The organism is Enterobacter sp. MGH120 (genome assembly GCF_001037725.1).
Lineage (GTDB): Bacteria > Pseudomonadota > Gammaproteobacteria > Enterobacterales > Enterobacteriaceae > Enterobacter > Enterobacter hormaechei_C.
Genome location: NZ_KQ089940.1, coordinates 2320842 through 2436184, shown reverse-complemented (window position 1 = coordinate 2436184; position 115343 = coordinate 2320842). Strand labels below are relative to the sequence as shown.

General features: G+C 56.1%; 108 protein-coding genes, 1 pseudogene and 1 riboswitch (2 of these 110 cut by a window edge). Of the genes and pseudogenes, 38 read left to right on the top strand and 71 right to left on the bottom strand.

The window, feature by feature from the left end; all coding sequences use genetic code 11:
* The 26 genes from SK54_RS11460 to SK54_RS11335 all read right to left on the bottom strand — a co-directional run.
* On the bottom strand, window positions 1-784 hold the start of the coding sequence (locus SK54_RS11460; protein ID WP_048247212.1) for a type VI secretion system Vgr family protein. 1139 nt of this gene lie to the left of the window's left edge; the window shows 784 of its 1923 coding nt (coding positions 1-784); it begins with the start codon at window positions 782-784; its stop codon lies off the left edge, out of view.
* 197 nt (window positions 785-981) lie between these two features.
* Window positions 982-1743: an ankyrin repeat domain-containing protein gene (locus SK54_RS11455; protein ID WP_072204304.1), complete on the bottom strand. Its 762-nt coding sequence runs from the start codon at window positions 1741-1743 to the stop codon at window positions 982-984.
* Complete coding sequence (locus SK54_RS11450) at window positions 1740-3206, bottom strand: hypothetical protein (RefSeq protein ID WP_048247210.1); 1467 nt, start codon at window positions 3204-3206, stop codon at window positions 1740-1742. The genes SK54_RS11455 and SK54_RS11450 overlap by 4 nt, the downstream gene beginning before the upstream one ends.
* A gap of 25 nt (window positions 3207-3231) precedes the next feature.
* On the bottom strand, window positions 3232-4665 hold the full coding sequence (locus SK54_RS11445) for a serine/threonine protein kinase (protein WP_032653898.1): 1434 nt from the start codon (window positions 4663-4665) through the stop codon (window positions 3232-3234).
* Window positions 4666-4689: 24 nt separating this feature from the next.
* Window positions 4690-7305, bottom strand: coding sequence for a type VI secretion system ATPase TssH (tssH, locus tag SK54_RS11440; protein WP_045330006.1), 2616 nt, complete (start codon window positions 7303-7305; stop codon window positions 4690-4692).
* 38 nt (window positions 7306-7343) lie between these two features.
* Window positions 7344-8387 (bottom strand): type VI secretion system baseplate subunit TssG, encoded by a 1044-nt coding sequence (gene tssG / locus SK54_RS11435; RefSeq protein ID WP_032648553.1) that lies wholly within the window; start codon window positions 8385-8387, stop codon window positions 7344-7346.
* Window positions 8384-10255 carry a type VI secretion system baseplate subunit TssF gene (gene tssF / locus SK54_RS11430; protein ID WP_023296775.1) on the bottom strand — a complete coding sequence of 624 codons (1872 nt, stop codon included), beginning with the start codon at window positions 10253-10255 and terminating at the stop codon, window positions 8384-8386. The genes tssG and tssF overlap by 4 nt, the downstream gene beginning before the upstream one ends.
* A gap of 2 nt (window positions 10256-10257) precedes the next feature.
* Window positions 10258-10821, bottom strand: coding sequence for a type VI secretion system baseplate subunit TssE (tssE, locus tag SK54_RS11425; RefSeq protein WP_015570336.1), 564 nt, complete (start codon window positions 10819-10821; stop codon window positions 10258-10260).
* A complete protein-coding gene (locus SK54_RS11420) occupies window positions 10814-11626 on the bottom strand; it encodes a type VI secretion system accessory protein TagJ (RefSeq protein WP_047728280.1) in 813 nt (270 codons plus the stop codon). Before SK54_RS11420 ends, tssE begins: the two co-directional genes overlap by 8 nt.
* Window positions 11627-11635: 9 nt before the next feature.
* The gene (locus tag SK54_RS11415) at window positions 11636-12622 is read right to left on the bottom strand and encodes a hypothetical protein (protein ID WP_047728278.1); all 987 of its coding nucleotides are present in this window, start codon (window positions 12620-12622) and stop codon (window positions 11636-11638) included.
* Between the two features lie 16 nt (window positions 12623-12638).
* Entirely contained in the window at window positions 12639-13436 is a 798-nt protein-coding gene (locus tag SK54_RS11410) for a PP2C family protein-serine/threonine phosphatase (protein WP_003859969.1), read from the bottom strand.
* A complete protein-coding gene (tagH, locus tag SK54_RS11405; protein ID WP_045337519.1) occupies window positions 13433-15208 on the bottom strand; it encodes a type VI secretion system-associated FHA domain protein TagH in 1776 nt (591 codons plus the stop codon). Before tagH ends, SK54_RS11410 begins: the two co-directional genes overlap by 4 nt.
* A gap of 112 nt (window positions 15209-15320) precedes the next feature.
* Complete coding sequence (locus SK54_RS11400) at window positions 15321-15719, bottom strand: hypothetical protein (RefSeq protein ID WP_045348633.1); 399 nt, start codon at window positions 15717-15719, stop codon at window positions 15321-15323.
* Between the two features lies 1 nt (window position 15720).
* A complete protein-coding gene (locus SK54_RS11395) occupies window positions 15721-16710 on the bottom strand; it encodes a hypothetical protein (protein WP_047728277.1) in 990 nt (329 codons plus the stop codon).
* Window positions 16711-16752: 42 nt separating this feature from the next.
* Window positions 16753-17106 carry a T6SS amidase immunity protein Tai4 family protein gene (locus SK54_RS11390; protein WP_045348635.1) on the bottom strand — a complete coding sequence of 118 codons (354 nt, stop codon included), beginning with the start codon at window positions 17104-17106 and terminating at the stop codon, window positions 16753-16755.
* On the bottom strand, window positions 17103-17585 hold the full coding sequence (locus SK54_RS11385) for a type VI secretion system amidase effector protein Tae4 (protein WP_006810953.1): 483 nt from the start codon (window positions 17583-17585) through the stop codon (window positions 17103-17105). The genes SK54_RS11390 and SK54_RS11385 overlap by 4 nt, the downstream gene beginning before the upstream one ends.
* Window positions 17586-17643: 58 nt before the next feature.
* Complete coding sequence (locus tag SK54_RS11380) at window positions 17644-18126, bottom strand: Hcp family type VI secretion system effector (RefSeq protein WP_014884229.1); 483 nt, start codon at window positions 18124-18126, stop codon at window positions 17644-17646.
* 374 nt (window positions 18127-18500) lie between these two features.
* Entirely contained in the window at window positions 18501-20000 is a 1500-nt protein-coding gene (tssC, locus tag SK54_RS11375; RefSeq protein WP_006810956.1) for a type VI secretion system contractile sheath large subunit, read from the bottom strand.
* 3 nt (window positions 20001-20003) lie between these two features.
* The gene (gene tssB, locus SK54_RS11370; protein WP_048247947.1) at window positions 20004-20528 is read right to left on the bottom strand and encodes a type VI secretion system contractile sheath small subunit; all 525 of its coding nucleotides are present in this window, start codon (window positions 20526-20528) and stop codon (window positions 20004-20006) included.
* A gap of 75 nt (window positions 20529-20603) precedes the next feature.
* Entirely contained in the window at window positions 20604-21620 is a 1017-nt protein-coding gene (gene tssA, locus SK54_RS11365) for a type VI secretion system protein TssA (RefSeq protein WP_017693278.1), read from the bottom strand.
* Window positions 21621-21631: 11 nt separating this feature from the next.
* Window positions 21632-22348, bottom strand: a complete 717-nt coding sequence (tagF, locus tag SK54_RS11360) for a type VI secretion system-associated protein TagF (protein ID WP_015570330.1) — start codon at window positions 22346-22348, stop codon at window positions 21632-21634.
* 16 nt (window positions 22349-22364) lie between these two features.
* Entirely contained in the window at window positions 22365-25985 is a 3621-nt protein-coding gene (gene tssM / locus SK54_RS11355; protein ID WP_048247207.1) for a type VI secretion system membrane subunit TssM, read from the bottom strand.
* Between the two features lie 2 nt (window positions 25986-25987).
* The gene (locus tag SK54_RS11350) at window positions 25988-27226 is read right to left on the bottom strand and encodes a DotU family type VI secretion system protein (protein WP_003859963.1); all 1239 of its coding nucleotides are present in this window, start codon (window positions 27224-27226) and stop codon (window positions 25988-25990) included.
* 17 nt (window positions 27227-27243) lie between these two features.
* A complete protein-coding gene (gene tssK, locus SK54_RS11345) occupies window positions 27244-28587 on the bottom strand; it encodes a type VI secretion system baseplate subunit TssK (RefSeq protein WP_015570328.1) in 1344 nt (447 codons plus the stop codon).
* 28 nt (window positions 28588-28615) lie between these two features.
* Entirely contained in the window at window positions 28616-29119 is a 504-nt protein-coding gene (gene tssJ, locus SK54_RS11340) for a type VI secretion system lipoprotein TssJ (RefSeq protein WP_022648418.1), read from the bottom strand.
* A gap of 23 nt (window positions 29120-29142) precedes the next feature.
* A complete protein-coding gene (locus SK54_RS11335) occupies window positions 29143-29637 on the bottom strand; it encodes a hypothetical protein (protein WP_006810964.1) in 495 nt (164 codons plus the stop codon).
* Between the two features lie 848 nt (window positions 29638-30485).
* Here SK54_RS11335 and SK54_RS11330 point away from each other — a divergent pair.
* Window positions 30486-31466, top strand: coding sequence for a GlxA family transcriptional regulator (locus tag SK54_RS11330; RefSeq protein ID WP_023303874.1), 981 nt, complete (start codon window positions 30486-30488; stop codon window positions 31464-31466).
* Between the two features lie 78 nt (window positions 31467-31544).
* Window positions 31545-32555, top strand: coding sequence for a type I glyceraldehyde-3-phosphate dehydrogenase (gene gap / locus SK54_RS11325; RefSeq protein ID WP_015570325.1), 1011 nt, complete (start codon window positions 31545-31547; stop codon window positions 32553-32555).
* Window positions 32556-32642: 87 nt separating this feature from the next.
* Here the strand turns inward: gap and SK54_RS11320 are convergent, their stop codons facing one another.
* A complete protein-coding gene (locus SK54_RS11320; protein ID WP_039270575.1) occupies window positions 32643-33980 on the bottom strand; it encodes a carbohydrate porin in 1338 nt (445 codons plus the stop codon).
* Window positions 33981-34417: 437 nt separating this feature from the next.
* On the opposite strand from SK54_RS11320, the gene SK54_RS11315 reads away from it, so the two are divergent.
* Window positions 34418-36100: an alpha,alpha-trehalase gene (locus SK54_RS11315; protein WP_032619545.1), complete on the top strand. Its 1683-nt coding sequence runs from the start codon at window positions 34418-34420 to the stop codon at window positions 36098-36100.
* A 90-nt stretch (window positions 36101-36190) separates the two neighbouring features.
* Here SK54_RS11315 and SK54_RS11310 read toward each other — a convergent pair whose 3' ends face one another.
* Complete coding sequence (locus SK54_RS11310; protein ID WP_017693271.1) at window positions 36191-38293, bottom strand: TonB-dependent siderophore receptor; 2103 nt, start codon at window positions 38291-38293, stop codon at window positions 36191-36193.
* Window positions 38294-38453: 160 nt separating this feature from the next.
* Here SK54_RS11310 and SK54_RS11305 point away from each other — a divergent pair, with 160 nt between their 5' ends.
* Complete coding sequence (locus SK54_RS11305; RefSeq protein WP_048247205.1) at window positions 38454-39185, top strand: flagellar brake protein YcgR; 732 nt, start codon at window positions 38454-38456, stop codon at window positions 39183-39185.
* Window positions 39186-39222: 37 nt separating this feature from the next.
* On the opposite strand, the gene emtA is transcribed toward SK54_RS11305, so the two are convergent.
* A complete protein-coding gene (gene emtA / locus SK54_RS11300; RefSeq protein WP_017384310.1) occupies window positions 39223-39834 on the bottom strand; it encodes a membrane-bound lytic murein transglycosylase EmtA in 612 nt (203 codons plus the stop codon).
* 107 nt (window positions 39835-39941) lie between these two features.
* Here emtA and ldcA point away from each other — a divergent pair, with 107 nt between their 5' ends.
* Window positions 39942-40856, top strand: a complete 915-nt coding sequence (gene ldcA / locus SK54_RS11295; protein WP_015570320.1) for a muramoyltetrapeptide carboxypeptidase — start codon at window positions 39942-39944, stop codon at window positions 40854-40856.
* Between the two features lie 97 nt (window positions 40857-40953).
* Window positions 40954-42687 carry a potassium/proton antiporter gene (locus SK54_RS11290; RefSeq protein ID WP_017693270.1) on the top strand — a complete coding sequence of 578 codons (1734 nt, stop codon included), beginning with the start codon at window positions 40954-40956 and terminating at the stop codon, window positions 42685-42687.
* A 94-nt stretch (window positions 42688-42781) separates the two neighbouring features.
* Here SK54_RS11290 and dadX read toward each other — a convergent pair whose 3' ends face one another.
* A complete protein-coding gene (dadX, locus tag SK54_RS11285) occupies window positions 42782-43852 on the bottom strand; it encodes a catabolic alanine racemase DadX (protein ID WP_032653929.1) in 1071 nt (356 codons plus the stop codon).
* A gap of 9 nt (window positions 43853-43861) precedes the next feature.
* Window positions 43862-45160, bottom strand: coding sequence for a D-amino acid dehydrogenase (locus tag SK54_RS11280; RefSeq protein WP_048247203.1), 1299 nt, complete (start codon window positions 45158-45160; stop codon window positions 43862-43864).
* Window positions 45161-45481: 321 nt separating this feature from the next.
* Here SK54_RS11280 and SK54_RS11270 point away from each other — a divergent pair, with 321 nt between their 5' ends.
* Entirely contained in the window at window positions 45482-47014 is a 1533-nt protein-coding gene (locus SK54_RS11270) for a SpoVR family protein (RefSeq protein ID WP_017384314.1), read from the top strand.
* 109 nt (window positions 47015-47123) lie between these two features.
* Here the strand turns inward: SK54_RS11270 and fadR are convergent, their stop codons facing one another.
* Complete coding sequence (gene fadR, locus SK54_RS11265) at window positions 47124-47843, bottom strand: fatty acid metabolism transcriptional regulator FadR (protein WP_015570315.1); 720 nt, start codon at window positions 47841-47843, stop codon at window positions 47124-47126.
* A 201-nt stretch (window positions 47844-48044) separates the two neighbouring features.
* Here fadR and nhaB point away from each other — a divergent pair, with 201 nt between their 5' ends.
* Both nhaB and dsbB read left to right on the top strand, forming a co-directional pair.
* Entirely contained in the window at window positions 48045-49583 is a 1539-nt protein-coding gene (gene nhaB, locus SK54_RS11260) for a Na(+)/H(+) antiporter NhaB (protein WP_048247199.1), read from the top strand.
* A gap of 46 nt (window positions 49584-49629) precedes the next feature.
* Window positions 49630-50160, top strand: coding sequence for a disulfide bond formation protein DsbB (dsbB, locus tag SK54_RS11255; protein WP_017693268.1), 531 nt, complete (start codon window positions 49630-49632; stop codon window positions 50158-50160).
* A gap of 99 nt (window positions 50161-50259) precedes the next feature.
* Here dsbB and SK54_RS11250 read toward each other — a convergent pair whose 3' ends face one another.
* The 3 genes from SK54_RS11250 to SK54_RS11240 all read right to left on the bottom strand — a co-directional run bounded on the left by SK54_RS11250 (window position 50260) and on the right by SK54_RS11240 (window position 51776).
* On the bottom strand, window positions 50260-50700 hold the full coding sequence (locus SK54_RS11250; protein WP_015570314.1) for a YcgN family cysteine cluster protein: 441 nt from the start codon (window positions 50698-50700) through the stop codon (window positions 50260-50262).
* Between the two features lie 93 nt (window positions 50701-50793).
* Window positions 50794-51453 (bottom strand): fumarylacetoacetate hydrolase family protein, encoded by a 660-nt coding sequence (locus SK54_RS11245; RefSeq protein WP_017693267.1) that lies wholly within the window; start codon window positions 51451-51453, stop codon window positions 50794-50796.
* Window positions 51454-51500: 47 nt separating this feature from the next.
* A complete protein-coding gene (locus SK54_RS11240) occupies window positions 51501-51776 on the bottom strand; it encodes a YcgL domain-containing protein (RefSeq protein WP_015570312.1) in 276 nt (91 codons plus the stop codon).
* 123 nt (window positions 51777-51899) lie between these two features.
* On the opposite strand from SK54_RS11240, the gene minC reads away from it, so the two are divergent.
* Genes minC through minE form a run of 3 tightly spaced genes read left to right on the top strand, consistent with a single transcriptional unit; the run spans window position 51900 to window position 53712 of the window.
* On the top strand, window positions 51900-52607 hold the full coding sequence (gene minC / locus SK54_RS11235; protein WP_015570311.1) for a septum site-determining protein MinC: 708 nt from the start codon (window positions 51900-51902) through the stop codon (window positions 52605-52607).
* A 22-nt stretch (window positions 52608-52629) separates the two neighbouring features.
* The gene (gene minD / locus SK54_RS11230) at window positions 52630-53442 is read left to right on the top strand and encodes a septum site-determining protein MinD (RefSeq protein WP_003859938.1); all 813 of its coding nucleotides are present in this window, start codon (window positions 52630-52632) and stop codon (window positions 53440-53442) included.
* Between the two features lie 3 nt (window positions 53443-53445).
* Window positions 53446-53712, top strand: a complete 267-nt coding sequence (gene minE / locus SK54_RS11225; protein WP_003859937.1) for a cell division topological specificity factor MinE — start codon at window positions 53446-53448, stop codon at window positions 53710-53712.
* Between the two features lie 86 nt (window positions 53713-53798).
* On the opposite strand, the gene rnd is transcribed toward minE, so the two are convergent.
* The 5 genes from rnd to SK54_RS11200 form a co-directional block, all read right to left on the bottom strand.
* On the bottom strand, window positions 53799-54914 hold the full coding sequence (gene rnd / locus SK54_RS11220) for a ribonuclease D (RefSeq protein WP_123249628.1): 1116 nt from the start codon (window positions 54912-54914) through the stop codon (window positions 53799-53801).
* Between the two features lie 83 nt (window positions 54915-54997).
* Window positions 54998-56683: a long-chain-fatty-acid--CoA ligase FadD gene (gene fadD / locus SK54_RS11215; protein WP_017693264.1), complete on the bottom strand. Its 1686-nt coding sequence runs from the start codon at window positions 56681-56683 to the stop codon at window positions 54998-55000.
* A 203-nt stretch (window positions 56684-56886) separates the two neighbouring features.
* Window positions 56887-57468, bottom strand: a complete 582-nt coding sequence (locus SK54_RS11210; RefSeq protein WP_048247197.1) for a Slp family lipoprotein — start codon at window positions 57466-57468, stop codon at window positions 56887-56889.
* 37 nt (window positions 57469-57505) lie between these two features.
* Window positions 57506-58201: a tRNA (adenosine(37)-N6)-threonylcarbamoyltransferase complex dimerization subunit type 1 TsaB gene (gene tsaB, locus SK54_RS11205; protein WP_048247195.1), complete on the bottom strand. Its 696-nt coding sequence runs from the start codon at window positions 58199-58201 to the stop codon at window positions 57506-57508.
* A 66-nt stretch (window positions 58202-58267) separates the two neighbouring features.
* Window positions 58268-60178 (bottom strand): ATP-dependent DNA helicase, encoded by a 1911-nt coding sequence (locus SK54_RS11200; RefSeq protein WP_045345049.1) that lies wholly within the window; start codon window positions 60176-60178, stop codon window positions 58268-58270.
* A gap of 133 nt (window positions 60179-60311) precedes the next feature.
* On the opposite strand from SK54_RS11200, the gene SK54_RS11195 reads away from it, so the two are divergent.
* Entirely contained in the window at window positions 60312-60656 is a 345-nt protein-coding gene (locus SK54_RS11195; RefSeq protein WP_003859927.1) for a RidA family protein, read from the top strand.
* Between the two features lie 5 nt (window positions 60657-60661).
* Here SK54_RS11195 and SK54_RS11190 read toward each other — a convergent pair whose 3' ends face one another.
* Window positions 60662-60844, bottom strand: a complete 183-nt coding sequence (locus tag SK54_RS11190) for a YoaH family protein (protein WP_003859925.1) — start codon at window positions 60842-60844, stop codon at window positions 60662-60664.
* Window positions 60845-60905: 61 nt separating this feature from the next.
* On the opposite strand from SK54_RS11190, the gene pabB reads away from it, so the two are divergent.
* The 4 genes from pabB to SK54_RS11170 all read left to right on the top strand — a co-directional run bounded on the left by pabB (window position 60906) and on the right by SK54_RS11170 (window position 66092).
* Window positions 60906-62240 (top strand): aminodeoxychorismate synthase component 1, encoded by a 1335-nt coding sequence (gene pabB / locus SK54_RS11185; RefSeq protein WP_048247193.1) that lies wholly within the window; start codon window positions 60906-60908, stop codon window positions 62238-62240.
* Complete coding sequence (locus SK54_RS11180; RefSeq protein ID WP_048247191.1) at window positions 62237-62815, top strand: CoA pyrophosphatase; 579 nt, start codon at window positions 62237-62239, stop codon at window positions 62813-62815. The genes pabB and SK54_RS11180 overlap by 4 nt, the downstream gene beginning before the upstream one ends.
* A 184-nt stretch (window positions 62816-62999) precedes the next feature.
* Window positions 63000-64364 carry an L-serine ammonia-lyase gene (gene sdaA, locus SK54_RS11175; RefSeq protein WP_003859920.1) on the top strand — a complete coding sequence of 455 codons (1365 nt, stop codon included), beginning with the start codon at window positions 63000-63002 and terminating at the stop codon, window positions 64362-64364.
* Window positions 64365-64493: 129 nt separating this feature from the next.
* Complete coding sequence (locus SK54_RS11170) at window positions 64494-66092, top strand: EAL domain-containing protein (protein ID WP_015570305.1); 1599 nt, start codon at window positions 64494-64496, stop codon at window positions 66090-66092.
* Between the two features lie 6 nt (window positions 66093-66098).
* Here SK54_RS11170 and yoaE read toward each other — a convergent pair whose 3' ends face one another.
* Entirely contained in the window at window positions 66099-67658 is a 1560-nt protein-coding gene (gene yoaE, locus SK54_RS11165) for a CNNM family cation transport protein YoaE (protein ID WP_006810992.1), read from the bottom strand.
* A 462-nt stretch (window positions 67659-68120) separates the two neighbouring features.
* On the opposite strand from yoaE, the gene manX reads away from it, so the two are divergent.
* The 5 genes from manX (at window position 68121) to mntP (ending at window position 72275) form a co-directional block, all read left to right on the top strand.
* Window positions 68121-69083 (top strand): PTS mannose transporter subunit IIAB, encoded by a 963-nt coding sequence (gene manX, locus SK54_RS11160; RefSeq protein WP_017384327.1) that lies wholly within the window; start codon window positions 68121-68123, stop codon window positions 69081-69083.
* Window positions 69084-69130: 47 nt separating this feature from the next.
* Window positions 69131-69931 (top strand): PTS mannose transporter subunit IIC, encoded by an 801-nt coding sequence (gene manY, locus SK54_RS11155; RefSeq protein WP_003859914.1) that lies wholly within the window; start codon window positions 69131-69133, stop codon window positions 69929-69931.
* Between the two features lie 12 nt (window positions 69932-69943).
* A complete protein-coding gene (locus SK54_RS11150; protein ID WP_006810994.1) occupies window positions 69944-70795 on the top strand; it encodes a PTS mannose transporter subunit IID in 852 nt (283 codons plus the stop codon).
* 54 nt (window positions 70796-70849) lie between these two features.
* Window positions 70850-71308: a DUF986 family protein gene (locus SK54_RS11145; protein WP_015570303.1), complete on the top strand. Its 459-nt coding sequence runs from the start codon at window positions 70850-70852 to the stop codon at window positions 71306-71308.
* Between the two features lie 198 nt (window positions 71309-71506).
* A riboswitch (yybP-ykoY riboswitch) is annotated at window positions 71507-71707 on the top strand.
* 1 nt (window position 71708) lies between these two features.
* Window positions 71709-72275 carry a manganese efflux pump MntP gene (mntP, locus tag SK54_RS11140; RefSeq protein ID WP_023296797.1) on the top strand — a complete coding sequence of 189 codons (567 nt, stop codon included), beginning with the start codon at window positions 71709-71711 and terminating at the stop codon, window positions 72273-72275.
* On the opposite strand, the gene rlmA is transcribed toward mntP, so the two are convergent.
* From rlmA to mgrB, 6 genes and pseudogenes are all read right to left on the bottom strand, one after another.
* The gene (gene rlmA / locus SK54_RS11135) at window positions 72272-73087 is read right to left on the bottom strand and encodes a 23S rRNA (guanine(745)-N(1))-methyltransferase (RefSeq protein ID WP_017384329.1); all 816 of its coding nucleotides are present in this window, start codon (window positions 73085-73087) and stop codon (window positions 72272-72274) included. The genes mntP and rlmA overlap by 4 nt on opposite strands.
* A 39-nt stretch (window positions 73088-73126) precedes the next feature.
* Entirely contained in the window at window positions 73127-74872 is a 1746-nt protein-coding gene (ftsI, locus tag SK54_RS11130; protein ID WP_017693260.1) for a peptidoglycan glycosyltransferase FtsI, read from the bottom strand.
* A 216-nt stretch (window positions 74873-75088) separates the two neighbouring features.
* Window positions 75089-75298 (bottom strand): transcription antiterminator/RNA stability regulator CspE, encoded by a 210-nt coding sequence (gene cspE, locus SK54_RS11125; protein WP_001062678.1) that lies wholly within the window; start codon window positions 75296-75298, stop codon window positions 75089-75091.
* Between the two features lie 12 nt (window positions 75299-75310).
* Window positions 75311-75455, bottom strand: a pseudogene (locus SK54_RS11120) (DUF2627 domain-containing protein).
* A gap of 669 nt (window positions 75456-76124) precedes the next feature.
* Window positions 76125-76412, bottom strand: a complete 288-nt coding sequence (locus SK54_RS11115; protein WP_017693259.1) for a YebO family protein — start codon at window positions 76410-76412, stop codon at window positions 76125-76127.
* Window positions 76413-76486: 74 nt separating this feature from the next.
* Window positions 76487-76630 carry a PhoP/PhoQ regulatory lipoprotein MgrB gene (gene mgrB, locus SK54_RS11110; protein ID WP_003859906.1) on the bottom strand — a complete coding sequence of 48 codons (144 nt, stop codon included), beginning with the start codon at window positions 76628-76630 and terminating at the stop codon, window positions 76487-76489.
* Window positions 76631-76790: 160 nt separating this feature from the next.
* Between mgrB and SK54_RS11105 the strand changes: the two genes are divergently transcribed.
* Window positions 76791-77030, top strand: a complete 240-nt coding sequence (locus SK54_RS11105) for a YobH family protein (RefSeq protein ID WP_017384332.1) — start codon at window positions 76791-76793, stop codon at window positions 77028-77030.
* Window positions 77031-77093: 63 nt separating this feature from the next.
* Here SK54_RS11105 and kdgR read toward each other — a convergent pair whose 3' ends face one another.
* On the bottom strand, window positions 77094-77885 hold the full coding sequence (kdgR, locus tag SK54_RS11100) for a DNA-binding transcriptional regulator KdgR (RefSeq protein ID WP_015570299.1): 792 nt from the start codon (window positions 77883-77885) through the stop codon (window positions 77094-77096).
* Window positions 77886-78063: 178 nt separating this feature from the next.
* On the opposite strand from kdgR, the gene SK54_RS11095 reads away from it, so the two are divergent.
* Window positions 78064-79437 (top strand): MFS transporter, encoded by a 1374-nt coding sequence (locus SK54_RS11095; RefSeq protein ID WP_039270566.1) that lies wholly within the window; start codon window positions 78064-78066, stop codon window positions 79435-79437.
* A 52-nt stretch (window positions 79438-79489) separates the two neighbouring features.
* Here SK54_RS11095 and htpX read toward each other — a convergent pair whose 3' ends face one another.
* The 4 genes from htpX to SK54_RS11075 form a co-directional block, all read right to left on the bottom strand.
* Entirely contained in the window at window positions 79490-80371 is an 882-nt protein-coding gene (htpX, locus tag SK54_RS11090; protein ID WP_015570297.1) for a protease HtpX, read from the bottom strand.
* Window positions 80372-80564: 193 nt separating this feature from the next.
* Window positions 80565-82613 (bottom strand): carboxy terminal-processing peptidase, encoded by a 2049-nt coding sequence (prc, locus tag SK54_RS11085; RefSeq protein WP_048247189.1) that lies wholly within the window; start codon window positions 82611-82613, stop codon window positions 80565-80567.
* Window positions 82614-82632: 19 nt separating this feature from the next.
* Window positions 82633-83319 carry an RNA chaperone ProQ gene (gene proQ / locus SK54_RS11080; protein ID WP_003859895.1) on the bottom strand — a complete coding sequence of 229 codons (687 nt, stop codon included), beginning with the start codon at window positions 83317-83319 and terminating at the stop codon, window positions 82633-82635.
* Window positions 83320-83415: 96 nt separating this feature from the next.
* Entirely contained in the window at window positions 83416-83913 is a 498-nt protein-coding gene (locus SK54_RS11075) for a GAF domain-containing protein (protein ID WP_006811006.1), read from the bottom strand.
* 132 nt (window positions 83914-84045) lie between these two features.
* Between SK54_RS11075 and yebS the strand changes: the two genes are divergently transcribed.
* From yebS to SK54_RS11055, 4 genes are all read left to right on the top strand, one after another.
* A complete protein-coding gene (yebS, locus tag SK54_RS11070; RefSeq protein WP_020480541.1) occupies window positions 84046-85329 on the top strand; it encodes a membrane integrity lipid transport subunit YebS in 1284 nt (427 codons plus the stop codon).
* Window positions 85298-87931, top strand: a complete 2634-nt coding sequence (locus tag SK54_RS11065) for a PqiB family protein (RefSeq protein WP_048247186.1) — start codon at window positions 85298-85300, stop codon at window positions 87929-87931. Before yebS ends, SK54_RS11065 begins: the two co-directional genes overlap by 32 nt.
* 56 nt (window positions 87932-87987) lie before the next feature.
* On the top strand, window positions 87988-89451 hold the full coding sequence (gene rsmF / locus SK54_RS11060) for a 16S rRNA (cytosine(1407)-C(5))-methyltransferase RsmF (RefSeq protein WP_048247184.1): 1464 nt from the start codon (window positions 87988-87990) through the stop codon (window positions 89449-89451).
* A gap of 106 nt (window positions 89452-89557) precedes the next feature.
* The gene (locus tag SK54_RS11055) at window positions 89558-89797 is read left to right on the top strand and encodes a YebV family protein (protein WP_003859885.1); all 240 of its coding nucleotides are present in this window, start codon (window positions 89558-89560) and stop codon (window positions 89795-89797) included.
* 34 nt (window positions 89798-89831) lie between these two features.
* On the opposite strand, the gene pphA is transcribed toward SK54_RS11055, so the two are convergent.
* Window positions 89832-90476, bottom strand: coding sequence for a protein-serine/threonine phosphatase (pphA, locus tag SK54_RS11050; RefSeq protein WP_015570293.1), 645 nt, complete (start codon window positions 90474-90476; stop codon window positions 89832-89834).
* 167 nt (window positions 90477-90643) lie between these two features.
* On the opposite strand from pphA, the gene SK54_RS11045 reads away from it, so the two are divergent.
* Both SK54_RS11045 and SK54_RS11040 read left to right on the top strand, forming a co-directional pair.
* The gene (locus tag SK54_RS11045; protein ID WP_048247182.1) at window positions 90644-91624 is read left to right on the top strand and encodes a VirK/YbjX family protein; all 981 of its coding nucleotides are present in this window, start codon (window positions 90644-90646) and stop codon (window positions 91622-91624) included.
* 45 nt (window positions 91625-91669) lie between these two features.
* Complete coding sequence (locus SK54_RS11040; protein WP_017693250.1) at window positions 91670-91867, top strand: hypothetical protein; 198 nt, start codon at window positions 91670-91672, stop codon at window positions 91865-91867.
* Between the two features lie 125 nt (window positions 91868-91992).
* On the opposite strand, the gene SK54_RS11035 is transcribed toward SK54_RS11040, so the two are convergent.
* From SK54_RS11035 to yobA, 3 genes are read right to left on the bottom strand one after another with little or no spacing between them, the layout of a single operon-like run.
* Window positions 91993-92331 carry a YebY family protein gene (locus tag SK54_RS11035; protein WP_003859787.1) on the bottom strand — a complete coding sequence of 113 codons (339 nt, stop codon included), beginning with the start codon at window positions 92329-92331 and terminating at the stop codon, window positions 91993-91995.
* Between the two features lie 16 nt (window positions 92332-92347).
* Window positions 92348-93217 (bottom strand): copper homeostasis membrane protein CopD, encoded by an 870-nt coding sequence (copD, locus tag SK54_RS11030; protein ID WP_017693249.1) that lies wholly within the window; start codon window positions 93215-93217, stop codon window positions 92348-92350.
* Window position 93218: 1 nt separating this feature from the next.
* Window positions 93219-93590 (bottom strand): CopC domain-containing protein YobA, encoded by a 372-nt coding sequence (yobA, locus tag SK54_RS11025; RefSeq protein WP_023296802.1) that lies wholly within the window; start codon window positions 93588-93590, stop codon window positions 93219-93221.
* Between the two features lie 137 nt (window positions 93591-93727).
* Between yobA and SK54_RS11020 the strand changes: the two genes are divergently transcribed.
* The 3 genes from SK54_RS11020 (at window position 93728) to exoX (ending at window position 95407) form a co-directional block, all read left to right on the top strand.
* Window positions 93728-93958 carry a DNA polymerase III subunit theta gene (locus SK54_RS11020; protein ID WP_003859784.1) on the top strand — a complete coding sequence of 77 codons (231 nt, stop codon included), beginning with the start codon at window positions 93728-93730 and terminating at the stop codon, window positions 93956-93958.
* Window positions 93959-94069: 111 nt separating this feature from the next.
* Entirely contained in the window at window positions 94070-94720 is a 651-nt protein-coding gene (locus tag SK54_RS11015) for a carbon-nitrogen hydrolase family protein (protein WP_015570289.1), read from the top strand.
* Between the two features lie 24 nt (window positions 94721-94744).
* Window positions 94745-95407, top strand: a complete 663-nt coding sequence (gene exoX, locus SK54_RS11010) for an exodeoxyribonuclease X (protein WP_039270549.1) — start codon at window positions 94745-94747, stop codon at window positions 95405-95407.
* Here exoX and ptrB read toward each other — a convergent pair.
* Window positions 95389-97464, bottom strand: coding sequence for an oligopeptidase B (gene ptrB, locus SK54_RS11005; RefSeq protein ID WP_017693247.1), 2076 nt, complete (start codon window positions 97462-97464; stop codon window positions 95389-95391). The two genes, exoX and ptrB, sit on opposite strands and share 19 nt — an antisense overlap.
* Window positions 97465-97539: 75 nt before the next feature.
* Window positions 97540-98190, bottom strand: a complete 651-nt coding sequence (locus SK54_RS11000; protein ID WP_039270548.1) for a tellurite resistance TerB family protein — start codon at window positions 98188-98190, stop codon at window positions 97540-97542.
* Between the two features lie 171 nt (window positions 98191-98361).
* On the opposite strand from SK54_RS11000, the gene purT reads away from it, so the two are divergent.
* Window positions 98362-99540 (top strand): formate-dependent phosphoribosylglycinamide formyltransferase, encoded by a 1179-nt coding sequence (gene purT, locus SK54_RS10995; RefSeq protein ID WP_039270547.1) that lies wholly within the window; start codon window positions 98362-98364, stop codon window positions 99538-99540.
* Between the two features lie 74 nt (window positions 99541-99614).
* Here the strand turns inward: purT and kdgA are convergent, their stop codons facing one another.
* From kdgA to zwf, 3 genes are all read right to left on the bottom strand, one after another.
* Window positions 99615-100256, bottom strand: a complete 642-nt coding sequence (gene kdgA, locus SK54_RS10990) for a bifunctional 4-hydroxy-2-oxoglutarate aldolase/2-dehydro-3-deoxy-phosphogluconate aldolase (RefSeq protein ID WP_003859774.1) — start codon at window positions 100254-100256, stop codon at window positions 99615-99617.
* Window positions 100257-100295: 39 nt separating this feature from the next.
* Window positions 100296-102107 carry a phosphogluconate dehydratase gene (gene edd, locus SK54_RS10985; protein WP_017384346.1) on the bottom strand — a complete coding sequence of 604 codons (1812 nt, stop codon included), beginning with the start codon at window positions 102105-102107 and terminating at the stop codon, window positions 100296-100298.
* Between the two features lie 233 nt (window positions 102108-102340).
* Window positions 102341-103816 (bottom strand): glucose-6-phosphate dehydrogenase, encoded by a 1476-nt coding sequence (zwf, locus tag SK54_RS10980; RefSeq protein WP_003859771.1) that lies wholly within the window; start codon window positions 103814-103816, stop codon window positions 102341-102343.
* Window positions 103817-104172: 356 nt separating this feature from the next.
* Here zwf and SK54_RS10975 point away from each other — a divergent pair, with 356 nt between their 5' ends.
* Both SK54_RS10975 and pyk read left to right on the top strand, forming a co-directional pair.
* Window positions 104173-105042 carry a MurR/RpiR family transcriptional regulator gene (locus SK54_RS10975; protein WP_003859769.1) on the top strand — a complete coding sequence of 290 codons (870 nt, stop codon included), beginning with the start codon at window positions 104173-104175 and terminating at the stop codon, window positions 105040-105042.
* Between the two features lie 114 nt (window positions 105043-105156).
* A complete protein-coding gene (gene pyk / locus SK54_RS10970) occupies window positions 105157-106599 on the top strand; it encodes a pyruvate kinase (protein ID WP_003859767.1) in 1443 nt (480 codons plus the stop codon).
* Between the two features lie 43 nt (window positions 106600-106642).
* Here pyk and lpxM read toward each other — a convergent pair whose 3' ends face one another.
* The 3 genes from lpxM to znuA all read right to left on the bottom strand — a co-directional run bounded on the left by lpxM (window position 106643) and on the right by znuA (window position 110011).
* Complete coding sequence (gene lpxM, locus SK54_RS10965) at window positions 106643-107614, bottom strand: lauroyl-Kdo(2)-lipid IV(A) myristoyltransferase (protein ID WP_015570283.1); 972 nt, start codon at window positions 107612-107614, stop codon at window positions 106643-106645.
* Window positions 107615-107731: 117 nt separating this feature from the next.
* Window positions 107732-109051, bottom strand: coding sequence for a murein DD-endopeptidase MepM (gene mepM, locus SK54_RS10960; RefSeq protein WP_003859762.1), 1320 nt, complete (start codon window positions 109049-109051; stop codon window positions 107732-107734).
* Window positions 109052-109066: 15 nt separating this feature from the next.
* Window positions 109067-110011 carry a zinc ABC transporter substrate-binding protein ZnuA gene (znuA, locus tag SK54_RS10955; RefSeq protein ID WP_032103662.1) on the bottom strand — a complete coding sequence of 315 codons (945 nt, stop codon included), beginning with the start codon at window positions 110009-110011 and terminating at the stop codon, window positions 109067-109069.
* Window positions 110012-110088: 77 nt separating this feature from the next.
* Between znuA and znuC the strand changes: the two genes are divergently transcribed.
* Both znuC and znuB read left to right on the top strand, forming a co-directional pair.
* A complete protein-coding gene (gene znuC, locus SK54_RS10950) occupies window positions 110089-110844 on the top strand; it encodes a zinc ABC transporter ATP-binding protein ZnuC (RefSeq protein ID WP_023296807.1) in 756 nt (251 codons plus the stop codon).
* Window positions 110841-111626: a zinc ABC transporter permease subunit ZnuB gene (znuB, locus tag SK54_RS10945; RefSeq protein ID WP_015570280.1), complete on the top strand. Its 786-nt coding sequence runs from the start codon at window positions 110841-110843 to the stop codon at window positions 111624-111626. Before znuC ends, znuB begins: the two co-directional genes overlap by 4 nt.
* Window positions 111627-111678: 52 nt before the next feature.
* Here the strand turns inward: znuB and ruvB are convergent, their stop codons facing one another.
* From ruvB to aspS, 6 genes are all read right to left on the bottom strand, one after another.
* Complete coding sequence (gene ruvB, locus SK54_RS10940) at window positions 111679-112689, bottom strand: Holliday junction branch migration DNA helicase RuvB (protein ID WP_003859753.1); 1011 nt, start codon at window positions 112687-112689, stop codon at window positions 111679-111681.
* 8 nt (window positions 112690-112697) lie between these two features.
* Window positions 112698-113312, bottom strand: coding sequence for a Holliday junction branch migration protein RuvA (ruvA, locus tag SK54_RS10935; RefSeq protein WP_003859751.1), 615 nt, complete (start codon window positions 113310-113312; stop codon window positions 112698-112700).
* An 80-nt stretch (window positions 113313-113392) separates the two neighbouring features.
* Window positions 113393-113914: a crossover junction endodeoxyribonuclease RuvC gene (gene ruvC / locus SK54_RS10930; RefSeq protein WP_003859749.1), complete on the bottom strand. Its 522-nt coding sequence runs from the start codon at window positions 113912-113914 to the stop codon at window positions 113393-113395.
* Between the two features lie 34 nt (window positions 113915-113948).
* On the bottom strand, window positions 113949-114689 hold the full coding sequence (locus tag SK54_RS10925; protein WP_003859747.1) for a YebC/PmpR family DNA-binding transcriptional regulator: 741 nt from the start codon (window positions 114687-114689) through the stop codon (window positions 113949-113951).
* A 27-nt stretch (window positions 114690-114716) separates the two neighbouring features.
* Window positions 114717-115160: a dihydroneopterin triphosphate diphosphatase gene (gene nudB, locus SK54_RS10920; RefSeq protein ID WP_006811037.1), complete on the bottom strand. Its 444-nt coding sequence runs from the start codon at window positions 115158-115160 to the stop codon at window positions 114717-114719.
* A gap of 1 nt (window position 115161) precedes the next feature.
* Window positions 115162-115343, bottom strand: the end of a protein-coding gene (gene aspS, locus SK54_RS10915) for an aspartate--tRNA ligase (protein ID WP_017384352.1). The gene runs 1591 nt beyond the window's last position; 182 of the gene's 1773 nt are visible here — the last part of the coding sequence; the start codon falls outside the window, past its right edge; it ends in the stop codon at window positions 115162-115164.

Here is a 115343-nt window from a genome sequence, read left to right as displayed (position 1 = left end):
AGCGGCCCGGCCAGTCGTACACGTCGATGCTGCCCGGTTTCGGGGACGCCGGGTTCTGCTGCGCCTGGAACAGCCACGCGTTCGGCTTGCGGAAGTCATAGTCGTCGAGGCTGTAAATTCCCGGCGTGACGCTGTCCTCCAGCGCCCACTGGCTGATGCCCTCTTCATCCGTACTGCCGCCGGACGGCGTCTGATGGTAAGGAATGACCTCATAGCCGCTGAACGGCTGGTGCTGGGTCGCGGCGTCGGTCAGTACCAGGGTATGCTTGTCCGCCTCGTGGCTGAAGTAGTACGCAATCCCCTCCAGCTCCATCAGGCGGCTGATGAAGTCCAGGCTCGATTCCTGATACTGCACGCAGTAGTCCCACACGCGGTAGCTGCCGGTGAGTTTGTCTTCGAGGTTAACCTGGTGCTCTCCCAGCAGGGTTTTGACAATCTGCGGTACCGTCTGGCCCTGGAAGATACGCAGGTTACGGTCGCGCTTCATCGGCCACAGGTCCGGCTCCACCGTCAGCTGGTACACCGCGTAGCGGGTGCCCGTCAGCTCCACGGCGCTCACCGCCACGCGCGTCACCTTGCCGTTGATATAGCGGGGGGTGAGCAGGTTCTGCGTGGGGATGGTCACCGTGACCGGCTGGCCCAGCAGCTTGCTGCGGTCAATGCGCGCGTCCGTACCAAGCAGGGTCAGCGTCAGCGCGAACGACTCGGACATCGCTTCGCGGCCGGAGAGTTTCCAGAAGAGCAGCCCCTCGACCGGGAGCTGGACGGTAATTCGGTTGAGCATAATCTTTATTCCGTAATGGTTTATGCTGGGAACGTTTATGAACGTAAAGCTAATTTCGACGAGGTGGTTTTGGATTGATGCAATGCTGGGTTGATTTGTCTGGAGGTACGAACTTTCGTTTTTATAAATCCAAAGAGTGCAGGCTAATGGAAACTCCGGAAAAAACCTTATCTCTGGCTTTCATGAAAGTTGAGCAATCACTTAACCGGCGCAGGTGGCCACACGCCCCCTTTCTGAATAAGTTTCTCTTTTATTTCGTTTAACTTCTCGTATTGCTCACTGCCTCGATCAAGTCCACTCAGCGCGTCCGCAAGCGCATTGCTCATTGACCAGCCATTTTTAGCCTTAACTGACGGGTCCGCTCCACGATCGAGCAGTAACAAGACATGATCGTAAGCCTGGTTATCCAGCGCATCAAACACCAGCGTTTTACCCAGTGAATTGGTTGCATTGACGTCAGCTCCGCTATCGAGCATGGCTTCCAGCGTCTCTGTATTTTTCGCTTTTAGCGACTGGAAGATGATGGGTTCGTGGAAGACCTTATCTTTCACATTGGGCGAAAGGCCACCGTCCAGCATAGCGTTGATCCAGTCTGCGCTGTCCCCCTTCAGGGCAAATTCGGCAGGGCTGCTTTTTCCCTGCGGTCGAGGCTGGAGCGGATCTGCGCCGGCCTTAACAAGCAACGTAATCACCTTTAAATGGGGCGATGTTTTTTTATCATTAATCGCGTTGCCGATGGCCCAAAAAAGCAGGGTCATATCCTGCTTTCCCGGTTTATTAAGATCGCTTTCTGGTGCAAGCGTCTTCACCGCGTCGACATCACCTTCTTCAATCGCTTTCGCCAGTTCAAGCTGCTGACCGCTGAAGTAGTCCTGTGGATTAAGGTCCATATCCTGCTTACACCCCTGAATCATGAATAAAAAACATAACGCGACAAAAGCCATCAACCGTTTTTTCACAATCGACTCCCGATTATCGAAATATCCTCGTCCTTCTGTTGCTCTATGCAATCAATCGCCTGATTAATCCCGTGGCGGTCCAGCGCGCTTCCGGTTCCACCGGGAAGATCGTGGGGTATTCCGGCAGCATTAGGGCTCAGCGCAGAGATTTCCTCTTTGAGGATCCACGAAGGGACATGCCCTTTCATCGTTTTCAGATCCTCCCAGGGGTTAACTTCCTGAATCTTCGTCAGCAGCTCACCTTCAACCCGATAAGCCTGGATATTATCCGTACTGCCTAATATCTTGCCGCCGTATTTTTCTACGGTTCCGGCATTCAGGCCGGCGGCGTTGAACGTCCACCCCGCTTTTCCGCTGCCCATAGAGGTTGCAGAGGCGAGGCCACCGCCAAGGGAATGACCGGCAATATCAATATTCTGGCCTGACCTTGCCAGCTCCTTACCGATACTCACGGCCTTTTTATAATAATCTGAAGCCATACCCATGCCCTGTGAGAAGTTATTCGACCAGTCAGCCCCGTTTACCACCGGCGCCAGCTCCCCTTTGGTCAGTAAAGAGGAGACATTCTCAGACAGAGAGGCGAAACCAGGCTCGCGCGATCCCCTGAATACCAGCGTGGGGTTCATATCTGTACCAAACACTTCCGGCTTCGGTTGATAGACGCGCGCCAGAAAATTGGGGGACGTATCATCGTCAAAGAGCATTGATTTGTTCAGCCCGAACTTTCCTAACAGCGCATCGTCATTACTGATATCTGTCCACCCCTCCGGCACGCCCGGTGTGGTTTCCAGCGGGTTCACGGTCTTATAAATATTTTCCGCAAGCTTCGCTTTTTCCACCGCGATATTATTCGCCGCCAGACGCTTCGCGGCGATCTGGGCATCCGGATAAAGGCTATTGCTCCCCTTCGCAATCAGATCTTTACGCGCCTGCCAGCGCTCTGCTTTGGTCATCTTCTGAAGCTGCCCGGCATAGGTTTTACCGTCCTTGCCCGGAGTAGGTTCATCCGGCAACTGTGCCGTTTTAGATTTCACCACCTGTTTTGGCAGTACCGTTGGCGCAGGGCGAGATCCGTACGTTCTCACCATGGTTTCGTAGCGGTCGACAATCGTACTCACCGGATACCAGCCCAGGCCGACCAGCGAGGCAGCCTGGAGTTGCCCTTTGGCATTGATGTAAAAAATTTCCGTTACTGATGACCAGTCACGAAAACTTTCGTCAATGGCAACCACTCTGCCCATCTCTAAATCCTGCGCGATCAGCGTGCGGGTATCGCGCCCGGACTGATAAGGATTCGCACCGGTGATCGTGCGCAGCAGATCGTAGCGCGTGAAGAGCGAGCGCAGCGAATGGTCGGGAACCGACATAATCCACTGTCCGGCAACGGACGGGCGGATTATTTTCGCAAACAGCGCTGGCGAGACGTTCTCGTGGAACAGATAGACAAACTTGATGTTATACATTCGCTCCGTCCTGTTACCCGCAGGCTTACGGATTCACCAGCCAGGTGCCTGGCTTCGCAATATCCAGCGTCTGGGTACGCGTTCTTCCATTGCCTTCCAGTTCAATGCGGGTCTCGCCCGCAGGCAATTTCAGCGATGCGTAACCGTTATTGCCCGGACGCAGCGCTTTAGACTCGCCGTTCACCTTCAGCGTCTCACCATCAAGCATGCGGATGTAGACCAGCGCGACCGGGCTGGCGTCGACAGGCGGCGCACTCTGCTGCGCCGTAGCAGGTGGCGCAACCGGCTCGCTCACGTCTGCCGTTGCCGGTCTGGTTTCCGCCTGGGCGGAGGTCTCAGCCGGAGGGCTCACGGCAGGCGTTTGCGCCGTCTGCTCTGGCGTTTCCTGACTGTCGCCGCCGAACAGCATCGCACCGGCAACCACCCCAACCAGCACGCCCGCGGCCACCAGCCCCGGAAGCTTGTAACGTCGCCAGTCCAGCGCGGAAGCAGATGTCTCCTCTTCCACCGGCACCAGCATCGTGCCGGTCTTCTTCGCGGTAAGCACCTCGTCGATACCGGCGACGGGCATCTCGATCAGCGCCGCGAACTCCTCAATGGATTGCGGACGGTCTTCCATATGCAGCGCCAGCGCCTTGTCGATGGCCTGTAGCAACGGGATGGAATAGCCCTGCGGCATCAGCTCCACCAGCGGTTTGCAGGTATCCTGAATCGAACGCACCACGCTGACCGGCGGCGGAGAGCCGACGATGAGGGTGCGCAATACGGCGCCGAGCGCGTAGATATCCGTCCACGGCCCCTGCTCGCTTTCATTGTCGTCGGTATACTGCTCGATAGGCGCGAAGCCCGGACGCAGCATGGTTTCCGTCTCATCCGAGAGATTACCAATGGTGCGGCGCGCCGATCCGAAATCGAGCAGCACCGGCAGGCCGTTATCCTGAATCTGAATGTTATCCAGCGAGATGTCGCGGTGCAGATAACCCTCGTCGTGGATCGTTTTGATGGCGCCGAAGAGCATTGGCAGCATGCGGCGGATCCACGCCTCGTTAATCAGCTCCGGTTTCTCTTCGCGCAGACGCGACAGCGTGGTACCGCTGTAAAACAGCGTCCCCATATAGGCCGTGTCGTTTTGCACCCAGAAACGCAGTACGTGCAGCAGGTTCGGGTGGTTAAAGCGCGCCAGCAGGCGGGCTTCCTGGATGAAGCTGTTCAGACCGGCAGAAAACGCTTTGCCGAAGCGCTCGCTGCGCAGCACCAGCGTCATATCCTCGCCGCGCACGGCGAGGGAGGAAGGCATAAATTCTTTGATAGCGATAGTGCGTTCGAGCTGGTGATCCCAGGCGCGATAGACGATGCCGAATCCGCCGCCGCCAATCACCTCTTTTATCTCAAACTCATTGAAACGGTACCCGACCGGGAGCGCGTTTGGGACAGTCCGATTGTTATCATTATCCGTCATCTTTTACAGTTCTCTTGATGATTATTACGCGGCAAACTGACAGTGGAACTCGCCCTGCTCGCAGGTGACATGCAGACGTCGGTACTGCTCGTCGCTGCGGCTGGCGGTAAGTAAAATCTGGCTCATCTGAGGCAGCAACGTATTGGTCAGAATCGCATCCACCATACGCCCGCCCGACTCAACCTCGGTACAGCGCTGAACAATCTGTTCGACCACGCTGTCGTCAAATTCAGAAATAATGTTGTGATTCTCTTCCAGACGACGCTGAATTCGCCTGAGCTGAAGACGCACAATCTGCCCCAGCATCTCGTCGCTCAGCGGGTAATACGGCACCACCAGCAGGCGGCCCAGCAGCGCAGGCGGGAACACCTCCAGCAGCGGCTGGCGCAGGGCGCCGCTTAACGCGTCAGGCTCCGGCATCAGTTCCGGGTCGGCGCACATGGCTGCGATCAGGTCGGTGCCGACGTTAGAGGTCAGAATAATAATGGTGTTACGGAAATCAATGTGACGCCCTTCGCCGTCCTCCATCCAGCCCTTGTCGAAGACCTGGAAGAAGATCTCGTGCACGTCCGGGTGCGCTTTTTCAATTTCATCCAGCAGCACCACGCTGTAGGGACGGCGGCGCACGGCCTCGGTTAAGACGCCGCCTTCACCATAGCCCACATAGCCCGGAGGCGCACCTTTTAACGTCGAAACGGTGTGCGCTTCCTGGAATTCACTCATGTTGATGGTAATGACGTTCTGCTCGCCGCCGTAAAGCGACTCCGCCAGCGCCAGCGCGGTTTCAGTTTTACCCACGCCGGATGGCCCGCAGAGCATGAATACGCCGACCGGTTTGTTCGGATCGTCAAGCTTCGCCCGCGAGGTTTTTACCCGACGGGCAATCAGATCCAGACCGTGACGCTGACCAATAACCCGCTGGTTCAGCGTGTCGGCCAGATTCAGCACCGCGTCGATCTCATTTTTCACCATCCGGCCCAGCGGGATCCCGGTCCAGTCTGAGACCACCGCAGCCACCACGTTCTCATCCACCGCGGCAAACAGCAGCGGTTCGTCACCCTGTAAGGTCTTCAGCGCCTGCTGCTGTTCTGCCAGCTGGCCGCGCAGTTCAGCCGTATCCTCATCACCCGCCGCAAACAGCGCGGCACGCAGAAGGATAATCTCCTGCACCCGCGTGCGCTCTTCTTCCCAGCGACGGGCCAGGGCTTCGCGCTGGGTTTCGAACGCGTCACGTTCGGCGGTTAAGGCCGCCACACGCGCCGGATCACCCGCCCCCACGCGCGCTTCGCGTTCAGCAATCTCCAGCTCCACGTCCAGGGCCGCCAGGTGACGCAGACAGTCTTCCAACTGGGCAGGCGGCGCGCTCTGGCTGACGGCCACGCGCGCGCAGGCGGTGTCCAGCAGCGCCACCGCTTTATCCGGCAGCTGACGCGCAGGAATATAGCGATGCGACAGTTTCACCGCCGCGCTGACCGCTTCGTCGAGGAGTAAAACCTGATGATGAGTTTCCAGCGGCGACACGGTGCTGCGCAGCATCAGCACGGCTTTGGCTTCGTCCGGCTCGTGAACCTGTACGGTCTGGAAACGGCGGGTCAGCGCCGGATCTTTCTCAATGTATTTTTTGTATTCCGCCCAGGTGGTCGCGCCGATGGTGCGCAGTTGCCCGCGCGCCAGGGCAGGTTTGAGCAGGTTAGCGGCATCGCCGGTGCCCTGCTGACCGCCAGCGCCAATCAGGGTGTGGATCTCATCGATAAACAGAATAATTGGCGTGGCGCTGGACTGCACCTCGTTAATCAGCGCCTGGAGGCGCGCCTCAAATTCCCCTTTCATGCCCGCGCCGGCCTGAAGCATGCCGATATCCAGCAGCCACAGCTGAACGTTTTGCAGCGGCTCCGGCACGTCGCCGTCAGCGATACGCAGCGCAAGCCCTTCCACCACCGCCGTTTTCCCGACGCCGGCTTCCCCGGTCAGCAGGGGGTTGTTCTGGCGACGACGCATCAGAATATCGACCATCTGGCGGATCTCTTCATCGCGCCCCACAACCGGGTCGATTTTCCCTTCCCGGGCGCGCGCCGTCAGATCCTGACCATACTGCGCCAGCGTGCCCTGCGCAGCCGGTACTGCCCCGGCAGGCGCGTCCGCAGCGGCGGCGGCCTGCTGGCTCTCTTTGCTGCTGGCGCAAATGGCGTCGAACTGCTCGATCAGCACCTCGACGTTAAGACGGGTGAACTGCGCCGAAATGCTTTTCAGCACATTAGCCAGATTCCACGTTTTCAGTATGCCGATCAGCAAATGGCCGCCGCGGATGCGGCTGACGCCAAACTTCAGCGAGCCGTAGACCCAGGCGCGCTCGACGGCGCTGTCGATATGCTCGGAAAGATCAGACACGGAACTCGCGCCACGCGGCAGGGCATCCAGCGCCGCCACGATATCGCGTGTCAGCTGCTGTTCATCAAGGGCGAAGTGACGGATGACCTGTTGCAGATCGCCATCCTGCTGCTGCATCAGCTGATGCAGCCAGTGCACCAGCTCAACGTACGGGTTGCCGCGCAGCTTACAGAAGGCAGTCGCGCTTTCCAGAGAGGTAAATAACAGCGTATCCAGTTTGCCGAAAAGCACGGCACGGCTAATTTCTGACATGTTAGTTTCCATTAACAATGATTCGGTATACGGAAGGATTATCGCTCTGCGCGATACACCAGATCGCCACGCGGAACAGGCTGAGGCTGAAGGCCGAGCCAGGTGTTGTACCCTAATCGCCCGGCGCTACCGAGCGTAGCGCCCTGCACCGCATCGGCGCGCAGGATCACCCGTGTTTCCCATTCAAATTCCACCCCGGCGTACTGTCGCACCCAGTCGCGCAGCTCGGTCACCCACCCTTCGCCCGGCAGAAAACGGTTGTAGTCGTCTGCGCTCAACGGGCCAATCTCAAGCCGAAATTTATGCTGCACGTCGCGTACCGCAATGCCGAGAAAAGCGGACTCTCCCATGCGCGGCATACGCCGCCCCTCGCCCAGCTGTGCCTGCTCCCGCGTTGAGAGCGGCATCCACTGCGGGACGTTGGCCACCAGCCTGACCGGCACGTTGAAATAGTTGCGCAGGATTTTCTCCAGCCCTTCCGGGTCCCGCCCGTGTCGGGTCAGGTGCCCGGCGTGAGTAAAGCGGGCGTGCGCGCTTAGGCTGCCTTTCGACATCTGGGCAGGCTGCCCCATGCCAATCAGCGATGCCAGATACCCTTCGAAGCGCCTGTTGTCGTCGCGATCCTGTGAAACGGCAGGCTGCGCGTCCGCCCATGCGCGGTAGAACAGCAGCGTCAGGCGGTGGTGAAAGAGGTCGGCAAACGCGCTGAGGCTGTGATCCTGATGATGATGAATACGCTCGCGGGCATACTCAGTCATGTGCACCGGCAGCGGGCCGTTAGGACCAAACAGGCCGAAGCTCAGTATGGAAACGTCATGCAGTCCGTTCTCTTCCCGCTGCCGGACCTCAGCAACCGTTGACGGCGCAAAGCCCATTGAAGGCTGCTGACCAATACGCAGCGGCTCAAATTTAGGCAGCGGCGCGCGCCCCAGCGGGTAACGTTCACCGCCCTGGGCATCAATGCGTCTTAACAGCTGGAACAGATCATAGCGCCACGGCGTCTCGCGCACCCCGCGCCAGAACGCATCGGGCAGCGGCGTCAGGCGATGCACGCGCAGCGTTGCAGGGGCAACTTCACTCATACCAGCGCCCTTTTACCCATGCGCGGCGCCCAGTAGCCGATTTCACCACGCTGCTGGCTCTTGAGCGTGAACTCCGTAAAACTGTTGATGGAGACCAGGCGGGCAAAAAGGCGTTCCAGCACGCTGCCGAAAAGCCATGGGCTGGCGCCGGAAAAGGCGCGTTCGTCCACCGTCAGGGTGATGCCGATCCCGCGGGCGAACACCACCGGGCCGGGTTCAGGCACGCGACGGTGCACCGGCTCCAGCACGCAGTGACGAACGCCATCCACCTGACGAGCAACCGGCGTCTCGGCCAGGTTGGCGTACAGCCCTAACAGCTGACGCAGCGCGGCAGCGCCCTCTTCGTTTTCGCTGTCCATCAGGCTGAGGTAGTTCATTTGCAGCTGGCTAATGAGCCGCCAGGTGCTGAACCCTTCGGCCAGCGCCGGACGCGGCGGCGTCGGGCCTTTACGCAGGGTTAACGCCTTCACCGGCATGGAGTCGGCCATAATAAACTGCCCCAGCTCCTGCTGGAGCATCAGCGGCAGGTCACGGCTGGTGCACAGCACCTCGGCGGAAATGTAGCGCAAATTCTCCTGCCACGGCGCGTGCTGCGCATCCACCAGCGAGACGAAGACCTCCGAGCCGATATAGCCCGTGCGGGTGCCATAGCGCAGCGCGTGCTCGGAGAGAACGCGCTGCTCACGGCGCAGGGAAAAATAGGCGCCGTAGTTGCCCGCGTCGCCACTCCAGGTACTCCAGAACGGACGAAACGTCTGGTCGTCCCGTTGCCCATCCGCGCTGGCATAGATTTTTTTCACGGCATAAATTTCATAATCCAGCGGGCGGATGTTATCCACCACCAGGTGGTATTCATGCTGGCTTTCGCTCAGCTTCTGCCGGGCCGCCACTTTCGGGAACAGGTTGATCACCGGCGTGCAGTGCAGCGCCAGGTGGCTGGCATCCACCACGCGCTCCAGCTGATCGTCGCTCTTGTCGAGCAGAATGAAGATATCAAACGCTTTTTCGTCTTCGCAGCGCTGGATCAGCTTGCCCAGCCCGCTCAGGCTGATGAAACGAAAACGCGCCGGGAACGCAAAGTACTCCTGCAACAGGCGATAGCCGTCGAAGTTGCGCAGATCGTCCGGGAGCAGCGCCTGGTCCGCATTAAAGCCTTCCTGACGCAGGGCGTCAGACGACAGCAGCTGGCGCTGGGGCTGCTTGCTGACCGTCTGGCAGACAATACCCGCGTGGTGCTCCATCACCAGCTCCAGCAGCTTCAGCGCCTCGATGTCCGGGCCGCTTAAGAAGAACTCCAGGCGGTCAAAGTCCAGGTGCCCGAGATGCTGCGGGCCATCGCAGGCAATGCGGATCCGTAAGGCGCTGCTGATCCCCCGCTGGCTCAGGCCGAGCTGAGCCAGCGGCAGATCGGCGGGAACGCCGCCCAGCTCGATCCGCTCAATTTTTAACGGCAGCAGGTTCACCTCGTGCGCCGTGGTATAGCTGCACGTAACGCCGGTTTTTTTCAGCGCCAGGCTGTCCATCATGGTGCCGCGCGGCACAATAAAGCCTTTGCTCAGGTCGCCGCGGCTGCTGTCGGGCTGAATTTCAGCGATCGCCATCGACGGCGTAGGCGCCAGATAATTTGGCGCAATCATCTCCAGCATACGCTGTGAAAAGCGCGGGAATTCGGCGTCCATTTTCATCTGCACGCGGGAGGTCAGGAAGGCGAAACCTTCCATCAGGCGCTCAATGTACGGGTCCGCCACTTCGATGCCGCGCATGCCGAGCCGCCCCGCCACTTTCGGGTAGCGCTCGGCGAACTCTGCGCCCATCTCGCGCAGATAGGCCAGTTCACGGTTGTAATATTCGAGCAGTTTGCTTTCCATAATTACCCCGCATCCTTCAGTTCAAAATGGCCGTTCTCAAGATCGACGTCGGTGCGAAAGAGAAACTCCAGCGGATACGGCACGCACCACAGGCGACCTTTGATTTCGATAGACAGAACGTTGTGCAGATCTAACGAAGAGGTATCGGACACGCAGCGAACCTGAAGCCCCTGCGGCAGGATCCGCGGTTCAAAGTTAATAATCGCTTCGGTGAGCTTGCGCTGAATGTCGTGCCATTCAATATCGGACATTCTTTTCCCCGCCAGCGGCGCCACGCCAAAATTCACGACGGAACGGCTCACCTGCGTCAGCCCGCTCAGATCGCTGGAGGCATCGTGGTTAATGGTGTTAAACAACCACTGTAAATCCCGCAGGACGTTACGACGCAGCGCGGCGTGGGTAATCAGATTGCTGTTGGCGGACTCGCGTTTTTTTTCCGGATCGTTATCCGTCAGGCGATCCAGCAGTGAGGGCTGCATTTTGTCGCGCGCCCCCACTTTCTCCTGCCTGCTGCGGGCCTGCCAGCCGCTGCGCAGCAGATCGCCTTCGCCAGCGGGATTACTCATCCGCACCATCCGAGGTAAATGTCACCAGGCTCAGGGTAAGCAGCGGGCTTTCGCTTTGCTCGCTCAGCCAGGCTTTCTGTCCCATGCCTTCATACAGGACGCCGTCATCGTCCAGCGGGAGCCATTCGGTGGTGCGCCCCAGCTTAACGCTGTCTGGCGCCCCGTCAGCAAACGGATAACGAGCCGGGATCTGACACACCTGCTCGGTGCCGTCCATGAGGCGGACCAGCGCATGACGCCACACCAGATCGGTCACGCTGGCCGGAGCCTGAAAACGGATCGCGTCGATGGCGCAGAACGGCACCCAGAAATAACGGCCATTGACCAGGGTTTCACACACCGGCCCCAGACGGGCATCGCCGTCCATCAGCCATTCAAAGGTATGGCTCTCTTCATTCTCCAGCGTGACCTGCCCGCGGCTTGCCGGGGCCTGTTCGAGTGCCGCCAGGCGCAGCGTTTGCGCTTGCCCTGCGCTTTCGGTCAGCGCCTGGGCTAACGTCGTCAGCCACGGCCACTGCGCCTCGGGCATTGCCGGTCGTACCTCTCCCGCGAACACGCGCGCCCGCTGCTGTTCACCCTGAATGGCCTGCTCCAGCAGCGTTACGGTCGGTTTTGCCTGCGGCTTCAGCGCCAGCCAGCTTTTCAGCTGGGTCAGGGCGCGCGCCCAGTTGCCGCTGAGGATCAGAAACTGCACAAACGCAGCGCGCAGATCGGCATCCGCCGGACGGGCTTTGATATCGGCTTCCAGGCGAAGCAGCGCGTCGCTAATCGACTCCCCCGCCAGACGTTGATAAAGCGTATTCATAGCCCCTCCTTAATTCGCCGCGCGCCAGGCGCCCACTGCCGGATCGCGCAACTGCGGACGCAGCGTGTCAATCAGAACAACGTTCAGCTCCGCGCCCGGTGCAACCCATGCGTTCCAGATCTTCTTCACCTCTGCGATACGCGCCTGGAGTCTGGCGTCGTCGCTGGCGATCTCACGGGTGATTTCCACCGCCACCGTGCCGTTGCTCTTCCAGCCGTTCAGGGTGCTGTCGTACGGCAGGATCATCCAGCTCTGGTCGCTGTTCTGGGTGCTGAAGACCATGCGCTCTTTGTTGACGGAGGTGATCAGCGCCTTTTCAGGATCGACCGCGTTGTTCAGCCCCATCACCGGGAAGCCGTGAATGTAGGTGACCGGAATCGCTTTCTGCGTCCCGTTACGGTTCTGCGTCACCACGGTGTGGCCGCTGAGCCAGCTGCCGTTGCCGCAGCGGGTGGTGTCGGAATCCGGAATAAACAGCGCTGGCGCGGAGGAACCGCCCTCCCAGAAGGTGCGCAGATGGCAACCGTCCTGAAGGGTGAACTCCTGCCATGGCGTACGATCTGCCGCCACGGTGTGCGTCTCCGGATTCTGGTCAGGCGGCAGCAGCGCGCCTGAGGTGGTGGTCGTTGCCGCCGCCGTTTCCTGCTGCTTCACCACCAGCGCCCAGTCCTGCGCTTTAGCCGCTGTGCCCCGGGCAAGCGTCGTGCCTTCCGGATCGTTAAGCGTCCAGTTCAGGGTATTCAGCTTGCTGCACTGGTGCTCCAGCAGCGAGCCAAGGCGCGGCACGAAGTTTTCCAGCACCGAAACCTCTTTCTTGCCGTTCGCCACGATACGCAGCGCCACGTCCGCCTTACACCAGCTTTGCGGCGTATTGTCTTTAATGTTGTCGATCCAGATATCCAGCTTCTGCGCAGGGGACTGCACGATGCGGAAGTTTTCAGCCTGTGCGGTGGTCGCCACTGTCAGAAGAGCCAAACCCGATAGCCAAAGTTTCATATCAATCCTTGTGTGTCTAATCAGTTCCGCAGGGAAGAAATTGTGCTGCGTCAGAGAGCGTATGCAGCAAAGTGGTGTCCTGAGGGTTGCCCATCCACACCGCCACGGCGGTATAGTTATCCTGAGCATTGCCCTCCTGTTCGGCATTCTTTTGAATGATTTGGTTCATTAAGGTCAGCCACTCCTGTGGCGTATTGACCATGTGCAGCGACTGCTTCATCTGCTCTTCGCTGACGCCGTGCCAGAAACCGTCGGTGCAGAGCAGGAAGGCATCACCGTCCTCAACCTGCACGACATCGCTGTAGCTCGCTTCCGGTCCGCCATTCTCAATACCCAGCGCCAGATACAGCAGGTTGCTGTTGAGATCGTCGGTCTGATGCCCGGCATCTTTCATCTGCTGGACGAGGCTGTGATCGGTGGTGACATGCCACAGCCAGCCGCGGCGAAACAGGTACAGGCGGCTGTCTCCGGCGTGCGCCCAGTAAGCCAGACGGTAATCCCTGTCGATAAACAGGCTGACCAGCGTGGTGCCCATCCGGCGATAGTCCTGCACGGCCTGTTGTTCGCTGAGGATGGTGCGGTTCGCCGTTTGGACGTAGTCACGAATATGCTGCGCATTCAGGTGCTTGTCGCCGTCAAAGCGGGAAATAATGCTGTTGCGGGCCAGCTCAGCGGCCACCTCGCCGCCCGGCAGGCCCGCGATGCCGTCACAGACGACAAAGCAGGCTGAACGTTCCCCGATGGTTTCTCCCGTCTGATCCTGGTTGCTGGCGCGCGTCCCCTGGCGGGAGAGAGAAGCCGTTGCGATATTCATTTTTCTTCCGATCCGCTTTGTGAGTCTTTGTACTGATTGACCTCCATGTCATAGGCATGGAGGAAGGCTTCGCCAAACAGGGTATGGAAGTCGTCCTCGATCTCGCCCGCCGTCTCGCCATAGCTGCGAACGAAATAATCCCACAGCGCGGCTTTACGGCTGCCCGGCAGCGCCAGGCGTGACGTCATCCCGTTCTGCTTCGCCTGCTCTTCCAGTTGTTCCGGGTTAAAGGATTGCAGCATGGCGGCGATAATGGCGCGGATACCAGAGATCATCCCTAGCTGGTGTGCCTGGAGATCGATCAGCGCATCACGCACCGATTTGGTCGGCGGCATAAAGCCCGGCATCGGCGTGCCGAACATCTGGATCAGCACCGTTTTCCCGGTCGGCAACAGTTTGAACGGGTTGTTCGCATCGTCGAGCACCATGGTCATATCGGCTTTCACCCCACGCTTGAGGATGGAGCGCGAGGAGAGCAGCGCCACGGTCCCCTGCGAGAACATGCCCAGGATCTGCCCCAGCTGACGCATATTTTCCCGGTCGAATTGCGGTACCGGCTGCATTTCGCTCAGGCCCATGCCCTCCAGCAGCGCCTCCAGCAGTTCGCCCTGAAGCACCTCGCCCCGCTCGCCGGTCTGCGCGGAGGCAGCAGGCGATGCAGCGTTTTTAACCGGGTCGATACGCAGTCGGCCTTTAGGCGCCTGCGCGTTGCTGCGCGCCACGGCCTGCGGTGTTGGCATGGTGAAGCCAGCGTAATCGGGGCGCGCGGGCTCCTCTTCCGCGCGCGGCGCGTCCTGTGGTTCAGTCGGTTCCGGATCGAACAGCGGTGAGCTGGCCAGCGCATCCTCTTCCTGTGCGGCTTGCGGTTCAGGCTTTGGCTCCGGCTTATCGGCCACGATTTCATCCGGATGGGTTAACGGCGCGCCGCCCATCAGGCCGAGAGGGTCATCGTGACGCGCGGCAGGTGCGCTCGCCGACCCGCCAAACAGGGCTAACGGATCGAGTTCGTCAGACGCCTCTTCCTTTGGCTGGGCAGGTTTGCTTTCGTCCGGCTGTACCAGCGTTGAAGGGGTGACATCGTCAAAGATGCTCTCTTTTTTAAACAACGCTTCATCACTGAACAGCGTGTCCGGGTCAACGTTTTTACGTTCAAGCGACGGTTCGGCGTCGTTAAACATTGCCAGCGGATCTTCGGCATTCCGCTCCGGGGCCGCAGGCTGGGAGAACGGGTCGTGGGAGGCCGCGGGCTGTGGTTTTGCCCGGTTGCTGGAGATGCTGTCGGAGATGGAAAACTCCTGCATCAGGCTGTCCCAGATTTCCGACGGCACGGCCGTAGGTTCAGCTTTTCCGCGAGGCGCGGCGCTGGCCGGTTTCGGTTGCGGTGCTGGCGCAGGTGTCGCCGCTGGACGCGCCTGCTGCATGCTTGCCGCCATGCGGCTTACGGGCTGGGTGTCATGAATGAGTTCGCTGACTTCAATGCGATAATCATCAATACCGAGAATATCCCCATCCTGAAGCTCAACCTGACGCCCACGCTCCAGCGGGATATCATTCAGTACCACGCGGGTAACGCTGCCGCGGTTCGTGACGCGGCATTCGCCACTGGCGTCGACGTGAACGATGGCCTGCAAACGCGAGATGGTGCGGTCATTGTCCGGCAGCACCAGATTGTTATCCGTACCGCGCCCAATGGTGCCGCCCGGGGCATAAAAATCACAGCTGCTTTGCGGCGGCTGATGACCGGGTTTCGTAGAAATAATCGTGAATCGCATGGCGTATTCCTGCTGGTATGATTAGCGCTCAAACGCTGCCGCTCTCGGGGGTGAGAACGGCGGGGTTTGGGGGTTAATTCAGAAAGGCATCGTTAAAATTTTCAACATAAAATTAGACACTATTAATGCTCGAAAGAATTAACAGCAGTAAAAATATAACAGTGGCAATAAGTATTTTTCTTCTATACGACTTAACCCATGACAAATCAAAATCAGAAAAAATTTTATTGCACGACTGTGGCTCAAGCCAACGACACTCAGTTAATCTCACACGCTTACCCTGTAAGACCCGTGATAAAATTGTGGTGAGGAAACCAAATCCCCAGAACCCAAGATTTTGCCAGGTTTGATAATCTTCTTTTTTGAGCAACTGTTGATTTGTTAATATCGCATATATTTGAGTAACCTGGCGATAATTTTTCCGATAGTCTATATAAAATGAAATAACTATGCCTATAAAAGCAATAAAGAGACAGATAATAACAGCAGAGTAAATATTATTAAAAATCACTTTATTCTCCGCTAAAAATTAAATTGTTTAGCTGTTCTCCTGCAAACCCACCGATTTGTGTTCCGCCCGCTGCCCCGACTGCACCAACCACTAAACCACAGATGAGTGTACCTGTCCCCGCTGTGGGCACACCTAATGCAAGACAAACAGGAGCCGCAAGGGAGGAGCCTAATGCAGCACCAGCGACACCGCCTCCAAATTTGCTATATTCTGTCACTGCAACTCTGCTGCACTCATGTTCTCTTCCAGTAGTGCAGGCATGATAAACTTCGTTAGACGTATTCATAAAAGAAAAACCTAAAGCAACCCATCCACCTGCTTTCAGGTAAGAGGAAATTCTGGCTGCTCTGTCAATATATGTTGAGTAGCCAGGGATTGCACCAATACCAACTGTACTCCATTCATGGACTATTGATTTCGTGGACAGTCCTAATGCTCTCTTAAGATCCGCATAATCTTTAAACTTAAGCTGTTTTTTAGTTATTTTATTTAACAAGGGTTTCAATTGCGCGAAAAGCGCATTGCGCTCAGCATAAAATTGTTGGCCAAAAAGCGCACCTTGTGTCCTGTACTGATTTTGATAGGTGGCTTCAATTTTAATTAAAATATTTTCAATTTGCTTAAAATATGACTCACCTGTACCGCTCACGCCCCCGACGATTGTATCGCCCCAGCCTGTCATGGCTTTTATATTATCATAATTATTTTTCAAAAACTCAGCGGTGGCTCCATCCAAAGTCGCAAGCGCGTTGGTCACCTTCTTTTTCGCAATGGCTAAGCTATTGATCTGTTGAGTTTGATTATCGCCAAGCGGATCAGCAACAATTAATATTTGTCCGGGTTTGAGCCACGCAGTGTCTTTATTCAATTGCATAAAATACTCGGATTTTTCATTGCGCGCAGTGCCAAATAGCTGTCTTGCCTGAAAATCCAGAGTGCCGGGTTGCTGAACGACACAGTAACCTGGAGCAACGTTTGACGGACTTGCCATGGAAACTCCTTGTATTTTTAATGTGTAGCCTTTGCAGAAAGTTTATTTTTGGACATTGAGTTGGCGAATCGCATCGCTATGGGAAATTAAGCTGCACTTTAATACCTCATAGTTTACCGGTGCCGTACCACCTAGCTTTTGTTTCAGTAAGGAGTTAATAACCTCGTCGGCTTTTTCGAAATTCTCGGCAGGCAGGTTACTGACTTCCAGCCATGCTGCGGCGCTTGCCTTTGCATCATTTTTCAGCGTCGCACTGTCCGCAATCTTGCCGATACAGCGATTCTGCACCCAGTTTTCAAAAATCTGTTGTTGAGAAAAGGTGTTAACGTCCGGGAGAGTATGGGCGATGGTATATGAGGTATTTAACGCGAGTACGAAAGCGAGTAAACGTTTCATTTCAGGCTCCAGAGCGTAGCGCTGCCAGGAATAAACGAACCATTACCGGGAGAACCCAAGAAATGGCAATCATCGGAGCAAATATTCCCATTCCAGAGCGTGACATGTCCAGTGGCATCGCTCCAGCCGTGACCGCTAAAGATAATAATACCTTGTTTACCTGCAAATTGGCTTGGTGTTGGAGACGTCACCGTCATATCTGCATTACCCAGTACAGTTGGCAGAAAAGCAATCATATCCTTTACGCGATACATGTAACGTTTTTTATCACTCCCCGTAACCGTCGCATATCTGCTGTTGGAGGGAATTGGAACGCCACAATAATTTAAAACGTAGCTCATACGAATGGGGCATGCATTTTGAAAAATTCCGGCTTCAATATTGTGCTGGACTTTTCCACCCAATAATTTGCCCACCGTTTCGACATTGACATTAACTTCTCTGAATCTGTTCCAGGCGGCACCAAAAGCAGGACGCATAAGTATTTTCCCTTTTAGAAAGTACAGGCTAAAGTGAGCCCTTTCGGGCCCACTCCTGTTACGCTTCTTTATTTTCTTTGATGTTCCAGCCAGCGCTGCTTTCAGCACCTTTACCACCGGCAGTGGTCTGCTCCCAGTACTGCTGTTTCACTTTCGCAGCCTGGAATGCATAGGTCACGCCAACGGTATCGCCGTTGTCTGCACCCGTGTACTGAACGGAAGTCACGAGAACGTCTTCCAGGGTGATGCGGGTGTATTCAACCTGCTGACCACCCGCTTTGCAGACGGACAGTTCAACTTTGGTCAGGTGTTTACCGCTTGCGCAGTGTTTCAGGATTGCTGTAGTGGATTTGTCGATCAGAGCGTTAACGTGCAGATCGTTAAAGTTCACTTTACCGGCACCGCCGCCACCGCCAACGCTCATATTACCTGGCTGGGACGCGCCCCAGGAGAAGGAGGTAATATCAGTCCAGCCGGTGTGGTTAGAATCTTTAGATTCGCCCGTAACACCCTCGACCTTCAGAAACATATCAATAGCCATAATATCTACTCTTCGTGGATGAACAATATTGCTTTCGAAAAAGCTCTTATATGGCAAACAGGAAAGCATGGGGCTGAATAAAACCGTCCATATTTTACCTCTGCCTCATATCAAACGACCCGTGTCATTTGACAGTCTTACATTCCCCCGAAATAACGGAATGAATGTGAAGTCTTTATTACTGTGCTTTATTGTGGAACCAGTTAAGGACAGCATTAGCAATTTAGCCGTCTTTCTTGCCGGGTGGCGCTGTGCTTACCCGGCCTACATTGAGCAACGATATCAATTGATTGCACGTTTGATTGTAGGCCCGTGCAAGCGTAGCGCCGCCGGGCGAAACTCACAAAACGCACGTAGTCAGCAGTCTGACGCTCTTACGCGTCCTTCGTCTTCAGCGACGGCAGTTTAGATACCAGACGCAGGGAAACGGTCAGACCTTCCAGCTGGTAGTGCGGACGCAGGAAGAACTTCGCGGCGTAGTAGCCCGGGTTGTCTTCGATTTCCTGCACCTGCACTTCCGCCGCCGCCAGCGGTTTGCGGGACTTGGTTTCCTGGGAGGAGTTAGCCGGGTCGCCGTCCACGTAGTTCATCACCCAGTCGTTCAGCCAGCGTTCCATCTCTTCGCGCTCGCGGAAGGAGCCGATTTTGTCGCGCACGATGCACTTCAGGTAGTGAGCAAAACGGCAGCAGGCGAACAGGTACGGCAGACGGGAGGCCAGGCGCGCGTTAGCGGTGGCATCCGGGTCGTGGTACTCGGCCGGTTTTTGCAGGGACTGCGCGCCGATGAAGGCGGCGAAGTCGGAGTTTTTGCGGTGCACCAGCGGCATAAAGCCGTTTTTCGCCAGTTCCGCTTCACGACGGTCGCTGATGGCGATCTCGGTCGGGCACTTCATGTCCACGCCGCCGTCATCGCTTGGGAAGGTGTGGCACGGCAGGTTTTCCACCGCCCCGCCGGATTCCACGCCGCGAATCGAGGTGCACCAGCCGTACTCTTTGAAGGAGCGGTTGATGTTGGCCGCCATCGCATAGGCAGCGTTTGCCCAGGAGTAGCTGTTGTGGTTCGCGCCGTCGGTCTGCTCTTCAAAATCGAAGCTGTCCACCGGGTTGGTGCGAATACCGTACGGCAGGCGCGACAGGAAGCGCGGCATCACCAGACCCAGATAGCGGGCATCTTCGGATTCACGCAGTGAACGCCAGGCAGCGTATTCGGTGTTCTGGAAGATTTTGGTCAGGTCGCGCGGGTTAGCCAGCTCCTGCCAGGACTCCATCTGCATCACGCCCGGCGCGGTGCCGGTGATGAACGGACAGTGGGCCGCAGAGCCGATGCGCGCCATCTCGCCCAGCAGCTCAACGTCCTGCGGGCTGTGGTCGAAGTAGTAGTCGCCCACGATGCAGCCAAACGGCTCGCCACCGAACTGGCCGTACTCCTGCTCGTAGATTTTCTTGAAGATCGGGCTCTGGTCCCAGCCCACGCCCTTGTAGCGCTTCAGGGTGCGGCCCAGCTCCTGCTTGGAGATGCTCATAAAACGGATCTTCAGCATCTCGTCGGTTTCGGTGTTGTTCACCAGGTAGCTCAGGCCGCGCCAGGCGCTCTCCAGCTTCTGGAACTCCTCGTGGTGAATGATCTGGTTCACCTGCTGCGAAAGCTGCTCGTCAATACCGGCAATCAGGTTCTGAATGGTGCGGTAGGTATCGTTTGAGAAGGTCACGGTGTTTTCCAGCGCCTGCTGCGCCAGGGTTTTAACCGCGCTTTCTACGGCAGAGCGCGCCTGATCGGTTTTCGGGCGGAACTCTTTATTCAGCAGCGCGCTGAACTCGTCCTGGCTGAACGCCTGGCCCGCCTGCTGATCGTGTTGTTGAGTCTGGTTGCTCATCGATTATTCCTCGCTACCTTTCGCACTTTCGTCATTTTTTGGCAACTGGCTCAGGGATTTGAGCAGCGTCGGATCCTGGAGAATTTTCGCGATCAGCTCTTCCGCACCGTTTTTACCGTCCATGTAGGTCAGCAGGTTGGAGAGCTGGGTACGGGCTTCCAGCAGCTTGTTCAGCGGCTCTACTTTGCGGGCCACCGCGTCCGGCAGGAAGTCGTCCATGCTGTCGAAGGTCAGATCGACGTTGAGCTTACCTTCGCCGGTCAGGGTGTTATCCACCTGGAACGCCACGCGCGGCTTCAGCGCCTTCATGCGTTCGTCGAAGTTGTCGATGTCGATTTCCAGGAACTTACGCTCGTCGACGGCTGGCAGATTTTTCACCGGCTTGCCAACCAGATCGGCCATAACGCCCATCACAAACGGCAGCTGAATTTTGCGTTCTGCGCCGTAGATCTCTACGTCGTACTCGATCTGCACGCGGGGAGCACGGTTGCGTGCGATGAATTTCTGTCCACTGTTACTCATTGCCATGATGTTCTCCATCAAAGATGCGCGGTGAAGGTGAAACGGCAGACTCCATGCCTGTCGTCATAATGCCAGGACGCGTCATTCGCGGCGTCCAAAGATGTTTTCCAGTTGGTTAACGCCGTCTGGCGCCAGGTCGCGAATAATGTCCATAAAGTTGAGTTCAGACAGCCGCTGCACCCGTTCAATCATCAGCGGTGCGGGATGGCTGGGTTCGTACTGCGCAAAATACTGCTTCGCTTTTTCCAGCATCAGCTGGGCGTCGGCGCGGCTGGTCACCTGCACGCTGCGCCAGTCCGTCACCTGCTGAACGGGCGACGCGGCCACCGGCTGCGGCTCGGCGTGCTGTTCAGCCTGCGCGTCACGGTTCGGCAGCAGCTTGCTGATATCGGTCACCTGACAGGCGCTGGAAACCAGTCCGACAGTTTTCAAAAGCTGTTCCATCTCCGGGACGCCACTTTCCCCGAGATAGCCGGTAAGCAGTTCGCGGATGGCCAGCAGGCGTTCGTTGATCACGATTACCGCTTCGGTGCCGGGCTGATCGCCCCGGGCCAGCTCATCGATCAGTCGTGGACGACCGCCCGGATAATCCGGACACTCGGTTTTACTGCCGTCAAGCAGCGCCTGGGCGTCACGGAGTGAAATCTCATCGCCGTTTGAGCGGAGCAGTGAGGCGTTACGCACCGCGACCGTCAGGTCAGATTTATCACTCAGCCCGGCGAGGGCATTGATGCGGTAGAATGGATCGGTTTCGCCATACTCTTCCAGCAGAGGGTAAAGTTGCTCCCAGTATCGGGACAGGGCTTCCTGCACCAGCACTAGCCCGTCGGCGTAACCTGCCAGACCGCGACGACGTGTCCAGGCATGGGTTAACGCCAGCATGACGCGAAGATCTTTGGTGCGACCCAGCAGGCTGGTGGCGAGTTTTTCCACCGTGTTCCAGTCGGCAGGCTCTGCCGGAATGATGGTGTCGCCAAACTGCTGCTCGGCTTTGCCCTGACTGGCCTGACCCATGGCCTGGAAATCGGCGTCGTACTCCAGATTTTCACCGCAGGGGTTATCGGGGCTTATCGGCGCGAGAAATTCATCGATATTCATAAGATCCCTGCTTATTCAAACATAGGCGGGTAAAGACCGTGGCGGCCCGGACGGGCGCCGCCTGCCGGATCGAACAGCAGCGTAAAGAGCTGCCCGGTGAAGTTTCCACTGTGGACGTGGGTGTACAGCGGATAGCCGTCGCAGCGGTTTGTCCACCAGTAGCTGGTCTGGCGCAGCGGATCAAAACACTCCGCCGCCTGCGGCCAGCCCAGCGTGCTCTGACCATCGTCGTCATAGCCAATCACGTCGAGAATGTCGGAACGCTTTTGTGGCTCAACCGGCTGGGGCGCCGGGATGGTCATCAGCATTTCATCCAGCTGGGAGGCAGAATAGCTGTTACGCACCGCGTGCAGCCCCAGACGGCCAAGCTGCTGGTACCAGCTTTCAGCCTGCCCGAGCAGGCGGGATGACCACTCGGCGGGGGTGAAGCTCAGTTGCAGGCATACCGGATAGTGGCGGCCTACGCTGTCACGGCCCGGCAGCAGGCAGCCCATCTGAATCATCTGGCTACCGAGCATCGGCGGGACGACAAAGTTCCACACCGGGGCTTTTGAAAACGGGCGCTCGCCGCTGCGCTGCTCTTCCTGTTGCCAGGCCAGCAGGCCGACCTGGAACCAGTGCGACCACTGGCGTTGCAGGGTATCCGGAAAGCGACGCTGCAAAAAATCTCCGGCGCTGGGTAATTTGCCATACCAGCTATAACGGTTCATCGCAGGGGTATTCGTCATACGGCTGTCCTTGCGGTTATGGGCATGTGAAACGGGGAAGCTGGAACGGGTTGCGGATGCTGTTCGGGGCAAACTCCAGCGTGACCTGATGTCCGTCGACGTTGAAGGTGGCCTGACGGCTCAGGCTACCCGCGCCAGGGCTGGTGCGCGCCTTGTCGAAAAAGCGGTTGAGCGCCCAGGAACCGTTAGTTACCAGCGTTGCGGTGCTGCCATTGGTCAGACCGAGCTGCATACGCACCTGGTTCGTCCCGCCCGGCCCCGGCCAGTTCATGATCTGCACCGCCTGCGGACCGTGGCTGTAGCGCAGCAGCTGGCCGTCCACGTCCAGCGTCAGGTTCAGAATGGTGTTGTCCATCCGCACGGTGCGCACCGTGACCTTAAAGGATGGCGTGGTCGCGCCGTTGGCAAAGAAGGCATCGCGGACAGACTGCGCCTGCTGGAACGGACGCAACAGCCCTTCGCTGCCCGGCAGCGTTTTACCGTCGATGCCCGGCATAAAGCGCCAGTTCGCCTGGGTGGTGTCCACCTTGTTGGTCAGGTTGTCGCGGAAAAAGGTGTCCATCAGTCCGGTGCCCGGCGCGAACATGCGGGCGAGATCGTCCGGCGTCACCTCGGTGCTGGCGCTGCGCACCAGTGGATAACGCCCGGCAATCGCCTGACGGCAGAACCCACCCACTTCCACGTTAATGCGCTTACGCACGTTCTCCAGATCGCGACGCTGGGTATCGCTGCTGGCGCCGACGGCCATATTGCTGAACATGGTTTGCAGCCCGCCCGGCAGACGTCCCGCGCTGGCTTGCAGGCGGCTGATTGCATCGCCGCCCGGCGCGGGCATACCGCTGTTTGCCGCATCCTGAACGGCGGTCAGGTAGCGATAAAGCTCGTCAACCTGCTTAAGAAAATCGTCAAAGACGATGGTCTTGCCACCCTTCTCCAGCGGCTGCGCAAGCTCAATCATCGGCGCATAGTGGTCAGTCACCAGTTGTTCAGGCGCCTGCGTCACAACCGCGCCCTGCGTCGGGGCGTTGTCACCGTTGCTGAACAGCGCTTCCAGCGTGCGGGTGGCGCGGTTGCTTTGGTCTTCCGCTTTCTGCGCATCTTCCGGCGCAGGCGCAGTGCGCGACAGGGTCAGCACCTTGCTCAGGTTAAGCACCAGACGGCGCAGCGGCGAGTTGGTGCCTGAAAGCAGGCGCGCGGTGTTGATGCGCTGGGAAAGATCGGCGCTGTTGTTGAGCTGAATGTCAGCGAGAAAGCGATCCCAGTTGACGATAAAGTCGCGCATGTAGAGCTGGCGCACGGCGTTGTCGATCTGCTGTTTATCTTCCTGAGCGGTGGTCGCTCCCAGTACCCAGGCATCGTCCTCGTGCAGGGCGGTGGTCACACTGTCGATCTGGTCGTTGAAGCTCTTCCAGTAGCCGTCCGGCGTATAAAGACCCGCTACGCCCTCACTCACCGGCTTGCCGCTTTTACGGGAAAACACCAGCTCGCTCTGCGGGCCGCCGAGATCTGAAAGCGAAACCGGCTTCAGGTTCTCATCATGCTCCAGCAGACGTTTCAGGCGGCCGTAGACGCGTGTTGAGAGCGGCTGCTGGTTGATGAGCGCCCTTTCACGGGCCACCAGATCCTCATCCTGCGCATACGGTGAAGCCTGAATTTTTGGCTCCAGCAGCTGGGTCAGGTGCCATTCCAGCTCCTGAAGCTGCGCCTGCGTCACATTCTGCGGCAGGTTGCGTTGCAGGTTAAGCATCACCCACGAGTGCAGGAATTTGCCGTCATAGTGCTTCGGCTGGTAGAGCATCTGATAGGCTTTCAGCGCCTCATAGCTGTACTCCACATCGCTGCCGTTGTCGTTGCGCAGCCAGGTGGTAATGTGCATCGCCACGGCGGGCAGCAGCATCTGATCCAGCGCCTTCTGGTACAGAGACTGCGAGGCATCGCTGACGTCATCCCCGCGATAAAGCCCCATGCGGCGGGAAACCGGCGGGTCGTTAACGTCGAAGGCATTGCTTTTCGGCAGATCCACCAGGCTGTTAAGCAGCGGCAGAAGCACAAACAGATCGCGCTGGGGCTGGTTTTGCAGCGCCTTGCTCTGCTGCTCCAGCATCGGCACTTTTGCATCCACCTCTTCCAGATAGGCTTTATTCTTGGCGTAGCTGGTCAGCCACAGGCCACCCAGGATCACCAGCAGAGCGAGCAGCGCCGCGTAGCCGGACCACATCACCGCGCGGTTGCGTAGCTCCCACCAGCGGTTTTCCCCGGCGATGCCCGCTTCCTGGAAAATGACGTTTTGCAGCAGGTTTTTAATGAAGAAGCTTTGGCCCTTCGCGCCCGGGATCGGCGCCTCTTTGCTCACCGAATCCCAGCGCGTGCTTTCCCCCCCTTCAGGTAAGGAGAGCGCGCGGTTCAGCTCGCCCATCACGCGGTCAAACGGCATCCCTTCCTGAGTGCCGCTGGCAAAGTAGATGCCGCGCGGAGAAAATTCGGTTTCGAAGTTTGAGCGGGCAAAGACCGTGCTCAGGTAGTCAGCCAGCAGCGGACGCAGCGCGGCGAACTCCTGCGGGAAGAGATAGGCTTCCGCACGGGTTTTGGCGTCATGCTCTTTGAGCATGGTTTCCGGAAGGCCAGCATCCAGACGCTGTTGCAGCAGGGAAAATTCCTGCTGGAAGTTGCCCATCAGGTCGTAATCGGCGTGTTTGGTCTGCTCCCACGGCAGCGTAAAGCCCCAGATCTGGTCGCGCTGGGCTTTGTCGTAATCCGCAAACCAGGCGCGGAAGCCTTTAAGCAGGTCCGCTTTGGTCACCATCACATACACCGGGAAGCGAATACCCAGCTGTTCATGCAGCTCGGAGAGACGCTGGCGCAGGTTGACCGCCTGCTGGCGCGAGGCCTCAGCGGACTGCGAAAGCAGGTCGGAAATGCTGATGGTGATAATCACGCCGTTAATGGGCTGGCGACGGCGGTATTTACGCAGCAGGTTGATAAATTCCAGCCACTCCCCGGCGTCCTGAACCTGCTCGCTCTCCTGAGTGGTGTAGCGCCCCGCGGTATCCAGCAGAACCGCCTCGTTGGTAAACCACCAGTCACAGTTGCGCGTGCCGCCAATGCCGCGCAGCGCGGTTTTACCGAAGCGATCCGCCAGCGGGAATTGCAGCCCGGAGTTGGCCAGCGCGGTGGTTTTACCTGAACCCGGCGCGCCAATAATGACGTACCACGGCAGCTGATAGAGGTACTGTGTGCTGAAGCGCTGCGTCCACTGCGCGCCATGTCCCGCTTTGCTGAAGTGGGCTTTTTTCAGCATCTGGGCGGCTTCATCGAAACGCCCGGCAAGGATCTGCTCCTCGCTGTTCAGACGTTTCTGCGGATCGGCCGCCTCCGGGCTGGTGGTATTTTCGTTGAGCTTGTCCATCAGCTTACGGTTCAGCCAGGCGTTATACAGCCGCGGCAAAATGTGGCTCTGGGCCCAAATCAGGTAGACCACCGCAATGCTGATGACGCGGTTCTGCTCTGATTCAAGGGGCCGGGTATCCACGATGGACAACAGCGGGCCAATCATCCAGATGACCGCCGCGAGCGCCGTTACGCCCAGGAAGCTCCACAGAATGCGATTGGTCAGTATAGAAAGTAGAGTTGTCAGCATCCTTAGTTTCCTTGCGGCAATCCGTTCAGCTCGGCCTGGGTATTGTCAGGCGATACCAGCAGCGTAATCTCTACGCGGCGGTTACGGGCGCGATTTTCAGGCGTGGTGTTAGGCGCTACCGGGTTGATCTCACCCCGCCCTTCGGCTTTGACGCGCTCAGGCTGTGAGAGGCTACCCTGGAGCTGTTTTTGCACCGAACGGGCGCGCTCAAGCGAGAGTTCATAGTTGGAGGCGAAGCGTGCGCTGCGGATCGGCACGTTGTCGCTGTACCCCACCACCAGAATTTTGCCGCTGACGTTATTCATCGCCTGGGCGATGCGGTCGATGACCGGCTCATAGCGATCGCGCACCACCGTTGAGGCCGAGGCAAAGAGTCCGTCCCCTTTCAGGATCACCACGCTGCGATCCGCCTCATCCTTAACGGCCACCAGACCGGCATCAATTTCTGGTTTCAGGAAGCCGCGCAGGTTCAGCACCGCTGGCAGCTGACGCGCAGGCTGCTGGATGGTGGTTTCCGGCAGTTGGGACTGGTAAATTTTCGCCAGCACCGGGCTGGTGTTATCACCCAGACGCCAGTTCAGCACGATATAGAACAGGCAGGCGATAAAGCCGACCAGCGCCACGCACGCCCAGAGTGGGATCATCGGCCGCCAGAGCTTGCGCAGTACGGGGCGATCTTCCGGGTGCGGCGAGAGCGGCGGCGGGTAGCTGCCGCGCACGCCACGGATCATCTGCCACAGGCGCTGTTTGATGGTTTCAAGCTGGGTCCGGCCATTGTCCAGCACGCGGTAGCGGCCTTCAAAGCCGAGCAGCAGACAGTAGTTGATCATCTCCAGCAGCAGAATGTGTTCGCGCGGATTCTGCGACAGACGCGCCAGCAGCTGGAAAAACTTCTCACCGCCCCAGGTTTCGTTATGAAACGTCACCAACAGACCATTGCTTGACCAGACGCCGCTGCTTCCCCACGGGGTCAGCGCGGCGGCTTCGTCCAGCGCCGTGCAGAGGCAGTAGCGCGCGCCGACAATCACTTCATACGGTAAGCCCGCCTGCTGGCATCGCACTTCGAAACGGCGAATTTCGTCAATCAGGCGCTGGCGCAGCCCGACCTGATCGTCGTGGGAAACCGAATGACGGATTTGCGGAATCGCATTGAGCAGCGGATTGGCGGCCGCCACCAGCTGATTGTTCCCACTGGCTCCGGTAAACACGGCATCACTGCCGGTATCCTGTCGTTCCTGCATATTAAGCGCTCGCTTTATTATTCTGTCGGGCTACGGATGGCCCAGAACTCCATATCGAGACCCGGGAATTCCCCTGCGAGATGCAGCGCAAATGCCCCGGACTTGTCCATCTCGTGCCACAGTTCGCTGCCCCTCTCGAGTTCGAAATAGCTGTAGCCTGCATGCCACGGGATCTGCGGCGGCGCGACGGGCATTGCCCGAAGCATGATGCCCGGCAGCTGGAGCTGAACCAGATCGCGAATTTTCGACACTGGCGCAACCTTCATCTGGGCAGGGAAATGGGTTTGCAGGTGTTCGCCGGGGACATTGGCTTTTACCGCCAGCACGAAGCCAAATTCGCGGACCATGCTGGTCTCCGGCACGGTGGCGATGTTCAGCCCGTGGGAGCGTTCGTGCAGCGGCAGCTGGATGGCATGATCTTCCATGACCAGCGACAGCCCCTGGCGCAGCATCAGCATCAGTTTGCTGAAGCAAACGGCGAGATCGTCATGGTCGTAGACCGGCAGTATGCTCTCTGCGGTACGCTGCGGCGTCCAGGTGGCGAGCTCCGTGGCAAACGGCAGCCAGCTGCGCCAGAGCGCTTCAGGGTGAAGCAACGGCAGCGTTTTTAAATGTGAGACGTCGCCAAGGTGGCGGTTGATCAGCGAGAGAAGCGTGAACTCAACCATCTCGGACGTATTGAAACGCCCCGGCTGGCGCAGTCGACCGCCGATCTGCTGGCTACGCTGCACCAGCAAGCCGTGCAGGTCATTGATCATACCGTACAGCTGCGGGCTGTTATTGGCGTTCAGCATTGGCGGAATGTAGCTGTTATCCAGCCGCACGTGGTTGTCGTTGCGCTTTTCGGTGACGTACGCCACGCCGATGGCGGTCCATTCTGCCGTCAGATCTTTCTCCAGCATCAGGGTCAGACGCAGGCGGCCAAACTGGACCGTCGCCTCCCCAACCGACATGGCGTTGTCGTCTTCCACCTCTTGTTCAAAGGTAATAAAACGCGCCAGAGAAGACTGCTCCTCGCTGAAAATCACCTCTTCACGGCCACCGCGACGAACCGGCAGCGCAAGCACCACCTTTTCATTGGTGAGATTATCGGGAATTTTTAGCGGAGCCGGACCGTTGCGGTCGCTGCGAACCTGGAAAAAGGTGCCGTCAGGCAGCAAACCGCTACAGTAGCTCAGGGCAATACAGCCCTGGCGAAGCATCGCTTCATCCAGCTCAAGGTCGAGAAAGCCCCAAAGATACGATCGCTGCAAGGCCCCCCACTCACGAACGTGGTTGAGGAGGTAACTTTCTGTCCGCTGAAAATGGTGGGGACGCAGGAACATGCCCTCGGTCCAGACGACCTTTTCTGCTTTCGTCATGATGATCTCTTTCCTGTTATGAAGGGCGTTACTGGCTGATGACCCGGATACCATTTACGTCAAGAAAGACGCTGGCCTGGAGTTCATCTGCGGACCATTTCCAGAACTGGTAAATCGCGTTTTCGCCGGGAACAGGCAAAGGAAGTGAGACGCGCCATTTTTTGCCGTCCAGCGCCTGGTATTCCGCCATCACGCCGATATAGCGCGCTTCCGGTGAGCTTTGTCCGCTCAGGGTTTTCGAAAGCTGGCCCGGCATCAGGAAGAACACATCGCTGTTCAGCAGATTCGCGCCAAGCGTGGCTGACGCGTTGTTCTGTAAGGAGTAGAAGTCACTGGACATGAAATCCGCATCGGATTTCAGCAGCAACACTCTGACCTTAAGCGGTGCAGAATCATTGATTTGAGGATGAGCCTGAAACTGAAGATTGTAGCGGGAGGGGTCGCTGTGTGAAGACGACGTACAACCACCGATCAGCGCGAGAATCAACGCAAAAAAAGGGAACCACATCCGATGAAAATTTTTATTATTCATAAAAATATGCTCGTGAAACCCGTTTAGTTCAGGATCCAGGTACCGTTCGCGCTGTCTTTGCAGGCTTTGCTGTTGCCATCGACATCAACACAGGTGGTTTTCTTACGCGCTTTCGGGCGCAGTGCCTGTTTACGCACGGTGGCTTCGTACTGGTCAGCCTTGATCACGGCACGCATCGGCACGTAACCAATCAGCTGTTCACTCCCTTCATCGGCCAGCGCCATCCAGAAATGTTCAACCTGCCCCAGCACAACGTAAGTTTTGCCGGTCTCAAGCGTACGGATCACTTTTCCGCCGTAGTCAGGACGGCTCATCAGGGATGCCGGGTACATGGCACGGTACGGTTCATTCACCTGAGTGAACTCCGCCGGAGGGGTAACAGCGTGACGGTGCGTCAGCGTGATGCCATTCACCTGGCTGGTCACAATCGTATCATCGGTGATCGCTGGTTTCTGCGGCGCCTTACAGCCCGCCACCGCCATAACAAACAAAAGTGATAACAATACGCGCAGTTTCATATGCTTTTCCGTAGCGATATTTAGAGGATGAAGAGAGGGGATAAAATTTGACTTAGGTGCTATTGTTAAAATAGTCGGAATATTTTCAGCAGGTAACTATTTTAAGGCATAGCTACCGCACGAACCCGACAGAAATGGGCCCAGCATGCTCCTGACATATTTTGACAAACGGTAGACAAGTTTACATGAGCTTGTCATCAATTCAATATTTCCCACCTGCTTAATGGCGTTTAATGATACGCCCAATGCATTATAGGATTAATCTCATAAAAAATGCGCACTTAGGTAAAATCGTCTTTTTCTTAGACAGATTTCGAGCATAACTCTATGAAAATTAATGGCTAAACAGGAAAAAGAGAACCACTATCATTAACGTAACCCCTTATTATCTCCACTACCATAATTAGTAGAATTTCATTTTTTCTGTGCGCTGCGGGATATATCTGGGATATTTTCATTGTTGCATTAAGAAGATAACTTTTATTGTGCACGAGCGTCCCGCATAAACAAATGGCGGCTAAGAAAATGGCAGAAATTTAATTTCGCGATCCGAAATAACCTGAGCAAAATTCCCCTTTGGGGTTATTTTTTGCACCTAAACAATTAAGCCCGGCTACATCTTTTTGCTCTCTCATCGTTCAGCGCGCTCCCTTGCAGCCCATAAACTGGGGGGGTTCAGCGGCGCTGACAGTGAACCTCACGCAAGAAGTTTTACCGTTACTACATATTTATTTTACTTCTTCCCAACATCTGCCGTTCTACTCTTTCACCCGGCACGCCTCATTTGTCTCTTCTACAATGTTCGCCTGCCGCTTGACTTATTTTGTGATAAAGGTACTTTTCAGGACATGAAGAAGATCCTGATTATCGTTCCCGATGGTGGCATGTTGTTTGAGGCCGCCGGTATCGCCGACATTCTGATGCAGGCCAACCGGCTGCACCCGGACGGCCTTGCGCAGCCCCGCTACCGCACCATTATCGCCACCACCCAGCCTCATCTGGTGATCCACGGCCAGTCCGGCTTGAACCTGCTGGCGGACTATCGCCTGCCGGAGCTTGATCCGCGCGAGCCGCTGGACACGATCATCATTACCGGCCGCGGCATGAATGAGCTGGAGAGCACCGCCGTGGTGGACTGGCTGCACCTGGCCGCGCCGCATGCGCGACGCGTCGCCTCTGTCTGCGGCGGGGCCCTGCTGCTGGCACAGGCCGGACTGCTCGATGGGCGCCGGGCAACGACCCACTGGCGGCTTCTGGAAACCCTGAAAACCCGCTATCCTGCGGTCAACGTTGAGGGCGGCCCGCTCTATGTTCAGGATGGCCCCGTCTGGACGTCCGGCGGCGTCAGCTCCGGGTTTGACCTGACGCTGGCGCTGGTGGAGGATGATTACGGCTTCACCCTCGCCCGCAATGTGGCGCAGGATATGGTGATGTACCTGCGTCGGCCTGGCGGCCAGCTACAGTTCAGCCGCTATAATCTGGAGCAGTCCGGCGCGACCGGACCAGTCAGCGAACTGCAAAGCTGGATCCTGCAAAACCTCACCGCAGATTTGTGCGTCGAAAGGCTGGCCGAACGGGTCGCCATGAGCCCGCGCAATTTCACCCGCGTGTTCACGCGTGACGTGGGCGTGCCTCCGGCCCGTTATGTCACCGAAGCGCGTCTGGCCGCCGCCCGACAGCTTCTGGAGCAGACCCAGGATCCGCTTGAGGTCATTGCCGAAAAAAGCGGGTTTGGTACCAGCATCAACCTGCGCCGCGTTTTTGAAAAGCAGCTTCATCTTACGCCGGGCGAATACCGCCAGCGCTTCCACTGCCGTAGAATGGCGTAATATGATCCTTTTTTGTCATTTACGCCATACGACCTGACGCCTACAGTAACTCCAGACAACACAGATAAGGAGTGCATCATGGTTAAGGTCGGTATTAACGGTTTCGGCCGTATCGGACGTAATGTCCTGCGCGCGGCGCTGGGCAACCCGGATCTCCAGATTGTGGCCATTAACGATCTGACGGACAGTAAAACCCTCGCCCATCTGCTGAAATATGACTCTCTGCTCGGCACGCTGCCGGTGCCTGTGGAAGCGGCGGACGGCGCGCTACAGGTTGACGGGCAACGCATCACCGTATTCAGTGAACGCGACCCGGCAAACATTGCGTGGAAAGACGCAGGCGTTGAGGTGGTAATCGAAGCTACCGGCTTCTTCACCGAACGTGAAAAAGCGGCGGTGCATATCACGAGCGGCGGCGCAAAACGCGTCATTATTTCCGCCCCGGCTAAAAATGACGATCTGACGGTGGTGATGGGCGTCAACCACACGCTGTACGATCCGGCCCAGCATTTTGTGGTCAGCAACGGGAGTTGCACCACTAATGGTCTGGCGCCAGCGGCGCAGGTGCTGCACCAGCAGTTTGGCATTGAGCACGGGCTGATGAACACCACGCATGCCTACACCAACAGCCAGGCGCTGCATGACCAGCCGGAAAAAGATCTGCGCGGCGCGCGCGCGGCAGCATTATCCATTGTGCCTTACTCCAGCGGCGCGGCAAAAGCGCTCGGGAAAGTGATCCCAGAGCTTGACGGTAAACTCACCGGGTATTCCCTGCGCGTGCCGGTTCCGGTGGTGTCGATTGTCGATCTGACGGTGACGCTGAGCCGCAACGTGACCGCCGAAGAGGTGAATGACGCGTTCCGTCAGGCTGCCGCCAGCGGGCCGCTGAAAGGCATTCTGGGCTACAGCGATGAACCGCTGGTCTCCCGTGATTATCAGGGCGACCCGCGCTCATCCATCATCGACGGGCTTTCAACGCTGGTAATTGGCGGGAATATGGTGAAGATCCTGTCGTGGTATGACAACGAGTGGGGCTTCTCGAACCGTCTGGTGGATCTGGCGGTGCTGATGGATAAGAAAGGGTTGTAGCCGATCGTATTGCCGGGTGACGCTTGCGCATACCCGGCCTGCAAAATGGCCCCTCTGCCTGCTAACAGAGGGGCATCATGACACTCTTCAGAAATAATATTTAAACCGCACACGACCGCCATAACGATCGTCGTTCTTATCGCTTCCCTTTTTCGGCGACGCGTTCACCCGCGAAGCGTAGGCGCCCAGGTAAATGTTAAAGTTCTTCATCTTCATTACGTTGGGAATAAGGTACGACGCATGGACAGTGTGAATATCATACTCACCCGGATCGGTGATCCAGCAATCATTCTCACACTCTGCGTCAAAGGTTGAAGTGTTAAATTCGTCGATTTCGTTATGCGCATAAATATAGCCCAGCTCAGCGTTACGCCACAGGGCATTGACGCCGGATGTGAAGTCCGTTTCGTCTGCGGCGTCAAGATACGCTGTGTTGAGATTCACGACTATGCCATCCTCAGGATCGGCTTTCAGACCATCCCAGGTCATGGTGAATCCGTAACCGGTGCGGTCAGACTGATCGACCCAACGACCCGCGTCATCCCGATAGCCATAAGCATTGTTGACCAGATTGGTTTCCATGGCGACGGCCGTTGAGAACGGGCCGTCCTGCCACGAAATAACTGGCCGGACATAGGCGACGTTCTTATCATTTTCCAGTTCCGCGCCATGGTAGCGCTGGTCGACGTACAGATCGCTGCCGTCTTTGAACAGCGTATTCAGCTCGAAATACCAGTTATCCAGCGTTTTACTCATCAGGAAGTTACCGCCGCTGTCGGTACGGCCACGCCCCTCTTTCAGCATATAAATGTAACCATAGCCGTCGCTATAAAGATCGTCCGCTGTATTGCCTGAGTATTCAACAAAGGTATCCTGGTTGAGCGGGAACATATCGTAGGCTTCAAAACGTCCAACTTTAATTTCCCAGTCGTTTTCTGCGCCAAAGAAAAATACCGCATCATCAAGGTACATTTGCCCTGCCAAATCGCCCAGTGGTTGTACAGAAAATCCGGAAAAATGGCCGTTATCCATTTTTCGATAACCATCAAACCCCAGCAAAATACGACCATTAATATCCCACCGTTCTTTATCTCCCGGTGCCCAGTCGCTATTAGCACTTTGCTTAACAGAAGTCAGACTGCCGGTTTTGCTGGCAGCATCCATATTAAATTCCACATCGCCATAAAATTTTATATCTCCAAAGCCCGAAAGCGTCAGCTTCGGTGGTGCGTCTTTATTGACGGGCTCTTCTGACTGGACGACCACGGGAGCAGCCTGCTGACTGGCCGCCTGCTGTTGTTTCAACGCCTCGATTTGCGCCTCCAGTTGCGCCAGTTTTTCATCTACGCTCGTCGCGCTTTGTGCCGCAAAAAGAGAGCCAGAACAGAGTGCCCCCACGAGGACAACCATTTTTTTTAATTGCATAGAATCCATCCTGAAATAAAAGTGAATACCCGAAGTGATGGGCCACTCTATTTCGTCTAAATGTTTTTCGGCAGGCTATTATGTTTTTTGTTATGTCGGTTATGTTTTTTACTTTGTGTGACCTTCACGGAAAGTTATTCGCGGAATGTAATAAAGAAACACAACCCCGTTCACAGAATTAAAAAAGGTTGCAACCCATAAGCCTGGTCAATATTCATAGTGTGCCCTGACAGGATATTTAATTAAAATCATTCCCCAAAAAACATTCCCCGAGTAAATAGTTTTCGGCGCGCTTCTCGCGTCCGGGCGCGGCGGTAAATTGTCTGGTAATGCGCAAAATGGGATATCTAACACGCGAAGCGGGCAATATTCGTCTAAGGTTTTCAGGTGATTGACGACAGCGGTGACGCTGCCCAGCGACGAATGGAGATGAACCGATGATAAAAACTCGAATGCTACGCCCTGGCTTGTTACACCTTACGTTGGCAGGCGCCCTACTCGGTGTTACCGCATTTGGTTATGCTGAAGACCAGCCAACGAGCCAGCAAAGCTCACCTGATATTCTCCTTGGCCCCCTCTTTAATGAAGTACAGAGCGCCAAACTGTTCCCGGATCAGAAAACCTTCGCGGATGCCGTTCCCAAAAGCGACCCGCTAACCATCCTGGCGGATTACCGGATGCAGCATACCCAGTCCGGTTTTGACCTGCGCCACTTCGTAGAGATGAACTTTATCCTGCCGAAGGAAGGTGAGAAATACGTTCCCCCTGAAGGCCAGAGCCTGCGCGAACACATAGACGATCTGTGGCCTGTACTGACCCGCACCACTGACAAAGCGAACAAATGGGACTCCCTCCTGCCCCTGCCAAAGCCCTATGTCGTGCCGGGAGGACGCTTCCGCGAAGTCTATTACTGGGACAGCTATTTCACCATGCTGGGGCTGGCCGAGAGCGGCCACTGGGATAAGATCGGTGACATGGTGGACAACTTCGCTTACGAGCTTGATACCTGGGGCCATATCCCTAACGGTAACCGCAGCTACTACCTGAGCCGCTCTCAGCCGCCGTTCTTCTCGCTGATGGTGGAATTGCTGGCCACGCATGACAGCGACGCGTTGAAGAAATACCGTCCGCAGATGGAGAAAGAGTACGCTTACTGGATGGAGGGGGCTGATGGGCTCCAGCCTGGTCAGGCGAACAAACGCGTGGTGAAGCTGGATGACGGCTCGATCCTCAACCGCTACTGGGACGATCGGGACACGCCGCGCCCTGAGTCGTGGCTGGATGACGTGACCACCGCCAAAAATAACCCTAACCGTCCGGCCACCGAAATTTACCGCGATCTGCGCTCTGCCGCGGCCTCGGGCTGGGATTTCAGCTCCCGCTGGATGGACGATCCACAGAAGCTGGGTACCATCCGCACCACCAGCATCGTGCCGGTGGATCTGAATGCGCTGATGTTTAAGATGGAAAAACTGCTGGCCCGCGCCAGTCAGGAAGACGGCGATAACGCCAGTGCAAGTAAATATGACGCGCTGGCCTCCGCACGTCAGAAAGCCATGGAAAGCCACCTGTGGAACGATAAAGAGGGCTGGTATGCGGATTACGATCTGAAAACCGGGAAGGTGCGTAATCAGCTGACGGCCGCAGCCCTCTTCCCGCTGTATGTGAAGGCCGCATCACAGGATCGCGCGGATAAAGTGGCCGCAGCCGCGTCGTCACGCCTGCTGAAACCGGGCGGTATTTCTACCACCACCATCAACAGCGGGCAGCAGTGGGATGCGCCGAACGGCTGGGCGCCGTTGCAGTGGGTAGCGGTGGAAGGGTTGCAGAACTATGGTCAGCAGAAAGTGGCGATGGACGTAACCTGGCGTTTCCTGAAAAACGTTCAGCATACCTACGATCGCGAGAAGAAACTGGTTGAGAAGTACGATGTCTCTTCGACCGGTACCGGCGGTGGCGGCGGTGAGTATCCGTTGCAGGACGGTTTCGGCTGGAGTAACGGCGTGACGCTCAGGATGCTGGACATGGTCTGCCCGAAAGAGAAGCCGTGCGACAGCGTACCGGAGAATCAGCCTGCGGCAAACGATGATGTTGCACCTGCGAAACAGGCGGCGCAGTAGCGCCCCTCACCCTGACCCTCTCCCCGGTGGGGCGAGGGGACGGTTCCGTGCAATAGATTGGCCCGGTAGCGAAGCGCCACCGGGCTTTTTTCAGAAGCTGTAACTCGCCCCGACCTGGAACGTGCGGTCGCGGCCTATCCAGCAGTTGGTCGCGTCATAGCAGGTGAGCGTCTCTTTGTTGGTGACGTTCTGCGCGCTCGCTTTCAGCGTCAGCCCCTCCAGCGATGGCGCCAGCTCGCCCATGCGGTAAGATGCCGCCAGATCGTATTGCGTCGTACCGCCCAGCTTGCCTGCGTCGTTGGCTGGCGAGATCTCCATCGGCCCGGTGTAGCGTGCCCCTGCCCCCAGCGTTAACCCTCTCAGCGGTGTGCTGTCAAAGGTGTAATCTCCCCACAGATTAAAGGCGTTCTCAGGGACCTGCGTCGGTCGTTTGCCCTGGTATTTGTCATCTTCGGTATTGATGGCGTGGGTGTAGGCATAGTTGGCAATCAGCGTCAGGTTATCCGTTGGACGACTCATAGCGGAAAGCTCCGCACCTTTCGATTCCACTTCCCCGGTCTGGCGATAGTTGAGGAAGCCCGGATCGCTGGTCACCACATTTTTCTGACGAATGTTAAACACCGAGGCGGTGAAGGTGGTTGCGTATTCCGCCAGCAGGTATTTCACCCCACCCTCCACCTGCTTGCTGGTGGTGGGCTTAACGTCTTTCGCGGTCAGCGTGCCCTGCGGCGATACCGGGGCGAACCCTTCCGAATAGCTGATAAACGGCGAGAGACCATTGTCGAAGGCATAAAGCGCGCCCAGTCGCTTGGTGAGGCGATCCTGCGATACCCAGGCTTTGTCACCGTTTTGCAGATAGTTGGTGGTGACAGAACGGTAGTCGTCATAGCGCAGGCTGGCCAGCACGTTCAGCCCGCCAAACGCAATCTGATCCTGGAGGTAATAGCCATTCTGCTGATAGCTGAGACGGTTTTTCTGCGCGGTTTCAAGCCCCAGCGCATCGTTATCGATCTGCGAGTGATCCGGATTACGCATATCGATACCCGGTGTGGACGAGGCGTAACGATAATGGAAGTGAGAGTTCAGCTTCTGGTAGTCAAAGCCCGCCAGCAGATGATGTTTCCAGTCCCCCAGCGCGACGGTTCGGGTGACCTGGTTATCAATGTTGAAGCTCTGTAAATCTTCATCCGTGGTATAGGCGAAGCGGTTAAGCTGGTAGACCTCGCTGCCCGTCCCGGTTGAATAGGCGCTGCGCTGGTGGGTGTCCACGTCAAAGTAGCGCGCTTTCTGATTAAAGCCCCAGCCACTGTCAAACTCGTGCTCAAAGCTGTAGCCCAGCATCCACTGGCGCTGCTTAAAGCCGCTCCACTCATCCCCGGCATAGTCACGACGATCGGCGTATTTAGACCGCAGATAGCTAAGCGGCATCGGATCAGACGGCGTCAGGCTCGGCGTATTTTGCGCCAGCGCGTCAATGGTCAGGCGCGTTTTGTCATCCGGCTGCCAGGTCACGGAGGGGGCCACCAGATAGTTTTCATAGCGCGTGGTGTGCGCCTGTTCGTCACTCTCTGTCGCTTTACCCAGCAGGCGATAGTTCCAGTCGCTGGTCGCAATCTGCCCCGTGGAGTCCAGGTACCCCTCTTTCAGATTGCGGTTTCCGGTGTTAAAGCCCAGTTCTGTTTTCGCCTCTTTCTGCGGCTTTTTACTCTGAATATTGACCAGCCCGCCCGGGGAGCCGCCGCCATACAGCACGGATGACGGCCCCTTCAGGATATCGACGCTCTCAATCAGCAGCGGATCGATTCGCGCTTTGGTGTTCCCGGTGACGTTATAGGGAAGTTGCAGGCCGTTGTAGAACTCCTGCTCGACGTTGAACCCGCGGATTTTGTACTCGCTCATGTAAGAGGTGCTCCCGCGCACCTCCGTGGAAACGCCCGGCGCATAGCGCAGGATCTCGTTTACCGAACTGGCGTGCCGCTGCTCAATCTCTTTAGCGGCGATGGTGTTGATCACCTGGGGCGTTTTACTTTCCGCGACGGCTGATTTCGTGGCGCTGTTGGTCCAGGCAGGGAGCGCGCTGCCCTGCTCTGTACCGGTCACCACGATGGTGGGTTCTTCTGCAAAAGCCTGTGTTTGCAATGCCAGCGTGACGGCGCCTGCCAACGCGCATAACGCAAAACGTGAGGTGCTCATAGTGTCGTCTTGTTATTAGATGGTATTGGGAACGCCAATTATTATCATTTCCATTAGCAAATCAATATCGGCGGAGAAAAACAGATCGTTTGTATTAAGTTTCATGCCAGCGTGCCGATAACCCAGAGACAGTCTGTCATCTATCGAGGAGCCATCTGGCGTGAGTAGCTACAGTGAGCAGTTCCTGAAACAAAATCCGCTGGCTGTATTAGGGGTGTTACGCGACCTGAAAAAGGGCGAGGTGCCGCTGCGCATCAACTGGTCAACCAGCCAGTTTATCAGCAAGATCCTGGACGTGACGGCAGAACACCTGATCGTGGATCTGGGTAGCCAGAGCGAAGAAAACCGTGCCGCGCTCCAGGCAGAAAACCTCTCGGTGATGGCCGAAACGCAGGGGGCTAAAGTCGAGTTTATACTGCCCCGCCTGACCACGATCGCGTACCAGGGTTTGCCTGCGTTTATCGCTCCCCTGCCCGCTAACCTCTGGTTCGTGCAACGCCGCGAGTTTTTTCGCATCAGCGCCCCGCTTCACCCGGCCTATTTCTGTAAGGCAAAAATGCCGGACAAAAAAGAGATCCGCTTTCGTCTCTTCGACCTGTCACTGGGCGGGATGGGCGCGTTAATGGATACGCCGAAGCCGGAAGGACTGGTGGAAGGCATGCGTTTTAGTCAGATTGAGCTGGATATGGGCGGATGGGGACGCTTCTGGTTTGACGCCCAGCTGATTGCCATCAGCGAGCGTAAGGTGGTGGACAGCAAAAACGAAACCATTACCACGCCGCGACTGAGCTTTCGCTTTCTGAATGTCGGGCCAGGCGCCGAACGCGGACTACAGCGCATCATCTTCTCACTGGAGCGTGAAGCGCGGGAACGCGCGAACAAAGTGCGCTGAAAGGCGTCGGGCAGCATACTGCCGCCCGACAAAGGCGTTACATGGCGTCCATCGCTTTCTGTACTTTCCAGATATAACGTGGAGCCTGTGCTGACGGATGATTCTTCACCACGTGCTCGAAGAATTCATCTTTATCCATATCGTTAATCTCTTCTATCGCCTCTTTGCGATCGGATGAGAAGGTTCGGAGCAGCGCGCCGGCTCCGTTAACGTACGACACCACCAGCGCATATTGCATCACTTCCGGATCGTCAATCCCCTTCAGAATGCCATGCTCGAGAATGCTCAGGTAAGCGGTTCCCATAGAGATATTACGTTCCGGGTTTTTCAGCTCGCTGGTGGATGGCTGTCCCTTCCAGCCCATGTAGCGATAGACCTCTCTTCCCGCCGTCGAGGCTTTTAACTGCATCAGCCCCACCGCATTCGATTTACTCACCAGCGTCGGGTTGCCGCCGGACTCCACGGCAATGATCGCCGTGATCAGACGCGGGCTCACGCCCCAGGCCTTCCCGGCTTGTTCGCTGATCGGCATCCACTGCATGGCCCGCTTTACCGGCACTTCAGGGTTCCAGGGGGGATTTTGATAATCATGTTTTGAACTACAGCCAGCGAGCAGCACAATCAAAAAAGCAAACCATCTCAATTTCACGTCATCTATCCTTATAGCCGGTCATCGCGGTACGTCGCCCCTTGAAGCAGGCGGCGTATAAGCGGCATGATATAGACAATTAGATTCTCATTCAGCAAGGAATTGCCATGCCTCAGTTTCATCTCATCGCACCGTCAGGCTACTGCATCAACCAGGAGGCGGCACAGCGGGGCGTTCAGCGCCTGCTGGAAATGGGCCATCAGGTAAAAAATCAGACAATTATCCCCCGCCGCATGCAGCGTTTTGCCGGTACCGAGGCGCAGAGACTGAGTGATATCAACAACCTGGCGACGCTGGAAGGTGAAAACACTATTGTGCTGGCCGTGCGCGGCGGCTATGGCGCAAGCCGGCTGCTGGAGAGCGTCGACTGGGCCGGGCTGGCCGCGCGCCAGCAGCAGGATCCGCTGTTAATCTGCGGACACAGCGATTTCACGGCGATCCAGCTCGGCCTGCTTGCGTTGCATAACGTCATTACCTTTAGCGGCCCGATGCTGGCCGGCAACTTTGGTGCGCCGGAGCTGGATGCGTTTACGCAGGACCATTTCTGGCGCGCCCTGCAAAACCCGACGTTCACCATCGAGTGGCAAGGCAATGGACCGCACTGGGAATGTGAAGGACAGCTGTGGGGCGGCAACCTCGCGATGCTGGTGTCGCTGATTGGAACGCCGTGGCTGCCGCAGATCACGGACGGCATACTGGTGCTGGAAGATATCAACGAACACCCGTTCCGCGTCGAACGTATGCTGTTGCAGCTGTATCACGCCGGGATCCTGGATCGGCAGTCGGCCATTGTGCTGGGCAGTTTTAGTGGTTCAGCCCCCAACGATTACGATGCGGGCTATTCCCTGGAGACGATGATTGATTTCATTCGTTCCCGGCTGGATATCCCGGTGATCGCCGGTCTGGATTTCGGCCATGAGCAGCAAACCGTTACCCTGCCGCTGGGTGCCCAGGCGCACCTTGTACACGATAATTCAGGCAGTCGGTTAACAATCAGCGGTCATCCGGTCTTAAAGGCATAAAAAAGCCGTTATTCCCCCTCAATAAAACGCAGTTAACGTTGTTATTATGTTAGGGTTTTAATAACAGCGTTCACATTGAGGTGGGAGTAAGACGACATTGGGTGCCACAGCGATAATCAGTCTCTTCATTCTGGGTTCCATCCTGGTAACCTTTAGCATTTTATTAAGTTCATTTTCATCGCGTCTTGGCATACCTATTCTTGTCATTTTCCTGGCTATCGGCATGCTTGCCGGGATCGACGGTATCGGCGGTATCCCCTTCGATAATTACCCTTTCGCCTATATGGTGAGTAACCTCGCGCTGGCGGTGATTCTGCTGGACGGCGGAATGCGCACCCAGGCAAGTTCGTTTCGCGTTGCCTTAGGCCCGGCGCTGTCTCTGGCGACCGTCGGCGTGCTGATCACCTCCGGCCTGACCGGCATGATGGCGGCCTGGCTGTTTAACCTCGATATAATGGAAGGCCTGCTGATTGGCGCGATTGTCGGCTCTACCGATGCGGCGGCGGTTTTCTCACTGCTCGGCGGCAAGGGGCTGAACGAACGCGTTGGCTCCACGCTTGAGATTGAATCCGGCAGTAACGATCCGATGGCGGTGTTCCTGACCATCACCCTGATTGAGATGATCCAGCAGCACGAAACCGGCCTGAGCTGGATGTTCGCCTGGCACATCCTCCAGCAGTTTGGCCTCGGGATTATCATTGGTCTCGGCGGCGGTTACCTGTTACAGCAGACGATCAACCGTATTACGCTGCCTTCCGGCCTTTACCCGCTGCTGGCCCTGAGCGGTGGGATCCTGATCTTTGCCGTCACCACCGCGCTGGACGGCAGCGGTATTCTGGCGGTTTACCTTTGCGGTTTCCTGTTGGGCAACCGACCGATTCGCAACCGTCACGCCATTTTGCAGAACTTCGACGGCCTGGCCTGGCTGGCGCAGATTGCCATGTTCCTGGTGCTGGGCCTGCTGGTGACGCCGTCGGACCTGCTGCCTATCGCCGTACCGGCGCTGCTTTTGTCGGCCTGGATGATCTTCTTCGCCCGTCCGCTGTCGGTGTTTGCCGGGCTGCTGCCGTTCCGCGGGTTTAACCTGCGTGAGCGGATATTTATCAGTTGGGTGGGGCTGCGCGGCGCGGTGCCGATTATTCTGGCCGTGTTCCCGATGATGGCCGGGCTGGACAACGCCCGTCTGTTCTTCAACGTCGCCTTCTTCGTGGTGCTGGTGTCGCTGCTGTTCCAGGGGACGTCGCTGGGCTGGGCGGCGAAAAAAGCCAAAGTGGTGGTACCGCCCATTGGCTGGCCGGTCTCCCGCGTGGGGCTGGATATTCACCCTGAGAATCCCTGGGAACAGTTTGTCTACCAGCTAAGCGCCGATAAGTGGTGCGTGGGCGCGTCCCTGCGCGATCTGCATATGCCCGCTGAAACGCGCATTGCCGCCCTGTTCCGGGATAACGCCCTGCTTCACCCGACCGGCAGCACGCGGCTGCGTGAGAACGATATCCTCTGCGTGATTGGCCGCGAGCGCGACCTGCCGGCCCTCGGCAAGCTGTTCAGCCAGTCGCCCCCGGTGGCGCTGGATCAGCGTTTCTTCGGCGATTTTATCCTCGAAGCCAGCGCCCGCTTTGCGGATGTGGCGCTGATTTATGGCCTGGAAGGTGGACTGGAGAATCGCGATAACCAGCAAACCCTGGGTGAGATTATTCAGCAATTATTAGGGGCTGCGCCGGTCGTCGGTGACCAGGTGGAGTTTGCCGGGATGATCTGGACGGTAGCGGAGAAAGAAGATAACGCGGTGCGCAAAGTCGGCGTAAGGCCGATGGAGGAGGAGGCGGAGTAGCTGCTTTTTTGCCGGGTGGCGGCTTCGCCTTACCCGGCCTACAAAACCCCGAACGTAGGCCGGGTAAGCGCTAGCGCCACCCGGCACACACAAGTTACACCGTCACAACAGGCACTCTTGGCGCCAGAGCGCACATCAGTTCATACCCGACGGTGCCCGCCGCAGCGGCCACATCATCAATTTTAACCTCGTTGCCCCACAGCTCAACCGGCGATCCGATGCCCGCCTGGGGACACGGCGTCAAATCGATGGCCAGCATGTCCATGGAGACGGTACCTACCGTGCCGGTGCGCACGCCATCGACCCACACCGGCGTGCCGCTCGGGGCGATGCGCGGATAACCATCTGCATAGCCCCCCGCCACGATACCGATGCGCTGTTCACCTGCTGCCCGATAGCGGCTGCCATAGCCCACCGTATCGCCCGCTTTCAGGGTTTGCACGCCGATAATCTCGCTTCGTAACGTCATCACCGGCTTCAGGCCGCTGTTGGCGATATCCTGCCACTGACCTGAGGGTGACGCGCCGTACAGAACGATCCCTGGACGCACCCAGTTGTAGTGCGCCTCGGGATGCCAGAGCGTTGCCGCTGAGTTCGACAGCGAGCGCGGACAGTCCAGACCTTCTGCCGCCTGCTCAATGCGGACCATGGCATCGGCAATGCCGTCCGGCTTTTCCGCATCGGCGAAGTGCGCCATCAGCGTCATCTCACCGACGTTTTTCAGCGCACGAAGCTGCTGCCAGACCGTATGCACCCGTTCAGGCTGGAAGCCCAGACGGTTCATCCCGCTGTTCACTTTGAGATAGATATCCAGCGGGGCATGCAGCTTCGCGTCCTGGATGGCCTTGATCTGCCAGTTACTGTGAACGCTGGTCGTCAGGCGGTACTTATCCAGCAGAGGCAGATCCTGCGCATGAAAGAATCCTTCCAGCAGCAGGATCGGTCCTTTCCAGCCGCGCTCGCGCAGCAGGATGGCCTCTTCCAGATTCAGCAAGGCAAAACCATCGGTGCCGCCGAGCGCACTCCAGATACGGTCGATACCATGACCGTAGGCGTTGGCTTTCACCACCGACCAGACACGAGAACCCGGCGCAGCACGGCGAACAATTTGCAGGTTATCCTTCAGCGCCTGCAAATCCAGCTGGGCCAGAATAGGACGGGACATGACGACTCCTTAATTATGCGCGCCGTGCAGGTGTTGTGGACGCGATGGGGTAAACCCTGATTGATAGCGTGCGGCGCTCAAATCGTCAAACGGAATTGCCGGCGTCCGTCCGGAGATCAGGTCGCTCAGCAGCTGGCCCGAACCGCAGGCCATGGTCCAGCCAAGCGTGCCGTGGCCGGTGTTGGTCCACAGATTTTTATATGGCGTACGGCCCACAATCGGCGTGCCGTCCGGGGTCATTGGGCGCAGGCCGGTCCAGAACGTCGCCTGCTCAATGAAGCCGCCGCGCGGGAAGAGATCGCCCACGACCATCTCCAGCGTTTCACGACGCGGTTTGAGCAGCTCGGTATTGAAGCCCACGATTTCCGCCATGCCCCCGACGCGGATCCGGTTATCGAAGCGGGTGATGGCGATTTTGTAGGTTTCATCGAGAATGGTCGAGACCGGCGCGCCGCTGTCCTCTTTCACCGGGATGGTCAGGGAGTAGCCTTTCAGAGGATAGACCGGGATATCCAGGATCCCTTTCAGCATCGCGGTTGAGTAGGAGCCAAACGCCATCACGTAGGCATCGGCTTTAATTACCTCTTCCCCACACTTCACGCCGTAAATCTTCTCCCCTTCCGACAGCAGTTTGTCGACAGAAGTATTGAAGCGGAATTTCACCCCGGCCTGCTCACACATGCGCGCCAGACGCTGGGTGAATAGCTGGCAGTCGCCGGTTTCATCGTTCGGTAAACGCAGACCGCCCGTCAGCTTATGCGCGACATCGGCAAGCGCTGGCTCCACCTGCGCCAGCTGGCTGGCTTCCAGCAGCTGATACGGTACGCCCGCATCTTCAAGCACGGCGATATCGCGGGTCGCGTTTTCGTACTGTTGCGCGGTACGGAACAGCTGAAGCGTGCCGCCCTGACGCCCTTCATATTCAATGCCCGTTGAGGCACGCAGCGCCTTCAGGCAGTCGCGGCTGTATTCCGCCAGCCGCACCATACGCCCCTTGTTTTCCATATAGTGGCGGGTGTCGCAGTTGCGCAGCATCTGCCACATCCACTTAAGCTGGAACTGCGTGCCGTCAAGGCTGATCGCCAGGGGCGCATGTCGCTGAAACATCCATTTGATCGCCTTCAGCGGAACGCCCGGGGCCGCCCACGGCGCAGCGTAGCCCGGAGAGATTTGCCCCGCATTCGCCGCACTGGTTTCCAGCGCCGGACCGGATTCGCGATCGATAACGGTAACCTCATGTCCCGCCTGACTTAAATACCAGGCGCTGGTTACGCCAACGACACCACTTCCCAGTATGACAACACGCATAGCCACTCCATTATGAGCAAAAGAACAATCATCTAATTACAGATTGATAACCTAGTTGAAAATATTATTCAACATATGACTTTTTTATGGTGACTCAACTCACATATCCCGCTGTATCAGGGGATGGCGCTTATTTGGGATCTCCTGCTGCGCGTTATTTTTAACCAGTAGAAAATTCTGTGAGCACCGCTTTATTTGCCGTATCGAAAACGCGAAATCGCAAAGAAAAAATTTCTGCGCCCCGCGTATTTGAATGGGGTGATCTATGCTTGAAAGGAGGCTCTCCAGTCAGAGAGAGCGACCAACAACGAGGGCGCGCTAATGGCTACACTAGATTCCATGTCCAGGGACAGCACCCGTCTGAGCGATGGACCCGACTGGACCTTCGAGTTGCTGGATGTCTACCTGGCGGAGATCGACCGGGTGGCCAAACTCTATCGTCTGGATACCTATCCCCATCAGATTGAAGTCATCACCTCGGAACAGATGATGGACGCTTACTCCAGCGTCGGGATGCCAATTAACTATCCGCACTGGTCGTTTGGCAAAAAATTCATTGAGACAGAGCGGCTGTATAAGCACGGGCAGCAGGGACTGGCGTATGAAATCGTCATTAACTCTAACCCGTGTATTGCCTATCTGATGGAAGAGAACACCATTACCATGCAGGCGCTGGTGATGGCGCACGCCTGCTATGGACATAACTCGTTCTTCAAAAATAACTATCTGTTCCGCAGCTGGACGGACGCCAGCTCCATCGTCGATTACCTGATCTTCGCCCGCAAATACATTACCGACTGCGAAGAGCGCTACGGCGTGGACGAGGTGGAGAAGCTGCTGGACTCCTGCCACGCGCTGATGAACTACGGCGTTGACCGCTATAAGCGTCCGCAGAAGATCTCATTGCAGGAAGAGAAAGCCCGGCAGAAGAGCCGCGAGGAGTATCTGCAAAGCCAGGTGAATATGCTGTGGCGCACCCTGCCGAAACGTGAAGAGGAGAAAACCGTCGCCGAGGCGCGTCGCTACCCTTCCGAGCCGCAGGAAAACCTGCTCTACTTTATGGAGAAAAACGCCCCACTGCTGGAGCCGTGGCAGCGTGAGATCCTGCGCATCGTGCGCAAGGTGAGCCAGTATTTCTATCCGCAGAAGCAGACCCAGGTGATGAACGAAGGCTGGGCGACCTTCTGGCACTACACCATTCTTAACCACCTGTACGACGAAGGAAAAGTCACCGAGCGGTTTATGATGGAGTTTCTGCACAGCCACACCAACGTGGTATTCCAGCCGGCATATAACAGCCCGTGGTACAGCGGCATTAACCCGTACGCGCTCGGCTTTGCCATGTTCCAGGATATCAAGCGTATTTGTCAGTCGCCCACCGAAGAGGACAAATACTGGTTCCCGGATATTGCCGGTTCCGACTGGCTGGAAACGCTGCACTTCGCGATGCGTGATTTTAAGGATGAGAGCTTTATCAGCCAGTTCATGTCGCCGAAGATCATGCGTGATTTCCGCTTCTTCACCGTACTGGATGATGACCGCAACAACTACCTGGAGATCTCCGCGATCCACAACGAAGAGGGCTATCGCGAGATCCGCTCGCGCCTGTCATCCCAGTACAACCTGAGTAATCTTGAACCGAACATTCAGGTCTGGAACGTGGATCTGCGCGGCGACCGCTCCCTGACGTTGCGCTATATTCCGCACAACCGCGCGCCGCTGGACAAGGGGCGTAAGGAAGTGCTGAAGCATGTGCATCGCCTGTGGGGATTTGACGTGTTGCTGGAGCAGCAGAACGAAGATGGCAGCGTGGAGCTGCTGGACCGGTGTCCGGCGCGGTTGAATACGCTGTAGTTTGTTGCCGGGTGGCGGCTACGCCTTACCCGGCCTACGGGTTTTGTAGGCCCGGTAAGCAAAGCGCCACCGGGCGAAAAAAAACCTCTCAATCGAGAGGTTTTTTATTTTAGCGACTCTGAATCGCTAAATCACCCGGCAGCGTTTTCTGCATCCGATGCCAGATTTCACCGGAGTCGTGGCCGTAACGACGCACCGTTTCATAGACCTGATCGTGCAGCCCTTCGGTGCAGAGTTTGCTCAGTTTATGGTAGAAGCCGAGCGCCAGGCTGCGGGCTTCAGGGTTAGCAAAATAGTGACGACCAATGCGCGTATATAACCCTTTCATTCCATTCAGGATCAGACCGTAAACCGGATTGCCGGAAGCAAACGCCAGACCGCGGAACACATTGTAATCCAGGGTCGCAAAGGCATCCGCGTGGTCTTCCACCTCATTAGCGGTGGCAAGCACTTTCAGCGCATCTTCAGGATGCTGACGAAACGCGGTGCGGATGAAAATGGTGGCGATGTTGGTGCGCACGGAAAGCAGATTATCAATCAGCTGCGGTACGCTTTCGTGGTCGAGACGCGCCAGCGTTTCCAGAATGTTCAGCCCGGACGTTTCCCAGAAGTTGTTCACCTTAGTGGGTTTGCCATGCTGTATCGTCAACCAGCCATCGCGCGCCAGACGCTGGAGCACTTCTCGCAGCGTGGTACGGGTGACGCCAATCAGTTCAGAGAGTTCGCGTTCAGCAGGTAGAATTGATCCCGCAGGGAAACGATTATTCCAGATGCTTTCAATGATGTACTCTTCCGCGAAACCCGCCGGGCTCTGCGCCTTAATGACCATAGTGAGATTTCCATTACACAGCTTTAGCAAATTGCACTCATCATACCAGAGGCGCGCAGAGGCAGATAGCGCAGCAGAGACAGAAAAGAGGGATCGCCGTTTCATTTTTATGAAATTTACAAATGGCTTAATCCCCCGCTCTGCCGCCATTTTTGCGTATACTGATGTCTTGTCTTATTTGACGGGTAAAGGACGTCTGTCGTGGAAATTTCATTTGGGCGCGCGCTGTGGCGCAACTTTTTAGGTCAGTCACCTGACTGGTACAAACTTACTTTACTGGTATTCCTGGTCGTTAATCCCGTTATCTTTTTGCTGGATCCCTTCATTGCCGGGTGGATGTTGGTCGCCGAGTTTATCTTTACCCTGGCGATGGCGCTGAAGTGCTATCCGCTGTTGCCCGGCGGGCTGCTGGCGCTGGAAGCCGTGGTCATTGGAATGACCAGCGCGGAGCATGTTAAAAACGAGATAGCGTCGAATCTTGAAGTCCTGCTGCTGCTGATCTTCATGGTGGCGGGGATCTACTTTATGAAGCAGCTTCTGCTGTTTATCTTCACCCGTTTGCTGCTGAGCATTCCGTCGAAAACGCTGCTTTCGCTGGCGTTTTGCCTCGCCGCGGCCTTCCTCTCTGCCTTCCTGGATGCGCTGACGGTCGTTGCGGTGGTGATCAGCGTCGCCGTCGGCTTTTACGGGATTTACCACCGGGTGGCCTCGTCTCGTCCTGGCGATAACTTGCAGGACGACAGCCACGTTGAGGCGCACAACCGCGATGTGCTGGAACAGTTCCGCGCGTTTCTGCGCAGCCTGATGATGCATGCGGGCGTGGGGACGGCGCTGGGCGGCGTGATGACCATGGTCGGGGAGCCGCAAAACCTGATTATCGCCAAAGCGGCTGAATGGCATTTTGGCGAATTTTTCCTGCGCATGGCGCCCGTCAGCGTGCCCGTGCTGGTCTGCGGGTTAGCCACCTGTGTGCTGGTCGAAAAATTCAACCTCTTTGGGTATGGCGCGAAGTTGCCCGATCAGGTCCGCCAGGAGCTGCATAAGTTTGACGAGCAGAGCCGCAAACAACGCACGCGCCAGGAGACGCTGCGCCTGATTGCACAGGGTTTCATCGGCGTGTGGCTTATCGCTGCGCTGGCCTTCCACCTTGCCGAGGTGGGGCTGATTGGCCTGTCGGTAATTATCCTTGCAACCAGCCTGGGCGGCGTTACGGACGAACATGCTATCGGAAAAGCCTTTACCGAAGCGCTGCCGTTTACCGCCCTGCTGGCGGTGTTTTTCGCGGTCGTGGCGGTGATTATTGACCAACATCTGTTCGCGCCGATCATCGCGTTTGTGCTTCAGGCTACGCCAGATTCGCAGCTAACGCTGTTCTATTTGTTTAACGGTCTGTTGTCCTCTATATCCGATAACGTCTTTGTCGGGACGGTATACATCAATGAGGCCAAAGCCGCGATGGAGCAAGGGATTGTCAGCAGTGAACAGTTCGAGCTGCTGGCGGTGGCGATCAACACCGGAACCAACCTCCCCTCCGTGGCAACCCCGAACGGTCAGGCGGCATTCCTCTTCCTGCTGACCTCGGCGCTGGCACCACTCATACGACTTTCTTATGGAAGAATGGTCTGGATGGCGCTGCCGTATACGCTGGTGCTTACCCTGGTTGGTTTGCTGTGCATCAAAATTACTCTCGTTCCCTGTACGCAATGGTTATTGCAAGCAGGTATACTTGCGGCGCATTAAAATTCGTTTACACTGCGCTGTCTAAGCATGTTCCAGGGAAATGATTATGTTGCGATTTTTGAACCAGTGCTCACGCGGTCGCGGAGCGTGGTTGTTGATGGCCCTGACCGCCTTTGCGCTGGAAATGGTCGCGCTGTGGTTTCAGCATGTGATGGGGCTGAAACCTTGCGTACTGTGTATTTATGAGCGTTGTGCTCTGTTCGGCATTATGGGCGCGGGTCTGGTAGGTGCGATTGCACCCAAATCACCGTTACGCTATGCGGCAATTGCCATCTGGCTATACAGCGCCGGGAAAGGGATTGCGCTTGCCTGGGAGCACACCCAGATGCAGCTTCACCCGTCGCCGTTTATGACCTGCGATTTTGCCGCCCGCTTCCCGAGCTGGCTGCCGCTGGATAAATGGCTGCCGCAGGTGTTTGTGGCCTCCGGTGACTGCTCTGTACGCCAGTGGGAGTTCCTGACGCTGGAGATGCCGCAGTGGCTGGTGGGCATTTTTGTCGCCTACTTTGTGGTGGCGCTGCTGGTGCTGATTGCCCAGCCGTTCAAACCAAAGAAACGCGATCTTTTTGGAAGGTAAAAGCAAAACGGCAACGTCAGTTTTGTTGGTCGGGGAAGCGCAGCGCCACCCGACAAAATTGCGCACAATAAAAAACCCGCCTCGGCGGGTTTTTTATTATCACCGATTAGGGTGATTCATAATGTGGTCTTCCCAGTCGCGCACCTCGGACTCTTTCACCGCAATGTGGCGCACGGAAATACGTTCACCGTGCATCGCCGCTTTCGACCCCGTCAACAGCGGATGCCATGTCGGCAGATCCTTTCCTTCCGCCAGCAGGCGATACGCGCAGGTATGCGGCAGCCACTCAAAGGTCGGCAGATTTTCACGGGTTAACTTGATGCAGTCCGGCTCATATTCGAAACGGCGCTCATAGTTGCGGCACTGGCAGGTTTTGATGTTTAACTGCTTGCAGGCTACGTTGGTGAAATAGATCTCGTCCGAATCTTCATCCATTAGCTTATGCAGGCAGCACTGCCCGCAGCCGTCACACAACGATTCCCACTCCGCGTCGGTCATGTCGTCGAGAGTTTTGCTTTGCCAGAAAGGAATGTCGTTCATCGGGATGTCCACACGTCAAAATAGAGCGCACCTTATAACGAGTCTGGCACGTTGATGCAAGTTTTGCCGCCCTTTTCAGGCGGCAAGGTGCTTTTACAGCACGCGGGTTTTCAGCGACAGGCCGTTAAAACTGACGTCCAGTTCGTCGCTGCTAAGCAGCGGCCCCACACCTTCCGGAGTGCCGGTGAGGATCACGTCGCCAGGTTTCAGGGTGAAGAAGCGGCTCATGTAGGCAATCAGCGGAACGATCTTATGGATCATGTCAGCGGTTGTTCCCTGCTGGCGGATCTCGCCGTTGACCTTCAGGCTGAGCGGCGTGTTCTGCGGATCGTCGGTAAATTCACTCACCGGAACGAAACCGGAAATCGGGCATGAATTATCAAAACCCTTGGCTTTTTCCCACGGCTGCCCCGCTTTCTTCATTTTGCCCTGGACGTCACGCAGCGTCAGGTCGAGCGCGACACCGTAACCCGCAATCGCTTTCTCTACATGCTCTTCAGTTGCCTGGCGCAGCGTCGCGCCGATCAGCACCGCCAGCTCCACTTCATGATGCACCGAGCCCAGTCCCTGCGGCAGAACCAGCGGCTGGCGAATATCGCACAGTGCGGTTTCTGGCTTAATAAACAGAACCGGCTCTTCCGGCACGGCGCTGCCCATCTCCTGAATATGTTTTGCATAGTTGCTGCCCACGCAGACCACTTTGCTGACGGGATAATCCAGTAATGCACCTTGCCAGTTATGATGTTGATACATGGTCGACCCCTAATCGGTTGATGAGTTGTTCCCGGAAGGACCCGGGCTTATTTCTTTCCGCTCAGCTCAAGGTGCTGTTTTAATAAATTCTCCGGTGGCGGCGGAAGCTGTAAATAATAGCCCTGCTCGATTAACGCCTTTTTGACTTTCTCAAGATCGGCGTTCACCAGCTTCTTACGGCCGTCCAGCGGCAGCAGCATCGCCAGCTGCGGTCGGCCAAAGCTTTTCATTAATTCTTCAGGCACGCGGGAAAAATCGTCTTTCTTTTCGACATAAAGGTAGGTCTGGTCGCGGCTGGTACTTCTGTAGATCACACAAAACATGTTTTTACTCTGAATTAACGGGTGGTTGCTTGCCTCAATATACTCCTGACTATAACATGCCTGATACTCTTCGGAATATCGCGGCGATGTGTTGCGGTTAATAGCAAATTGAGTAAGGCCAGGATGTCAAATACGCCCATCGAGCTTAAAGGCAGTAGCTTCACCTTATCAGTGGTTCATTTGCATGATGCAAAACCCGAGGTTATTCGTCAGGCGTTAGAAGACAAAATCGCGCAGGCTCCCGCTTTTCTTAAGCATGCTCCTGTCGTCGTCAATGTAAGCGACCTTGAGGGGCCGGTTAACTGGAAGCGACTCCAGCAGGCCGTCGTCTCCACGGGGTTGCGCATCGTGGGTATTAGCGGCTGCAAAGACGCAGAGTTAAAAGCCGAAATTGAACGCGCGGGTTTGCCCTTGTTAAACGAGGGCAAAGAAAAAGCCCCGCGAGCAACGCCTGCAACTGTTCCCGCTCCCCCGCCTCCGGCGCAAAATGTAGCCCCAGTCACAAAAACGCGATTGATTGATCTGCCGGTTCGTTCCGGTCAGCGCATTTATGCGCCAAACTGTGATCTGATTGTTACAAGCCACGTCAGTGCGGGCGCAGAACTGATTGCAGATGGCAATATTCACGTTTACGGTATGATGCGTGGGCGTGCGCTTGCGGGCGCCAGCGGCGATCGAGAAGCACAAATTTTTTGTACTCACCTGACGGCAGAACTGGTGTCTATCGCAGGTGAATATTGGCTGAGCGATAAAATCCCAGCCGAATTTTATGGCAAAGCGGCCCGTCTGCAACTGGCAGATAACGCTTTGACCGTTCAACCGTTAAATTGATCCCTTTTAACAAGGAATTTCTATGGCACGCATTATTGTTGTGACTTCGGGTAAAGGAGGCGTTGGCAAGACCACCTCCAGCGCGGCCATCGCTACTGGTTTGGCCCAGAAGGGAAAGAAAACCGTCGTAATCGACTTCGATATCGGTCTGCGTAACCTGGACCTGATCATGGGTTGCGAGCGTCGCGTGGTGTATGACTTCGTGAACGTCATTCAGGGCGATGCCACCCTTAACCAGGCGCTGATTAAAGATAAGCGTACCGAGAACCTCTACATTCTTCCGGCGTCCCAGACCCGTGATAAAGACGCCCTGACCCGCGAAGGCGTGGAAAAGGTGCTCGACGATCTGAAAAAGATGGAGTTCGACTTCGTGGTCTGCGACTCCCCGGCCGGTATCGAAACCGGGGCTTTGATGGCGCTCTACTTCGCGGATGAAGCCATCATCACCACCAACCCGGAAGTCTCGTCAGTACGTGACTCCGACCGTATTCTCGGCATTCTGGCCTCGAAATCCCGTCGCGCGGAAAATGGCCAGGAGCCAATCAAAGAGCACCTGCTGCTGACCCGCTACAACCCTGGCCGGGTGAACAAAGGTGACATGCTGAGCATGGAAGACGTGCTGGAGATCCTGCGCATCAAACTGGTTGGCGTGATCCCGGAAGATCAGTCCGTGTTGCGCGCCTCTAACCAGGGCGAGCCCGTGATCCTGGATACACAGGCAGACGCAGGTAAAGCGTATGCGGATACCGTTGACCGTCTGCTGGGAGAAGAACGTCCTTTCCGCTTCATTGAAGAAGAGAAGAAAGGTTTCCTCAAACGCCTGTTCGGAGGATAAATTATGGCATTACTGGACTTTTTTCTCTCGCGGAAAAAAAGCACCGCCAACATCGCAAAAGAACGTCTGCAAATCATTGTGGCGGAACGTCGTCGTAGCGACGCCGAACCGCACTACCTGCCGCAGCTGCGCAAAGACATTCTGGAAGTGATCTGCAAATACGTGCAGATTGACCCGGAAATGGTCACCGTTCAGCTGGAGCAAAAAGACGGGGATATTTCGATTCTGGAGCTGAACGTGACGCTTCCGGAAGCGGAAGAGTCGCGTTAATCCGTTTGTGGTTTTGTAGGCCGGGTAAGCATCGCGCCGCCCGGCAATTTCCCCGGTGGCGCTGCGCTTACCGGGGCTACAATTCTTTAGCGCGGATACCCTTCCAGCAGGATATTCAGGCGTTCGGCCATCAGTTCCCCCCGCCATCCGGCGACCAGTTCCGGTAAACCATTTTGCGGTTTCAACTTCCAGTGCCAGTTCAGCAGCTGGTTAATCTGACGACGTGAAGCCAGCAGTTCGGCACTCAGTTTGCTTTCCCCCGCCACCGTCTGCACCAGCGCTTTGATATCTTTGAACGCCTTGCGGTAGCCCGGCATATCCATCAGGTTAAGCAGCGGTTCTGGCAGTGCGTCCTCTGGCAGCTGCTGAGCTTTCTCTACCAGCGCGAGCAGCGTTTTACCGTGGAAACGGATCTCACTTCCGGAAAGGCCAATGCTGTCCAGTTCACCAAGGCTACCCGGCATATAGCGCGCCACCGCCCACAGGTGTTCTTCACGCACCACGAAGTTAACCGCCAGATCGCGCTCACGCGCTTTACGCAGACGCCAGTCAGCCAGCAATTGCAGACAGGCCAGCTGGCGGGTGCGCAGCTGCCAGGCGTTGGTGATGTCACGCCAGGCTTCTTTCGGATCAACCACTTCCTGGCGACGCTGCTGCGTCATGCGGCACTCGTCCAGTGCGGCAGACAGCCAACCGGACGCCTCAGCCTCTTTCATGAGCTGGCCGGCAATTGGAAGAAGATAAAAGACGTCTGCCGCGGCGTATTCAAGCTGACGCGCCGTCAGCGGACGCGCGAGCCAGTCGGTACGCGATTCGCTCTTATCCAGCGTCAGACCGGTGTACTCTTCCACCATCGCCGCAAAACCCCAGGAGAGCGGACGACCGCTGAACGCCGCGAGGATCTGGGTATCAATCAGCGGCTGCGGCATGATGCCAAAGGTGTTGAGAAAGACTTCCAGATCTTCACTGCCCGCGTGCAGATATTTGGTCACGGCGGTATCCAGCAACAGCTCGCGCATTGGCGCCCAGTCGGTAATGCCGAGGGGGTCAATCAACGACACGTGTTTGCCGTCATACATCTGAATCAGACCCAGCTGCGGATAGTACGTTCGGGTGCGGACAAATTCCGTATCCAGGGCGATAGCGGGAAATTCACGCGTCACCTCGCACAGCGAAGCCAGCTCGTCGTTGGTAGTGATCATCTGGTAATTCAAATCGGACTCTCTTTTGTTTGCGCCCATAAAAAACGCCGGATTAACCGGCGTCTGGGCGATTAACGTGAAGCTCAGGCCTTATTGTCCACTTTGGCACGGGCTTCGTCACGTAATTCTCGTCGTAATATCTTCCCGACGTTGGATTTCGGCAGCTCATCCCGGAATTCCACCAGCTTCGGCACTTTATAGCCCGTCAGCTGACGGCGACAAAACGTTATCAGCGCATCCTCGGTCAGAGAAGGATCTTTCTTGACCACAAATATCTTCACCGCTTCACCGCTGCTGCCGGAAGGAACGCCCACCGCCGCCACTTCCAGCACGCCGCTGTGCTGCATCACCACGTCTTCGATTTCGTTCGGATAGACGTTGAACCCTGACACCAGGATCATATCTTTCTTGCGATCGACGATGCGCAGGAAGCCTTCGTCATCCATCACCGCGATGTCGCCCGTGTGCAGCCAGCCGTCTTTGATGATCTCATCCGTGGCATCCGGACGTTGCCAGTAGCCCAGCATCACCTGCGGCCCTCTGACGCACAGCTCTCCTGGCTCACCGTGAGGCACTTCGTTATCCTCATCATCCACCAGTTTTGCTTCCGTCGACGGGACCGGCAGACCGATACTGCCGCTGTGATAGTCGATATCATGCGGGTTAACGCTGACCAGCGGGGCGCACTCCGTCAGGCCATAGCCTTCCAGCAGATATTGCCCGGTGAGTTTCACCCAGCGCTCGGCAACCGCCTGCTGAACCGGCATCCCGCCACCCGCAGAGAGGTGCAGCGTGGAGAAATCGAGCTGCTGGAACTCTTTATTGTTAAGCAGCGCGTTAAACAGGGTGTTCACGCCGGTCATGGCGGTGAACGGGTATTTCGCCAGCTCTTTGACCAGCCCCGGAATGTCGCGCGGGTTGGTGATCAATACGTTTTGACCGCCAAGCTCAATAAACAGCAGGCAGTTCATGGTCAGCGCAAAAATGTGATACAGCGGAAGCGCGGTGATCACCAGCTCCTTGCCCGGGTGCAGCAGCGGCCCGTAGGTGGCATTAACCTGCTCAAGGTTCGCCAGCATATTACGGTGGGTCAGCATCGCCCCTTTGGCCACGCCGGTGGTACCGCCCGTGTATTGCAGAAATGCCAGATCCTCGGACACGATCTCCGGCTTCACGTACTGCATCCGGTAGCCCGCATGCAGGGCGCGGCGGAAGGAGATGGCATCCGGCAGATGGTATTTCGGCACCAGCCGCTTAACGTATTTAACGACAAAGTTGACCAGCGTACCCTTCGCGGTAGAGAGCTGGTCGCCCATGCGCGTCAGGATGACGTGTTTAACCTGGGTTCTTTCAACGACTTTTTCCAGCGTGTGGGCAAAGTTGGAGACAATCACAATCGCCGCCGCGCCGCTGTCATTCAACTGATGTTCCAGCTCGCGCGGGGTATAGAGCGGGTTAACGTTAACCACGATCATCCCTGCCCTGAGGATCCCGAACAGCGCCACCGGGTATTGCAGCAGGTTTGGCATCATCAGCGCGACGCGATCCCCTTTCTGCAAGCCCAAACCTTCCTGTAAATAGGCTGCAAACGCCCGGCTGCGCTCTTCCAGCTTACGGAAGGTCATCACTTCGCCCATATTCACAAATGCAGGCTGGTCAGCGTAACGCCGTACCGAGTGTTCAAATAATTCAATCAGGGATTGATAACGGTCAGGATTGATCTCCGCAGGGACATCCGCGGGATAACGGTTAAGCCAAACCTTTTTCAATGCATCACCTCTGAAATGAGTGTTCGTCGTCATCACAGCCCCGATAATAAACAGTTTGTTAACATTATATTAACTCAGCGTACCAGTTTATTAATTGTTCAGATTGCAGGTTGCGAAGCGCGTCACTCTTTTTTTTCGTTTTATCCGTAAAAAAACAGAGACAGCGGCTGAGCCGCTGTCTCTTTCCTAACAATAACAGTAAGTTACTCAGTTACGATTGTTTGAACCTGTGCAGGGCCTGGATTGTACCAACCCCAGCCACCGTAGCCGTATCGATACGGATGCGGTCCCCACATCCACGGATCGATTGGCTGTGGCGGCATCACCACCTGCTGGGCGATACGCCAGCGTTTGTAGCCGTTCACCTGCATGGTAATAAATTTGTATGGCGTATTGCCGATTTTCCCCGCCACCAAACCGGTAATCGGCCCGACGACGGTTACCAGCTGCCCGCGGAAATCTACCGGATCGAGGAAGCCGCTGACGTCAGCGTAGATCCGCCCGCGCGAGGCTTCACCCAGAACAGGCCGCGCGCCGTCGTCCAGCGGGACAGTGGCAATCTCCAGTCGGGTTTTACCCTGCTGGTTTATCACTTCAACCACCTTGCCGCCAAACCGCGCTTCCTGCCCGACATACAGCTCCGGGGCATTCATCACGCGTACCAGATCCTGCTGTGGCGTCGGGCTAGTGCCCTTGATCGCATCAGGAACGGTGACGCACCCGCTCAATGCTATGGCAACCGCGCCTGCCATAAGAAAGCGTACAACTTTAGTCTGAACCGCCATGATGCGACTCCTTTTTCTCAGTTCCTGTTACTGAGATTCACTCGCGGCCAGGAAGTTTCTTCCACGCGACGGTGTTTCGTAAATAAACCGGTTCAGCATGTTCAACCGCCACGGTTTTTCCTGCGGCAAGTAGCTGACAGGCAATCGGCAGCATATCTTCTGCGGCGGGCAGGAGCATGTTACCGTCCACCAGCGTAAGGCCGGTGTCCTTCGCCATCTCAGGCCATGCCGGCCAGCCGGTTCCGACCGTCGCCCACTCACCGGAGAGCTGTTTCAGGCGTCCGGTGACGGCTTCAGGTTTAAGCACCGCTTCCGTCTCTTCGCCGTGCCAGACGCCGTTTTCGTCACGGGTGTACCCCGCCCAGTAGACTTCCCCCATGCGGGCATCAATCGCAGCCAGCACGCGGGTGGCCCCGGTCATGCGCCAGGCGCCCTGAGCCATGGTCGCAAGCGTTGAGACGCCGATCATCGGCAGGTCAGCGCCCAGCGCCAGCCCCTGCGCAATGCCAATCCCGATACGTACGCCCGTAAAGCTTCCCGGACCACGGCCGTAGGCCAGCGCGTCGAGGTCGGTTAAGGAGGTGTTGCCCTCGGTTAAAATGGTTTTTACCAGGGGCAGAATACGTTGCGTGTGTTCCCGTGGGCACTCTTCGAAATGAGCAAAAGTCGTACCGTTGTTCCACAGGGCAACGGAACAGGCCTCTGTCGCGGTATCAATAGCCAGAATTCGCATCAGTCGTCGCGCTCTCGCAATGGTCAGTCACAAAATGGCGCGCATCTTAACACACTCCGGGAAGAATTACTCCGCCGTCGGGTTCGCCAGGAAGCGGACCGCGCGTTTAATATCCCGCGTGCGCGGCGCGGGCGGCAGGCTGGCGAGGAAGGTGGCGCCGTAGGGACGCATCACCAGGCGGTTGTCGCAGATCACCAGCACCCCGCGGTCGGTGACGTCGCGGATCAGTCGCCCTACCCCCTGTTTAAGCGTGATGACCGCGTCCGGCAGCTGGACGTCGTCGAACGGATCGCCCCCGCGCAGACGGCAATCCTCCATGCGCGCTTTCAGGAGCGGATCGTCCGGCGATGTGAACGGCAGCTTATCGATAATCACCAGCGAGAGCGTATCGCCGCGCACGTCCACCCCTTCCCAGAAGCTGCTGGTCGCCACCAGCAGGGCATTACCGGCGCTGACAAACTGCTGGAGCAGCTGGCCTTTGCTGGTTTCCCCCTGCAACAGCACCGGTAGCGTCATGGTGGCGCGGAACTGCTCGGCCAGATCGCGCATCATGGCGTGTGAGGTGCAGAGCATAAAGCAGCGCCCGTTGTTGGCCTCAATCATCGGCTTCAGCATGGCCGCCAGATGGCGCGCCGCGCCCGGCTGGTTAGGCAGCGGCAGATTGCGCGGCACGCACAGCAGCGCCTGTTTCTCATAGTCGAACGGGCTCGGCAGAAGCAGGGATTCCGCCTGCTCAATGCCGAGGCGCTCGGTAAAGTGGTGCAGATCGTCATTGACCGACAGCGTGGCCGAGGTAAAGACCCAGGTGCCGGGCTTTTGCGCCATCACCTCTTTGAATTTATCAGCAACGGTCAGCGGCGTGAGCGCCAGGGTGAAGTGGCGCGAGGTACATTCGTACCAGTAGCTATAGCCCGGCTGGTTGATCTCTTTCAGCCGCTTCAGCCGCCCACGGTAGAGCGTGGCGCGCTCGAAAGCGGCGTCCAGCAGCGCTGAACGTCCGAGGGACAGCTTCGCCACGTCGTAACAGAGTTCAAGGGCATCATCGAGCAGCAGCAGCGCGCGCTGGATATTTTTGTCTGCGAGCAGTTCGCGCAGGTTGCCGCGATAGCCCGGCTCGCCAAGCTGTAAGCGGAAATCCTGTGCGCATTGCGCCAGGCGGTCCGCGCACTTCTGCAACTGCTGGGTATCTTTGAGTTCGGTGCGATAGGCAATGGTAATATCTTTCGCCAGATCCTGAAGCTGACGGCTGGAGAGCGACTGACCAAAATACTGGCTGGCGATGTCCGGTAGCTGATGGGCTTCATCGAAGATCATCACCTCCGCCTCCGGGATCAGCTCGCCGAAACCACTGTCTTTGACCACCATATCCGCAAGAAACAGGTGATGGTTCACCACCACCACGTCGGCGTCCATCGCGGTTTTACGCGCTTTCACCACAAAACAGTCCTTATACAGCGGGCAGTCGCTGCCGAGGCAGTTGTCATTGGTGCTGGTCACCAGCGGCCAGGCCGGGGAGTCTTCCGGCACGCTCGCGCAGGTGCTGATGTCCCCCTCCTCCGTCTGGTTGGCCCAGGCGCGCAGGACGATCACATCGCTCAGGGTTTGTACCGGCAGGTCGCCGCCCGCCAGCGCCTGCTGTTCAAGGCGCTCCAGACACAGGTAGTTAGAACGCCCTTTCAGCAAGGCCAGACGCCCTTTGTATTTCAGCGCTTTCGCCACCGTGGGTAAATCGCGGCTGTAGAGCTGATCCTGGAGCGCTTTTGATCCCGTAGAGATGATCACCTTCTTTTTCGCCCGCAGCGCAGGAGCGAGGTAAGCATACGTTTTCCCCGTACCGGTGCCGGCCTCCACGACCAGCGGCTGCGCCTTGTCGATGGCGTGCGCGACGGCATGCGCCATCTGACGTTGGGGTTCGCGCGGTTTAAAGCCGGGAATAGCCTGTGCTAAGTGACCTTCTGGGGAAAAATCGTCTGCCACGGTGTTCTCTCACTGTATTTTTGCACAGGGATTATGTCAGCCCCTTCTCTCCGGTGCCACCCCAAATAGTGACGACGGCGGAACATTGTGGCAGTCTTGCCGCCTGACGACGAAAGATAACGAGGATACGTTTATGACAATTACGCGCATTGATGCCGAAGCCCGCTGGTCTGATGTGGTGATCCACAACCAGACGCTGTACTACACCGGCGTCCCTGCCAATCTGGACGCTGACGCCTTCGAGCAGACCGCCAACACCCTGGCGCAGATCGACGCCGTACTGGAAAAACAGGGCAGCGATAAATCCCGCATTCTGGATGCGACGATTTTTCTGGCGAATAAAGACGATTTCGCGGCGATGAATAAAGCCTGGGATGCGTGGGTGGTGGCGGGTCACGCGCCTGTACGCTGCACCGTACAGGCCACGCTGATGAAACCGGAATATAAGGTTGAGATCAAGATTATCGCGGCAGTGTAAGCCGGTTATTCTTCATCTTCATCCTCAAAGCGCGCCACGATCCGCTCGCCGGTATGGGTGGCGCGAAGTTCTTCCGCGACCTGGGAAATTGCCTGTCCGCTGCTCATCCCCTGGGACATCAGCTCCTGAATACGTTCAACGGCTTTCTGCTGTTGGTCATGGCTGAGAGAAGGTAAACCTGCAAACATCGTTAACTCCTGCTAAATTATTCGCGCTAATTATTTCACGCTGCCCGGTAGTATGCCATACATGAACATGCGCTTCCCCACTGTTATGACCTTGCCCTGGCGTGCAGACGCCGCCGAGTTCTGGTTTGCCCGTCTGAGCCACCTGCCTTTTGCGATGCTCCTGCACTCCGGGCATGCGGATCATCCCTACAGCCGCTTTGATATTCTGGTGGCCGACCCGGTTAAAACGCTGACGACCGATGCGCTGTCGCCAACTGACGATCCGCTGATGCGACTCCAGAACGAGATCCATGCTCTGGGCTTATCTGCCACACCGGATCCGGATCTGCCTTTCCAGGGGGGCGTGCTGGGCCTGTTTGGTTACGATCTGGGTCGCCGTTTCGAAACGCTGCCCGAGCATGCGCAGGCGGATATTTCCCTGCCGGATATGGCGGTGGGGCTGTATGACTGGGCGCTGATCGTGGATCACCGTAAGCAGACGGTTTCTCTGCTAAGCCACCGGGACGTGCAGGCGCGTCTGTCCTGGCTTGAGGCGCAACGGCCCGCCGCCCCGGAACGCTTTATGCTAACCTCCGGCTGGCGCTCGAACATGAGTGCGGAGGAATACGCGGAAAAATTCTCCCGCGTGCAGGCGTATCTTCACAGCGGCGACTGTTATCAGGTCAACCTCGCCCAGCGTTTCCAGGCGGCATACGAGGGAGACGAATGGCAGGCGTTTACCCGCCTCAATGCCAGCAATAAGGCCCCGTTCAGCGCATTTTTACGCCTAGAACACGGCGCCATCCTCAGCCTTTCGCCTGAGCGTTTTATTCACCTGGCTGACGGTATGATTCAGACCCGCCCGATAAAGGGCACCCTGCCGCGCCTTGCCGATGCCGACGCCGACCGTCAGCAGGCGGAGACGCTGGCGGCCTCGCCGAAAGATCGCGCTGAAAACCTGATGATTGTCGATCTGATGCGCAATGATATTGGCCGCGTCGCCGAGCCGGGCAGCGTGCGCGTGCCGGAGCTGTTCGTCGTGGAGCCATTCCCGGCGGTGCATCATCTGGTCAGCACCATCACCGCACGTCTGCCGGCCTCGCGAACCGCCTGCGATCTGCTCCGCGCCGCGTTTCCGGGCGGCTCCATTACCGGCGCGCCGAAGGTCCGGGCGATGGAGATCATCGACGAACTGGAACCGCATCGCCGCAACGCCTGGTGCGGCAGCATCGGCTATGTGAGTCTGTGCGGCACCATGGATACCAGCATCACTATTCGCACCCTGACGGCCTGCGACGGTAACCTGTACTGTTCCGCAGGCGGTGGCATTGTGGCCGACAGCCAGGCGGAGGCGGAATATCAGGAAACCTTTGATAAAGTGAATCGTATCCTGAAACAACTGGAGAACTCACGGTGAAGAAAGACAACCTGACGCTGGATGATTTTCTGTCGCGCTTTCAGCTTCTGCGGCCCCAGGTTAACCGCGCCACGGTGAATCAACGTCAGGCGGCGGTGCTGATCCCGGTCGTGCGTCGTGAGCAGCCGGGTCTGTTGCTTACCCAGCGCTCACCGCATATGCGAAAACACGCCGGTCAGGTTGCGTTCCCGGGCGGCGCGGTGGACAGCACCGATGCATCCCTGATTGCCGCCGCACTGCGCGAAGCGCATGAGGAAGTGGCGATCCCCCCGGAGGCGGTCGAGGTGATCGGCGTGCTGCCGCCAGTGCACAGCGTAACCGGTTTTCAGGTCACGCCGGTCGTTGGCATTATTCCGCCCGATCTTCAGTATCACGCCAGCGTCGATGAAGTTTCAGCGGTATTCGAAATGCCGCTGGAAGAGGCCCTTCGTCTGGGTCGCTATCACCCGCTGGATATTCACCGCCGCGGACACGATCATCGGGTCTGGCTGTCGTGGTATCAGCATTATTTTGTCTGGGGCATGACGGCAGGCATCATTCGTGAGCTGGCCCTGCAAATCGGCCTGAAGCCTTGACTATACTTTACATTCCACCCTTTTCTGGCAGGTTTGCGATCGGCGTCGCGCTATTAGCAAAACCATCGTTAACCATTAGTTTAATTCATGTGAATAGTTAAGCCGAGGTTGGTGTTCCCTCTTACACTATGCGCAGTTATAACATCGTTACTGGAACCCCAGTAACCCTGTCAGGAGTGTGAAAGTGATTAGTATATTCGACATGTTCAAAGTGGGGATTGGTCCATCTTCTTCCCACACTGTAGGGCCGATGAAGGCCGGTAAACAGTTCGTCGATGATCTGGTCGAAAAAGGATTACTGGAAAGCGTTACTCGTGTCGCCGTAGACGTTTACGGTTCACTGTCATTAACGGGTAAAGGCCACCACACCGATATCGCCATTATTATGGGTCTGGCGGGCAATATGCCGGACACAGTTGATATTGATGCCATTCCGGCATTTATCCGCGACGTGGAAACGCGCGGTCGTTTGCTGCTGGCTAACGGCCAGCACGAAGTGGACTTCCCGCAGGATGACGGGATGCGTTTTCGTAGCGACAACCTGCCGCTGCATGAAAACGGCATGACCATCCACGCCTGGAGTGGCGAAAAAGAGATCTACAGCAAAACTTACTACTCCATAGGCGGCGGCTTTATCGTTGACGAAGAACACTTTGGTAAAGAGAGCGCGGGCGACGTCAATGTGCCCTATCCGTTTAAATCGGCCACCGAGATGCTGGGCTACTGCAAAGAGACCGGTCTGTCCCTGTCAGGCATGGTGATGCAGAACGAACTGGCGCTGCACAGTAAGAAAGAGATCGAAGACTATTTTGCTAACGTGTGGCAAACCATGCGCGCCTGTATTGACCGCGGGATGAACACCGAAGGCGTTCTGCCTGGGCCACTGCGCGTACCGCGTCGTGCCTCTGCGCTGCGCCGCATGCTGGTCACTACCGACAAGTTCTCCAATGACCCAATGAACGTGGTCGACTGGGTGAACATGTTTGCTCTGGCGGTGAACGAAGAGAACGCCGCAGGGGGCCGCGTGGTGACCGCGCCAACCAACGGCGCGTGCGGTATCGTTCCGGCGGTGCTGGCCTATTACGATCACTTTATTGAGCCCGTGACGCCGGACATCTACATCCGTTATTTCCTCGCGGCAGGCGCTATCGGCGCGCTGTACAAGATGAATGCGTCCATCTCCGGCGCTGAAGTGGGCTGTCAGGGTGAAGTGGGCGTGGCCTGCTCCATGGCGGCAGCGGGTCTGGCGGAACTGCTGGGCGCAAGCCCTGAGCAGGTGTGCGTGGCGGCGGAAATCGGCATGGAGCACAACCTCGGCTTGACCTGTGACCCGGTTGCCGGTCAGGTGCAGGTGCCGTGCATTGAGCGTAACGCCATCGCCTCCGTCAAAGCGATCAACGCCTCGCGTATGGCGATGCGCCGTACCAGCGAGCCACGCGTGTCGCTGGATAAGGTTATTGAAACCATGTACGAAACCGGCAAGGACATGAACGCGAAGTACCGTGAGACCTCGCGCGGCGGTCTGGCCATTAAGGTGCAGTGCGACTAAGCCTTCCTTTCGCCCATCTGCAACGGATGGGCGAATTTTCCCCTCTCGTCTCGTCGCTTCACGTATTCCCCACTACACTGTCACTGTTGCGTCTGGCTTTTCCGGCCGGTGCTTAACAGGCGACCGTTCATGCAAACTGCACAAACGATCATTAAAGACTATCGCCGAAAACGCGTTATCGTCTGTGTCACGGTTGCGCTCGTTACGCTCGTCCTGACGCTGGGTATTCGCTTTATTTCACAGCGCAACATAAATCAGGATCGGATCCACGACTTTACCCACCACACCGTGCGTGCGCTTGATAAGGTGCTTCTTTCGTTAGAGGCCCAGCGGGAAACGCTACTTTCACTGGTTGGCATACCCTGTTCCGAAGCAAATCTGATCCTGCGAAAACAGGCGGCGATCCTCCAGACCGTACGTTCCATCGCCCTCATTCAAGACGGAATACTGTATTGCTCAAGCGTCTTTGGCAGCCGTAATGTGCCCGTCAGTGAGTTTGTGCCGGAGCTGCCGGTCAGTGAATCCAGGCTGTTGCTGCTGACCGATCGGTGGCTGGTAAAAGGCAGCCCGGTACTGATTCAGTGGTCTCCCCTCGCGAGCGACGGCAACGACGGGGTGATGGAGGTGGTGAATATCGATCTCATCACTAAAATGATTCTCGAGCCGCAGCGGCCGCAGATCACCGACGTTGTCCTGAGAGTAGGAGATAACTTCCTCCGCGACGGGCAACAGGTGACGACTACGCCGACCTTCGATGAAAACGCCTCCCTGCTGGAACAATCGTCACAGCATTACCCTTTCAGCGTCACGGTGAGTGGCCCCGGGCCTGGCGAAATGGCGTTAAAAAATCTGCCCACCCAGCTGCCGCTGGCGTTAATGCTCAGCTTACTGATGGGCTATATCGCCTGGCTCGCCACCGCGCGGCGCATCAGTTTCACCTGGGAAATCAATATGGGAATTGCGGCCAGGGAGTTTGAGCTCTTCTGCCAGCCGCTGGTGAATGCCCGCACCCGGGAATGCGTCGGCGTCGAGATCCTCCTGCGCTGGAACAACCCGCGTCAGGGATGGATTTCGCCCGATGTCTTTATCCCTCTGGCCGAAGAACATAACCTGATTGTTCCGCTTACCCGCTACGTCATCAGCGAAACGGTGCGGCAGATAGGCTATTTCCCGGCCTCGCGCGATTTCCATATCGGCATTAACGTGGCCGCCAGCCATTTTCGCCGCGCTGCGCTGATCCAGGATCTCAACCGCATCTGGTTTAACGCCAGCCCTGTTCAACAGTTGATCGTGGAGTTAACCGAACGCGATGCGTTGCTGGATGTGGATTACCGCATCGTGCGGGAGCTGCACCGCAAAGGGGTGAAACTTGCGATTGATGACTTTGGTACCGGCAACAGCTCACTTTCATGGCTAGAAAAACTGCATCCGGATGTGCTGAAAATTGATAAATCCTTCACCACCGCGATCGGCACCGACGCCGTGAACTCAACGGTAACGGATATTATTATTGCGCTGGGTCAGCGGCTGAATATTGAACTGGTTGCGGAAGGGGTGGAAACCGAGGAGCAGTCACGCTACCTGCGCCGTCACAGCGTACATATTTTGCAGGGGTACTTGTATGCGCGGCCAATGCCGCTGCGCGAGTTTCCGAAATGGCTGGCGGAAAGTCACTCTCCGCCAGCCCGCCACAACGGACACATCGTGCCCTTACTGCCGTTACGCTAGATAGCGTTACTCTTCTTCGTCGTGTGCAGAGTGCTCTTTAACAATACGCACCATATCAACGCGATAGTCGTTGGCTTCGACGATAGTAATTTGCAGCGGCGGCAGCTCCAGCACATCACCAATACGCGGGATCTGCCCGTTAACGGCAATCACCAGCCCCGCGACGGTGGCAATGTCTTCATCATCATTGACCACGTTTTCGACGCCCAGCGTGTGCGAGAGCGCGTGCAGGTCGGTGGTGCCTTTCACCAGCCAGCCGTCACCGTCGGCAACGATTTCCGGGGTTTCATCCGCATCAGGGAATTCACCGGCAATGGCTTCCAGCACGTCCAGCGGCGTCACCAGGCCCTGTACCACACCAAATTCATTGGTGACGATAACAAAGCTCCCGCGGGCACGACGCAATACGCCCAGCAGGTTGATCGGATCCAGCGTCTCCGGTACTACGATGGCGGGCGACGCGGCCGCTACGGCCTCGACGTTAACGCCCTCTTCCAGCGCCACCAGCATCTCTTTCGCGCGTACGACACCGATGATCTCATCCAGCTCACCCCGGCAGACCGGGAACAGACTGTGTGGCGAGGAGAGCAGCTGCTGACGAATTTCGTCGACGCTCAGGTTGGCGTCCACCCAGCTGATCTCACCGCGCGGCGTCATAATGCCGCGCAGGGAGCGGGAAGCCAGCGAAAGCACGCCGTTGATCATGTAGCGTTCTTCTTCCACAAACGCGCCTTCCGGCACCGGAACCGGGTTACGGTTCTCGTTATCAGCCTGCACGTTGACCTGACGACGTCCACCCATCAGTCGCAGAATCGCATCTGCGGTACGGGCTCGCAGCGGCTGATTCGACTGCTGCTTAATAAAGTTACGGCGCGCAATCTGGTTAAACAGCTCGATCAGAATCGAGAAGCCAATCGCGGCGTACAGGTAGCCTTTCGGAATATGGAAGCCAAACCCTTCTGCCACCAGGCTCAGACCAATCATCAGCAGGAAGCTCAGACACAGCACAACGACCGTCGGATGCTGGTTGACGAAACGCGTCAGCGGTTTTGACGCCAGCAGCATTACCGCCATCGCAATCACCACCGCCGCCATCATCACCGGCAGATGGTTCACCATGCCGACTGCCGTAATCACCGCATCCAGAGAGAAGACCGCATCAAGCACCACAATCTGGAGAACAACCACCCAGAAGCTGGCGTAACCCTTACCGTGGCCATCATCGTGCTGCCGGTTCTCCAGCCGTTCATGCAGCTCTGTTGTGGCTTTGAACAGCAGGAACAGGCCCCCCACCAGCATGATTAAATCGCGGCCGGAGAAGGTGAAATCCATGACGGTGAACAGCGGCTTCGTCAGGGTAACCATCCACGAGATCACAGACAGCAAGCCCAGACGCATGATCAGCGCCAGCGAGAGGCCGATCAGACGGGCTTTATCACGCTGTTTCGGCGGGAGCTTATCCGCGAGGATGGCGATAAACACCAGGTTATCAATACCGAGAACGATCTCCAGCACGACCAGCGTAAGCAAGCCTACCCAGATTGACGGGTCCATTAAGAATTCCATGACACGCTCCTGCTAAAGGAATGACAAAACGGTGCCCCGCTAATTTCGGGCATTTCAAAAGGAATGAGAGTCGATGCGTGGCGAAGATCGCCGATGAATAAGGCGCGGAGTGGCCTGGAAGATGACTGACGTCGGTGACGGTCCATATAGTGGGCTGTAGCCCTATACTCCTGAATAATTAAACGGACGCTAAACATATCAGAGACAATTGGTTTTTAGCAAAGATTTACGTTCCTTTGCAAACTTCTGTAACACACGCGGATTAACTTAAAGAAAAATCTGTAAGGCTTAGCTAAATTACGGATCTTCATCACATAAATTATTTTTTCACTATCTAAAATAATTCGCGGAAGTCTTAGTTTTTTGAACTCTAACCCTTATCTGAATCGATTCGGTTCGCCAATACGATTCTCAGTACGCCTGCCTGGCAGACGTATACATGATAATAAAAGGAGGTAGCAAGTGACCATTGCTATTGTCATAGGCACACATGGTTGGGCTGCGGAGCAGTTACTCAAAACGGCAGAAATGCTGTTGGGCGAGCAGGAAAACGTCGGCTGGATCGATTTCGTTCCCGGTGAAAATGCCGAGACGCTGATTGAAAAATACACTGCTCAGCTTGAGAAGCTGGATACCAGCAAAGGCGTGCTGTTTCTCGTGGATACATGGGGCGGCAGCCCGTTCAACGCTGCCAGCCGCATTGTCGTCGATAAAGAGCATTATGAAGTCGTCGCCGGGGTGAATATCCCGATGTTGGTGGAAACCTTCATGGCGCGTGACGACAACCCAGGTTTTGATGAACTGGTGGCACTGGCGGTGGAAACCGGTCGCGAAGGCGTGAAGGCGCTGAAAGCGCAGCCGGTTGAAAAACCGGCCCCTGCCCCTGCTGCACCAAGGGCGGCAGCACCGGCGAAGCCAATGGGTCCGAACGATTACATGGTTATCGGCCTTGCGCGTATTGATGACCGTCTGATCCACGGCCAGGTGGCAACACGCTGGACCAAAGAGACCAACGTACAACGCATCATCGTGGTCAGTGACGAAGTGGCCGCCGACACTGTCCGTAAAACCCTTCTTACCCAGGTTGCACCGCCGGGCGTCACCGCGCACGTCGTGGATGTCGCCAAAATGATCCGCGTTTACAACAACCCGAAATATGCGGGTGAGCGCGTGATGCTTCTCTTCACCAACCCGACAGACGTCGAACGCATTGTTGAAGGCGGCGTGAAAATCACCTCCGTTAACATTGGCGGTATGGCATTCCGTCAGGGCAAAACGCAGGTCAACAACGCGATTTCAGTGGATGCGAAAGATATCGAGGCCTTCAACAAACTGAATGCACGCGGTATCGAACTGGAAGCCCGTAAGGTTTCCACGGACCAGAAACTGAAAATGATGGATTTGATCGGCAAAGTGGGGAAATAAGCCCGGGCCGGTTTTTCATATAGAGCTTATGTAATAGGAGAAGTGCAATGGAGATTACTACTCTTCAGATTGTGCTGGTGTTCATCGTCGCATGTATTGCGGGTATGGAGTCCGTACTTGATGAATTTCAGTTCCACCGCCCTCTGGTGGCCTGTACGTTGATTGGCGCCGTTCTCGGTGACATGAAAACCGGTATCATCATCGGTGGTACCCTGGAAATGATCGCCCTCGGCTGGATGAACATCGGTGCGGCAGTTGCGCCAGATGCCGCGCTGGCGTCCATTATTTCAACCGTTCTGGTTATCGCTGGTCATCAGAGTATTGGTGCCGGTATCGCGCTGGCCATCCCGCTGGCCGCAGCGGGTCAGGTGCTGACCATTATCGTCCGTACTATTACCGTTGCCTTCCAGCATGCGGCGGATAAGGCGGCCGAAAACGGCAACCTCACCGCGCTCTCCTGGATCCACGTTTCTTCCCTGTTCCTGCAAGCGATGCGTATCGCAATCCCTGCGGTTATCGTGGCGATTTCTGTCGGTACCAGCGAAGTTCAGGGCATGCTGAATGCGATCCCTGAAGTGGTTACCAGCGGTCTGAATATCGCCGGGGGTATGATCGTGGTGGTCGGTTATGCGATGGTCATCAACATGATGCGCGCGGGCTACCTGATGCCATTCTTCTACCTCGGCTTCGTTACCGCTGCGTTCACCAACTTCAACCTGGTTGCGCTGGGTGTGATTGGTGCGGTGATGGCGATTCTTTATATCCAGCTCAGCCCGAAATACAACCGTGTCGCGGGTGCCCCTGCGCAGGCTGCTGGTAACAACGATCTCGATAACGAACTGGACTAACAGGTGAGCGAAATGGTTGATATGACAAAAACTACCACTGAGAAAAAACTCACTCCGGGTGATATTCGTGGCGTGTTCATCCGTTCTAACCTGTTTCAGGGTTCATGGAACTTCGAACGTATGCAGGCGCTCGGCTTCTGCTTCTCCATGGTGCCGGCCATCAAACGCCTGTATCCGGAAAACAACGAAGCACGCCGTCAGGCAATTAAGCGTCACCTGGAATTCTTCAACACCCATCCTTATGTTGCGGCGCCTGTTCTGGGCGTGACGCTGGCAATGGAAGAGCAGCGTGCGAACGGGGCTGAAATCGACGATGGTGCCATCAACGGTATCAAAGTTGGTCTGATGGGGCCGCTGGCAGGCGTGGGCGACCCGATCTTCTGGGGTACCGTGCGTCCGGTCTTTGCGGCGCTGGGCGCCGGGATCGCCATGAGCGGCAGCCTGCTCGGTCCTCTGCTGTTCTTCATCCTGTTCAACGCGGTGCGTCTGCTGACCCGTTACTACGGCGTGGCGTACGGTTATCGTAAAGGGGTGGATATCGTTAAGGATATGGGCGGCGGCTTCCTGCAAAAACTGACTGAGGGGGCGTCAATCCTCGGCCTGTTTGTAATGGGGGCGCTGGTTAACAAGTGGACGCACGTGAACATCCCGCTGGTGGTATCGACGATCACTGGTCAGGATGGTCAGACGCGCGTTACCACCGTGCAGACGATTCTGGACCAGCTGATGCCGGGCCTGGTACCGCTGCTGCTAACCTTCGCCTGTATGTGGCTGCTGCGTAAGAAAGTGAACCCGCTGTGGATCATCGTTGGCTTCTTCGTCATCGGTATCGCGGGCTACGCCGTCGGCCTGCTGGGTCTGTAATAAAATGCGTTACCGACCGGGGGCTTGCCCCCGGTCTTTTTATCTGGAGGATGAATGACTGTCACGGACACCGTACTGGTTTTATTTATTGTTGCCCTTCTGGCTTACGCGATCTATGACGAGTTCATTATGCCTCGCCGCCACGGCGAGACGCTGCTGACCCTTCCCCTATTACGCCGTGGACGCATTGATGCGTTTATCTTCGCCGGTCTGGTAGTCATCCTGATTTACAATAATGTGACCAGCCACGGCGCAATATTAACCACATGGTTATTATGTGCGCTGGCATTAATGGCGATTTACCTGTTCTGGATCCGCTCGCCAAAACTCATTTTTAAAAAACACGGATTCTTCTTCGCTAATGTCTGGATAGAATATAACCGTATTAAAGAGATGAATTTATCCGAAGACGGGGTTCTGGTGATGCAATTAGAACAACGCCGCCTGCTCATCCGGGTCAAAAATATTGATGACCTGGAAAAGATCTACAAATTACTCGTTAAAACTCAATGAGTTAATATTATAGCATCGGCTATATATTGCATTATTCTTAAACCAGCAATATAGCCGGTGCTATATCTCCTCTGTTAATTGCCTTATATTTGTTAACGATATTTTCACGCATAAATCTAAATGAAAATCGTTATCAATATAGTGGCTATATAAAGCCATCTTCGTTGTTGTTTTATATTCTCAAAATATGTTAAGGTTGCGCCCGTCGTTGGGGAGTAGCCGATTTCCTGCCTGCGGGAAATGTACGTGTCAACATACTCGTTGAAAAACGTGGCGCGTACGGATCGTTTTCAGCACACTGACTGTGCCAAAAGCGATCAGGCGAGACCATAGATACATCAACTGCTGTTTACTGGGGGCAGTGATGTGTCATATGGATATCCCCGGTCTGGACGCTCTTATGAATATCTCCGCTACGATCCTTCTGGCTTTTGGCATGTCCATGGACGCATTTGCCGCCTCTATTGGTAAAGGTGCCACCCTCCATAAACCTAAATTTTCCGACGCCCTGCGTACCGGTCTCATCTTTGGTGCTATCGAAACGCTGACGCCGCTTATCGGCTGGGGTCTGGGGATGCTCGCCAGCCAGTTCGTGCTGGAGTGGAATCACTGGATTGCTTTCGTGCTGCTGGTGTTCCTCGGCGGACGCATGGTGATTGAAGGCTTTCGTGGTAACGGCGATGAAGATGATGCGCCGCTGCAACGCCACGGCTTCTGGCTTCTGGTGACAACCGCCATCGCAACCAGCCTGGATGCAATGGCCGTGGGTGTCGGTCTGGCGTTTTTGCAGGTCAATATTATCGCCACCGCGCTGGCGATTGGCTGCGCCACGCTGATCATGTCAACGCTGGGGATGATGGTGGGTCGGTTCATTGGCCCGCTGTTAGGCAAACGAGCCGAAATTCTGGGCGGTATCGTGTTGATCGGGATTGGTGCCCAAATCCTTTGGGCACACTTCGCGGGTTAACCTTCGCGCTGCCAGCAATGGATGCTGAAATCCGTCTGGCAGCGAAATTCTGTCTGCGCTGCCAGCGTTTCCCACACCTCTGGTTTTGCCCGCCATGCAAACGGCGTCATTTGCAGTAACGCCACGGCTTCACTTCCCTGCAACGTCATTTCATACGCTACCGACTGCGCCTGCTTTAACGCAAAGCCCGCCAGCTGTTCAGAGTGCGGCGCATGCAGGTGAACTTCATCATAGATCAGCCCTTTTAACTCCAGCAGATGACGCGGCCCTGGCGTGACGGTGATAACCCAGCCGCCAGGCTTAACGACGCGCGCCAGCTCCTCTGCCTTGCACGGCGCATAGATACGCACCACGGCGTCCATACTCGCTTCCTCAAACGGCAGGCGGTGGCTGGAGGCCACGCAGAACGTTACCGCTGAGTAGCGTTTTGCTGCCGCACGGATAGCCACTTTCGACACGTCCAGCCCGTAAGTTTCGGCACCCTTCTCAGCCGCCACGTCAGCAAACGTGGCGGTGTAGTAACCTTCGCCGCAGCCGATATCCAGCATGGCGGATGCGCCTTCTGTCAGATATTGACGGAGTAAGGCGACAACGGCATCCCTGAGCGGTTGATAGTGCCCGGCATCGAGAAACGCCCGGCGCGCCTGCATCATCTCCGCGCTGTCACCCGGGTCCCGGGAGCGCTTGTGTTGTACCGGCAGAAGATTTACATAGCCCTCTTTCGCCCGGTCAAACTGATGTCCCTGTGGACAGATAAACGTTTTCTCCGCGCGCGTCAGCGGCGCGTGGCAAAGGGGACAACTGAAAGACATGACAGCTCCAGGGCGTAAACCAAAAGGCGAAGTGTACCGCTATTCGCCAGGGTTATAAACGGCTGGGTGACGCATCACGATCAGATGGTCAGAATCTGCCGGCAGCCCGTCTGGCTTCACATTTTCCAGGCGCAGGACGTTACCCATAATTTCGCTGAACACGGGCGCAGAAACGGCCCCGCCATAGTAGGCACCGTTTTGCGGATCGTTGATCACCACCACCAGCGCGAAACGGGGATCGCTGGCAGGCGCAACGCCTGCGGTATAGGCGACGTATTTATCCACATACTTACCATGTTCATCGATTTTTTTGGCCGTCCCGGTTTTTATCGCCACGCGATAGTTACGCACCGCCGCTTTGACCCCGCCACCGCCGGGTAACGCAACGCTCTCCATCATGTGCTCCACCTCGTGAACAATTTCCTCGGGCATCACCCGCTTGCCAATCACCGGCGGGTCGATTCGGGTGATGGACAGAGGCCGTTCAATGCCATAGCTGCCGATGGTGGCATACACATGCGCCAGCTGGAGGGGGGTGACCATCAGGCCATACCCAAAGGCAAAGGTCGCCCGGTCTAACTGGCTCCAGAATTTTCGCTGCGGCAGTAAACCTGCGCTTTCTCCCGTTAAGCCAAGCCCGGTACTCTCGCCAAAACCAAAGTGTTTATAGGTATCCAGTAACCGTTGCACGGGCATCGCCAGCGAAAGACGGGACACGCCCGTATCACTGGATTTTTGCAGGATCCCGGTCATCGTCAGCTCGGGGTAGTAGCCCACATCGCGGATACGATGGCCATCAATAGTGTAGGGATGCGTGTCTATGACGCTGTCAGGCTGTACCAGCCCCTGCTGTAGCGCCGTCATCAGCACCAGAGGCTTAACGGTCGAGCCAGGTTCAAAGGTGTCGCTGATCGCGCGATTGCGAAAATCATCCAGCGTTGCCCCTTCCCGGTTATTGGGGTTGAAGTCGGGGAAGCTCGCCATTGCCAGAATTTCGCCCGTCTGGATATTAATCAGCACCGACGCGCCTGATTCGGCTTTGTTCCACGCTACGGCATTATCCAGCGCGTCTTCGGTGATAGTTTGCAGGCGTTCATCGATACTAAGCTGGATATTATGTGCAGGTACGGGAGCCACCTCCGTAAGGTTCTCCACCACATGTCCGTAGCGATCTTTCCTGACCAGCCGCACGCCTGCCTTCCCGGTAAGCTGCGTGTTAAAGCTTTTCTCGACGCCCTCAATGCCCTGACCATCAATATTGGTGAAGCCAATCAGGTTCGCCGCCACGTGCCCGGCAGGATAAAAGCGGCGGGACTCATCGCGAAGGTTGATACCGGGGAGACGCAGCTTATCGATCCACTTTGCCTGGGCGGGATCAACCTGACGGGCCAGGTAAATAAATCGCCCGTGCGGGTTACTGTTAATTCGCGATGCGAGCGTGCTCAGAGAAAGGTGTAAGGCATTTGCCAGGGCCTGCCAGCGCGAGTCAAAACCGATCCCCCCTTTTTCCAGCACTGTTTTGGGATCGGCCCAGACGGCCTGGACGGGTACGCTCACCGCAAGGGGTCGCCCTTCACGGTCAACAATCATCCCACGCGGGGCGTCTATCGCCACTTCGCGCAGGGAGCGCATATCCTCCTGCTTCACCAGATTATCCGGTTTGATAATTTGTAGCCACGCTACGCGGCCCAGCAGAAACGCAAGGCTACAAAAGATGGCGAGACACAGAAGTGCAAAACGTGCCGGAGTAAAATTTCCGGTGGTGGTTATTGTCTTTTTTTTCACCTTAACCCCAGGGCTGTTAATCAACGCCCTGATTTAACGAGAAAAGCGGATAATAAGGCGGGAAAACAATGCTAATAATCTCGCGGGTTTGCAACAAGATAATAACAGAGGAGGATTACGTAATATTTTGAAAAATAAGCGAATAAAAAAGCCCCGCATTGGCGAGGCTTATGTCTGAGATCGAAGCGCTGAGCGCTTCAGTCAGCAGTGATTCGATCAGATAGCAGTTACGTTAACCGCAGCTGGGCCTTTCTGGCCATCCTGAATTTCGAACTCAACGTTCTGGCCTTCAGCCAGAGTTTTGAAGCCGTTACCCTGGATTGCAGAGAAGTGTACGAACACGTCTTTGCTGCCGTCAGCAGGAGTAATGAAACCAAAACCTTTAGACTCGTTGAACCACTTAACTTGACCTTTAATCTTTGCCATTTGCAAAATTCCTTAGAGTGTTTTCTTAGCCCGCGGGCTTTGACATAGATAAAACTGAGACATTACTGCTTGAGGCACTAATATAAGGTTCGGCAGAGAAGCGGTATTCAACGACAACGTGTTTACTCAGGACTTCTTTACTGAAAATGCCACACATAAACAGAACTGTACCTCGTTTGACCCAAAACGTGTTATCACACACAACGTTTAATATGGCAAGCCATTTTTAAACGTGTCTCGATCCGCCGCACAAATTCAGACGTTACTCCATAACAATCTGCACAGTTATGCGAATTGTCAAATGAAGCGCCACCTGACCTCACTGCCCGCAGGGTGCGTTGACGCGCCCTGTAATCAAAGACTTTTTAAACATAGCTCAATCATTTCAAAGCGTCCATCCCAATCCCAGAATTTCTTTAAAGGAATGACTGAGTTAGAACATTTTGTGAAAAGTTATGCTGAAAACATTGCAACGCACCAACATGTGTCAGGGAATATACGATGTTAATTACATTTTGCTAACTGTATTAAAAACCACCATTTAATAAGTGTTATTCTGCACCAAAATAATGAAATTTTTATGACTCTGCCTCAAAACAAGGCAAGCAAAACGTTTCGATAAAAATAAAACACTTCAGGAAAGATAAAGCACACTATTTATTCAACGAAACTGAATTTGTTAAATAAGGATAAATATTCGCCAGTTTTCAGTGTGCTAAAACATGAGTTAACTGCTGCTTAATTAAATGCCGGGAAGTTGTGGGATGCATTTGATAAGGGAGGGGATTTACGCCGTACGTCAGGCCACCTCCCCGCTCCTGGCAGACTATCGTTCAGCTACCAGGCGAATGAAGTCTTCCTCGTCTTGTTGTTGAGCAACAGCGTCCTTCGGTACCGCTTTCTCCTCCGGCTCGTTGGCTTCGCACAAACGACGCAGCAGCGCAGTCTGCCGTTTCTGCTGATCGAGCAATGCTTCCAGCAGCTCAATCTGCTCGTTTGTGCGGGAGCTGGCGCGGTTAACGAAAAACCACAGCACCAGCCCAACGACCAGCACCACCAAAGACATTACCAGGGATGCAATGCTCAGCAGCCCCGAATTCAGTAACTCACCCATTTCACCACCTCAGTAAAAACCGCCATTTTACCACTGCCGCCGCGTAAGGACATCACTCAGCGTAAAAATGGTCTCTACCAGGGGATAAACTTATTGATTGAACAAATGCCGCTAAAGAACTGTACATCCTGATCGCACATCACATTGATAGTCTGCGTCCACAGCACCACGCATGCTATCAACACTATAATCAGAATTACCCAGCGTATTTTTTTCACTCCACACTCCGTCTTATGACCTGATACAGCCAGGTTATCACGGTTATCTTAAACAGGGGCTAACTGTACCTTCAACAGACGCTTTTCGGAATCGTGCACTTGTTTCACTGCGTAAAGCCGTTACGCTTACTCTATGACAACAAAGAAAAAAGAGGCAACGATGCGTTTACTTATTCGTACAGTAATTGTACTGGCCATTGTCTGGATCGGCCTGTTATTAAGTGGGTACGGCGTGTTAATGGGGAGCAAAGAAAATGCCGCGGGTCTGGGTATCCAGTGTAAATATCTTACCGCCCAGGGGATAAGCACGGCTCAGTACATCCATTCCGACAGCGGGATCATCGGGTTAACCAACTGTCCTGTGCTGCGTAAATCATCTGTTGTGGTTGATAACGGTTAATCAGCGCTGAACTTCGCTTACAGAAACGCCGCAAAAGTGCGGCGTTTTTATTGGTGGCGTCGATCAGAACGGATAATCGTTATAGCCCATCTGCTCTGAAATTTTGCGCGCTGCGGTATGCAGAATCGCCACATATTCATGAAGACGCTCTTCAGAGAAACGCAGCGTTGGGAACGAAATGCTCAGGCCCGCAATGACAACGCCGAAGCGGTCAAACACCGGCACACCGATGCAACGCAGCCCCTCTTCCTGCTCTTCGTTATCTTCCCCGTAACCCTGCTCACGCACTTTATCCAGCACGCTCAGCAGTTCTTCCGTACTGGTAATCGTGCGGTCGGTGCTGCGTTTGTACTCCACCCCGTCAAGGATTTGCTTCACCTCTTCGCGATCGCGCCAGGCCAGCAGTACTTTACCAATTGCGGTGCTATACAGCGGGTTACGACGACCAATGCGTGAATACATGCGCAGGTTGTACATGGAGTCAATTTTGTGGATGTAAACAATGCTGTCTTCATCCAGCGCACCGAGGTGAATTGTCTCTTTCGTCAGTCGTGAAAGTTCACGCATCTGAATGTCAGCGCTGCGGATCAGATCCACGTTCTGCAAGGCACGGGCGCCCAGTTCAAACAGTTTCAGGGTCAGAGAATATTTTTCTGATTCTCCTTCCTGCGCGACATAACCCAATGATTTCATCGTCTGCAAAAAGCGATAAACGGTGCTTTTCGACATCATCACACGCTGCGACAACTCTGTAATACCAATTTCACGCTCTTCTCCGAGCGCCTGCAAGATGCCAAACACCTTCAGCACGGAAGAAACAGAATCTGGCTGCTTATCCAAATCTGCGATTGCCATTTATCACCTCATGGAGAGTGTTTTATAAAAATCAGAACCGGTTTTTATTATAAATTCGTGTGATGCGTGCTGCAATCTATCTGGGTTTACTTCGTTACAAATCTGCGACATAAAACCGAAATAACGATGCTAAAATAGTTACTCTGAAAATAATTTCACGCTGAGTCATTCTTTCCCCATGCAAAAAAACGTTTCTGATGGCCTGCCCTTACCGCAGCGGTACGGGGCAATTGCCACTATTGTCATCGGTATTTCGATGGCTGTCCTTGACGGTGCGATTGCCAACGTGGCTCTTCCTACCATTGCCAAAGACCTTAATGCTTCGCCGGCAAGCTCCATCTGGATTGTGAACGCGTACCAGATAGCGATTGTGATTTCCCTTCTGTCACTCTCTTTCCTGGGCGATATGTTTGGTTATCGCCGGGTTTACCAGTGCGGGCTGGTGGTCTTTACCCTCACCTCGCTCTTCTGTGCCCTTTCAGATTCACTGCACACCCTTACGCTGGCGCGTATCGCGCAGGGCTTTGGCGGCGCGGCGCTAATGAGCGTGAACACGGCCCTGATACGGCTTATTTATCCTCAACGCCACCTGGGGCGCGGCATGGGCATTAACTCCTTTATTGTGGCCGTGTCGTCCGCCGCCGGCCCAACGATTGCCGCCGCCATCCTGTCCGTTGCCTCGTGGCAGTGGTTGTTTGCCATTAACGTGCCGCTGGGCATTGTGGCGATCTTCTTCGCCCTGCGCTATCTTCCGGAAAATGGTCCGAAAAGTACCATGCCACGTTTCGATCTGCCCAGCGCCGTGATGAACGCGCTGACTTTTGGCCTGCTAATTACGGCGCTGAGCGGATTTGCGCAGGGACAGTCTCTGTCGCTCATTGCCGCAGAAATCGTTGCCATGCTTATCATCGGCTTTTTCTTTGTACGACGTCAGCTGGCGCTGCCCGTGCCGTTACTGCCGGTGGATTTGCTGCGTATTCCGCTGTTTTCGCTATCCATTTGTACCTCCATTTGCTCGTTCTGCGCCCAGATGCTGGCGCTGGTTGCGCTGCCGTTCTTTTTGCAGAGCGTGATTGGCCGTTCAGAAGTGGAGACAGGCTTGCTGCTCACGCCCTGGCCGCTGGCAACCATGGTGATGGCCCCGCTGGCCGGTTACCTTATTGAGCGCGTCCATGCCGGGCTTCTGGGGGCGATTGGGCTGGTTGTCATGGCGGTGGGACTGTTTTCGCTGGCGCTCCTGCCCGCCTCGCCGGGGGATCTGGATATTATCTGGCGCATGATCCTGTGCGGGGCCGGTTTTGGTCTGTTCCAGTCCCCTAATAACCACACGATTATCACCTCTGCCCCACGTCATCGCAGCGGTGGCGCCAGCGGGATGCTGGGCACGGCAAGACTGTTAGGGCAAAGCACCGGGGCCGCACTGGTGGCGTTGATGTTTAACCTTGCCGGGCAGAATGCGACACACGTTGCGCTGATTACCGCAGGGACCTTGGCGACCCTCGCGGCTGTCATTAGCGGCCTTCGCGTCACCCAGCCAAAGGCGCAGGCATAAAAAAACCGGGCGGAGAATGGCTCCAGCCCGGTTCTTTTTCAACCCGATTACGTTACTTCAGGTATTCCCCGCTACGCAGCGCTTCAATACGTTTATCCAGCGGCGGGTGAGACATAAACAGCTCGCTCAGCGACTTTGATTTGCCGTTGATGCAGAAGGCCATCATGCTGTTTGCTTCCTGCGGCTCGTAGCTGGTTTTAAGACGTTGCAGCGCAGCAATCATCTTTTCACGACCCACCAGTTTCGCGGAACCGGCATCCGCGTGGAACTCACGATGACGGGAGAACCACATGGTAATGATGCTTGCCAGGATACCGAACACCAGCTCCAGCACCATTGAAACAGCAAAATAGATCAGCGGGTTGCCGTTGCTCTCTTCACCCTCATCACGGTTGCCACCCATAAACCCGGCAGCAATCTGTGCCAGAATACGAGAAATAAAGATAACGAAGGTGTTCACCACACCCTGGATCAGGGTCATGGTGACCATATCGCCATTGGCGATATGGCTGATCTCGTGAGCAATAACCGCTTCCGCTTCGTCACGGCTCATGTTTTGCAGCAGGCCGGTACTGACGGCCACCAGGGACGCGTCACGACGCGCACCGGTAGCAAACGCGTTAATATCCGGCGCGTGGTAGATGGCTACCTGCGGCATGGCAATGCCCGCCTGCTTTGACTGCTGAGCTACCGTGCTCATCAGCCACTGCTCCATATCGTTACGCGGTTGCTCAATAACTTCACCGCCCACGGATTTCAGTGCCATCCACCTGGACATCAGCAGTGAAATGAAAGAGCCACCGAAACCAAACAGCAGCGCCATAATCAACAGACCCTGAACGCTGCTCGACTGAATTCCCGTCAGGCTTAGCACCAGCCCGAATACCACCATCACCGCCAGGTTGGTGAGCAGGAAGAGCGCGATTCGCATCATAATATTCTTTTAACCTCAGTTTAACAAAACGCACTATGCGATTACCCACATCGTATGGGTATTACGGCTATTTTCAAGCATCCAGACGGCGTAAGTCACCAGAAAGACACAACTTTACACAATTGGAAATCTGCCTGACGGAAGGAGGAGGTACATAAAGAAACAGGCACAATTTCTTGTGCCTGTTGGGGGATTATTTTGTCGGAGCAGGTTGCAGGGCGGGTTTCTCTTTTTCCAGCTTCGCCAGATCAAGCGCGATATGCACCGTCTCGTCCAGATACGGATCGGGCTCCTGGTAATCCTTAGGCAGATCGTCCAGTTTTTTGAGCAGAGGCTTGCCTTCACGTTTGAAGCGATCGTTGATACGCGCCAGACGTGTCGCGTCATCTTCATTGTTCTCTTTCTCACGCTGGGCGTAGTTCAGAGACACAATGTTCCGTTTCGCTTTCAAAGCGTTGAAACGCGCGATGTCCTTCATGATGTACTGGAATTCCGGATCCTTCCCGATGCGATCGTTGTGATTTTTCAGCAGTTCTGGTCCGAACTGTTTCATATCACCTGATTTCACGAATGTCGCGGCATCAATGCTATCCCACGGCAGCGCGTTATCTTCAAACTTCTCGCCCGTTTCCGTCTCTTCGGTACCTGTCGGCATCATGATATCCGGCGTCACGCCTTTGCGCTGCGTACTGCCGCCGTTTACGCGGTAAAACTTCTGAATGGTGTACTGTACTGAGCCCAGCGCTGGCCATTCAGGGCGCAGCATCTGGTCGTAAATACGGTTCAGAGAGCGGTACTGCTGAACGGTGCCCTTGCCAAACGTCGGTTCGCCGACGATTAACGCCCGGCCGTAATCCTGCATGGCAGCAGCGAAGATTTCCGATGCAGAGGCGCTGAAGCGATCGACAAGCACCACCAGCGGACCCTTATAGTAGACCACACCATCGGTATCGGCATCTTCACGCACTTTACCGTTGTTATCGCGCACCTGTACCACCGGGCCAGACGGGATAAACAGCCCGGAAAGCGAGACGGCCTCGGTCAATGCCCCGCCGCCGTTGCTGCGCAGGTCAATGATCACGCTGCTGACATTCTGCTTTTCAAGCTTCTGGAGCTGCACTTTCACATCATCGGTCAGGCCGACGTAGAAACCAGGGATATCCAGAACGCCAACCTTCTCTTTACCCACGGTTTTCACCGACATTTTCACCGCGCGATCTTCCAGACGGATACGCTCACGGGTCAGAGTAACGATACGGGTTTTGGTCCCCTTACCGGCTGGCAAGATCTCCAGACGAACTTTGCTGCCCTTCGGCCCTTTGATCAGCGCAACAACGTCATCAAGACGCCAGCCAATCACGTCCACCATGCTCTTTCCGGTTTGGCCCACACCGACAATACGGTCGCCTACGCTGATCGCTTTGCTTTTCGACGCAGGGCCACCGGCCACCATGGAGTTGATTACGGTGTAGTCATCGTCCATCTGAAGCACAGCACCGATACCTTCCAGAGACAGGCTCATTTCGGTATTGAACTGTTCGGTGTTACGTGGAGAGAGATAATTAGTGTGCGGATCAATTTCATGCGCAAACGCGGTCATCGCCAGCGAGAAAACATCTTCACTGTTGGTCTGCGCCAGACGACGAATAGCGAATTTGTATCGACGATTTAACGTCTCACGGATCTCTTTCTCGTCATTGCCTGTAAGCTTGAGGCTCAGTTCGTCATATTTGACTTTTCCGTCCCACAGCGCATTCAGTTCAGCCTCGTCTTTCGGCCATGGCGCTTTGCTGCGGTCCAGATTAAAGGTGTCGTTGCCGGTGAAGTCCATCGGACGTTCCAGCACTTTCAGCGCGTATTGATAACGCTCAAAACGGCGCTTTTGCGATAAGTTGTACAGATCGTAGAACAGATCGAGCTTTCCGGAGCGCAGCTCATCACCCACTTCGGATTTGCGTTTAGCGAACTGTTCGACATCGCTGGCCAGCAGTACGTTATGGCTGTAATCCAGCAAGTTCAGATAACGGTCAAAGATTTTGGCCGAAAAGGCCTGATCGAGATCGAACTGACGATAGTGCGAACGAGTAAAGCGCGACGTCACGCGCTCACTCACCGTCGCGTGCTGAGTCTCTTCCTTGAGAACCGGAATTTGATCAACACGCGTAATATCGTCCACAGCGAAAGCATGGCCTGTTATAGCAAACAGGCCAGCCAGCGCGGTGAGCTTAAAAAAAGTGTTCATGCCAGGCTCGGCCTCCGTTTCAGAACAACAAGTGTTCTGCGCGTACAATCATTGACATACCAGAAGTCAGCTGTACACGAACGCCATCTTTGGTGATTTCCAGTACGGTGGCGTCCATCGCGTTGTTACCCGCTTTCACTTTAAGAGACTGACCTACGCTCAGCGCATTGATGTCAGAAACCGGGGTGTGACGCGGCTCTTCGCGCGGGGCACGTGGGGCTTTAGCTGCGGGTTTGTCAGCACGCGGTTTGCGATCGTTATTTTCAGTACGACGCGGTGCCGGGCGCGGTTTACGCTCGCGACGAGGGGCGTCTTCCTGACCGTTTGCCGCTGCGGCTTCGCGTTTTTTCGCCTGCTGTTCCGCACGCTGTGCCTGCACGCGAGCTTTGGCTTCTTCAAGCTGCTTACGTGCATGTTCTACGTGCTGCTCGTCCAGCTCACCGCACGGGTTGCCGTCAAGGTCGACACGGGTCGCACCCGGCTTGATACCGTACAGGTAACGCCAGCTCGAGGTATAAAGGCGCAAGGCAGAACGAAGCTGCGTTTTGCTGAGGTTCATCTCCCCCTCAACGCGCGCGACCAGATCCTGAAAGATACCGACTTTCAGAGGACGCGCTTCACCTTCAGCGCTGAAGCACTGCGGGAAACGCTCGGCCAGAAATGCGATAACTTCTTTACTGCTATTCAACTTAGGTTGATTTTCCATGAAATTTCCTGATTACAACGGACGTTGCCAACAAGCGCAGGCATGAACAGGCGACATTATAATGACGCTATCAGTAAATGCTACGTTATCCGTTGATTATCCTGCGACGCTCGCAAAGAATTTATGATAATCGGTCTCTGCCAGAACATTTTCCAGGTTTGCGGCCAGCGCGCGCAGCCCCTGCTCATCCTCGGCAGTAAAGCGGCTGAAGACCGTGCTGTCGATATCCAGAACGCCAATAATCTGATTTTTAACCACCAGCGGCAGTACGATTTCAGAATTGCTGCTGGCATCGCAGGCAATGTGGCCGTCAAACGCATGAACATCTTCGACACGCTGAACCTGACGGGTCGCCACTGCGGTACCGCACACGCCACGACCTACCGGGATGCGTACGCAGGCGAGTTTACCCTGGAAAGGCCCCAGCACCAGCGTGTCACCTTCCAGCAGATAAAAGCCCGCCCAGTTCACGTCAGAAAGGCGTTCGAACAGTAACGCACTGGTATTTGCCAGAGTGGCTAAGAAACTGGTTTCCCCTGCCATTAATGCCTTAAAATCGCGATTCAGATCCGCGTAGAATTCTGTTTTGTTCATTATTCAATCACTTAGTTATCTTACATAGTTACCGCATAGCCTATTAAAATAAGCATTAAATGCGCTCATGCTCAAGATGAATCCGTTCATGAGTTATTATAACTTTCAACAATACTAATCTGTGTGCGACTGATGGCCCTAAAAACACCCCAAATTACGCCGACACGAAAGATCGTTGTCCGTACGGTAAGCCAGGCTCTGCCCCGTGCACATTATCAGCGTTGTCCCCAGTGCGATACGCTTTTTATGTTGCCGAAGATGAAATCGCACCAAAGTGCTTTTTGTCCATGCTGCGATGCCAAAATCCGCGATGGCCGGGACTGGTCATTGACGCGTCTGGCGGCAATGGCGGTCACCATGCTGCTGCTGATGCCCTTCGCCTGGACCGAGCCGCTGTTAAAGCTCTACCTGCTTGGCGTGCGTATTGACGCTAACGTGTTGCAGGGGATCTGGCAGATGACGCGCCAGGGCGATCCGCTTACGGCCGCCATGGTGCTGTTCTGCGTCGTCGGCGCGCCGTTGGTGCTGGTCGCGGCAATTGCCTACCTGTGGTTTGGCAACATTCTGGGGATGAACCTGCGCCCTGTCCTGCTCATGCTGGAAAAGCTCAAGGAGTGGGTGATGCTGGACATCTATCTGGTAGGCATTGGCGTGGCCTCCATCAAGGTGCAGGATTATGCGTTTTTACAACCCGGCATTGGACTTTTCGCGTTTATTTCACTGGTCCTGCTGAGTATTTTGACCCTGATTCATCTCAATGTTGAACAGCTTTGGGAGCGATTTTACCCGCAGCGCCCCGCGACCCGGCCTGATGAAAACCTGCGCGTCTGCCTGGGCTGCCATTACACCGGTTTTCCGGATAAACGCGGGAGGTGCCCACGCTGCCACATTCCGTTAAGATTGCGACGCAACAACAGCCTGCAAAAGTGCTGGGCGGCGCTAATCGCCTCCCTGGTATTTTTGTTCCCGGCCAACATGCTGCCGATCTCCGTAATTTATGTGAACGGCGCCCGTCAGGAAGATACTATCCTTTCGGGGATTATCTCTCTGGCGCACAGTAACGTGGGGGTCGCCGCCATTGTTTTCATCGCCAGTATTCTGGTGCCCTTTACCAAAGTGGTGGTGATGTTTACGCTGCTTATTAGCATTCACTTTAAATGCGAACAAGGACTACGCACCCGCATCCTGCTTCTGCGATTTGTGACCTGGATTGGTCGCTGGTCGATGTTGGATCTGTTCGTGATTTCGCTGATGATGTCGCTCATCAATCGCGATCAGTTACTTGCTTTTACCATGGGACCCGCAGCTTTTTATTTCGGCTCTGCGGTGATATTGACTATTCTTGCAGTGGAATGGCTGGACAGCCGCTTACTTTGGGACGCACATGAGTCAGGAAACGCCCGCTTCGCCGACTGAAGCGAGAATTAAAACAAAACGCCGCATTTCGCCATTCTGGTTGCTGCCTGTCATCGCGCTGATGATCGCAGGCTGGCTTATCTGGACGAGCTATGAAGATCGCGGAAGTACCATCACGATTGATTTCCAGTCTGCGGACGGCATTGTCGCCGGACGTACCCCCGTTCGCTTCCAGGGGGTGGAAGTGGGTACCGTGCAGGATATTTCCCTTGGCAAAGGGCTGAACAAAATCCAGGTCCGGGCGAGCATTAAGTCTGATATGCAGGATGCCCTGCGCGCCGAAACGCAGTTCTGGCTGGTCACGCCTAAAGCCTCCCTGGCCGGCGTTTCCGGGCTGGATGCGCTTGTGGGCGGTAACTATATCGGCATGATGCCCGGCAAAGGTGAGCCACAGGATCACTTTGTTGCGCTGGATACCCAGCCGAAATATCGGCTGAATAACGGCGATTTGATGATCCATCTCCGCGCGCCGGATCTCGGCTCGCTGAACAGTGGTTCTCTGGTCTATTTCCGCAAAATTCCGGTAGGCCGCGTTTACGACTACGCCATTAACCCGAACAAAGATGGCGTGACTATTGATGTACTCATCGAGCGCCGTTTTACCAACCTGGTGAAAAAAGGCAGCCGCTTCTGGAACGTCTCAGGCGTCGATGCCGACCTGAGCTTAAGCGGTGCGAAAGTGAAGCTTGAGAGCCTGGCGGCGCTGGTGAATGGCGCTATCGCCTTCGACTCACCTGCTAACTCCAGCCCTGCCGCCGCAGAAGATACCTTTGGCCTGTACGCCGACCTGGCGCACAGCCAGCGCGGTGTCATCGTCAAGCTGACCCTGCCGGATGCCAAAGGCCTGAAAGCCGGTTCGACCCCGCTGATGTACCAGGGTTTAGAGGTCGGGCAACTGACAAAATTAACCCTCAATGCGGGCGGTTCCGTTACCGGCGAAATGACGGTGGATCCGAGCGTGGTGGATCTCCTGCGGGAAAAAACGCGCATTGAACTGCGTAATCCGAAGCTCTCCCTCAGCGACGCCAGCATCAGTTCTCTGCTGACGGGAAGCACCTTTGAGCTGATCCCCGGCGAAGGTGCGCCGAACAAAAACTTTGTTATCGCGCCGGCGGATAAAGCCCTGCTGCAAAAACCGGGCGTGTTGACGGTTACGCTGAATGCACCGGAAAGCTACGGTATTGAAGCCGGGCAACCGCTGATCCTGCACGGTGTGCAGGTGGGCCAGGTCCTCGAACGTAAGCTGTCGGAAAAAGGGGTCTCCTTCTCCGCCGCCATCGATCCGCAGTACGGCAACCTGGTCCACGGCGACAGTAAATTTGTGGTTAATAGTCGGGTCGACGTGAAGGTGGGTCTGGACGGGGTTGAGTTCCTCGGCGCCAGCGCCAGTGAGTGGGTTAACGGCGGGATCCGCATTCTGCCGGGCAGCAAAGGTGCGCTGCGCGAAAGCTATCCGCTGTTCGCCAATCTGGACAAAGCCATTGAAAATAGCCTCGGCGACCTGCCAACCACCACGCTGACCTTAAGCGCTGAAACGCTGCCGGATGTCCAGGCAGGCTCCGTCGTGCTTTACCGTAAGTTTGAGGTGGGGGAAGTGATCACCGTTCGTCCTCGTGCGGACGCGTTTGATATCGAACTGCATATCAAGCCGGAGTACCGCAAGCTGCTCACGCCAAACAGCGTGTTCTGGGCTGAGGGTGGCGCGAAAGTGCAGCTCAACGGCAGCGGGCTGACCGTACAGGCATCGCCTCTCTCCCGTGCCCTGCGCGGTGCGATCAGCTTCGATAACCTGAGCGGCGCCGGCGGCAACATGCGTAAAGGTGACAAGCGGATCCTCTTCCCGTCCGAAACCGCGGCGCGCGCGGTCGGGGGGCAGATTACCCTGCACACCTTTGATGCCGGTAAACTGGCAGAAGGCATGCCCATCCGCTATCTCGGCATTGATATCGGGCAGATCCAGAAGCTGACGCTGATCACCGCACGCAATGAAGTGCAGGCGACCGCCGTGCTTTATCCGGAATATGTGCAGACGTTCGCCCGGGCAGGCTCGCGCTTCTCGGTAGTTACGCCGCAAATTTCTGCCGCAGGGGTTGAGCATCTCGATACCATACTTCAGCCGTACATTAACGTTGAACCGGGTCGCGGCAACGCACGTCGTGAATTTGAGTTGCAGGAGGCCACCATCACCGACTCCCGTTATCTGGACGGTCTGAGCATTGTGGTTGAAGTGCCGGAAGCCGGTTCGCTGGGCATCGGTACGCCGGTCCTGTTCCGCGGCATTGAAGTAGGGACAGTAACAAGCCTGACGCTGGGTAATCTGTCCGATCGCGTGATGGTCGGCCTGCGCATCAGCCAGCGTTATCAGCATCTGGTGCGCAACAACTCGGTGTTCTGGCTCGCTTCAGGCTACTCGCTGGACTTCGGCCTGACCGGTGGCGTGGTCAAAACGGGGACCTTTAATCAGTTCATTCGCGGCGGCATTGCCTTCGCGACGCCGCCTGGCACGCCTCTGGCGCCTAAGGCGCAGGCAGGTAAACACTTCCTGCTGCTGGAAAGTGAACCGAAAGAGTGGCGCGAATGGGGAACGGCGCTGCCGCGTTAATCTCGCAGGCTCCGGTGTCAACGCGCCGGAGCCTTTATGTTACACTGCGCACCTGAATGTTTCCCTGTGGTGTGCCCGTGGCTCAAAACTCCGTATTTCTTCCCGAACAATTCCTCGCACAGATGCGCGAGGCGCTTCCAGCTCATCTCTCTTTCGACGATTTCGTTGCCGCCTGCCAGCGCCCTTTGCGCCGGAGTATTCGCGTCAATACGCTGAAAATCAGCGCCGGGGCGTTTCTGGATCTCGTCTCCCCCTACGGCTGGCAATTAACGCCAGTGCCGTGGTGTGAAGAGGGTTTCTGGATCGAACGGGATGACGAGGAGAGCCTGCCGCTCGGCAGCACCGCCGAGCACCTGAGCGGGCTGTTTTATATTCAGGAAGCCAGCTCCATGCTGCCGGTTGCTGCGCTGTTTGCCGACGGGAACCAGCCTGAGCGGGTTATGGATGTCGCGGCGGCGCCGGGCTCTAAAACCACGCAGATTGCCGCCCGGATGAATAACCGCGGCGCGATCCTCGCCAACGAATTTTCCGCCAGCCGCGTTAAAGTCCTGCACGCCAATATCAGCCGCTGCGGGATCCACAACGTCGCGTTAACGCACTTCGATGGTCGCGTGTTTGGCGCTGCCCTGCCGGAAGCCTTTGATGCCATCCTGCTCGACGCGCCCTGCTCCGGCGAAGGCGTGGTGCGTAAAGATCCTGATGCGTTAAAAAACTGGTCCGTTGAAAGCAACCTGGAGATCGCCGCCACACAGCGCGAACTGATCGACAGCGCGTTTCATGCCCTGCGCCCAGGCGGGACGCTGGTTTACTCTACCTGCACGCTGAATCGCGATGAAAACGAGGACGTCTGCCTGTGGCTCAAGCAACGCTATGCGGATGCCGTCGAGTTTCTGCCGCTGGACACCCTCTTCGACTCGGCCAGTCATGCGGCCACGCCTGAAGGCTTCCTGCATGTCTTCCCGCAGATTTACGATTGCGAAGGCTTCTTTGTTGCCCGTCTGCGTAAAACCCGCGCCGTCGATCCCTTGCCTGCCCCTAAGTTTAAGGTCGGCAACTTCCCGTTCACGCCGGTCAAAGGCCGTGAGGCGGCACAGGCGCAAGCGGCTGCGAGCAAAGTCGGCCTGCACTGGGATGAGAGCCTGCGCCTCTGGATGCGTGACAAAGAGCTGTGGCTGTTCCCGGTCAACATCGAACCGCTGATTGGTAAGGTGCGTTTCTCCCGCCTCGGTATTCGCCTGGCGGAGATCCACAACAAAGGCTATCGCTGGCAGCACGAAGCGGTCATTGCGCTGGCCGGCAGTGAGAACACCTTTGCCCTGACGCATCAGGAAGCGGAAGAGTGGTATCGCGGTCGTGACGTTTACCCGGAAGACGGCCCCTCACAGGATGAAGTCATCGTGACGTATCAGGGCTATCCGCTGGGGCTGGCGAAAAAAGTCGGCTCGCGGCTGAAAAACAGCTATCCGCGCGAACTGGTACGCGATGGCCGCCTGTTTACCGGTAACAACCGCAGCGCCTGAAAAAAAGCGCATTTTTTTACTGGCGATTTCGCTCTCCTTGTCTAGGATCAAGAATGGGTGACTGCACTGGTCATACCAGATTTTGGGCAACAAACCGGAGAGCATTATGACGAAAACCAGCGTACGCATTGGCGCTTTTGAAATCGACGACGCTGAATTGCGCGGCGAATCACAAGGCGAACGAACGTTAAGTATTCCCTGCAAATCCGATCCGGATTTGTGCATGCAGCTGGACGCCTGGGATGCAGATACCAGCGTCCCGGCGATCCTTGATGGGGAACATTCCGTTCTGTACCGTGAGCATTACGACAGTAAAACCGATGCCTGGGTCTTGCGTCTTGCCTGACTCAAAGAGAACCCGCCCGAAGGCGGGTTATTTATTACTGAAGCTGCGCCAGCGTCAGAAAGCCCCCGAATACTGCCCCCGTATCAATGTAGTGCAGATTGTTAAAATCGTAGCGTTTGTCCACAGGCGTATGTCCAAACCAGAAGTGATCCGCACCGCTAATGCCCTGCCCTTTGCCCACCATAAAACCCATTAGCCGGTCGCGATCCCACAGCACGCGCTGGGCATCCACCGGCTTATGCCAGCCATATTCGGCGGAGGGATAATCCGCATGAGCAATCACGTTCAGACCGTTTTTGCAGGTTATTTCAATAATGTGCGGTAAGTCCCGACACGCATCGAGTAAACCCTTCGCCTGTTTTTGTTGAGCGTCCTTAAGCCCGGTAAACCAGTTACCGCCATTTATCGACCAGAGACTAAAATCATTATTTTCAAGCGCATCTAACGCCATTTGCTCGTGATTACCGCGTACCGCATAAAACCAGTTTTCCTGCATCAGCTGTAAACATTTTACGCTGTCAGGCCCGCGATCGATAATATCCCCCACCGAGATCAGCAGATCCGTATCAGGATTAAAATGCCGTCGTTTCAGCTCATCCATAAGCCACTGATAGCAACCATGAATATCGCTGACAACCCAGACATGACGCCAGTGTTCTCCCTCTATTTTCTGATACATAACGCCTCCTGTAAGAAGTATAGCTGCCACAGAAAATGTCATGAGCTGGCGTTGGATTTTGCGAATCCAAACAAACCATAAACCAGCAGGAAATAAAGATCGCTGCGCTATTAATCCCTTATTCCCTGGCCTTTAAAATAGAGCGGAATAAAAAGAGGGATTTTCACGTGTCAAACATACACCTGCAAAACGATGTTTTTTATCCGCATCGCACAAATATTATTTCTGAACTGGTGAGAGGAAAACGCGTTCCCGGCCCAATCTGGCACAAACGTGATTACCGGTTAAAGTTCCTTCTACGCTCGCTTTTATTCTGGTCCTCCACCCATCGCATGCTGGAGGCCCTGTCCGGGCGCGATGATTTCGACAGGCTGCTCACCTCTCAAATTACCTTGCCGAGCAAAACTCACCGCCAGTATCTGATGCGCGGCCTGAACTCAAACGATCGGGCCGATGCTATCGTCAGCCACTATCAGTGGATTGATAGTCTGAAAAACATCGCCCTCGCCCACGCGCTGACCAGCCCGCAAGAGGTGCCGGTTGTCCGGTTCGAGGCAAAAAACGGCGAAATCTATACCGTCCACGCCTCGTCCGCAGGTAAGGCCGAACGCGAAGGCGAAAGCACGCTTTGGCTGCACGACAATGACAATACGCTGCTTGCCAGCCTGACGTTCTGTGTCGCACGCAGTAACGGCCGTACGGTGCTGGTGATCGGCGGCCTTCAGGGTCCACGTCGTCATGTTTCACGGGAGGTGATTAAGCAGGCTACCCGTGCCTGCCATGGGCTTTTCCCGAAACGCGTGCTGATGGAGGTGATCTTCCAGCTTGCCTCACGCTCGAACATTAGCGCGATTTTTGCCGTCAGCGATGAAGGCCATGTTTTCCGCGCGCTGCGCTACCGTCTGAGCAAAGGCCGTCATTTTCACGCCAGCTACGACGAGTTCTGGGAAGGCCTGAACGGAAAGAAACTCTCCCCCTTCTGCTGGCAGTTGCCGCTCCAGATGGAGCGTAAAGCACTGGAGGAGATTGCCAGCAAAAAACGCGCCGAATACCGTCGCCGCTTTGCGTTACTTGATGATATTGCGGCTTCCGTACATGCGCGCATTGATCCCGCAGCCGCCTCAGGCAAAAAACAAACAAAAATTTAACAAAACAGCCAAAAAGGACTGGACTTACGCCTGCCGGGTTGTGGTATGTTTGAGGCAGGCGCACAGGAAGTGAACCTTCTGCTGAGACGAAAACCGGATTTTATCGTTTATTTTCAAGCAGATAAAAAGAGACCGAATACGATTCCTGTATTCGGTCCAGGGAAATGGCTCTTGGGAGAGAGCCGTGCGCTAAAAGTTGGCATTAATGCAGGCTCAATCGCCTTGCCCTTTAAGAATAGATGACGACGTCAGGTTTTCCAGTCCACAGTAAAAGTGGTCTGAAAAAAAGCGTCAGAACATCACTAAATGTGAAAAACCGCAGAGCTTTTACAAGCACCTGCGGTTTTTTTTTACTGGAAACCTGACGGCTAGCAGAGCTTTTCAGCGCGCTCAATAAACGGTGCCAGACTCTTCTTCTGCCCGGGGTTTGCCGGGTCATCTACCTGGATCACGCTGACAGGCTGTCCGTTACTTTTCCCGCTGGCAACCTGCTGCTCCGCCACGTCATTTAACGGATACTGCACGAGCGTACTGGGATTGATGACATACAGCGCGTTACCGGGACGGCAGGTAAGCATGACTTCTTCACGATTAAATGCCCAGTTGTCCTTACCCACTTCAAACCGGCTGACAGTGATGACCTGCGGCGCGGCTAACGCACTGCTGGCACAGGTGAGAAGTAAAAGAGAAAGCAGTGTCTTTTTCATATGTTATTTAACCTTGTCAGAAGGGTTCCCAGGTCGCGAACAGGCTGACGGCGGCCAGTACCAGCGCGCCCAGCACCACCTCTGCCTGTGTCATCCTGATAAAAATCTGTTGTTCCCGCCCGGCCTCCGGGCGAAAGCGTGGCACAAGAAAATACCGATTCGCCAGCGCAATTGCCACCATCATCATGACCAGCGCACATTTGAACAACAACAGCTGGACATAAGGCGCCTGCCACGGCACGTTTATGCCAACAATAAAGAGCGTATTGATTATCCCGGTCAGCAGCACGCCTGCCACGGCGTAATGCCCCACGCGGGAGAAGCGCATCATGGTAAAGATAGCGGCTGGCTGCCAGCGGCCTTTCGCCAGACGCATACAAAACAGCAGCGGCAGTAAACCACCCACCCAGGTCGCGGCGCAGAGCAGGTGAAGCGCATGGTTGAGACGATGCAACGCTCCCGGTGCGCCACCGTTCATCGCGGCATGTCCCACGCCCGCCAGCAGCACCAGCTGCCCCATCGCGAGCAGTAACAGCCGTGAGCCTTTTTGCGGGGTAAGCCATGCAGCGCCCGCCGTCACAGCGGCCAGCACCATTTGCCACAACCAGACGCCGCCAAATTGCGTTCCCAGCACGCTGCGCCAGACCGCCGGACGAATGACATCGCCCCAGCCGTTGCCCATCAACCCACTTTGCAGGCCAAACATCAGCAGAGCCGCTATCAGGCTGATTAAGGCCGCGAGTTTCTGCTGCCGCTGGAAACGCCGGGTCATGAGGCGCTGCAACGAAGACGGCGCAAACCAGACGCTGTAAAGCGCGTTGCCGAAAAGCAGCATCAGCGCAGCAAAATGGATAAAGCGTAACGCGACGTAGCTCAGGGTCAGCATGCTATTTCACGCTAAAGTGATAGCTGCCTTTGGTTTTGTGGCCATCCACGGAGACCACATGCCAGTCCACCGTGTAGGTGCCGGACGTCAACGGTTTCTCAAGAGGAACAATCAGCTTTGCGTTATCCTTCTCGTCACGCTTCACCGCGCCGGTCTGGATCTTGTGCTGCTGCGCGTCCGTCACCACCACGCCGCTGAAGGCAGGCTCAATGCCTTCCGAGAAGTTCAGGGTAATGACCTCTGGTGCCACCGCAACGGTATTTTCCTGCGGGGATTGCTGCTTAAGATGCGCATGGGCCAGAACTGAGGGCGTGATGGCTGAAGAGAGCAGAAAGACCAGCGCGCACGCGACACGGGAAGGGGTAAAATGCATCACAATCATTCCTTTTCGTTATGCCTGAATGCTAAAGAATAACTCTGTATAATTAACGAGTCGAGGAACATCCTTTGCTCCCTTGTCATCGTTGAACAATCGCGGTAACGTTGCCGCCGCAGAAAAAGGAGAAGGAAATGAACGTTAATCTGGCCGCCCTTCCTCAGGACGAGATGGACAAAGTGAATGTCGATCTCGCCGCCGCGGGGGTCGCATTCAAAGAGCGTTACAACATGCCCGTCGTGGCTGAAGTGGTAGAGCGTGAACAACCCGCGCATCTGCGCGACTGGTTTCGCGAACGTCTCATTGCGCATCGCCTCGCCTCCGTCAATCTCTCGCGCCTGCCGTACGAACCTAAAGTTAAATAAGCTTAACGTCTCGTTACACTTCCTTACGCGTTATGTGGCAGGATAAGAAAACCCTGATAAATTTAGGTGTAATCTTAAAATCCCAGCGACTTAGTGTATAAGGAAGTCACGATGTCACGATGGAATATTGCCGCGGCTCAGTATGCCCCGCGGCACAACTGTGTTGATGAGCACGTAAAACATCACCTGCACTTTATTGCCGAGGCTGCCTGGCATGGGTGCGATTTAATCGTCTTTCCGGAGCTTTCGCTTACCGGCCCAGGCGGAACATCCTTACCCCCACCCCCTGACGATTTGCAGCTTGCCCCCCTCCTTCACGCCGCCCAGTCACGTTTCATCACGGTGATTGCTGGTATTACGCTCCAGCAACACGGCCAGCCCCAGAAAGGACTCGCGCTTTTCACCCCTAACCTGTCGACCATTCGGCGTTATCCGCAGGGCAACGGTGCGGGTGTTATTCCTGGCGATAAACGGTTAACCATCGTGGATAACCAGGCTGACGCCCCGGAACTGGACCCGGAGGCAACGCTGTTCACCAGCAGCCTGGCCGTGGGCGAGCATCGCTGGCGGCAATCCATCGGTTCGTTACAACGCTTCGCGCACAAGTACGCCATCGCGGTATTAATGGCGAACGCGCGCGGCGGTAGCGCGTTATGGGATGAAAAAGGTCAGCTGATCGTACGTGCCGATAAGGGAGAACTGCTGCTAACCGGTTCTTTAGGCCAACAGGGTTGGCAAGGCGATATCATTCCATTAGGCTAGGCATTTTTGGATCAGGAGCGATCAATGCTGCGCGTTATCGATACCGAAACCTGTGATTTGCAGGGTGGAATTGTGGAAGTCGCTTCTGTCGACGTGATTGATGGAAAGATAATCAACCCCATGAGCCATCTGGTGCGCCCGGATCGTCCCATCAGTGCGCAGGCGATGGCGATACATCGCATTACGGAATCGATGGTGGCGGACAAGCCGTGGATTGAAGAGATCATCCCTCTATACCACGGTAGCCAGTGGTATGTGGCCCATAACGCCAGCTTTGACCGCCGCGTGCTGCCGGAGATGCCCGGCGAATGGATTTGCACTATGAAGCTGGCGCGCCGTCTCTGGCCGGGGATCAAATACAGCAATATGGCGCTGTATAAGTCGCGCAAACTCAGTGTGCGGACGCCGGAAGGGCTGCATCATCACCGCGCTCTTTACGACTGCTACATCACCGCAGCGCTCCTGATTGATATCATGAATACTTCCGGCTGGACGCCAGACGATATGGCGACCATTACCGGGCGCCCCGCGCTACTGACCACCTTTACGTTCGGAAAATATCGCGGGAAGCCAGTATCGGAAGTGGCGGACAAAGATCCGGGCTATCTGCGCTGGCTGTACAACAACCTCGACAGAATGAGCCCGGAACTGCGCCTGACGCTGAAGCATTATTTAGGCGAAGCCTGAGTCCCCGCCCGGCCTGGCAGCGTATCCTGCGCCAGGCCAATCAAAAAGGCGTACTCCAGCGCCACCCCTTCATAGGATTTAAATCGCCCTGATTTCCCTCCGTGCCCCGAGTCCATATCGGTACACAGCAGCAGCAAATTATCGTCAGTTTTCAGCTCACGCAACTTCGCCACCCATTTCGCGGGCTCCCAGTACTGTACCTGAGAATCGTGCAGGCCGGTGGTCACCAGCATATGCGGATAGGCTTTCGCCTCGACGTTATCGTACGGGCTGTACTCTTTCATGTAGCGATAATAGGTTTCATCCTGCGGGTTCCCCCACTCCTCAAACTCCCCGGTGGTCAGTGGAATGGACTCATCCAGCATGGTCGTCACCACGTCCACAAACGGCACCTGGGCGATAACGCCTTTAAACAGTTCAGGCCGCTGGTTGATCACGGCGCCCATAAGCATGCCCCCGGCGCTGCCCCCCATGCCAAAGCAGAGCTGCGGATCGCCATAACCCTGCGCGATCAGCGCATCGCAAACATCAAGGTAGTCATTAAAGGTATTTTTCTTTTTGAGAAATTTTCCGTCTTCATACCAGTGCTGACCCAGCTCGCCGCCGCCGCGAATATGGGCAATCGCATAAACAAAACCGCGGTCGAGCAGGCTCAGCCTGCTGCTGCTGAAATCGGCGTCCATGCTGGATCCATAGGAGCCATAGCCATAGACGAGGATGGGGTTTTTACCTTTGTTGAAGTGCGCCTTGTGATAGACGAGCGACACTGGGACTTCAACGCCGTCGCGTGCGGTCACCCACAGGTGCTCACTGCGATAATTTTCCGACTCAAAACCCCGGACCTCCGCCTGTTTAATCACCTGACGCTGCCCGGTGTCCATATCCAGTTCAAACAACGTATCCGGGGTGGTCATCGACGAATAGCCGTACCGCAGGCGGGACGATTCCGGTTCCGGGTTAAAGCCGATCCACGTCACGTAAGCCGGGTCATCGAACGCAATGCCCACCACTTCGCGGGTTTTGCGGTTGATTTGGCGGATACTGGTCAGTCCGCGCTGACGCTCTTCCACCACCAGCCAGTCGGTAAACAGGGTGAACCCCTCCAGCATCACCTGATCGCGCGCGGGAATTAACACTTCCCATTTGCGTTCATCGCGCACTTTGGTTTTATAAAGGCCAAAGTTTTTGCCCTCGCGGTTCGAACGCAGGTAAAAGCTGTGCTGGAAGTGATCCAGGCTGTACTCATGATCTTTACGGCGCGGCAGGAAGCACAGCGGCTGCGCATCCGGCAGCTCTGCATCCAGCAGCAGCACTTCTGAGGTGGTGGCACTGGAGAGGAAAATGATCACGTAGTGGCGAGACGACGTTTTGTGCAGGCTGACATAGAACGTCTCATCTTTTTCCTCATACACCAGTTCATCGTCGGCGGAATCGGTCCCCACCGTATGACGCCAGACCTGATAAGGCAGCAGCGTTGAGACATGCTTTTTAACGTAGTAGACCGTTTCTGAATCGTTACCCCAGACAAAATCGGGGGAGACATTATCCAGCATTTCGGGATACCAGTTTCCCGTTTCAAGATTGCGGAAACGCAAACCGTACTGGCGGCGGGAGAGGTAATCCTCAGCCAGCGCCATAATGGCGTTATCGGGGGAAATGGACATGCCGCCCAGCGTATAAAACTCACTGTGGGCCGCACGTTTGTTAGCATCCAGCAGGATCTCCCATTCATCCCACTCGGCGCTCAGCACAGACTGGCGCTGGTAGATGGGATATTCGTTTCCCGGCTCATAAATATGGCGATAGCGATAACCGTTTTTGCACCACGGGGCAGAGACATCACGCTGGGGGATACGCTGCACCATTTCCTTCAGAAGTTGATCCTGAAGCGCCTGCTGGCTGGCCATGACCTGGCGGCCATAGTCGTTTTCCTCGTGCAGATAGTCCAGCACCTCTGGCCGGGAACGAGAATCGTCCCGCAGCCAGTAGTAGTTATCGATACGCGTATCGCCATGCGTGGTGATCGCATAAGGAGTACGTCGGGCTTTTGGAGGCATGGCATTCTTACTTTTTCGTTTTACATCCTATAAGGTTGGCAAAACACGCGTATGATGCAAGCGAAACATGGCCTTCTAGCCCACGAGGGTCTGCTTCTGCTGCTGAATATCCTGCTCAATTCCCTCACGAACGTCCTGTGGGATCTTCAGCGCATCGCCCAGGGCGTTCAGGTAGCTGCGCTCCATAAAGTGATCGATATCGATGGCGGCACAGCTCAGAAAATAGAGTTCCAGCGCCTCTTCTTCGTTTTTCACGCTTTGCGCCAGACGCTGCGGATCAAGCGGCTGTTCGATGGCCTGCGCCACCAGCGCCCTGCCCTGCTCCTCAACGCCCGCTTCCCGCATCTGCTGTTCAATTGCGGCACGTTCAATGACATCAATATGCCCGTCGCTCTTGGCCGCAAAGACCAGGGCGAGGATCAACCGCTCGGTGCGTAAATCTAACGGCGATACCTGCTTCCCGTACTGCGGTTCATCCTGATGCGCGCTGCGCACCTTGTCTTTGTATTTGTTCCATAAGACGGAGCCTGCAATAGCCCCTCCGCCCGCCAGCAGCGCGCCGGTACCGTATTTGGTAAGCAGTTTCCGCGATGATTTATTGGCAACCAGCAAACCGGCCAGCCCGCCGAGCGCACCCGGCACCAGCAGCTTGCTCAGACCCTGCTCGCCGGACGACGAGCCTTTTTGTCCCAACAGGGATTGCAGTTGATTCATCCAGCCTGACATATTTTTCCTCACGTAACAGTGCGTAACCTTCACAGCCTAAGCGAGCGGGTGTCAGGAAATGTCTGTCAGTACTAAAGAAGCGCAAATTTCCCTGCTGTCCGGTTATCCCCATACAAGACAGACGCAAACGTTTTCGTTTATACTGCCCGCATCTTTTTCAGGGGGATTTTTATGACTCGTTTAGGAACCGCGCTGCGTCCCGCCGCGACGCGCGTCATGCTGTTGGGATCGGGTGAACTGGGTAAAGAAGTGGCCATTGAATGCCAGCGTTTAGGTGTGGAAGTGATTGCGGTGGACCGTTACGCGAATGCGCCCGCCATGCACGTCGCGCATCGCTCGCACGTCATCGATATGCTTGACGGTAATGCGCTGCGGGGGTTAATTGCCGACGAAAAACCGGATTTCGTGGTACCTGAAATTGAGGCCATTGCCACTGAGATGTTGATTGCCCTTGAACAGGAAGGCCAGCGCGTGGTGCCCTGCGCCACTGCGGCAAAACTGACCATGAACCGGGAAGGCATTCGTCGCCTGGCGGCAGAAGAATTACAGCTCCCGACCTCCAGCTACCGTTTTACCGGGGATAAAGCTGCGTTTCTCCAGGCCGTAGAGGAGATTGGCTACCCGTGCATCATTAAGCCGGTAATGAGCTCCTCCGGCAAAGGGCAGAGCTTTATCCGCGACAGCAGCACGCTGGACAACGCCTGGGACTATGCCCAGCAGGGAGGCCGAGCCGGGGCCGGGCGCGTCATCGTGGAAGGCGTGGTGAAGTTTGATTTTGAAATTACCCTGCTCACCGTCAGCGCCGTGGATGGCGTTTATTTCTGCGACCCGATTGGTCATCGGCAGGAAGACGGCGATTATCGCGAATCCTGGCAGCCGCAGCAGATGAGCGCGCTGGCGCTGGCACGCGCACAGGAGATCGCCCGCAAGACGGTGCTGGCGCTGGGCGGCTACGGCCTGTTCGGCGTGGAATTGTTTGTTTGCGGCGACGAGGTGATCTTCAGCGAAGTCTCCCCTCGTCCGCACGATACCGGGATGGTTACGCTGATTTCACAGGATCTCTCTGAGTTCGCGCTGCATGTACGCGCTTTCCTCGGCCTGCCGGTTGGCGGCATCCGTCAGTACGGCCCGGCAGCCTCGGCGGTGATCCTGCCGCAGCTGACCAGCCAGAATGTCACCTTTGATAACGTCGAAGGTGCGGTTGGCGCAGGCTTGCAGGTCCGGCTGTTCGGCAAACCGGAGATCGACGGAAGCCGTCGTCTGGGCGTGGCATTAGCGACCGGGGAAAATGTGGACGAAGCCGTCGCGAGAGCAAAAAGAGCGGCTGCGAACGTCAGCGTAGCAGGATAAAAAAACGGGCCGAAAGGCCCGTTTTAACTGTCTGGCTGGCCGGGTTAGGCGCAGCCGACACCCGGCAAACAAACTTACTGTTTCGCGCCTTCTACCGCTTCGCGAGCCAGTTTAGTGATGCGATCCCAGTCGCCTGCTTCCAGCGCATCCGCCGGAACCAGCCAGGAGCCGCCGATGCACAGCACGCTTTTCAGCGCCAGATAGTCACGGTAGTTGGCCGGAGAGATGCCGCCCGTTGGGCAGAAACGCACCTGGGAGAATGGGCCCGCAATGGCCTGCAACGCTTTGGTGCCGCCGTTCGCTTCAGCCGGGAAGAATTTGAACTCTTTCAGGCCGTAGTCCATGCCCAGCATCAGTTCAGAAACGGTGCTGATACCCGGGATCAGCGGAATAGAACCTTCGGTTGCGGCTTTCAGTAGCGGCTCAGTCAGCCCCGGGCTGATGGCAAACTGTGCGCCCGCTTCGGTCACTTCCGCCAGCTGCTGCGCATTCAGAACCGTACCGGCACCAATGATCGCTTCCGGCACTTCTTTGGCGATAGCACGGATCGCATCCATCGCACAGGCGGTACGCAGGGTCACTTCCAGAACGCGAACGCCACCCGCAACCAGTGCCTTCGCCATTGGGACAGCGTGCTCCAGTTTGTTTACCACAATAACCGGCACGACAGGGCCAGTGGTCAGGATTGCTTCTGCACTTGTTTTCCAGTTTTTCATCAGAGTTTTCTCTCGCCAGATCGTTAAAATCAAGTCGTCTTAAAACGTAATACAGGTTGCGCCCTGCTCCGCACCGGAGAGTTTCTCACGCAACGCACCAAACATTTCGCGTCCGGTACCCACGCGTGACGCGCTCAGGTCAGGAATATGTGGCTGACGCGCCGCCAGCTCTGCTTCATCCACCAGCAGGGTTAACTCGCCTGTCTGACCGTTAACGCGGATCATGTCACCATCACGCACTTTCGCCAGCAGGCCGCCGTCGTAGGCTTCCGGGGTGACATGAATCGCTGAAGGCACTTTACCGGATGCCCCTGAAAGGCGTCCATCGGTTACCAGTGCGATTTTGAAACGGCGGTCCAATAATACACCAAGCGGCGGCATAAGTTTATGTAATTCTGGCATCCCGTTCGCTTTTGGTCCCTGATGACGCACCACGACCACACAGTCTTTATCAAGCAGACCCGCGTCAAAGGCAGGTAAAACGTCGTGCTGGCTTTCAAACACCACCGCCGGGGCTTCGATAACCTGATTCTCTTCCGGCACGGCAGAGGTTTTCATCACGGCACGTCCAAGGTTACCGCTCAGCACTTTGGTGCCGCCGTGAGGAGAGAACGGCTGTTCGAAGGTTGCGATAACCTGAGGATCGAGCGAGTCGCTCGCCCCTTCGCGCCAGTCCAGCTCACCGTTGTTCAGCCAGGGTTCAAGGGTATAGCGATGCAGGCCAAAGCCCGCCACCGTGTTGACATCCTCATGCAGCAGGCCGCCTTTCAGCAGCTCGCGCATCAGCACCGGCACGCCGCCCGCGGCCTGGAAGTGGTTGATGTCCGCCGGACCGTTCGGGTACAGACGCGCCATCAGCGGTACCACGGAGGAGATATCGGAGAAGTCATCCCAGTTGATCAGAATGCCCGCCGCGCGCGCCATCGCGACAAGGTGCATGGTATGGTTGGTTGAACCGCCGGTCGCCAGCAGGGCGACAATCCCGTTTACGATGACTTTTTCATCCACCATTTTGCCCATTGGCATCCACTCGTTGCCGTTACCGGTCAGGCGCGTCACCTGACGGGCTGCGGCTTCGGTCAGCGCTTTACGCAGTGGCGCATCCGGCTGGATGAACGACGAGCCCGGCAGCTGCATACCCATAAACTCCACCACCATCTGGTTGGTGTTGGCCGTACCGTAGAACGTACAGGTGCCCGGCGCATGATAGGACGCGGCTTCCGCTTCCAGCAGTGCCTGACGGTCCGCTTTTCCTTCGGCATACAGCTGGCGGATACGGACTTTTTCCTTGTTTGGCAGACCACTAGCCATCGGGCCTGACGGCACAAAAATCGCTGGCAGATGGCCAAACGACAGCGCGGCCATCACCAGCCCCGGGACGATTTTGTCGCACACGCCCAGATAGAGCGCGCCATCAAACATGTTGTGAGAGAGGCCCACTGCCGCCGACATGGCGATCACTTCGCGGCTCAGCAAGGACAGCTCCATACCGTCCTGGCCCTGGGTTACGCCATCACACATGGCCGGCACGCCGCCTGCAACCTGGCCCACCGCGTTCACGCTGTGCAGCGCATTGCGGATGATAGCCGGGTAGGCCTCATACGGCTGGTGGGCTGAAAGCATGTCGTTATAGGAGGTAATGATGGCGATATTGTTACGCAACATGCTTTTCAGCGCGTCTTTATCACCAGGCTGGCAGGCCGCAAAGCCGTGGGCCAGATTCCCGCAGGCCAGCTGAGAGCGATGGACAGTTTCACTCTTCGCCTGTTCGATGCGGGCAAGGTAGGCAGCACGGGTCTCTTTCGAGCGTTCAACGATGCGTTGTGTTACGCGTAACAATGTCGGATTCATAAAAGCTCCTCTAATTTATCTGTCCAGGCTCGGGAGTTTACACAGTTTCTGACGGTTGTTAACAACGCTGAAACGCCTGATATCCGGAGCACAGGGGCAAAATGTCTGAAGGGAGTGTAATAAAAAAAGCTCCGCGGGTGAATCCACGCGGAGCTTAAAAGATAAAAATTATGCCACTTGCTGTGTTAGATCATGTTACCGGTAAAATAACACCTTTGGGCTAGAGAAAGTGGTTATTCAAACTCGTTCCAGGAGCGTCCATCACGGGTGATCATCGCAACGGAGGCGACAGGTCCCCATGTTCCCGCCTGATACGGTTTTGGCGCGTCCTGATCGGCTGCCCACGCTTCGGTGATAGAGTCGACCCACTTCCACGCCTCTTCCACTTCATCGCGGCGGACGAACAGCGCCTGGATACCACGCATGGTTTCCAGCAGCAGACGCTCGTAAGCATCGGCGAGATGCGTCTGGTTGAAGGTTTCAGAGTAGCTCAGGTCCAGCTTGGTAGTTTGCAGGTTGTGTTTGTGATCAAGGCCCGGCACTTTGTTGAGGATCTGAATATCCACACCCTCGTCCGGTTGCAGACGGATGGTCAGTTTGTTCTGCGGCAGTTCCTGCCAGGATTCTTTGAACAGGTTCAGTTCCGGATTTTTGAAGTAGACCACCACTTCGGAGCATTTTGCTGGCAGACGTTTACCGGTACGCAGGTAGAACGGCACACCGGCCCAGCGCCAGTCGTCGATATCCACACGGATCGCCACAAACGTCTCGGTGTTGCTGGACTTGTTCGCGCCCTCTTCTTCCAGATAGCCAGGAACTTTTTTCCCCTGGGCAAAACCTGCGGTGTACTGGCCGCGCACGGTTTTCTCACGCACGTTGGAGCGGTCAATACGGCGCAGTGATTTCAGCACTTTCACTTTGGCGTCACGAATGCTGTCGGCCGTCAGATCTGACGGTGGAGACATGGCAATCATGCACAGAATTTGCAGCAGGTGGTTCTGGATCATGTCACGCATCTGGCCGGCCTGGTCGAAGTAGCCCCAACGGCCTTCGATGCCCACCTCTTCCGCCACGGTAATTTCCACGTGGTCGATAGTGCGGTTGTCCCAGTTGTTCACGAACAGGGAGTTGGCAAAACGCAGCGCCAGCAGGTTCAGTACCGTCTCTTTGCCCAGATAGTGGTCAATACGGTAAACCTGACACTCCTCAAAGAACTCGCCCACCTGGTCGTTGATTTCACGCGAGGTCGCCAGCGACGTACCCAGCGGTTTCTCCATCACCACGCGCGCCGGTTTGGCGTTCAGCTTCGCCTCGCCCAGACCTTTGCAGATGGCGCCGAAGGTGCTTGGCGGCATGGCGAAATAGTTAATAGTGACACGATTTTCCTGGTCAAGCATTTCACCCAGACGGGTAAAGGCGCCTACATCGTTGACGTCCAGGTTGCAGAAATCGAGACGCCCGCTCAGCTTATCCCAAAGGCTTTCATCGATTTTCTCTTTCATGAACGTTTCGAGCGCCTCGCGCACGACTTTGGTATAAGCCTCCTTATCCCAGTCTGCGCGTCCTACCCCAAGGATCCGGGTATCGGGATGGATCTGGCCCGCTTTTTCGAGCTGATACAGGGAAGGCAGCAATTTTCGGCGTGCAAGATCGCCTTTAGCGCCGAAAATGACCAGGTCACATGCCTGGGCTGTTTGCGTTACCGCCATGTCATTCTCCTCAGTTAGATCGCCTGGTACTCTGCCAGGTATCGTTGTAATTTTATTACAATGCACTGTACTGCTTTTACGCGTTTCCTGAAACCATTAGCGCTTAACGTCGCGTGCGATACGGTAATTTTTCGTCGCCCGGGCCATTACGCCCGTCTGATGACGCAACAAACGTCGATTCTTTGCGCAACAGGGTCAGAGCAAAACCCGACGTCGATCAAGTAATGAAAAAAAACAACAACATTTCTTGTCGACGATTACCCTTTCGGGAGTCCCGGGGGTAATATCGGCTAAATCGAATCAAGATTTCATCTCTTTATGAAATCGTTTATGCCCTCATGAGCGTCTTGTTAACAATGAACATGCTGGAAAAAATCCAGTTTCAACTGGAACACCTTAGCAAATCCGAGCGCAAAGTGGCTGAAGTTATTCTCGCCGCGCCCGCTCAGGCGATTCATTCAAGCATCGCCGCTCTGGCACAGGAATCGGGCGTCAGCGAACCGACGGTCAATCGATTCTGTCGTAGTCTGGACACGCGCGGCTTTCCTGATTTTAAACTGCATCTGGCCCAAAGTCTGGCAAACGGCACCCCGTATGTTAATCGCAATGTAGATGAAGACGACAGCGTTGATGCTTACACCGCAAAAATATTTGAATCGGCTATGGCCACGCTCGACCACGTTCGCCAGTCTCTGGACATGAGTTCAGTGAATCGCGCGGTCGATCTTCTCACGCAGGCCAAACGGATTGCCTTCTTTGGCCTTGGCTCGTCCGCCGCCGTGGCGCATGACGCCATGAATAAGTTCTTTCGCTTTAACGTGCCGGTGATTTACTCCGATGACATTGTGCTGCAACGCATGAGCTGTATGAATTGTAGTGAAGATGATGTCGTGGTACTCATCTCCCATACGGGCCGCACCAAGAGCCAGGTGGAGCTGGCGCAGCTCGCGCGTGACAACGATGCGATGGTCATCGCCCTGACGACGGCAGGTACGCCGCTGGCCCGGGAAGCGACGCTCGCCATTACCCTGGACGTACCGGAGGACACCGACATGTACATGCCGATGGTCTCCCGCCTGGCGCAGTTGACGGTCATCGACGTGCTGGCGACCGGTTTTACCTTACGCCGGGGCGCAAAATTCCGGGATAACTTGAAGCGGGTCAAGGAAGCCCTGAAAGAATCGCGTTTTGATAAAGAATTGCTTATAAAGAGCGATGTTCCCTAATAACTACGATGTACGATTTACGGCATTCGGTCCCCTCGCTACTGCCTTGCGATAGATGAAGGCCGATTCTATGTTCACGCAACACCAAAGTTGTTTCAGTCAACGGAGTATTACATGTCCAGAAGGCTTCGCAGAACCAAGATCGTCACCACCTTAGGCCCGGCCACCGACCGCGATAATAACCTCGAAAAGATTATCGCCGCGGGTGCCAACGTGGTGCGCATGAACTTCTCTCACGGTACGCCAGAAGACCATAAATTACGTGCCGACAAAGTGCGTGAAATCGCAGCTAAACTGGGCCGCCATGTTGCTATCCTCGGTGACCTGCAAGGTCCAAAAATCCGCGTATCGACCTTTAAAGAAGGCAAAGTCTTCCTCAACATCGGCGATAAATTCCTGCTGGATGCCAACCTGAGTAAAGGCGAAGGCGATAAGGAAAAAGTGGGTATCGACTACAAAGGTCTGCCTGCTGACGTTGTGCCTGGCGACATCCTGCTGCTGGACGACGGACGCGTACAGCTGAAAGTGCTGGAAGTTCAGGGTATGAAGGTATTCACCGAAGTGACCGTCGGCGGCCCGCTCTCCAACAACAAAGGCATCAACAAACTCGGCGGTGGCCTGTCTGCCGAAGCGCTGACCGATAAAGACAAAGCGGATATCGTGACCGCAGCGCAGATCGGCGTGGATTACCTGGCCGTCTCCTTCCCGCGCTGCGGCGAAGATCTGAACTATGCTCGCCGCCTGGCGCGCGATGCAGGCTGCGATGCGAAAATCGTTGCGAAAGTGGAACGCGCTGAAGCGGTCTGCGATCAGGACGCGATGGACGACGTGATCCTGGCGTCTGACGTGGTGATGGTTGCCCGTGGTGACCTGGGCGTGGAAATTGGCGATCCTGAACTGGTCGGTATCCAGAAAGCGCTGATCCGTCGCGCGCGTCAGCTGAACCGCGCGGTGATCACCGCCACCCAGATGATGGAATCCATGATCACCAATCCAATGCCAACCCGTGCGGAAGTCATGGACGTGGCGAACGCCGTGCTGGATGGTACCGATGCGGTGATGCTGTCAGCGGAAACCGCGGCAGGTCAGTATCCGGCAGAAACCGTGGCCGCCATGGCGCGCGTGTGCCTGGGTGCAGAGAAGATCCCAAGCATTAACGTCTCCAAGCACCGCCTGGATATCCAGTTCGACAATGTGGAAGAAGCGATTGCGATGTCTGCGATGTACGCAGCCAACCACCTGAAAGGGGTCACGGCGATCATCACCATGACCGAATCTGGCCGTACCGCGCTAATGACGTCCCGTATCAGCTCCGGTCTGCCGATCTTCGCCATGTCCCGTCACGAGCGTACGCTGAACCTGACGGCGCTGTATCGCGGCGTGACGCCAGTATACTTCGACAGCACCAACGACGGCGTGGCCGCCGCGCACGATGCCGTGAACCTGCTGCGCGACAAAGGTTATCTGGTATCCGGTGATATCGTTATCGTGACGCAGGGTGACGTGATGAGCACCATCGGCTCAACCAATACCACCCGCGTACTGACCGTAGAGTAAGCTCCAATCCCCTCTCCCCTAAGGGGAGAGGGGTGAAGGTTTCCTATTTCTTCGGGAAAAGCTCTTTACGCTTGTACGGCTCTGTTTCGCCAGGTTTACGCGTTTTGAGCAGCTTCAGGATCCACGTATATTGCTCCTTATGCGGCCCCACCAGCACCTCCACCTCTTCATTCATGCGACGTGCGATGGTGTGATCGTCTGCGGTCAGCAGATCGTCCATCGGCGGACGTACCTCAATGCTCAGGCGATGCGTTTTACCGTCATAAACCGGGAACAGTGGGATCACGCGGGCGCGGCAGACTTTCATCAGGCGACCAATCGCGGGTAGCGTAGCTTTATAGGTTGCGAAGAAATCGACAAACTCGCTGTGTTCCGGGCCGTGGTCCTGATCGGGCAGATAGTAGCCCCAGTAACCCTGACGTACCGACTGAATGAAAGGCTTAATGCCATCGTTTCGGGCGTGCAAACGCCCGCCAAAGCGACGGCGCACGGTATTCCAGACGAAGTCGTAGATTTTGTTTCCCTGATTATGGAACATCGCCGCCATTTTCTGGCCCTGCGACGCCATTAACATCGCCGGAATGTCTACCCCCCAGCCGTGCGGCACCAGGAAAATCACCTTTTCATCATTGCGACGCATCTCGTCGATGATCTCCAGCCCTTTCCAGTCAACGCGTTCGACGATCTTCTCCGGCCCTTTCAGCGCCAGTTCCGCCATCATCGCCATGGCCTGTGGCGCGGTGGTATACATGTCATCAATGATTGCTTCGCGTTCGGCGTCGCTTTTATCCGGAAAACAGTACAACAGATTTATTTGCGCGCGGCGGCGTGCGCTTTTACCTAAGCGCCCTGCCAGGCGCCCCACTTTGCCGAGCACCGGATCGCGGAGGGAAGCAGGTAGCAACGCCATGCCAGCAAACGCGTATACGCCAAGCCAGGCGCCCCAGTTACGCGGGTGGCGAAAAGATTTTTCAAACTCGGGAATGTACTCAATATTGTTTTTTTTGGTTTCCATGCGGGTTCCAGGGTCTGGTGACGCAAAAATATATTCGGATAGTGTAGCGAGGCTGCCGCCCGCGCACAAAAGAAAAAGCCGGCGCATACTGACGCCGGCTTTTTAAATCAGGAGAGCTTAGTCGAAGCGCAGCTGCGGCATCACCTCTTTCACCTGCGCCAGGTAATCTTTGCGATCTTTGCCGGTCAGCCCTTCGGTGCGCGGCAGTTTTGCCGTCAGCGGGTTAACTGCCTGCTGGTTGATCCACACTTCGTAGTGCAGGTGCGGCCCCGTCGACCGGCCGGTGTTACCGGACAACGCGATGCGATCGCCACGTTTCACTTTCTGGCCCGGTTTGACCAGCAGTTTACGCAGGTGCATGTAGCGGGTGGTGTACGTACGACCGTGACGAATAGCAACGTAGTAGCCAGCAGCACCGCTGCGTTTCGCCATGACCACTTCACCATCCCCTACCGCCAGCACTGGCGTGCCCTGCGGCATGGCGAAGTCAACGCCACGGTGCGGCGCTACGCGGCCAGTTACCGGGTTCAGACGACGCGGGTTGAAGTTGGAGGAGACGCGGAACTGTTTCGCCGTTGGGAAACGCAGGAAGCCTTTTGCCAGACCCGTACCGCTGCGGTCATAGAACTTACCGTCTTCCGCGCGAATGGCGTAGTAGTCTTTGCCGTCTGAACGCAGACGAACGCCCACCAGTTGGCTCTGCTCGCGCTTACCGTCCAGCATTTCGCGGGACATCAGGACAGAGAACTGATCGCCTTTTTTCAGTTTGCGGAAATCCATCTGCCACTGCATGGCTTTGATCACCGAGCTGATTTCAGCGCTGGTCAGGCCGGCATCGCGTGCGCTGGAAACAAAGCTGCCGCCGACGGTCCCTTTCATGACGCTGTTAACCCAGTCGCCCTGCTGCAATTCGCTGGTCATTTTGAAACCGTTTGCAGTGCGATCGTAGGTGCGGGTTTCGCGACGGGACATCTCCCAGGTCAGACGTTGCAGATCGCCGTCGGGCGTTAGGGTCCAGGAAAGCTGCTGACCAATTTTCAGGTTACGCAGCTCTTTATCGGATGCGGCGAGCTGGCTGATGTTGCCCATGTCGATACCGTACTGGTTCAGGACGCTGCTCAGCGTATCGCCAGTAGAAACAACATATTCATGAATGCCGGCTTCATTCTGGATCTTGTCATCCAGCTCATCCTGGGGAATCGCTTCATCTTCCTGAGCGGCCTGATCGATAGGCTCGCTGGCCTCAGGCAGCAGAGAGCGGATCTCGCTCTTCTCCAGTTCGATGGTTTTAATGATTGGGGCGGAACTCGGGTGGTAAACATAGGGCCGCCAGACGGCGACCGCTAATGTGAGAACTGTAAGCGACCCCAGCATAACGCGGTGGGGTCGAGGCAGATTGTTAAATGCCAGGGCGACAGAGCGGGCTATCTGTTGCACGTATTCACTTCCTCGTTAATCTCCTTTCAGGCAGCTCGCATACTGATTCGCCAGTTGGCTGAGGAACTGCGAATAGCTCGCTTTGCTCAACTGGATGTTCGTACCTAGCGGGTCAAGGGTTCCCATGCGCACGGATGTTCCCCTGGCCACGGCTTCTACGACCGCTGGCCTGAACTGTGGCTCAGCAAAAACGCATGTCGCTTTTTGCTCAACCAACTGTGTTCTGATTTCATGTAAACGCTGCGCACCAGGCTGAATTTCAGGGTTGACGGTAAAATGCCCCAGCGGGGTCAGACCGTAATGTTTCTCGTAATACCCGTAGGCATCATGAAAAACAAAGTACCCTTTTCCTTTAAGCGGTGCGAGCTCGTTACCCACCTGTTTGTCGGTTGCGGCTAATTGAGCCTCAAAATCCTTCAGGTTGGCGTCGAGTTTGATTCGACTTTGCGGCATAAGTTCCACTAATTTGTCGTGGATTGCAACCGCTGTAAGCCGCGCTATCTCTGGGGAGAGCCAGAGATGCATGTTGTATTCGCCGTGATGGTGATGGTCGTCACCTTTTTCACCGTGAGCATGGTCGTGGTCGTGTTCGTCACCCTCGTCCTCAGCTCCTTTCATGAGTAACGGTTTCACGCCGGACAGCCCGGCAATCGTCACCTGTTTCTCAGCGGGAAGCTGACTGGCTGACTTCTGCATGAACGCTTCCATCTCAGGACCAATCCAGACCACTAAGTCCGCGTTCTGTAAGCGTTTTACATCAGATGGACGCAGGGAATAATCATGCTCGGAAGCACCATCAGGCAGCAGAACCTGGGTCTCAGTGACCCCATCCGCGATGGCAGAGGCGATAAATCCAAGCGGTTTAAGCGAAGCGACAACGGCGGCGTTAACATCTTGTGCTGTTGTACCCCAAAGAGCAGCGGATAAAGCTGCGAAAAGAAGCGTATTTTTCTGTAACATAATGCGACTAATCATCGTAATGAATGCGTGGAATGTGATATTATAACATTCGATGACTTCTGCAAGCTTAAATTGACATGACGACTTTAGTTTCTCTTGAAAATGTTTCGGTCTCATTCGGCCAGCGCCGCGTCCTTTCTGAGGTGTCGCTGAATCTGAAGCCCGGCAAAATACTCACGCTGCTCGGCCCTAACGGTGCAGGCAAGTCGACGCTGGTACGCGTCGTATTAGGCCTGGTAGCCCCTGACGCAGGTGTTATCGTCCGCCAAGACAAGTTGCGTATCGGCTATGTGCCGCAAAAATTACACCTCGATGCCACCCTGCCCCTGACGGTGAGCCGCTTCCTGCGCCTCCGTCCCGGTACGCGTAAAGCGGATATCCTCCCGGCGCTGAAACGCGTTCAGGCGGGACATCTTGTTGAGGCGCCCTTGCAAAAGCTGTCGGGCGGTGAAACCCAGCGCGTATTACTTGCCCGCGCCCTGCTCAGCAGCCCTCAGCTGCTGGTCCTGGACGAGCCGACGCAGGGTGTTGACGTCAACGGTCAGGTTGCGCTGTACGATCTGATTGACCAGCTCCGTCGGGAGCTAAACTGCGCGGTGCTGATGGTGTCCCATGATCTGCACCTGGTGATGGCCAAAACCGACGAAGTGCTGTGCCTGAACCATCACATTTGTTGTTCCGGCACGCCAGAAGTGGTGTCAATGCATCCGGAATTTATCTCTATGTTTGGCCATCGTGGCGCCGAGCAGCTGGGCATCTATCGTCATAATCACAATCACCGCCATGATTTACAGGGACGAATCGTCCTGCGTCGGGGAAATGGACACTCATGATTGAACTGTTACTGCCCGGCTGGCTGGCCGGGATTATGCTTGCCTGCGCCGCGGGTCCACTCGGCTCGTTTGTCGTCTGGCGCAGAATGTCCTATTTCGGCGATACGCTGGCCCATGCTTCATTGCTGGGTGTGGCGTTTGGTTTGTTACTGGACGTGAACCCGTTTTATGCGGTGATTGTCGTCACGCTGCTGCTGGCTGCCGGTCTGGTCTGGCTGGAAAAACGCCCTCACCTGGCAATTGATACCCTGCTCGGCATTATGGCGCACAGCGCCCTGTCGCTGGGCCTGGTGGTAGTGAGCCTGATGTCAAACATCCGCGTAGATCTGATGGCCTACCTGTTTGGCGATCTGCTGGCCGTCACGCCCGAAGATCTCATTTCCATTGCCATTGGCGTGGCGGTGGTGCTCGGGATCCTGCTGTGGCAGTGGCGGAATTTACTGGCTATGACCGTCAGTCCGGATCTGGCCTTTGTCGATGGCGTGAAGCTTCAGCGCGTGAAGCTGCTGTTGATGCTGGTGACGGCGTTAACCATCGGCGTGGCGATGAAATTTGTTGGCGCGCTGATCATCACGTCGCTGCTGATAATTCCTGCCGCCACTGCGCGCCGTTTTGCGCGTACGCCGGAGCAAATGGCCGGTATCGCGGTGATTATCGGAATGATTGCGGTGACGGGCGGGTTAACCTTCTCGGCGTTTTATGACACGCCAGCGGGGCCGTCGGTGGTACTGTGCGCGGCGGTGTTGTTTATTTTCAGTATGATGAAAAAGACCGCGCAGTAGTCAGCATGTCCCCGGTGGCGCTTCGCTTACCGGGGCTACAATTTATCGCTGCTTACGGCATCGCGGGCGGCGTAATGCCGAAATGATTCCACGCCCGCACCGTTGCCATACGACCACGCGGGGTACGCTGCAAGAAGCCCTGCTGGATCAGATACGGCTCCAGCACGTCCTCGATAGTCTCACGCTCTTCGCCAATTGCCGCCGCCAGGTTATCCAGCCCTACTGGCCCGCCAAAGAACTTATCCAGCACCGCCAGCAGCAGCTTACGGTCCATGTAGTCAAAACCTTCGGCATCGACATTCAGCATATCCAGCGCCTGGGCGGCGATCTCGGCCGATATGGTGCCGTCGTGCTTCACCTCGGCAAAGTCACGCACCCGGCGCAGCAGGCGGTTGGCGATACGCGGCGTACCGCGGGAGCGCTTCGCCACTTCAAACGCCCCCTCTTCGCTCATATCCAGCCCCATGTAGCGCGCGCTGCGCCCTACAATATGCTGAAGGTCGGGCACCTGATAAAACTCCAGACGCTGCACGATACCAAACCGGTCGCGTAGCGGAGAGGTCAGAGAGCCGGCGCGGGTCGTGGCGCCAATCAGGGTAAACGGCGGCAGATCGATTTTGATCGAGCGCGCGGCCGGGCCTTCACCGATCATGATATCCAGCTGGTAATCCTCCATTGCCGGATAGAGCACTTCCTCCACCACCGGTGAAAGACGGTGGATCTCATCGATAAACAGCACGTCATGCGGTTCGAGGTTGGTCAGCATCGCCGCCAGGTCCCCTGCTTTCTCCAGTACCGGGCCGGAGGTGGTACGCAGGTTAACGCCCATTTCATTGGCGACGATATTCGCCAGGGTGGTTTTACCTAACCCCGGCGGCCCAAAAATCAGCAGGTGATCGAGCGCATCGCCGCGCAGCTTTGCCGCCTGGATGAAAATCTCCATCTGAGAACGAACCTGCGGCTGGCCGATGTACTCATCCAGCAATTTGGGACGGATCGCGCGATCCACCACGTCATCTGGTTGAATAGTGCCTGCCGATACCAGGCGGTCTGCTTCAATCATCCTTTACCTCACAATGCAGCGCGCAGCGCTTCACGAATCAGAGTTTCACTGCTGGCATCCGGTTTAGCAATTTTGCTCACCATCCGGCTGGCCTCCTGAGGTTTATAGCCCAGCGCCACCAGCGCGGCAACCGCTTCCTGCTCGGCATCATCATCCGATGCAGGCGCGCCCGGGGAAGTCAGCACCAGATCGGCTGCCGGCGTGAACAGATCGCCATGCAGACCTTTGAAGCGGTCCTTCATCTCGACAATCAGGCGCTCGGCGGTTTTCTTCCCGATGCCCGGAAGTTTAATTAACGCAGCTGGATCTTCACGCTCAACGGCGTTCACAAACTGTGGCGCTGACATACCGGACAGAATCGCCAGGGCCAGCTTCGGCCCGACGCCGTTGGTTTTAATCAATTCGCGGAACAGTGTGCGTTCCTGTTTGTTATTGAAGCCGTACAGCAGCTGAGCATCTTCACGCACCACAAACTGGGTAAAGACAACCGCCTCTTTGCCCGCCTCCGGCAGCTCATAGAAGCAGGTCATCGGCATATGGACTTCATAGCCCACGCCACCCACCTCCAGCAGCACTAACGGGGGTTGTTTTTCAATGATGATGCCTCTGAGTCTGCCTATCACGTGACGCTCCTGCGTTCTGGAAGAAATTATCTGCCGACATAATAAAAAAAGGCTGGATAAACATCCAGCCTGATTTGTCATTATCGTAACCTGCCTCGCGCCAGATTGAGCCGCGACTCGCTCATTTGCATCGCATTCTGGCTGACGTGACAGTGGGTAATCGCAATGGCCAGCGCATCCGCGGCGTCGGCCTGCGGGTTCGCAGGGAGCTTCAGCAGGGTACGCACCATGTGCTGCACCTGGCTTTTCTCCGCGCTACCAATGCCCACCACCGTCTGCTTAACCTGACGGGCCGCGTACTCAAACACCGGCAGATCCTGGTTCACGGCGGCAACAATCGCCACGCCGCGCGCCTGACCGAGCTTTAACGCCGAGTCAGCGTTTTTCGCCATAAAGACCTGCTCGATGGCGAAATAGTCCGGCTGGAACTGGGTGATGATCTCCGACACGCCCGCATAGATGAGCTTCAGGCGCGACGGCAGATCGTCCACTTTGGTGCGAATACAGCCGCTGCCGAGGTAGGTTAGCTGGCGTCCCACCTGACGGATAACGCCATAGCCGGTGACGCGTGAGCCGGGGTCAATCCCGAGAATAATCGACATCACGCGTCTCCCGTAAACGGTTTACAGGCTCTCATCAGAGAGTCGCTGCAACCTCATCAGAGATTTCACCGTTGTGATACACTTCCTGCACGTCGTCGCAGTCTTCGAGCATGTCGATCAGACGCAGCAGTTTCGGTGCGGTTTCCGCATCCATGTCCGCTTTGGTAGACGGGATCATGGAGACTTCAGCGTTATCCGCCTTCAGGCCAGCCGCTTCCAGCGCATCGCGCACGGCACCCATCTCTTCCCATGCGGTGTAAACATCAATAGCACCGTCGTCGTAGGTCACCACGTCTTCCGCACCGGCTTCCAGCGCCGCTTCCATGATCGCATCTTCGTCGCCTTTCTCGAAGGAGATGACGCCTTTTTTGCTGAACAGGTACGCTACAGAACCGTCAGTGCCCAGGTTGCCGCCAGTTTTGGTGAACGCGTGACGCACTTCCGCAACGGTACGATTACGGTTGTCGGACAGACACTCAACCATCACCGCCGTACCGCCAGGACCGTAACCTTCATAAATGATGGTTTCCATGTTCGCGTCTTCATCACCGCCCACGCCACGTGCGATGGCACGGTTCAGGGTGTCACGCGTCATGTTGTTGGACAGGGCTTTATCCACCGCCGCGCGCAGACGTGGGTTAGAGGCCGGATCGCCGCCGCCCAAACGCGCCGCTGTCACCAGCTCACGAATGATTTTGGTAAAGATTTTACCGCGTTTGGCATCCTGTGCCGCTTTGCGGTGTTTGGTGTTGGCCCACTTACTATGACCTGCCATAAAAAGTTCTCCAAAAATCGCGCCTTCTCAGGCAGCGTTAATTACAAATTCTTCAATCGCCTGCCGGTTGCTCCACGACTTGGTCAGTGCGGCGGCATCCGCCGCATTCACCCAGCGGTAGGTCAGGTGTTCCGTGAACACGATCTCCCGCTCATGGGGAAGCGCAAGGCAGAACCACGATTCTGTATTGCGCTCAATTCCCGGTGCATAGCGATGACGTAAATGGCTAAAAATTTCAAACTCCACCGTGCGCTGACAGTCCTTCAGGGTCAGTTGCTCGCGAGCAACGTCAATGGCGACCTCTTCCTTTACTTCACGCGCGGCGGCCTGCGGCGCGGTCTCCCCCTCTTCCAGGCTGCCGGTAACCGACTGCCAGAAATCCGGATCGTCGCGCCGCTGCAACATCAGCACCCGCTTCGTGTCTTCTGCATAAATGACCACCAGAACCGAAACGGGACGCTTATATGCCATATCAGTTTTTCTCTTCCTTCTTCACCACCTCAATGCCCAACTCAGCCAGCGCGGCCGGGTTGGCAAAGCTTGGCGCTTCAGTCATCAGACACGCCGCTGCGGTGGTTTTCGGGAAGGCGATCACATCACGGATGTTGTCGGTGCCGGTCAGCAGCATGGTCAGACGGTCAAGACCGAAGGCCA

Coding starts and splice junctions, on each gene's coding strand:
- SK54_RS11270 (WP_017384314.1), top strand. CDS start 45,482: ATGGCTACACTAGATTCCATGTCCAGGGACAGCACCCGTCTGAGCGAT.
- SK54_RS11210 (WP_048247197.1), bottom strand. CDS start 57,468: ATGGCGGTTCAGACTAAAGTTGTACGCTTTCTTATGGCAGGCGCGGTT.
- SK54_RS11195 (WP_003859927.1), top strand. CDS start 60,312: ATGACAATTACGCGCATTGATGCCGAAGCCCGCTGGTCTGATGTGGTG.
- SK54_RS11395 (WP_047728277.1), bottom strand. CDS start 16,710: ATGGCAAGTCCGTCAAACGTTGCTCCAGGTTACTGTGTCGTTCAGCAA.
- rnd (WP_123249628.1), bottom strand. CDS start 54,914: ATGATCACTACCAACGACGAGCTGGCTTCGCTGTGCGAGGTGACGCGT.
- pphA (WP_015570293.1), bottom strand. CDS start 90,476: ATGTATCAGAAAATAGAGGGAGAACACTGGCGTCATGTCTGGGTTGTC.
- znuA (WP_032103662.1), bottom strand. CDS start 110,011: ATGTTACAGAAAAATACGCTTCTTTTCGCAGCTTTATCCGCTGCTCTT.
- SK54_RS11190 (WP_003859925.1), bottom strand. CDS start 60,844: ATGTTTGCAGGTTTACCTTCTCTCAGCCATGACCAACAGCAGAAAGCC.
- ruvC (WP_003859749.1), bottom strand. CDS start 113,914: ATGTCGATTATTCTCGGGATTGACCCCGGCTCACGCGTCACCGGCTAT.
- tagH (WP_045337519.1), bottom strand. CDS start 15,208: ATGCGATTCACGATTATTTCTACGAAACCCGGTCATCAGCCGCCGCAA.
- SK54_RS11020 (WP_003859784.1), top strand. CDS start 93,728: ATGAACGTTAATCTGGCCGCCCTTCCTCAGGACGAGATGGACAAAGTG.
- fadR (WP_015570315.1), bottom strand. CDS start 47,843: ATGGTCATTAAGGCGCAGAGCCCGGCGGGTTTCGCGGAAGAGTACATC.
- SK54_RS11320 (WP_039270575.1), bottom strand. CDS start 33,980: ATGCAATTAAAAAAAATGGTTGTCCTCGTGGGGGCACTCTGTTCTGGC.
- SK54_RS11330 (WP_023303874.1), top strand. CDS start 30,486: ATGAAGAAGATCCTGATTATCGTTCCCGATGGTGGCATGTTGTTTGAG.
- tagF (WP_015570330.1), bottom strand. CDS start 22,348: ATGACGAATACCCCTGCGATGAACCGTTATAGCTGGTATGGCAAATTA.
- SK54_RS11245 (WP_017693267.1), bottom strand. CDS start 51,453: ATGTATCAACATCATAACTGGCAAGGTGCATTACTGGATTATCCCGTC.
- tssJ (WP_022648418.1), bottom strand. CDS start 29,119: ATGAATAATAAAAATTTTCATCGGATGTGGTTCCCTTTTTTTGCGTTG.
- SK54_RS11145 (WP_015570303.1), top strand. CDS start 70,850: ATGACTGTCACGGACACCGTACTGGTTTTATTTATTGTTGCCCTTCTG.
- tssK (WP_015570328.1), bottom strand. CDS start 28,587: ATGACGAAAGCAGAAAAGGTCGTCTGGACCGAGGGCATGTTCCTGCGT.
- SK54_RS11000 (WP_039270548.1), bottom strand. CDS start 98,190: ATGTCAGGCTGGATGAATCAACTGCAATCCCTGTTGGGACAAAAAGGC.
- SK54_RS11115 (WP_017693259.1), bottom strand. CDS start 76,412: ATGGGTGAGTTACTGAATTCGGGGCTGCTGAGCATTGCATCCCTGGTA.
- mntP (WP_023296797.1), top strand. CDS start 71,709: ATGAATATCTCCGCTACGATCCTTCTGGCTTTTGGCATGTCCATGGAC.
- proQ (WP_003859895.1), bottom strand. CDS start 83,319: ATGGAAAATCAACCTAAGTTGAATAGCAGTAAAGAAGTTATCGCATTT.
- SK54_RS11055 (WP_003859885.1), top strand. CDS start 89,558: ATGACGAAAACCAGCGTACGCATTGGCGCTTTTGAAATCGACGACGCT.
- tssE (WP_015570336.1), bottom strand. CDS start 10,821: ATGAGTAATCCCGCTGGCGAAGGCGATCTGCTGCGCAGCGGCTGGCAG.
- SK54_RS10975 (WP_003859769.1), top strand. CDS start 104,173: ATGAACATGCTGGAAAAAATCCAGTTTCAACTGGAACACCTTAGCAAA.
- SK54_RS11335 (WP_006810964.1), bottom strand. CDS start 29,637: ATGAAACTGCGCGTATTGTTATCACTTTTGTTTGTTATGGCGGTGGCG.
- pyk (WP_003859767.1), top strand. CDS start 105,157: ATGTCCAGAAGGCTTCGCAGAACCAAGATCGTCACCACCTTAGGCCCG.
- SK54_RS11415 (WP_047728278.1), bottom strand. CDS start 12,622: ATGAAACTTTGGCTATCGGGTTTGGCTCTTCTGACAGTGGCGACCACC.
- manY (WP_003859914.1), top strand. CDS start 69,131: ATGGAGATTACTACTCTTCAGATTGTGCTGGTGTTCATCGTCGCATGT.
- htpX (WP_015570297.1), bottom strand. CDS start 80,371: ATGATGCGAATCGCGCTCTTCCTGCTCACCAACCTGGCGGTGATGGTG.
- yoaE (WP_006810992.1), bottom strand. CDS start 67,658: ATGGAATTCTTAATGGACCCGTCAATCTGGGTAGGCTTGCTTACGCTG.
- tssA (WP_017693278.1), bottom strand. CDS start 21,620: ATGAATATCGATGAATTTCTCGCGCCGATAAGCCCCGATAACCCCTGC.
- dsbB (WP_017693268.1), top strand. CDS start 49,630: ATGTTGCGATTTTTGAACCAGTGCTCACGCGGTCGCGGAGCGTGGTTG.
- tssH (WP_045330006.1), bottom strand. CDS start 7,305: ATGTCAGAAATTAGCCGTGCCGTGCTTTTCGGCAAACTGGATACGCTG.
- SK54_RS11385 (WP_006810953.1), bottom strand. CDS start 17,585: ATGCGTCCTGCTTTTGGTGCCGCCTGGAACAGATTCAGAGAAGTTAAT.
- cspE (WP_001062678.1), bottom strand. CDS start 75,298: ATGGCAAAGATTAAAGGTCAAGTTAAGTGGTTCAACGAGTCTAAAGGT.
- SK54_RS11035 (WP_003859787.1), bottom strand. CDS start 92,331: ATGAAAAAGACACTGCTTTCTCTTTTACTTCTCACCTGTGCCAGCAGT.
- SK54_RS11105 (WP_017384332.1), top strand. CDS start 76,791: ATGCGTTTACTTATTCGTACAGTAATTGTACTGGCCATTGTCTGGATC.
- rsmF (WP_048247184.1), top strand. CDS start 87,988: ATGTTTCCCTGTGGTGTGCCCGTGGCTCAAAACTCCGTATTTCTTCCC.
- SK54_RS11095 (WP_039270566.1), top strand. CDS start 78,064: ATGCAAAAAAACGTTTCTGATGGCCTGCCCTTACCGCAGCGGTACGGG.
- SK54_RS11310 (WP_017693271.1), bottom strand. CDS start 38,293: ATGAGCACCTCACGTTTTGCGTTATGCGCGTTGGCAGGCGCCGTCACG.
- minD (WP_003859938.1), top strand. CDS start 52,630: ATGGCACGCATTATTGTTGTGACTTCGGGTAAAGGAGGCGTTGGCAAG.
- SK54_RS11445 (WP_032653898.1), bottom strand. CDS start 4,665: ATGACGGATAATGATAACAATCGGACTGTCCCAAACGCGCTCCCGGTC.
- exoX (WP_039270549.1), top strand. CDS start 94,745: ATGCTGCGCGTTATCGATACCGAAACCTGTGATTTGCAGGGTGGAATT.
- SK54_RS11170 (WP_015570305.1), top strand. CDS start 64,494: ATGCAAACTGCACAAACGATCATTAAAGACTATCGCCGAAAACGCGTT.
- minC (WP_015570311.1), top strand. CDS start 51,900: ATGTCAAATACGCCCATCGAGCTTAAAGGCAGTAGCTTCACCTTATCA.
- SK54_RS11250 (WP_015570314.1), bottom strand. CDS start 50,700: ATGAACGACATTCCTTTCTGGCAAAGCAAAACTCTCGACGACATGACC.
- lpxM (WP_015570283.1), bottom strand. CDS start 107,614: ATGGAAACCAAAAAAAACAATATTGAGTACATTCCCGAGTTTGAAAAA.
- znuC (WP_023296807.1), top strand. CDS start 110,089: ATGACGACTTTAGTTTCTCTTGAAAATGTTTCGGTCTCATTCGGCCAG.
- SK54_RS11420 (WP_047728280.1), bottom strand. CDS start 11,626: ATGAATACGCTTTATCAACGTCTGGCGGGGGAGTCGATTAGCGACGCG.
- SK54_RS10925 (WP_003859747.1), bottom strand. CDS start 114,689: ATGGCAGGTCATAGTAAGTGGGCCAACACCAAACACCGCAAAGCGGCA.
- copD (WP_017693249.1), bottom strand. CDS start 93,217: ATGCTGACCCTGAGCTACGTCGCGTTACGCTTTATCCATTTTGCTGCG.
- ldcA (WP_015570320.1), top strand. CDS start 39,942: ATGCCTCAGTTTCATCTCATCGCACCGTCAGGCTACTGCATCAACCAG.
- SK54_RS11280 (WP_048247203.1), bottom strand. CDS start 45,160: ATGCGTGTTGTCATACTGGGAAGTGGTGTCGTTGGCGTAACCAGCGCC.
- rlmA (WP_017384329.1), bottom strand. CDS start 73,087: ATGTCTTTCAGTTGTCCCCTTTGCCACGCGCCGCTGACGCGCGCGGAG.
- SK54_RS11380 (WP_014884229.1), bottom strand. CDS start 18,126: ATGGCTATTGATATGTTTCTGAAGGTCGAGGGTGTTACGGGCGAATCT.
- SK54_RS11450 (WP_048247210.1), bottom strand. CDS start 3,206: ATGTATAACATCAAGTTTGTCTATCTGTTCCACGAGAACGTCTCGCCA.
- kdgA (WP_003859774.1), bottom strand. CDS start 100,256: ATGAAAAACTGGAAAACAAGTGCAGAAGCAATCCTGACCACTGGCCCT.
- gap (WP_015570325.1), top strand. CDS start 31,545: ATGGTTAAGGTCGGTATTAACGGTTTCGGCCGTATCGGACGTAATGTC.
- edd (WP_017384346.1), bottom strand. CDS start 102,107: ATGAATCCGACATTGTTACGCGTAACACAACGCATCGTTGAACGCTCG.
- purT (WP_039270547.1), top strand. CDS start 98,362: ATGACTCGTTTAGGAACCGCGCTGCGTCCCGCCGCGACGCGCGTCATG.
- dadX (WP_032653929.1), bottom strand. CDS start 43,852: ATGTCCCGTCCTATTCTGGCCCAGCTGGATTTGCAGGCGCTGAAGGAT.
- SK54_RS11240 (WP_015570312.1), bottom strand. CDS start 51,776: ATGTTTTGTGTGATCTACAGAAGTACCAGCCGCGACCAGACCTACCTT.
- SK54_RS11065 (WP_048247186.1), top strand. CDS start 85,298: ATGAGTCAGGAAACGCCCGCTTCGCCGACTGAAGCGAGAATTAAAACA.
- SK54_RS11040 (WP_017693250.1), top strand. CDS start 91,670: ATGTTTGAGGCAGGCGCACAGGAAGTGAACCTTCTGCTGAGACGAAAA.
- SK54_RS11015 (WP_015570289.1), top strand. CDS start 94,070: ATGTCACGATGGAATATTGCCGCGGCTCAGTATGCCCCGCGGCACAAC.
- SK54_RS11410 (WP_003859969.1), bottom strand. CDS start 13,436: ATGAATATCGCAACGGCTTCTCTCTCCCGCCAGGGGACGCGCGCCAGC.
- nudB (WP_006811037.1), bottom strand. CDS start 115,160: ATGGCATATAAGCGTCCCGTTTCGGTTCTGGTGGTCATTTATGCAGAA.
- yobA (WP_023296802.1), bottom strand. CDS start 93,590: ATGCATTTTACCCCTTCCCGTGTCGCGTGCGCGCTGGTCTTTCTGCTC.
- kdgR (WP_015570299.1), bottom strand. CDS start 77,885: ATGGCAATCGCAGATTTGGATAAGCAGCCAGATTCTGTTTCTTCCGTG.
- SK54_RS11150 (WP_006810994.1), top strand. CDS start 69,944: ATGGTTGATATGACAAAAACTACCACTGAGAAAAAACTCACTCCGGGT.
- ruvB (WP_003859753.1), bottom strand. CDS start 112,689: ATGATTGAAGCAGACCGCCTGGTATCGGCAGGCACTATTCAACCAGAT.
- yebS (WP_020480541.1), top strand. CDS start 84,046: ATGGCCCTAAAAACACCCCAAATTACGCCGACACGAAAGATCGTTGTC.
- SK54_RS11350 (WP_003859963.1), bottom strand. CDS start 27,226: ATGCAGGAACGACAGGATACCGGCAGTGATGCCGTGTTTACCGGAGCC.
- ptrB (WP_017693247.1), bottom strand. CDS start 97,464: ATGCCTCCAAAAGCCCGACGTACTCCTTATGCGATCACCACGCATGGC.
- znuB (WP_015570280.1), top strand. CDS start 110,841: ATGATTGAACTGTTACTGCCCGGCTGGCTGGCCGGGATTATGCTTGCC.
- SK54_RS11075 (WP_006811006.1), bottom strand. CDS start 83,913: ATGAACAAAACAGAATTCTACGCGGATCTGAATCGCGATTTTAAGGCA.
- prc (WP_048247189.1), bottom strand. CDS start 82,613: ATGAACACTTTTTTTAAGCTCACCGCGCTGGCTGGCCTGTTTGCTATA.
- SK54_RS11390 (WP_045348635.1), bottom strand. CDS start 17,106: ATGAAACGTTTACTCGCTTTCGTACTCGCGTTAAATACCTCATATACC.
- zwf (WP_003859771.1), bottom strand. CDS start 103,816: ATGGCGGTAACGCAAACAGCCCAGGCATGTGACCTGGTCATTTTCGGC.
- SK54_RS11315 (WP_032619545.1), top strand. CDS start 34,418: ATGATAAAAACTCGAATGCTACGCCCTGGCTTGTTACACCTTACGTTG.
- tssB (WP_048247947.1), bottom strand. CDS start 20,528: ATGGCAATGAGTAACAGTGGACAGAAATTCATCGCACGCAACCGTGCT.
- tssG (WP_032648553.1), bottom strand. CDS start 8,387: ATGAGTGAAGTTGCCCCTGCAACGCTGCGCGTGCATCGCCTGACGCCG.
- tsaB (WP_048247195.1), bottom strand. CDS start 58,201: ATGCGAATTCTGGCTATTGATACCGCGACAGAGGCCTGTTCCGTTGCC.
- minE (WP_003859937.1), top strand. CDS start 53,446: ATGGCATTACTGGACTTTTTTCTCTCGCGGAAAAAAAGCACCGCCAAC.
- tssM (WP_048247207.1), bottom strand. CDS start 25,985: ATGCTGACAACTCTACTTTCTATACTGACCAATCGCATTCTGTGGAGC.
- tssC (WP_006810956.1), bottom strand. CDS start 20,000: ATGAGCAACCAGACTCAACAACACGATCAGCAGGCGGGCCAGGCGTTC.
- pabB (WP_048247193.1), top strand. CDS start 60,906: ATGAACATGCGCTTCCCCACTGTTATGACCTTGCCCTGGCGTGCAGAC.
- tssF (WP_023296775.1), bottom strand. CDS start 10,255: ATGGAAAGCAAACTGCTCGAATATTACAACCGTGAACTGGCCTATCTG.